Genomic DNA, 112086 nt, shown 5'->3' on the forward strand with positions numbered 1-112086 from the left:
CCCTGCGGGCGACCGGTGACATCGTCTTCCCCGAGGCGGGCAACTACAAGCTCCGCGTCGTGGCAGATGACGGTGTGCGGGTGTGGATCGACGACGCGACCGTCATCGACGACTGGATCGACACGGGAGCGAAGTGGCGTGAGGCGACGGTCAACAGCCCGTCGGCGGGCGCCGCGAAGAAGATCCGCGTCGAGTACTACGACCTCACGTCGTTCGCCCAGCTCGAACTGCACTGGACCACCCCAGGTGGCACCCAGGAGGTCGTGCCCGCGACGAGCCTGAAGCCGAAGTACGGCCACACCACGTCCACGACCAAGGGCGAGTCCCTCGGCTTGCAGCCGCAGGTCTCGTCGAGCAAGTTCGGCGAGAACGGGCTCGACGCGGCGTACGGCCTGGTCACCACCACCACCCAGAAGGGGCAGTCGGTCAAGACCACCTACGAGTCCGCCGGCACCGGCTACCTCCGCAAGATCGCTGAAACGTCGCCCACCGGCGCTCAGACCACGTTCGTCTACTACGGCGACCGGGAGACGCGGGACAACCCCTGCACCCCCGAGGTGGAGGCGATCAACCAGGGAGGGTTGTCCAAGCTCACCAGGTCACCGGCCCCGGCGACCGGGCCGGCGCGTGAGGACGAGCAGATCTTCGACGCGTCGGGCCGAGTGGTGGCCCAGGGCACGGCGGGCAAGTGGACGTGCACCACGTACGACGAGCGTGACCGCGTGGTCCAGGTCAAGAACCCCGCCAACGCCGCCGAGGGCGAGCGCGTCGTCACCACGAACCACGCGGTGAACGGTGATCCGCTCGTGTCGAGCGTGACGGACCACAACGGCACCGTCACCACCAAGACCGACATGATCGGCCGGCCGATCGAGTACACCGACGTCCACGGCGTGCGCACGGAGACCAAGTACGACCGCGCGGGCCGTTCCACGTCGCAGACGGTCACCCTGCCGCTGAACCAGGCCCAGGTCATGACCAGCACCTTGGACGACGCCGGCAGGGTGCTGACCACGTCGCTCGACGGTGCCCTGCTCGCCACGTCCACCTACGACGCGGCGGGTGAGCTGAAGTCGGTCACCTACGCCAACGGCACCGCGCTGACCGCCATCGGCAAGGACGGACCCGGCCAGGTCACGTCGCTGACCTGGAAGACCAAGCCGGGGACCGAGATCCCCACCACCGTGACGCGCACTCGTGCCGGCAGGATCGTCGACGAGACGCTCAACGGCTTCGATGCGGGCGCGGGCGGTCACAACTACGTCTACGACACTGCGGGAAGGCTGACCAAAGCAGCGGTCAACGGTCACGTTTACACGTACGACTTCGGATCCACCGCGGATGGTTGTCCCGCTGGGTCGGTCGGCAACGCCGGACTGAACACCAACCGCGTCAAGCTGGTCGACCAGACGGCCACCGGCACGCAGACCACGAACTACTGCTACGACGCGGCCGACCGGTTGCTGGCGACGACGGGCGCGAACGCGGTGTCCGGAATCAAGTACGACGACAGCGGCAACATGACCGAGTACACGGTCAACGGTTCCACGACGCACCTCTCGTGGGACACGGCGGGCCGCAACACCGGTGCCCGCTCTGTCGGCACGGACGCGGCCGCTGTCGCGTACCAGCGTGACGCGGTCGACCGGATCGTGCGTCGCGGTGCGGAGCAGGGCGACGACCGGAAGGTGTTGCTGTACGCCCACACCGGTGACGGTGACTCAGCCGACTTCGTGCTCGGTGAGGACAAGAAGGTGTTGTCCCGCTCGATCTCGTTGCCCGGTGGCGTCCTGCTGACCGTCAGCGGTGACACCCGGTCCTACGACCACCCGTCCGTGCGAGGCGACTTCGTCCTCAGCACCGACGCGGCGGGCAACCAGGTCGGGGCCCTGCGGCACTACACGCCGTTCGGTGAGCCGATCACGAGTGACGGCAAGGTCGACACGGATGCCGTGCCGGACAACCAGCCCGGTCAGATGGATTACGGCTGGCTGGGTCAGCACCAACGTCCGTACGAGCACGCCGGTGCGTTGTCGCTCGTGCAGATGGGTGCGCGCCCGTACAGCCCGCTGTTCGGCCGCTTCCTGTCCGTCGACCCGGTCGAGGGCGGTTCCGCCAACGACTACGACTACGTCAGCGGCGATCCCGTGAACGCCAACGACCTGGACGGCAAGTGCCCGCCGTGCCTCTTCCTCGCGGTGGCCGGACTGCGCGTCGGTCTGCCCATCCTCGGCAGGTTCGCCCTGCGCCAGGGGATCAAGTGGGGTGCCAAGTGGGCTCCCCGGATCTGGGGCGGTATGAAGGCGACTGGCCGTGCGGTCGTGCAGGCGGGCAGCTGGGTTCGAGCCAGGACGGTCAGCGCGGTGAGCCGCATCAAGTCCGGGTGGAACTCCTTCAAGTCGGGCTGGGGCAAGCGCGCGGTCGAGGTGAAGAACTACGTCCGCAAGAATCCGGGACGAGCCGCGTTCCGCTGTGCCGCCTGGGGCGCGGGCCCCGCGGTAACGGCGTGGGCCGGCGGTGCCAACCGGCGTCAGATCATCACGGCGGGAGTCGGTGGTCTGGTGCTGGGCTGCGGTGCCAACATCGTTCATGACGCGTGGAAGGTGAACAAGTAGTGACTCTGGGCCGTTGGCTGGTGCGCGACCCGCTCGGGCGCAATTGCTGGTACTTCCCTCTGGGACCGGTGATCGCGCTGGTGGTCGTGTGGTTGGTGATCGACTGGCCGCACGGAGCACTCGTGCTCGGGTTCGTCATCACGGCGGTGGTGGACGTGATCGCCCGCTACCTCTGGTGGCGCGCGGACCGCCGCAAGGCCCAGGAGGCCGGTCCGGCTGCGGACTGACCTGATCCGTGTCATGTCGGGGTGCGGGCGTCTCGTCCGCACCCCGACCGGCTACTCGCCGGTCTCGCCGTCCGCCAGTTCGCGGAGCAGGTCGAGATGGCCCACGTGGCGTGCGGTTTCCTGTGTCACGTGGGCCAGGATCCATCGCACGGTGCGTTCGCCGTCGGCCGCCAGCGCGGCGGGATCCAGCTTCGTCAACGCCTCGGCGTTCGCCCATTCCTCGCGGTACGCCTGGATGAGCGACGCCGGGGTGTCGTCGTCTTCGAGGTTCCAGGACGGGTCGGGGTCGCCCTCCCAGAGTGACGGCAGGTCGAGGCCCGCGCCGGCGATGCAGAGCCAGTAGCGCTCGACGGCGGTCAGGTGCTTGAGGACGCCCAGTGCCGTCAGCTTCGGGGAGGTGTGGATCGGGGCTGCTGCGGCCTGGGCTCTGGTCAGGCCTTCGACCTTCAGCACGGCGGTCTTGCGGAGGAAGTCCAGGAACTGCCGGGCGAGGGCCGCTTCGTCGGTCGCTTGGTTCTCGGGCCAGGTTCGCGTCACCGGAGCAGTTTCTCAGGTCCCGTAGTAGTAGAGCAGCCACACGGTACCGTCGTCCTCGCCCGCGGTGGCGTCGGTCAGGTGGCGGTTTTGCGGTACCAGCGTGGTGAGGTGTTCAGCGGCGGTTCGAGGCTCGCGTTGACGACGATCATCGACGGGCCGGCGGAGGCGTCCAGTGCCGTTCGGAGGTCGCCGAAGCCGTTCAGCGTCACGGCGGGGATGCCGAAGCTCTCGGCCAGCTTGGCGAAATCGGGACGGGTCAGGTCCACGCCGGTGATGGTGTGGTTCGCGATCTGCTGGTCGTAGCGGAGCATGCCGTAGCCGCCGTCGTCCACGAGCACGATGGTGAGCGGCAGGCCTTCCTGCTTCAACGTCGCCAGGTCGCCGCACGCGAAGAGGAAGCCGCCGTCACCCACGACCGCGATGGTGCGGTGGGCCACGGCGGCGCCGATGGCGGCCGGGAAGCCGAAGCCGAGCGTGCCCCAGCCGACCGGGTAGGCGAGGCCGCGGGGGCGGGTGACGTGGTGGAAGCCGCCGATCCAGTAGCCGGGGATGCACATGTCGGCGACGATCGTGGCGTCGGTGCCTTCCAACGCGCGCAACAACTTCGCGGCGTCCGGAGAGTCTGCTTCGGCCAAAGCGCGCACTTCGGCGTTGACTGCTTCGACGTCGCACGCACCTTCTTTGGGACTCACCGCGGCCGCGAGGGCGGCGGTGACGGTGGCGGCGTCGCCTTCCAGGGTGACGTCCGCCGGGTAGTTCTTGTTCGCCTCCGCTTTGTCGATGTTCACGGCCAGCAGGGCGGGAGGCTGTGGCTGCGACCAGTTCTGGGTCATCATGCCGTCGAAGTCGGTGCCGATCGCGATCACGAGGTCGGCGTCGTCCCACAGCTTCCCGACGGGCGGTGCGTGCACTGGGCCGCGCACGACGAGAGGGCTGTCCGTCAGGCCGCGTGCCCCGTACGTCGTGATGATCGGTGCCTGCAGCTTGGCGGCCAACGTGCCGATGGCAGAGCCGGCACCGGACCGCGCCGCGCCACCGCCGGCCCAGATGAGCGGCCGGGAAGACGCGGCGACGAGCCGTCCGGCTTCGGCGAGGTCGGGAACGGTGCAGGAGGACTCCACCTCCGCGAGGGTGTGCCGTGGCGCTTCGGTGGACAGGAAGTCCGTTGGGACACCGAGGTAGACCGGACCGTGCGGGCTGCGGAGGGCTTGCCGGACGGCCTTGTCGGCGTACGAGGCGAGCTCCTGTGCCGACGGCACGTCGAACGCGGCTTTCGTGACCGGCACGAACATGGCCCTCTGGTCACGTGTTTCGTGCAGGACGCCGCGGTGCGCGCCGGGCCGGCGCAGGGTCGACGGGATGTCCGTGGCGACCACCAGCACCGGGCTGCCCGACGCCCACGCCTCGCCGGTGGCGCCCAGGGTGTTCGCCGCGCCGGGGCCGGTGGTGACGACAGCGACGCCGAGCTTGCCGGTGGCGCGTGCGTAGCCGTCCGCCGCGTAGACCGCCGTCTGCTCGTGACGCACACCGATCATGCGGATGCCCGGCTGCTTCCGCAGCGCTTCCCAGATCGCGAGGTTGTGCACGCCCGGCAGGCCGAACACCACCTCGACGTCGTGCGCGGCCAGCACGTCCAGCAAGCTCTCGGCACCCAGCGGCATGCGCCCGAAGCTAAGGCCCGCCTGTGGCCCCGGCAACGGGTGCGCAGCAGCTCTGGTGCTCAGCGTCAGCGCCGCTGTGAACGTTCCACCCTCCGAAACCGCGGCCAATCGAGCGGGATGCAATTCGAAACGGTGGTTTTTTCGCCCTGCGGGGTGAATTGGTTGTCCGCTCAATAATTGTTCCGCCGATCATCGAACTGCGAACCGTGTTCAGCGGGTCGCCTTTTGTGCCACGATGTGCGCGACCGCATGACCTGGGGGTGGGAGATGCTGTACTTCGGTGGGCTGTTCGGAGTGGTGATGCTCTGCGTGACGATCTTCGCGGTCGTCGACGTGGTCACCACCGACGAAGGATCAGTTCGCAACCTGCCGAAGCTCTGGTGGCTTCTCCTGGTCCTGTTCTTCCCCGTGGTGGGGTCGATCGCGTGGCTGGTCGCGGGCCGTCCGGCGGGGGCGGGACGTGCGCGCACCGGGGCTTTCGAGCGCGGCGCCGCCACCTATCCGGAGTACGACAGGCCGGGGCGGTTCGCGGCCGCGAACGCCGACGACGACCAGGAGTTCCTGCGCCGTTGCCGTGAGCGCGCGGAGGAACAACGACGCAAGGGACGCGAGAACCAGTGAGGATCGTCCTGCTGTTCTTGGTGGTTCTGCTCGCCGGTTGTGGCGGGAACGCGCAAACGGCGACGCACCGTCCCGCTCCGCAAACGTCCACTTCGGACGAACTGGCTCCTGCCGACTTCCAGGCCCGGTGGTGGACGTGGGCCTCCCAGCCCGCGAACAGCAACCCCGTCTCCGACACCTCCGGCCGTTTCTGCATGCGCGACCAGCCCGTCGAAGTCTGGCTGCTCGCGGGATCGCTCGCCGAAGGGCCGGTCGAGCGGCAGTGCCGGGTTCCCGCCGACAAGCCGCTGCTCGCGCCCGCGGTGAACCTCGCGGGCGATATCGCCGGCTGCGAGGCGTTCATGAAGACCGCGCAGGGCGAGGTGCTGCTGAACAACGCCACGCAGCCGCTCACCACGGTGCCCGCCACGCCGTTCACCTACGAAGCGCGCGCGGGCAACCCGTTCGGCACGCGGGCCGGTCGCCTCGACTCCGTCGGCTGCGGCCTCTACGCGTGGATTCCGGCTCCTCCGTCCGGTGAGCACGACCTCGTGATCCGCGGGTCGGGCGGCGGCAGGAGCGTCGACGTGACGTACAAGCTGATCGTCGGCGCCGACTAGGAAAACGGGTGGCGGTCGTCCGGTAACGTGGTCAGCGGCGTCCGAGCAGACGTGAGGCTGGAGCCGCTCCCCGGCAGCGAGCGGCGTCGTCCGCCGCAGTGTTCAGCAACTCCTGCTCGTCGAAGCGAACCGACCACGTAGACGCGTGACACATGCGTCCTTGTCGTGCCGAGCCGGGCGGCGGAAACGAGGACTGCTGTCATGGCACGTCTGTCCACCACGGACCAGCTCGCCGATCTGCGGCGCGCCTACACCGGCGAGAACCTGTCCCAGGCGGTCCCGGCCGTCCGCGGCGGTGAGCTCCTGCCCGACGCGGTCACCGAGGCCCAGCGGCAGCTCGAGGCCAAGGTGCTGTTCGCGGCCTGCACCGCGGCGAGCGTGCTGCAGCTGATGCCGCCCGCGAGCATCGTCAGGCCCGCCCACGTGTTCCGGACGGTGGAGCCGGGGGAGACCCTCCGGCTGCACCTGAACGGCAGGGCGCTGGGCCCGCTGCTGTTCGAGCTGCTCCCGCGCACGGAGGGCGGCTTCGGCATGGGCGTCGCCGGGCTGGAGCACCGGCAGCACCGGCGCTCGGCCGAACTGACCACCGGTGACGCCTCGGTCGTGCTCTCCGGCGTCGACGAGCGGGCGTGGGACCGCGGCATGCGCTACCTGCGCTGGATGCACGAGTTCCGCGGCGTCGAGTACACCGGCGGCGGCGGCAACGACGACGTGATCGCGGAATCGGCCACTGGGAGCGCTCTTCTGCGCCGGGTACACCTGTGGCATGACGCCAGCTGGTTGCGAGCACTCCCGATGGGCGGGGCCTGGTTCGTCGAGTGGGCCGGCGGCCCGTCCGAGGAGGAGGTCGGGCAGAAGCTCGGTCACCCGGACTTCGGGACCACCGCGGACATCACGCTGCGCCGCATCGACGCGCCCACGGAGGACGTCGAGGAGGGCGTGCGGACCTACCCGTGGCCCGAGGAGTTCGTGTCTGCCGTCACGGCTGCCGAGCCTGATCAGCGGCCGGGCCGCAGGTAGACTGCGCTTTCGCCCGCAGGAACGATCGTCAGGAGGACCCCGGTGACCCAGCAGGCTGCCGAGGCCCAGTCCGAAGCCACGCGCAAGGCCCCCCGCGTGCTCGTCGCGGAGGACGAGGCGCTGATCCGCCTCGACCTCGTGGAGATGCTCCGCGAGGAGGGCTACGACGTGGCGGGTGAGGCCGCAGATGGCGAGGAGGCCATCAAGCTCGCGACCGAGCTCGACCCCGACCTGGTGATCCTGGACGTCAAGATGCCCAAGGTCGACGGGATCGAGGCGGCGCAGCACATCGCGGGCAACCGGATCGCGCCGGTCGTGATCCTCACCGCGTTCAGCCAGCGCGACCTGGTCGAGCGCGCCCGCGACGCGGGTGCGATGGCGTACCTCGTCAAGCCGTTCGCGAAGCGGGACCTGGTGCCCGCGATCGAGCTGGCGATGAGCCGGTTCAACGAGCTGGCCGCGCTCGAGCAGGAGGTCGCCGGGCTCACCGAGCGCCTGGAGACCCGCAAGGTCGTGGAGCGCGCCAAGGGCATCCTCATGTCCAAGCAGGGCCTGAGCGAGCCGGAGGCGTTCCGGTGGGTGCAGCGCACCGCCATGGACCGCCGCACGACGATGAAGGCCGTCGCGGAAGCCGTCATCGAGAACTTCGGCTGAGTTCGAGCCACACGGAGTCCGTCTGCGCCTCGGGGTTCTCGGGGCGCAGGCGGACTTCGACGTTGTGGCTGCCTTTCAACGAGAGCTGCACTTCGTGCCGGCCGCCGACGCCTCCCGGAATCGGCATGGTGGCCGCGAGAGAGCTGTCGACGTACACCTCGAAGCCCGCCAACGGTGCCACTGAACGCGCGGGAGACGCGTCGAGGGTGATTGCCAGCGTCGCGTCGTTCGGAGCCACACGGACGAACTCAGCCGTCATCACGGGCAAAACGGGCGTGGACTCCTGCGAGACGGCCTCGAGCCGCACCGGCGACGGGCCCGGCACCTCGAAGTAGCTCTCCAGCACCTGTGCCTGCGACGCGCCGGGCATCCGGAGCACGAACGGCGACAGCGCGTCCGGTCCCGACGCTCCGAGCAGATCCGCCGGCAGGTCTCCGGCCAGCGTCAGTTCGCTGTCCTGCGCCGTGGACCAGCCGCTCACCACCGGCCGCAACGGCACCCGCGCCGGCCCGAACTGCGCGACCAGGCCGTTCGGGTCGCCGCCGTCGCCGAGGCGCACCGTTGTCCGCAACCGTGCCGAGGGGGCGTCACGCAACGGTGTGCACGCCACGCCGATGCCAGGCGCCTCCTCATAGGGCTCCAGCACGCGCAGCGTCCCCGCCACGAGGTGCGTCTCGGTCACGTCCTCGACGGACTGGCGCGACCCGGTGATCCCGATCGCGTCGATCTCCACGCGTCCCGGGTAGCCCGGCGGAGGGGTCACGCCGACCAGCACGCTCGCCTCGCGCCACTTCGGCGCGACCGGCAAGGACGCGATCTGCGCGCCGTCTTGCACAACGCGCACATCGTTATCTGTCAGCACCGCCTCGAATCGATGCAGAACGCCCGCTCCCCGCGTTCCGGAGGCCACGGAGTCGTCCACGACGACACGGACCGCATCAGCCGGAGGAATGGGTCCGACACGATCCGGCGTTCCTGGGACCAGGTCGAGCACCAGCCTCCCGCGCGGCCCGGCCGCGTCCGTCACCACGGCCACCCGGCCCCGTTCCCCCGACTCGCCGAGCTGCAGCAACGTTCGTGCGCGCAGCACCGCCGTGTCGTTCCCGCACGGCATGTCGAGCACCAGACGGCCGCCGGAGCCCGATCCGGGGTTGACGCACCCGCGGCGGCCGCTGAGGTGGTAGCGGCGCTCCAGGAACGGGTCGTCGAAGTCGTCCAGCCAGCCGTTCAGCGCCTGGCGCCACGTGTCGTCGCGGGGCTGTTCCCGCGCCCGGACCGGTGCCGACCGCTGGCCGAAGGCGTCCACCGCCCGCACCTCGGGCCGTCCGGACCGGGCGATCTCGGGCGACGCGACGAGCGTGCCGTCGACCTCGTAGCCCGCCGCGCCGGGCACGGGCGCCCACCGGACCCGCCCGTCGCTGCTCCATACGGAGGACGGAGCAGCCGGAGGAGCCGGTCGAGACGGGAGCTGAACGAAATCCGCTGCGTACTTTGTCAGCCGAACCGCCTCTGAACTGCGCTTCTGCAGGGCATCATCGGTCTCACGCAGAACCAACACCGCTGCGGCCAGGACGGCTGCGGCGCCGATCAAGGCGATCACCCGACGACGGGGAGTCATATGCCGAGGTTATGGCAGCCGTCCAAAGAGTGAACGAAGGTTACGGTCTGTGACATTGCTTAAGTAAAACATAACGCCGAGTTGCGTTATGGTCACGAGCCCATTGGCTTTGATGACTGCGGTCACAGTCATCGCCTAGGTTCCGGCCATCCCTCAGGAGAGGGTGATGGAGCGGTGCGCGGAGATCTCGCGCAGCCGGGAGCAGGGATAGAGGAGGGACATCACGTGCGTAAGCACTCTGTGAAGTCCGCAGCGATTGTCGGTGCCTCGCTGCTTGTTCTTGCAGCTTGTGGCTCGAACAAGACCGAGGGCGGCGGCAACACCGGGGGCAGCTGCGACACGTCGAAGGGCACTCTGACCGTCGGTGTTGTCGCCCCGTTGTCCGGGAACCTGTCCGCTCTCGGCCTCGGCATCAAGCAGTCCGCCGAGCTCGCCGTGGACGAGGCGAACAAGAAGTGCACGGTTCCGGGCTACAAGCTGACCGTGTCCGCTCAGGACGACGAGGCCAACCCCGCCAAGGGCGCCCAGGCCGCGACGAAGCTGTCGACCGACCCGAACGTCGTCGGCGTCGTCGGCACGCTCAACTCGTCGGTGGCCCAGACGGTGCAGCCGATCCTGCGGGACAAGAAGATCCCCCAGGTGTCGCCCGCGAACACCAACCCGTCGCTGACCAGGGGCAACGACTTCCTGACGGCCCCGAAGCGCCAGTTCGACAACTACTTCCGCGTCTGCACCACCGACGACCTGCAGGGCCCGTACGCGGCCAACTACCTCGTCGAGAAGGCCGGCAAGAAGAACATCGCCATCATCACCGACGGCAAGACCTACGGTGAGGGCCTCGCCGCCGAGCTGTCGAAGCAGGTCGCCAAGAAGGGCGGCAAGATCGTCGGCTCCGAGAAGGTCGGCGAGAAGGACACCGACTTCTCCGGCGTCATCTCCAAGATCAAGGCGCTGAACCCGGACGCCGTCTACTACGGCGGTGAGTACCCGGTCGCCGGCCCGCTGTCCAAGCAGATGGCGTCCGCCGGTCTCAACGTCCCGCTGATGGGCGGCGACGGCATCTTCGACCCGAAGTTCGTCGAGCTCGGCGGCAAGGAGGGCGACCTCGCCACCTCCGTCGGCGCGCCGACCGAGTCCCTGGCCACGGCCAAGGCCTTCGTCGAGGCGTACAAGGCGAAGTTCGGCAAGGAGGACTACGCCGCCTACGGTGCGTTCTCCTACGACGCCGCGAACGCGATCATCGGTGGTCTGGCCAAGACCGTCGAGGGCGGTGCCTGGGACGACTCGAAGCGCGACGCCATGCTGACCAACGTCGGTGCCTACAGCGGCTCCGGCGCCACGGGTGAGGTCAAGTTCGACCAGTACGGCGACAGCACGAACAAGGTGCTGACGGTCTACTCGGTCACCTCTGGCAAGTGGAAGGACGTTCAGACCGGCGAGTTCACCGGCTGACGACTACCTAGTCACTGATTGAAGCCACGGCGGGGGCGGGCGTTGTTTGCTCGCCCCCGCCGTCTACGGAGGTAGTCGTGTCAGTCCTGCTCCAACAGCTGGCCAACGGGGTCGTGCAGGGTGCGTTGATCGCCCTGATCGCCCTCGGGTACACGATGGTGTACGGCATCATCCAGCTGATCAACTTCGCCCACGGCGAGGTCTTCATGGTGGCCTCGTACGGAGGCCTCGCCACGTTCACGCTTCTTCCGGAAGACCTCCAGAAGTCGCCTGCCGTGGCCCTGCCGCTCATGTTCGTCGGCGGCATCGTGGTGGCGGTCGTCGTCGCCGTGGTCATGGAACGCTTCGCCTACCGGCCGCTGCGCAACGCACCCCGGCTGGCACCGCTGATCACAGCGCTCGGCGTGTCCGTCTTCCTGCAGGAGGCCGTGCGCGTTTTCTACCCGAACGCCAAGTCGAACCTGCCGTACCCGAAGGTCTTCCCCGAGGGCAACCTCACGCTCGGCCCCGTCAACGTGTCGTGGACCGGTGTGCTGCTCGTCGGGCTCTCGATCGGCCTCGCGGTCATCCTGCAGACCTACATCAACAAGTCGAGGATGGGCCGGGCGATGCGCGCGACCGCGCAGGACCCCGACACCGCGAAGCTCATGGGCGTGAACCCGAACCGGGTGATCGTGCTGACGTTCGTGTTCGGCGCCGTGCTCGCCGGTGTCGCCGGCATCATGTACGGCGGCTACCTGAACAACATCAACATCGACATGGGCTTCCAGACCGGCATCTTCGCCTTCACGGCGGCGGTCCTGGGCGGTGTCGGCAGCATTCGGGGCGCGGTCATCGGCGCGTTCATCATCGGTCTGATCAAGACCGTGGCCGGCCAGTACATGCCGGGTGGTACCCAGTACGACTACGTGTGGATCTTCGTCGTGCTGATCCTCGTGCTCGTCTTCCGCCCGCAGGGTCTGTTCGGCGAGCCGGAAAGGGTGCGCGCATGAGCACGGTCGACACTTCTTCTGGCAAGCGCTCCGCGCTCGCAGCGCTCGGCAAGCCGTTCGCGGCCGCCGGTGGCGTCCTGGGCATCGTCGCGGCACTGCTGCCGTGGGTCACGTTCACCCTCAACGACGGCAACTGGCCCGACAAGTCGACGCTGCAGTTCTTCGACGCGCCGTTCTCCGTCACGGGTTTCCGCTGGCACGTCCTGCTCCTCGGTGTCCTCATCCTGGTCGCCGCGTTCGCGCCGGTCCCGTCCAAGGGCCGGGTCGTCCGGGCGCTCGGCTGGGGCCTCACCCTCGTGTCGTTCGTCAACGCCGCGTACATCACGGTCAAGGGCGGCGGCCTCGGCGCCATCACGGCCCTCGACGGCGCGACCGCGTTCGGCGGTGTGGTCGGCCTGGTCGCCGGTGTGCTGGCGATCCTCGCGGGCTACGGCATCGGCATCGAGCCGGTGGGCGACTGGAGATTCAAGGTCTCGACGCCGGTCGCGTACCTCGTCCTGCTGGTGTCGTTCGGCGCGGTGCTCTACGCCGTCGCGGCGATGCTGACCACCGGCGGCGTCGGCTCGGCCAACCCGTACGCGGGCGCGATCTTCCTGTCGTTCCTCGGGTTCGCCGCCGGCATCCTGGCCGCGCTGAGCGGCGTCGGGTTCGTGCGCTGGATCTCGGCCCTGTCCGAGCAGCACCGCGTGTTCAGCGTGGTCGTGCTGGCGGCGTGCGCGCTGCTGCTGCCGTTCACCGACGCGGGCAACGAGTACTGGATGACGGTCGCGGCGAACATCGGCATCTACGCCGCCACCGCGATCGGCCTCAACATCGTCGTCGGCCTCGCGGGTCTGCTCGACCTCGGGTACGTGGCGTTCATGGGAATCGGTGCCCTCGTGGCGGCGAACTTCTCCGGTGCGGCCACCGCGTACTTCGGTTTCGACCTGCCGTTCCCCGTCGCCGCCGTCATCGCGGCGGTCGTGGCCGGCATCTTCGGCGCCATCGTCGGTTCGCCGACGCTGCGGGTCCGCGGTGACTACCTCGCGATCGTGACGCTGGCGTTCGGTGAGATCTTCACCCGCTCCGCGCAGAACGACATCGGTGGCTTCACCAACGGGTCCAACGCCATCCCCGGCATCCCGGCGCTGTCGCTGTTCGGCACGGAGTTCAACCGGTCGATCTCGATCGGCTCGGTGAAGCTCCCCGCGGGTGTCCTCTACTACATCCTCATCGTGCTGCTCGTCGCGGCGACGATGGCCGTGTTCGCGAACCTCAAGTTCAGCCGCATCGGCCGGGCCTGGATCGCGATCCGCGAGGACGAGGACGCCGCCCGCGCGATGGGCATCCGCACCGGCAAGATGAAGATCCTCGCGTTCCTCATCGGTGCCATGCTCGCGGGTCTCGCGGGCGCGGTGTTCGCGCACAAGAACGGCACCGTCTCGTACGAGTCGTTCAAGTTCCTCGAGTCGGTCACGCTGCTCGCGGCGGTCATCCTGGGCGGCATGGGCTCGATCCCCGGCGCCGTGCTCGGTGCCGCGCTGCTGTTCGTGCTGCCCGAGAAGCTGCGCGACTTCGAGGACTACCGCCTCATGATCTTCGGCCTCGCGCTGATCCTGATCATGCGGTTCCGGCCGGTCGGCCTGATCCCCGATGCGCACAGGCGCGCTGAGATGGTCGAACGCGCCGATGAGAACGCCGAAGAGGCGCATTTGGAGGCGAAGAAGGCATGAGCACGCCGGTTTTGGAGGCGCGCGACGTCTCGATGGTCTTCGGTGGCCTCAAGGCGTTGAAGGGCGTCACCCTGACGCTCGAAGAAGGAAAGATCGTCGGCCTGATCGGCCCGAACGGCGCGGGGAAGACCACGTTCTTCAACTGCCTCACGGGTCTCTACACGCCGACCACCGGTCAGGTGCTGCTCAAGGGCAACGTCCTGCCCGGCGACCCGGCGAAGGTGACGGACGCGGGCGTGGCCCGCACGTTCCAGAACATCCGCCTGTTCCCCAGCATGACCGTGCTGGAGAACGTCATGGTGGGCCGGCACGTCCGGATGAAGCAGGGCCCGCTGGCCTCGCTGTTCCACGGCCCCGCCTACCACCGCGGTGAGAAGGCGGCGCGCGAGCGGTCGCGGGAGCTGCTCGCGTTCGTCGGCCTGAACGGCGTGGACGACGAGCTCTCGCGCAACCTCCCCTACGGCGACCAGCGCCGTCTGGAGATCGCGCGCGCGTTGGCGACGGATCCGGCGGTGCTGCTGCTGGACGAGCCCACCGCGGGTATGAACCCGCAGGAGACGGAAGCGACGCAGCAGCTGATCTTCCGCATCCGCGAGACGGGTGTGTCCGTCGTGGTCATCGAGCACGACATCAAGTTCATCTTCGGCCTGTGCGACTCGGTCTCCGTGCTCGTGCAGGGCGAACTGCTCGTCGAGGGCAGCCCCGAGGTCGTGCGGGCGGACCCGCGGGTGGTCGAGGCCTACCTCGGCAAGCCGCCGGAGGAAGTCCAGCACGACGTCGAGGCCGCGAAGGGAGAGCAGGCATGAGCCCGCTGCTCGAAGTCCGCAACCTCTCGGTCGCCTACGGCGCGATCGAGGCCGTCCGCGACATCTCGTTCACCGTCGAGGCCGGCCAGATCGTGTCGCTCATCGGCTCGAACGGCGCGGGCAAGACCACGACCCTGCGCACGATCTCGGGTCTGCTCCGGCCAGCGGCCGGCGACATCCTGTTCCAGGGCAAGCCGATCCACAACCAGCCGGCGCACGCGATCCTCGGCATGGGCATCTCACACTCGCCCGAAGGTCGTCGGCTCTTCCCGCGGATGACCGTGGAGGAGAACCTGCAGCTCGGTGCGTACGTCCGCAAGGACGACGGGGTGCAGGCCGACATGCAGCGCGTGTACGACCTCTTCCCCGTGCTGGGGGAGCGGCGGCACAACAAGGCCGGCCTGTTCTCCGGCGGTGAGCAGCAGATGCTCGCCATCGGCCGCGCGATGATGTCCAAGCCCCGCCTGCTCATGCTCGACGAGCCCTCGATGGGTCTCTCGCCGATCATGACGCAGCGGATCTTCGACACCATCAAGGAGCTGCAGTCGCTCGGCACCACCATTCTGCTGGTGGAGCAGAACGCCCTCGCGGCTCTGGCGTTGTCGGACCACGGGTACGTGATCGACCTCGGCAAGACCACTCTGGACGGTCCGGGGCACTCGCTCCTGGCCGACCAGCGGGTGCGCGACGCGTACCTGGGTGAGTCCCACTGAGGTCGTCGTCGTGGGAGCGGGGCGGGGGACTTTCCTCCGCCCCGCTTTCGTTTGCGCGCAGGAGCTCGGGTGCGCCGGGAGCCGCGGGGTGGGGCAGTGCCGGCCTGGCCGCGAGGCGCTTCCGGCCTCGCCGCGCGCCGAGCCTCCCGCTCAGGCGCGGTCGAAGTCGGCCAGGATGCGCGGCAAGGCCAGTTTGACGGTCCTGCCGTGGTTCACGTCGGCGCCCAGGTCGACGAGCGTGCTGCGGGCGTGGTGCTCCTTGAGCCGTTGGTCGCAGTAGGCGGAGGTCTCGAGGAGCGTGTCGCGGTCGCCGGCCGAGGAGTAGATCGTCACCGGGACCGGGGGGCGCCAGTCGCAGTAGCCGTCGGCCTCGCGGAGCTTCGCGCGGAGGATGCCCGTGGGGTGCCGCAGGCGGGCGGAGTAGGAGTCGGTCAGCAGTTCGCGCATGGTGGCGGGGAGGTGCCGGAAGATCTCCTCGTTGGGGTGCTCGCCGTCGAACAGGGCCTCGACCGACGGGTCGCGGAAGACCTCCGCCGGGCTGTCGTAGAGGGGGAAGAGGCGGTTCCAGGCCACCGTCCAGTACGCCATGTACGCGACGCCGTTGGCGATCTCGTCGTCCAGCGCCTTGGCCACCAGCAGGCTCGGCTTGAACGGGCCGCCGATCGGGGCCAGGGCCCCCACCTCCAGCCGGGGGTCGGCACCGCGCTGCAGGGCCTGGCCCAGTGCCATCGCCGCGTGGCCGCCCTGGGAGTGGCCGGTGATCATGACGCGCCGGTCGGGGCGCAAACCTCTCGACGCGGCGTACGAGCGGGCGGCGCGCAAGGCGTCGACGGACGCGGTGACCGTGGACGGGGCGTCGACGTACGGGTGGAAGCCCGGGCCGGTGCCGAGGCCCAGGTAGTCCGGCGCCGTGGTCAGGTAGCCCGCCGAGGCGAACAGGTAGGTGGCCGCCCTGTCGTTGCCGTCGGCCACGGACGCGACGGAGCCCCGGTACCCCGTGGTGCCGTGCAGCCACGCCGCCTGGCGGGGCGTTCTGCCGCCGTCGCGCGGCAGGGCGACCAGGGCGCTCGCCGTCGTCGGTTTCCCGAAGGCGTCGACGGTGCGGTAGGTGATGCGCTTCGCCTCCACGGCGAAGCGGACGCGCGAGGCGTCCAGGGCGTGGTCCCGCAGGTGTGCGACCAGCTGGTCGGTGTCCATCGTGGACACCGGGGCGACGTCGAGGAGCTCGCCGCGCGCCGGGCGCGCCGACGCGGTGGCCGGGACCGAGGCCGCGACCAGCGCGCCGCACAGGACCGCTGCTGACAGTCGGGTCGTGAAGGTCATGCGACCCACGATGTCGGGCTGATCTTGGTCGCACACTGGGGCTGACCGCACAGCCGAGGTGTGGTTTACCCCAGTGTCAGGCTCCGGGCGCTTTGGGGCGCAGGAGGCAGGTGAGGCGGGCGGTGCAGGTGCGCTTGCCGTCCTCGTCGGTCACGACGATCTCGTACGTCGTGGTGCTCCGTCCCAGGTGGATCGGACGGGCCACGCCGGTGACGGTGCCCTCGCGCGCCGCTCGGTGGTGGGTGCAGGAGAGCTCGAGCCCGACGGCGATCAGCCCGTGCTGGGACGCGTGCATGGCGGAGGCGACGGAGCCGAGCTGTTCGGCGAGCACGGCGTTCGCGCCGCCGTGGAGCAGACCGAACGGCTGGCGGTTGCCTTTGACCGGCATCGTGCCGACCATCTCCTGGACATCCCATCGGGTGATTTCGATGCCCATGCGGACGTGCAGCTGTTCGTCGGCGAACTCGATCGGCAGGTCGGGGGTCACGCGGGCTCCAAGGGCTCGAGCAGAACTGTCAGACCCCCACCCTAGACTCGGGCCCGTGACTACCTCAGACGTGAAGCGGCTCCTGCTCATCGACGGTCACTCGATGGCCTACCGAGCGTTCTACGCCCTGCCCGCCGAGAACTTCGTGACGAAGACGGGCCAGGTCACGAACGCCGTGTACGGGTTCACGTCCATGTTGATCAACATCCTGCGCGACGAGAAACCGACGCACGTGGCGGTGGCGTTCGACGTCTCGCGCAAGACTTTCCGCTCTGAGCAGTACCCCGAGTACAAGGCCGGTCGCACCAAGACGCCGGACGAGTTCCGCAGCCAGGTCTCCCTGATCCAGGACGTGCTCGCCACGCTCCGCATCCCCACGATGGAGAAGGAGAACTACGAGGCGGACGACATCATCGCGACCCTGACCACGCAGGCCGTGGCGCAGGGCATCGAGGTGGAGATCGTCACCGGCGACCGGGACGCGTTCCAGCTGGTCAACGACCAGGTCACGGTGCTGTACCCGGTCAAGGGCGTCTCGGAGATGGGGCGGTTCACGCCCGCGTACGTCGAGGAGAAGCACGGTGTGCGCCCCGACCAGTACGCGGACTACGCGGCGGTGCGCGGCGACTCGTCGGACAACCTGCCGAACACGCCGGGCGTCGGCCCGAAGACGATCATCAAGCTGCTCAACCAGTTCGGCGGGCTCAACGAGCTCGTCGACCGCGTCGACGAGGTGCCGGGCAAGGTCGGCGAGGCGCTGCGCGGCAACCTGGCGAACATCATCATGAACCGCCAGCTCACCGAGCTGGTCAAGGACGTCGAGCTGCCGTACACGATCGACGGCCTCGAGGTGCAGCAGTGGGACCGCGACGCCGTGCACGCGCTGTTCGACGAGCTGGAGTTCCGCGTCCTGCGCGACCGTCTCTTCCAGACCCTGACGACGGCGGAGCCCGAGGCCGAGGAGGGCTTCGAGGTCTCCGGCGGCGCCATCGCCGCCGGCACGCTCAAGACGTGGCTCGGTGAGAACGCGAGCACGACCCGGGTGGGCGTCGCCCTGCGCATCACGACCGAGCTGGAGGGCGTCGCGCTGTGCACGGCCACCGGTGAGGGCGGCTACGTCGACGTGACGCAGCTGAACGAAGCAGACGAGCAGGCGCTCGCCGCGTGGCTGGCCGACGAGGGCGTGGCGAAGGCGGGCCACGACCTGAAGCTGCCGTTGCGGCGCGTGCGCGCCCGCGGGTGGAAGCTGCGCGGCCTGACGTCGGACACGGCGCTGGCCGCCTACCTGGTGCGTCCCGGCCAGCGCTCGTTCGCGCTAGACGACCTGGCGCTGCGCTACCTCAAGCGCGAGCTGCGCGCGGAGGAGTCCGGCGACGGCCAGCTGTCGCTGCTCTCCGACGAGTCCGAGGAGGCGCAGAAGCTCGCGACCAGCACGATCCTGCGCGCGCGTGCCGTCGCCGAGCTCGCGGACCGCCTCGACGAGGAACTGGTCGCGATCGGCGGCACCGACCTGCTCGCGAACCTCGAGCTGCCGCTCATGAACGTGCTCGACGAGGTCGAGGCGGTCGGCATCGCGATCGACGTCGAGCACCTCTCGGAGTTGGAGGCGCACTTCGCCGCGGGCGTGAAGCAGGCGGCCCAGGACGCGTACTCGGTGATCGGCAAGGAGATCAACCTCGGCAGCCCGAAGCAGCTGCAGACGGTCCTCTTCGACGAGCTGAACATGCCGAAGACGAAGAAGACCAAGACCGGCTACACCACGGACGCGGACGCGCTGCAGAACCTGTTCGAGCAGACCGAGCACCCGTTCCTGCAGCACCTGCTCGCGCACCGCGACGTCACGCGGCTCAAGTCCACTGTGGACGGCCTGCTGAAGTCGGTGGCGGACGACGGCCGCATCCACACGACGTTCCACCAGACGATCGCCGCGACGGGCCGGCTGTCCTCGACGGACCCGAACCTGCAGAACATCCCGATCCGCACGGACGAGGGCCGCCGCATCCGCCAGGCGTTCGTCGTCGGCGAGGGCTACGCGGAGCTGATGACCGCGGACTACAGCCAGATCGAGATGCGGATCATGGCCACGCTGTCGGGCGACGAGGGCCTCATCGCGGCGTTCAACAGCGGCGAGGACCTGCACACGTACGTGGCCTCGCAGGCGTTCGCCATCCCCACCTCCGAGGTGACGGGCGAGATGCGCCGCCGAATCAAGGCGATGTCGTACGGCCTCGCGTACGGCCTGTCGGTGTTCGGTCTGTCGCAGCAGCTGCGCATCCCGACCGAAGAGGCCCGCGAGCAGATGGAGGCGTACTTCGCCCGCTTCGGCGGAGTGCGCGACTACCTCAACGAGATCGTCGAGAAGGCCCGCAAGGACGGCTACACCGAGACCGTCCTCGGCCGCCGCCGCTACCTGCCGGACCTGACGTCGGACAACCGCCAGCGCCGCGAGATGGCCGAGCGCATGGCCCTCAACGCGCCGATCCAGGGCAGCGCCGCCGACATCATCAAGGTGGCCATGCTGGGCGTCTACCGCGCACTGGAGTCCTCGGGCCTGCGCTCGCGGATGCTCCTGCAGGTCCACGACGAACTGGTGCTGGAGGTCGCCGACGGCGAGCGCGAGGCCGTCGAGGCCCTCGTGCGCGCCCAGATGGGCAACGCCTACCAGTTGCGGGTCCCGCTCGAGGTCTCGGTCGGCGTGGGCCGCTCCTGGGACGACGCCGCCCACTAGTCGCGGACACGACAGCCCGTCATCCCGGTCAGGGGTGGCGGGCTGTGGCTCAAAGAGGTACTTCGAGGCCTCGAGACCGGCAGCGGTCTCGCGTTCACGCCGGTCGCTCCGACTCCGCGAGGCGGACGACGCCGTCGCACGCGAACCGGGCGAACGCGTCGTCCTGCAACGAGGTGTTTCACCGGGGCGCCACCGTCGTGCACCACGGTGCCGGCACCACCGCGACGGCCGGCACGCCGCAGTGGCCGCCGAACACCTCGTGCCGTTGTGGCCGCACCGAGAAGGAAGTGAACCGCGCCATGTGAGACGTACGTGTTGTGGGTGTCCGCAGTGAGGGGTGACCCGCAATGTCGTACCAGGTTGGGCTCGATCTCGGATCCGCAGGCACCACCGTCGCCACCGCCTGCAGCGTCACGACAGGCCGCAGGCGTCAGCAGGCGCCTGCCAGGGAAATCGCGCAAGTCCTCGACGGCCTCGCACAGCGGTACGGGGAGCCGCCGAGCCGTGTCGCGCTGACGCATCCACTGTGCTGGCCGCACGAACACCTCGAACAGCTCCGGCAGGACCTGATCGACGAGGGGTGCGCGGGCGTGTTGTTCGTGCCGGCGCCGCACGCCGCCGCCATCGCGTTCGACGCCGACGTGCGAATGCCCGGGCACAGCACCGTGGCGGTGTTCGACTTCGGCGCCACCGGGTGCGACATCACGGTGTTGCGCAAGCAGAGCGTGTTGTTGCCGGCCGGGCAGCCGGAACGGGTGGAGGGCGGCGGCGTCGGGCTCGACGAGCTGGTGGCGGAGCACGTGATCGCGAAGATCGGCACGCACAGCCTGGAGCTCGTGCGCAGCTGCGTCGAGGCGAAGGAGCTGCTCGGCAGCTACCCGGAGGTCCGGATCCCCTACGTCGTGCACGGCGAGGTGCGCGAGGTGCGGCTCAGCCGGCTGGAGTTCGAGGCGGTCATCCGGCCGTCGGTGGAGAGGGTGGTCGACGCGCTGGAACGCGTGGCGGCGAGCGCGGGGCCGTGCCCGCCGGACGTCGTCCTGCTCGTCGGCGGCTCGTCGCGGATCCCGCTGGTGACGGGGGAGATCGGCGAACGGCTGGGCATCCCGGTGATGAGGGCGCCGGACGGCACCACGGCGATGGGCGCGTACCTCGAAGCCAGGCGGCTCGAACCCGGACCCGCGGACGAGCACGCCGTCGAGGTGCCCGCGCCTCGTCGCGAGAAGGAGCGCGAGCGCGGCCTGCCGACGACGCCGTTCATCGCGGCGGGGCTGCTCGCCCTCGTCCTGGGCGGCGGGTGGGCGGCGCACCGGGCGTGGGACGAGCAGAAGGTGATCATGGAGAACACCAGCGTGCGGCTGGAGCCGCCCGGGACGGCCGAGCTGCCCCGGATCAGCGCACCCGCGCCCTGATCTCGCGCACGGTCCTGTCGACCTCCTCCGGGGTGTTGAGGATCGACGTGCCGATCCGCGCGTACGGGATCCGGTATGCCGCGGTGGTGATCTGGATCCGCTTCCGCGCCAGTTGCTCCACGAGCTCGGTCCCGGTGTGGCCGGGGACGTCGAAGCACACGAGGCCCGCGGAGACCGCCGGGTCGCGCGGGGTGTGGACGACGACGCCGGGGACCTCGGCCAGGCCGGCGGAGAACCGGCCGGACAGCTCGGCGATGCGGGCCGCCACCCGCTCGCGGCCGAGCCGCTGGTGGAACCGCACCGCCGCCCGCACCGCGTACTGGTGCTCGAACGCGTGGAAGCCACCCGGTCCGAGCAACGCCGTCTCGCTGCGGTCGCTCAGGCTCGGCAGCAGCGGCGTGATCTGGTCGCGCACCTCGGGGTTCACCCACACCATGCCGGTGCCGCGCGGCCCGAAGAGCCACTTGTGCGTGCCCGCCACGAACACGTCGGCTCCGAGGCGTGCCGCGTCGTCGTCGACCGCCGCCAGTCCGTGCACGCCGTCGACGACGAGAAGACAGCGGTCCTCCGCCGTCCGGCCCTTGTTGGCCTCGGCGACGACCTGCGCGCACGCCCGCACCGGCATCTTCACGCCCGTGCTCGACTGCACCCACGTGACGCCCACGGCACGGGTTCTCGGCGTGATCGAGTTCCGCAGCCGCGTCGCCACCTCGTCCTCGGTGACCTTCGCGGAGCTCTCGTAGAGCGTGCCGACCCTGACCTTCGCCCCGACGCGTCCCGCCGCCAGCCGTGCGGCCTGCTGGTGCCACGCGTGGTCCTGGTCGCTGAGCAGGACCTCCTGGTCCGCGCGCAGTTTCAGGCCGCCGTAGACGATCGAGAGCCCCATGGTCGTGTTCGGCACGAACGCGATGTCGTCCGCCGAGCCGCCGACGTACTCCCCGAGGGCGGCCGCGCTCTCCTGCGCCTGGCCGAGCATCAGGTCGTGCGAGTTGGCGTCGAGCCGGCGCCGGAAGTCGTCGACGGCGTCCCGCACCTCCCGCGGGTTCGACGCGAGGTAGAAGAGCCCGAGGTTCACGAGCGCCGGGTCGAGCCGGAACTCGCGGCGCACCGCGGCCCAGTCCACTCCCCGCGCGGCCGACGACGCGGTCGGCGCGACGGCGAGCAGTCCGGCCCCGACGAGGAAGTCACGACGATCCATGCCGTCCATTGGACAGCGGCGCGGGCACCGGCGCGAAGGGCAATCCGGCCGGAGTTCACCCCCTGGCTGTCACCTGCACGTCACGCGCGGTCAGCTCGGCGCCGCACCCGGTGCACTCGACCTTCGCGCGCACGCCGCCCCCGCAGTCGCGGTGGTGCAGGTGGAACGACTCCTCCTCGTCCGGCGCCATCCACTTCTCGCCCCACGTCCGCAGCGCCATCAGCACCGGGTAGAGGTCGCGGCCCTTCTCGGTGAGCCGGTACTCGTGCCGCGTGCGGCCGTCCTCGTGGTACGGCACGCGCTTGAGCACGTTCTCCTGCAGCAGCACGTTCAGCCGGTCGGTCAGGACGCTGCGCGAGATGTCCATCGTGGCCTGGAAGTCCTCGAAGCGGCGGGTGCCCAGGAAGATCTGGCGGAGCAGCAGCAGCGTCCAGCGCTCGCCCAGCAACGCCGCGGGGCGGCTCAGCGTGCAGGGCATGCTCGCGAAACTCGAGTACGGCATGACACCAGGATATCCCTTGCGTTCGATTTTCGAACTCAGCTACAGTTCGGATTCCGAACTCAGAGGGGTCGATCCTCATGCGCGTCACCGAGCTCAACCGCGACACCGCGCCGGAAGCTGTCGACGCGGTGTTCGCGGGACTCTCCGCCCGAAGCCGCTACCTGCGCTTCCACTCACCGACGCCGCGGTTGACGGCCTCGGCCCGCCGCGTGCTGACCGACGTGGACGGGGAACGGCACGCGGCCGTGTGCGCCCGGATCGGCGGTGACCCGGTCGGCATCGCGAGGGTGATCAAGACCGGCGGGTGCGGGGCGGAGATCGCGGTCGCCGTGGTCGACCTCTGGCAACGCCGCGGTGTGGGCCGCCGGTTGCTGGAGGAGCTGACCTCGGTCGCGGCCCGGCTGGGCGTCGCGGAGCTGCGCGGCACCGTGCTCCCGGACAACCACGCGATGCTCGCGCTCGTGCGCAGGGTGCTGCCCGGCGTGCGACTGACCAGGCAGGACGACGCCGTCGAGCTGAGCTACCCGCTCGCGTGGGCGCTCGCCGAGATCTCGGACGCCGACCTTGTAGACAGCTTGCAGAGAACTTAGAGACGACGGCCAGAGCATGGCCGCGTGACCACTGTTCGTGCCGCCGGCCGCCTCATCACCCGTCCCGAGATCGTGGCGCGCGCCTGCTCGTGGGTGCGCGACTCGGTCCCGTACAGCCAGACCTCGTTCCACCGCAACGAGCACGGCCTCTACCGCGCCGACTGCTCCGGCTTCGTCTCGATGGCGTGGGCGCTGCCCGGCAGGCCCGAGCACCGCTACGGCGGCCTGGACACGCCTGGACTCGCGGGCGTGAGCAGCCTGATCGCACCCCGGGAGCTGCGGGCGGGGGACGTGGTCATCCGCGCGGAGGGCACGAACCTCACGCGGCACGTCGTGATCTTCGCCGCGTGGGCGGCGGAGCCGGGGAGGTACTGGGCGTACGAGCAGGCCGGTGGTCACCGCACCCGGTTGCGCGCGCTCACCTATCCCTACGAGACGGGAGCGGGACTCTACGTCCCGCGCCGCTACCTGAGCGTTCTGGAAGGGCCGGGCTAGTCCACGCCAACGGTCAAAATCCACAGCAACGAGGAACGTTCGACCGGACCAAAACTTCACATCGCCTTGCTACCGTGACCGGCATGAAACGGTGGGGGATGTTGGCGGTAGCCGCGGCGGCCATCACGTTCGGGTCGACGCTGGCCATGCCCGACGTCGCTGTCGCCGCCGCCGAGGGCGGCGTGATCTGCGGGACGTACGAGGCCAACTCCAAGATCACGCGCAGCGAGGTCCTGGCGCGCTCGCGGACGTGGATCAGCGCGCGAGTCCCGTACAGCCAGGCCGACTGCTTCGGCAACAGGTACGGCGCCTACCGCACCGACTGCTCCGGCTTCGTCTCGATGGCCTGGGGCCTGCGCATCTCCTACACCACGCACATCCTCGAGCAGGTCGCGCACCGCATCGACTGGGAGGACCTCCGTCCCGGCGACGCGCTCAACGACCGCGAGAGCCACGTCGCGCTGTTCATCGGCTGGGCCGACGCGGCCAAGACGCGGCCGATCGTCCGCGAGCAGGCCGGGCCGGACGGCAGCCGGACCGTTCAGCGCGTGTGGAGCGCGAGCACGGCCCGTCAGTACGTGCCCCTGCGCTACAACAACATCGTCGAGGCCGGCGGCGGCAGCTCCGGCAGCGAGACGCCGGTGACGGACAAGCTCGTCGTCAGCTCCGGCCCGCAGATCTCGAACACCGGCCAGCAGCAGCTCGAGATCTTCGCCCGCGACGCGGACGGCGCGGTCATCACGAACTTCCACAAGACCAGCCGCTGGAACGGGTGGCAGCAGCTCGGCTCCGAGCACTTCGCGGGCGACCCGGTCGCGCTGATGAACCCCCAGACGAAGATCGTCGAGGTGTTCGCGCGCGGCACCGACGACCGGATCTACCGCCGCGTCGACGGCCACTGGGCCGCGCTCGGCGACACGGTCGTCGCGGGCGACCCGGCCCTGCAGTGGAACGACAGGACGAAGGCCGTCGAGGTCCTGGCCCGCGGCGTGGACGGTTCGCTGCTGCGCTTCACGGACAGGTGGGCGCAGGTCGGCGACCGCAAGATCCAGGGCACCCCGGTCGTCGCCGAGAACGACGTCTACGCGCGCTCCTCCGACGACAAGCTCGTCAAGTGGGACGGCACGACCTGGCGGGACCAGGGCGACAAGAAGATCGTGAGCGACCCCAGCGTCGCCGTCGACCAGGTCTTCGTGCGCACCGAGTCCGGCAGCGTCGAGCAGTACGCGGCGGGCGTCTGGACCTCGCTCGGCGGCAAGGGCACCGGCGCCCCGTCGGCGGTCTACAACTCGACGACCGGCTCCATCGACGTCGTGCAGCTCGGCGAGGGCGGCTTCGTCGAGCACTCCCGCGCGGCCGACAAGGGCTGGACCACGTGGGCGCGGCTCGGCACCACCAAGGTCGCCGAGGCGCCGAGCGCGATGTACCACGCGCAGACGAAGACCGTCGAGGTCTTCGCCCGCACCGAGGACGGCAAGCTGGTCCGCCGCTTCCACAAGGAGAAGGCCGGCTGGAGCCAGTGGGCGCTGCTCAGCGACCGCGGCGTCAGCTGAGCGCCTTCACCGCCTCGACCACGACCTCGAAGAACCGCTCGACGTCCAGGCCCACGGCCACACGGGCGTTGGGCGGTTCTCGCGTTCTGCCGTGCAGGTCGACCACGGTCGCGCCACGCGTGAACGTCCCGGTCGTCTCGATCCCCACGAACGCGTCCACGCACGTCACCAGGGACGGGTCGATCACCCGCGCGACCCCAGGGCGTGCAACCGCGCCACCACCTCCGGGGTCACCAGTGCCTGGTGCGTCACGTTCAACCCGACCATGGTGACGGGCACGCCGCTGCCGAACACGATCGCGGCGGCCTCCGGGTCCACGTAGATGTTGAACTCCGCGTACGGCGTCGTGTTGCCGCGTCCGGTCGATCCGCCCATCAGGACGATTTCGCGCACCGCGGAGGTGCCGTACCGCTGCAGGTACATCGCCACGTTGGTCAGCGCGCCGGTCGCCACCAGCGTCGCCGGCATGTTCGCGTGCATCACGTCGATCGCGTGATCCTCCACCACACCAACGGGAAGAGCGCCGAGCTCTGGTCCGTCCATACCGGACTCACCGTGGATGTCCTCGGCGACGTACAACGGCCGCACCAGCGGTTTCGCACACCCCCGCGCGATCGGCACCGAGATCCCGGCCGCCGAACAGATCCGCTGGGCGTTCAGCGTGACCTTGCCGAGCGTCTGGTTCGCCGCGACGGTCGTGATCGCGCGCAGGTCGATCTCGGGCGATCCCGCCGCGAGCAGGATCGCGATCGCGTCGTCGTGGCCGGGGTCGCAGTCGAGCACCACAGGAGTCGGCATGACCCCGTCCTGTCCGTGCCGTAGCGTGGGGAAAACGTTTGCAGGGGGTCGCGGATGGCACGCAGGCGCTATGCGGTGGTCGGCACGGGCTCGCGCGCGGAGCGGCACGTCCACGCCATCGCGGTCGAGCACGCGGACACGTGCGAGCTCGTCGCGTTCGCCGACGTGAACCGCACCCGGATGAACGTCCACAACGAGCGGCTGGCCGAGCTCGGCCTCGGTCCGGTTCCCGCCTACGACGCCGCGGACTTCCCGAAGATGCTCGACGAACAACGGGTCGACGTGGTCGTGGTGACCACCGTCGACCGGTTCCACGACAGGTACGTCGTCGAAGCGCTCGACGCCGGCCGTGACGTCGTGACCGAGAAACCCATGACGACGGACGTTCCGTCGGCCCGCAAGGTCCTCGACGCCGTGCACCGCAACGGCGGCAACGTCACCGTCACGTTCAACTACCGCTACAACCCGATCCACGAGAAGGTGCGCGCGCTGCTCGCAGATGGTGCTGTGGGCGAGATCGGGTCCGTGCACTTCGAATGGTTGCTCGACACCCGGCACGGCGCCGACTACTTCCGCCGCTGGCACCGCGACAAGGCCAACTCTGGCGGGCTCGTGGTGCACAAGTCGACCCATCACTTCGACCTGCTCAACTGGTGGGTCGGATCGGTGCCCGACACCGTGTACGCACAGGGCCGGTTGTTCTTCTACGGCCACGAGAACGGCGAACGCCACGGCTACACCGACGACGACCGGTTCGCGATCGACCTGACGCGCGACGACTGGCTGCGGAGGCTCTACCTCGACGCGCGCCACGAGGACGGCTACCGCCGGGACCGCAACCCGTTCGACCCCGGTGTGTCCATTGAGGACGACGTGTCCGTGCTCGTCCGGTACGCGAGCGGCGCGACCCTGACGTACCACCTCACGGCCTATTCGCCGTGGGAGGGCTACCGGTTGATGGTCAACGGAAGCAGGGGACGCCTCGAACTGGAGGTCGTCGAGAACTCCTGGGTGTCGGGCCAGAACCCGTCCGTGCACGGCGTCGGCGCCAGTCCGGAGCAGGGCTGGGCGAAGCTCTCCGTGCAGCGGCTGTTCGAGGAGCGGGAGGAGATCCCGCTGGAGTACGACCGGGAGGGCCACGGCGGCGCCGACCGGCGGATGGTCGACGCGCTGTACGGACCGGCCGGGCAGCAGGACCCGCTCGGGCGCCGGGCGACGCACCACGACGGCGTGCTGTCGCTGCTGACCGGGTTCGCCGCCAACCGCAGCTTCTCCACCGGCGGGCCGGTCCGGGTCGCCGACCTGCTGGACCTCCGGCGGCCGTGACGGTGCCGCCGCGGGTGTCCGGATGCTGTCGCGAGCGTGTCTTGGTCGGCTCGGCGCATTGAATTTCGCGGCACCTCGGCCGATGCTGGCCAGCGGGTGGTCGCGGCGGGCCCGAGAAGGGTGATGACGATGCGTGTTGCGCTGGTCGGTGCTCGGGGGCGTGGGGCGCGGCACGTCGAGAACCTGCTGAGGCTCGGCCGCGACGGGGTCGCCACGTTCGTCGGCGTCGTGGACGTGGCGGACGTCGACGTGCCGGTGCCGTCCTACCCCGACCTGCCCTCGCTCGCCGCGGAGCTGCACCCGGAGGTCGTGGTGGTCTCCTCGCCGCCCGCGACGCACCGCGACCTGGTCCTGGAGGCCTTCGGGCTCGGCTGCGACGTGCTCGTCGAGAAGCCCGCGGTGCTGTCGGTGGCGGACTTCGACGAGATCTCCGCCGCCGCCCGCGACCGCGGGCTCGTGTGCCAGCTCGGGTTCCAGACGCAGGGCACGGGTTCGTACCGCCGCCTCTGCTCGTTGATCGGCTCCGGTGCGTTGGGCGACATCTCGGGCATCGGCGCCGCCGGCCGTTGGGTGCGCACGGACTCCTATTACGAACGGGCCGAGTGGGCCGGGCGGCAGGGCGAGGACGGGACGCTCGTGAACCCGTTCGCGCACGCACTGCAGAACGCGTTGCTTCTCGCCGATGTCGAGGAACGGACCGACATCACCGTCGAGCTGGAGCTGTACCGCTGCCGCGACACGATCACAGCGGACGACACGGCCTGCGTCCGCGTGACGTCGGACGGTGCGCCGCCGGTCGTGGTCGCCACGACGTTGTGCGCCACGACGTCGTTGCCGCCGGTCGTCCTCGTGCACGGATCGCTCGGACAGGCCGTGTGGTGGTACGACGACGACCGGCTCACGGTCAACGACCACCGCATGGCCGTGGTGCCGTCCATCGACCTGCTCGAGAACCTCATCCGCCACCGGCAGTCGGGCGAGCCCCTCGTCGCGCCGCTCGCCGCCGCGCGGGCGTTCACGTCGGTCGTGGAGCAGTGCGGCAAGGCCGACGTGCCGCTGCTGCCCGCCCGCCGGGTGGGTGACCGGGTGGTGCTCGACGGCATCGACGAGGTCGTCGTGCGGGCGGCCGAGAAGGTCGCCACGTTCGCGGAGCTCGGCTGCGGGTTCGGGCGGTAGTCTCCCGCGAGGTCCGCCGTGTTCGGGAGAGTGGCGTTGGACACCTACATCGACCTCAGGGACGTCCGGGTCTCCGGCTACGTCAGCACGGGGCTCATCGCACTGGTCGCCGCCGAGTCCGTGTGGGGCACGGTCAACGACTGGCAGGGCGGCTCGCCGTCGTGGAGCTTCCTCGCGATCGTGCTGGTCCTCCCCGCCGCCGTGGCGTTCGTCGTGTGGTTGCGCAACGCCACGCACAACGCCGAGGCGATCGCGCTGCACGGCGTGCGGATGGTGTCGCAGGTGTGGAAGGCGAGCGACCCGGACCAGCGCGAGGTGCCGTTCGCCGAGCGCGTGGCGAGTCCGCTGATCAAGCCGTGGCAGTACGCGTTCCTCGCGATGGTCCTGTGCGACGTGCTCGAGTCGTTGCTGCTCGACACCCGCGCGTACGTGGTGTTCTCGACGTTGTCCACCCTGTGCGCCCTCGGAGCGGCGGGCCTCGCGTGCTTCGTCGTCCTCCGGATCTCGGCCATGCAGCAGCGGTTCGCGGTACCCGTTCGCAAACGGCCGTGACTTCGGGTAGTGTTCTCCAGTGGTTGCGGTTTTGTGTTCGTGTTCTGCACGCTCGCCGAACTTCAGTTGCGAGCGCTTCTCCTCCTTCACGGTTGGGGCGGTCTGCTCATGACCAACCACTGAGTGGTCGCACAGTGCGGCTCACTCGTCAGTAATCAAGGAGAAGCAGTACATGGCTAACGGCACCGTCAAGTGGTTCAACGCCGAAAAGGGCTTCGGCTTCATCGCCCCCGAGGACGGCGGCGCTGACGTCTTCGTCCACTACTCGGCCCTCAACGGTGGCGGCTACCGCAGCCTCGAAGAGAACCAGAAGGTCTCGTTCGACGTCACGCAGGGCCAGAAGGGCCCGCAGGCGACGAACGTCACCGCTCTCTGACGTCGTCTTTCACGAACGCGGGGCCCCGGGAACTTTCCCGGGGCCCCGCGTTCGTGTCGTGCCCGTCGCGTTTCCCCTAGCCTGGCCCGATGCCGTTGCTCGGACCAGCCGATCCGCTGCCGCACGTGCCCCGGCGCGTTCTCGTCGCCGGCAACGCGGGAGCGGGCAAGTCGACTCTCTGCCGGCGCATCGCACGGCAGCACGGCCTGCGCCGGGTCGAACTGGACAGCCTCTACTGGGGCCCGCGGTGGACGCCCCGCCCCGAGTTCCGCGCCGACGTGGCGGCGTTCGCCCGCCAGGACGCCTGGGTCACCGAGTTCCAGTACAACGAGGTGCGCCCGGAGCTGCTGGCCCGCGCGGACACGCTGGTGTGGCTGGACCACCCGTTCCCGGTAGTCGTGGGACGTCTCGTCGTCCGCACGATCAGACGGCGGGCGGGCAGGGTCGAGTTGTGGAACGGTAACCAGGAACCGTCGTTGTGGTCGGTGTTCACCGACTCCGAGCACATCCTGCGGTGGGGTCCGAGGACCTACCGGCGCAGCAGGACCAGGGTGCTCGCCCTGGTCGACGACGTGGTGGTCGTGCGGCTGCGCGGGCAGGCGCAGGTGGAGCGGTGGCTGGCCGGGCCGCTGGCCTCGGTCGGGGAGGAGCGTGCCCGGTGAGAACGGCTCTGGTGCTCGGCGGAACCGGCATGCTGGCCGGCTGCGCGCAACAGCTCGTGACACGCGGGTGGCGGGTCGTGCTGCCGTCGCGGACCCAGCCGCTGGCAGCCGATGACGGCCCGGGCAGGGCAGCGCGCGCGTCGATCTCGCGCGGACACCGCCCGACCTGGGTGCGAGCCGACTGGGCCGACCCCGCGGCGCTCGCCTCGGAGGTCGAGTACGAGCTCGACGGCCACCTCGTGAACCTGCTGGTGGCGTGGGTGCACACCAGCTACCGCACAGGAGTGCTCACCGCCGTGCACCGCCTTCTCGCCGAGGGCGCACCGGTGGTGGAGGTGCACACGTGCGCGCCGGTGCCGGACCCGGTGCTGCCGAACCCGACCCAGCAGGTGCTGCTCGGCCACTTCGCCCACGACGCCACCAACCGCACGAGCCGTGCGGTGCTGGAAGCCGTCGAACGGGCGTTGGAGGGACGGCCCCCCTCGCTGCACCACGAGGACGCCCGCTGAGCCACGCCTGTCGGCTTCAGCGCGCCGAGCGCATCCCCCGCACCAGCAGCATGACCGACTCGCGCACCTCCGCCCGCGACCGCTCCGGCTGGAAGACCTGCCAGTCCAGCGCGATCACGAGCAGCGTGCCGAACAACGCCGCCGAGGCCGTGCCGACCTCGACCCCCTCGGGCAGGCGCCCGGCGTCGGACAGGCGCTTCATCTGACCGCGCACGATCGACACGATGTCGTCGCGCAGCAACGAGAGAGTGCCGTGCCATTGGCCGGGTGTGCGCCACAGCTCCGAGACGAGCAGCTGGCCGAACGCCGGGTACTCGGCCCAAAAGCCGAGCATCTCGTCGACCAGGGCCTCCAGCGAGTCCTCGGAGCCCTCGGCCGAGCGCAGCCTGCCCGCGAGGATCTCGACGCCGTGGTGCAGCAGGGCCTCGACCAGGGCGTCCTTGGAGGCGAAGTTGTAGTAGATCGTGCCCTTGGCGACACCCGCCTCCGCGGCGATCTCGTCGACCGTCACCGAGGCCGCGCCCCGTTCGCCGACGAGCTTCAACGCGGCGTCGAAGAGCTTCTGCTTGGTCGCCGTCGTCCGGGCGCTCACAGCACGAGCTCCGGCTTCAGCTTGGACGCTGTCCACACGCGCTGCTTGTAGGCCGCCACGGACGTCAAGGCTAGGGCCCCGACCAGCCAGGCGAGAAGGATCAGCACGTCCCGGCCGACGCTGCCGAGGTCACCGCCGTACATGAGGTGGCGCAGACCGTCGACCGCGTAGCCCATCGGCAGGCCGTAGTGCAGCGGGTACAGCGGCACCGGGATCGTCTGCCACGGGAACGTGCCGCCCGCGCTGACCAGCTGCAGGATCAGCAGGATCAGGCCGAGGAACTTGCCCACGGCACCGAACGCGGCGTTCAGGGCGTGCAGGATCGCCACGAACGTGAGCGACATCAGCACGAGGAAACCGAACGTGCCGAGGGGGTTCGACGGCTCGATGTCGACCACGAACCGAACGACCGAGAACATCACGAGCACCTGCACGACGCCGAGCAATGCACCGGGCAGCCAGCCGCCCAACGCGACCCTGAGCGCCGACTGACCCGCGGCGAGCGCACGGCGTGAGAGCGGACGGAGCAGCAGGAACAGCACGAACGCGCCGATCCACGTCGCGAGGCCGAGGAAGAACGGGGCGAGGCCCGCGCCGTACGTGGCGGCCTTGGTCTGGGACAGGCCGCGCACCGCCACCGGGTCGCCGATGGCCTGCGCGATCGCGGCACGGGTCGGGTCGTCGGCGTTCGGGATCTTGCCGACGCCGCCGGTGAGGCCGTCGCGCAGCTGCGCGGAGCCGTCGGCGACCTTGGCCGCGCCGTCGCGCAGCTGCGGCGTGCCGGTGGCCGCCTTCCACAGGCCGTCGCGCAGCGTCGTGGCGCCGTCGTCGAGCTTGGCGATGCCGGCGGTCAGGGCGGGCATCTTCTCCGAGAGCTGCTCGGCGCCGTCGGCCACCTGGTCCGCGCCGTTCGCGAGCTTGCGCAGGTCGCCCGCCGCGCCCTGGACCTTGCCGTTGGCGTCGTCGACGGGCTTGCGGACCTGGCCGAGCGTGGTCAGCACGTTCTGCACCTGCTCCTCGGTGAAGCCCAGGGAGCGCAGGCGGGTCGCGATGTCGCCGTCGGCCTGGTCGAGCACGCCGACCAGGGCCTGGGCCTTCGCCGCGTACTCCTCCGCCGAGCGGGCGGCGGTCTCGTTGCCGTCCGCGACCTGGCGCGCCCCGTCGGCGACCTTCTTCGCGCCGCCGGGCAGCTGTGCGGTCTGCGTGCGCAGCTCGTGGGTGCCGTCGCGGAGCTGCGCGGCGCCGCTGGACAGCTGCTGGACGCCGCTGTCGAGCTCGCCGATCTTGTCGCGCAACGTGGCACTGCCGTCCGCGAGCTGCCGGGCGCCGTCCGCGGCCTTGGTGGTCTCCTCGCGGATCGTGGAGAACCCGAGCAGGAACCTGTCGGCGGCCTCGGTGGAGACCTTCGCCGTGATGGCCCTGCGGACCTCGCTCACCACCTGGTTCGCGATCGTGGAGCCGAGGTAGTTGTTGGCGTCGTTGGTGGTCAGGGTCAGCACGCCCTGACGGGGCTTCTGCTGCTCCGCGGACGTGAGCGCCTCGGAGAAGTCCTCCGGCAGGGTCAGCGCGAAGATGTACCTGCCCTTGCGCACGCCCTCGTCGGCGTCGTCGACCACCTGCCAGTTGAACTTCTTGCCGTTCAGCAGCTCGTCGGCGACGTCCTTGCCCGCGTTGAGGTCCTTGGCGCCCTTGTCCTTGACGACGAGCGCGGCGGGCACGTGGTTGAGGTTCGCGTACGGGTCCTTGTTGGCGTACAGGTAGAGCGACGCGTACAGCAGGGGCACGAGGGCCAGGGCCAGGACGGCGAGCTTGGGGAGCTTGCCGGAGGTGATCCGGCGCAGCTCGTTGAAGGCCATGCGAAGGGCGCTCATGCGGTGATCTCCATCTTGGTGTCGTTGTCCTCACCAAGGCGCGCGTGCGGGGTGTCGAGAATGCTTGCCGAGGAGTTCGAGCACAGGACGACGACGGCCCGTTCGGGGCTCACGTGCTCGTGCGCCAGGGCGAACCACTCGCGCGGGTCGGGGTGGTAGCGGTCCGGGCAGTCGAGGACGAGCGTCGTCACGCCGGGGCGCGCGGCGGCCAGGTCGAGCAGCACCGCGCACCGCGTCTGCGCCGGAACGTGCTCGAAGCGCTTGGTCGCGTGCTCATCGGCGGCGTGCTCGACCAACCAGTCGTGCACCGCCTTCTTGCCCGACGGCATGCCGTTCATGGCGAGTTCCTCACCGACGACGGCCGCGAGGCTCAGCGACTCCTCCGGCTCGTTCACCTCGGGGGCGTCGACCAGCACCACCTGCTTGCGCAGCTTCGCGGCGTCGGGCGACACGGTGCCGGTCGAGGGCTTCATGCGGCCGGAGAGCAGGAGCGCGAGCGCGGTGTGCCCGGCGCCGGGCTCGCCCGCGACCAGCGTCAGCTCGCCGGGCTTCACGGTCAGCGAGGTCGGCCGGAGCAGGGGACCATGACCCCCGTTGACGCCCGCGCGTCGTGCCTGGATCTCCACGGCCTTCACCTTCCTTTAAACTGACCGGTCAGTACAAATTCTCCCGCAGACCTGTGCGCGTGGCAACTCGGACATAGGTCACCTGAGGGCGGAAGCGGGGCGTACTTCCCAGACGGTCCACAACGGCCGGTAGCCCTGGCGCGGCCAGAAGACGCTGCTCAGCGGGTTCGGCGGGTTGTAGTAGAGGTACGTGCCGACTGTGCCCATCCGGCGCAGCTCCTGGTGGGCGTGGGCGAGCAGCTGCTGGCCGATGCCGCTGCCGCGGGCGCCCGGCAGCACCGAGACGCAGTTCACGTACCCCCAGCGGCCGAGGGGCAGCCGCGTGGCCGCCATCGAGCCGGGCTCGGAGGACACGACCGCGCACTCGGCGAGCGCCACCGCGATGCCGTCGCGTTCGGCGAGCCAGATGGGGCTCGCGGTCTCCAGCCGCTCCGCCAGCGCGCGGCGCTTCACCGCCGCCGCGTCGGGACGCACGACCGTCGAGCCGACGTAGGAGGAGAACTCGAGCTCCGCCAGCGAGAGCTGCAGCACGGTCTCCAGGTCGTTCGAGGTCGCGCGGCGGATCGTGAGCGTGCGGGAGAGCTGCCGGTCGGGCGTCCCGAGCCGGACCGCGAGCACCGACAGCGGCACCAGGCCGTGGTCGAGGAACGCCCGCGCGGCTTGGACGTCACGGCTCGGCCAGTGCACGACGCACGCGGTGTCCTCGCCGACGTCCTGCGCGTCGAGGTGCCGGCGAAAGCGGGCGAGCAGCGCGTCCATGCCCTGCGAGCCGCCGACCAGCGGCACCATCTCCCACACCTCCGCCGCCGACCAGAGCCTCGTCGTCGAGTGCGGTTCGAACCTCTGGTGGCTGACGACCCCGGCGACGCGCGTGCCGTCCGCCAGCGCCGCCGTGAGGACGTGGCCGTCCATCGGCGGTTCGGCGGCAGGGGGAGCAGCGGGTCCAGTGAAGCGAAGCGTGCTGACTGGGCCGCCACCAGTGCGCGTGCCGAGGTCATGACCGGTGAGATTACGACGTCAGGCGCGTCCGGAAGATCGCGGTACCGGGGAAGAGCTTGCCGCGCAGAGGGCTCCACTGGCCCCAGTTGCGCGTGTGGCCCTTCGGCCATTCGGGCTCGACCAGGTCCTCGAGCACGAAGCCGGTGCCCGTGAGCGCGCGGACGTAGTCGCCGAGCGTGCGGTGGTGCTCGACGTAGGTCGCCCGGCCCTCCTCGTCGACCTCCACGTACGGGGTGCGGTCGAAGTACGACTGCGTGACGGTGAGGCCGAGCGGGCCCGGGTCGTCCGGGAAGATCCACCGCATCGGGTGATTCACCGCGAACACCCACGGGGAGCCGGGGCGGAGCACGCGGGCGACCTCGCCGAAGACCTCCCGGACGTCCGCCACGAACGGCACCGCGCCGAACGCCGAGCACGCGGCGTCGAAGGAGCCGTCCCTGAACGGCAGCTGGTCGGCGCTGGCCTGCACGAGCGGGACGTCGATGCCGGTCTCCGCGTTGTTCGCGCGGGCGTGGCGCAGCATGCCCGCCGAGATGTCGAAGGCGGTGACGTCGGCCTCGTGGTCCTTGAGCCACCGCGCGCACGGGGCGCTGCCGCAGCCGACCTCGAGGACGCGCCGGCCGGCGACGTCGCCGAGGAAGCGCGCGTCCTGCTCGCGCAGGCCCTCGGGGCACCAGACGAAGTCCGACGCGCCGAGGAAGTCGCCGTGCGTCCGGTGGTAGTCGTCGGCGTCGGCGTCCCACCAGATCCGGTTCGCCACGCGCGACTCCGCGGCGTCCGCACCGCGCTTGACGATGCCGGCGGTGCCGAGCGCTTGTTCCGCGCTCGCGTGCTGGTCGGACACACTGCTCCTTCACGTGGGGGCTGGTTTGCTTGCGCCTCTGGCGGCCGCGTACGATATCGCGTGCGTAGTGGGTTAGTGCTGCCCATGATCCAGAACCGCGGGATTCCAGGTCGCTGCGACGCTGCGCGCGCACCACTACCAGCCATCAATGCCAATCCGTACCGGAGCCACCTACCTAATGTCCACCGACACCACCACCGCCCCCGTTGCCGCTGCGCCCAAGCAGGTCGCGATCAACGACATCGGGACGGAGGAGGACTTCCTCGCAGCTATCGACAAGACGATCAAGTACTTCAACGACGGCGACATCGTTGAGGGCACGATCGTCAAGGTCGACCGGGACGAGGTCCTGCTCGACATCGGCTACAAGACCGAGGGCGTCATCCCCTCGCGCGAACTGTCGATCAAGCACGACGTCGACCCCAACGAGGTCGTCAAGGTCGGTGACGAGGTCGAGGCGCTTGTTCTCCAGAAGGAGGACAAGGAAGGCCGTCTGATCCTCTCCAAGAAGCGCGCCCAGTACGAGCGCGCGTGGGGCACCATCGAGGCCCTCAAGGAGAAGGACGAGCCCGTCAAGGGCACGGTCATCGAGGTCGTCAAGGGTGGTCTCATCCTCGACATCGGCCTCCGCGGCTTCCTCCCCGCCTCGCTCGTCGAGATGCGTCGCGTCCGCGACCTCCAGCCGTACGTCGGCCGCGAGCTCGAGGCGAAGATCATCGAGCTGGACAAGAACCGCAACAACGTGGTCCTGTCCCGCCGCGCGTGGCTCGAGCAGACCCAGTCCGAGGTCCGCAGCGAGTTCCTCAACCAGCTGCAGAAGGGCCAGGTCCGCAAGGGCGTCGTGTCCTCGATCGTCAACTTCGGTGCCTTCGTGGACCTGGGTGGCGTCGACGGTCTCGTCCACGTCTCGGAGCTGTCCTGGAAGCACATCGACCACCCGTCCGAGGTCGTCGAGGTCGGTCAGGAAGTCACCGTCGAGGTCCTCGACGTCGACATGGAGCGCGAGCGCGTCTCCCTGTCGCTGAAGGCCACGCAGGAAGACCCGTGGCGCCAGTTCGCCCGCACCCACGCGATCGGTCAGATCGTGCCGGGCAAGGTCACGAAGCTGGTTCCGTTCGGTGCGTTCGTCCGCGTGGACGAGGGCATCGAGGGCCTGGTCCACATCTCCGAGCTGGCCGAGCGCCACGTCGAGATCCCGGAGCAGGTCGTCCAGGTCGGCGACGACGTCATGGTCAAGGTCATCGACATCGACCTCGACCGCCGTCGCATCTCGCTGTCGCTCAAGCAGGCCAACGAGGGCTTCACGGTCGACACCGAGTTCGACCCGACCCAGTACGGCATGGCCGCCGAGTACGACGACCAGGGCAACTACATCTACCCCGAGGGCTTCGACCCGGAGACCCAGGAGTGGCAGGACGGCTTCGACAAGCAGCGTGAGGAGTGGGAGCGCCAGTACGCCGAGGCGCACACTCGTTACGAGGCCCACATGAAGCAGATCCGCAAGGCCGCCGAGGCCGAGGAAGAGGCTTCGGCCGAGGGTGCGGGCAACTACACCTCCGGTGGCGACGCTCCTTCCACCTCGGTCGGCGCGCCGGCCCAGTCCGGTGGCACGCTCGCTTCCGACGAGCAGCTCGCTGCTCTGCGGGAGAAGCTGTCGGGCGGCATGTGAGTCGCTAGCTAGACCCTTCAGGAGCCCCCGCGCCGTTGGCGCGGGGGCTTTTGTCTTGTGCGCGTTGCCCGTGCATGGGCTGTACGCGCCTCATAGCGCCGCATCCGCCACGTCACCTGCCTGCCGCGCCGTTCGCCCTTCCTGCGCCCACCGGCCGCGCCCCGCCCACCGCACTGCACCACCCCGCGCCTGCCTGCCGCCCCGCGCTCGCCTCACCTGCCCGACGCACCACAAAGCACTCGCCTCGCCCCGTCCCCACGCACCTCGCCGCGCCTTGCCCCGCGTCCACCCGTTCACTCTGTGGTGGAGGGTCAACCCCGTTGTGTAGGTTGGCAAACCTATGCGTGGGAACAGGTTCTTCGTGGCGCTGGGCGCGGGTGCGCTGATGGTCTGTGCTGGCTGCGCCACCACTGCGCCGCAAACCCAGGCGCCGCCGCCCCAGATCCCGAAGATCACCCCGTCCACCTCGCCGTCGCGCGTGCCGGCGATGGTGGACCGGCCGTTGCCGGACGACTGCGAGCTCGTGGTGCCCGCCGAGGTCATGAACGCGACCCTGGGGCAGGAGCTGCCTGGGGAGCCCCGGATCATCATCGGCGTCAAGGAGCCGGCGATCGGCAAGACCGGGAAGATCGACTGCTACTACGGGATCCCCGAGAAGAAGAACCTGCCGGACGCCAAGATCGTCGTCGGGTTGTCGACCTACACGGACGAAGCCACCGCTCGCGCCCGCGTCACCGAGAGCATCGACGCCGAGCGGGCCCAGGGGGCGAAGACCACCGAGGTCGACGTCGGGAAGCAGAAGGGGACGTTGATCGAGGGCAAGAGCGAGCAGCTGCTCGTCGGATCGCTCGGGAAGACGACGTTCGTGGTGCGCAACCGGCACAACTTCGTGCCCAAGGAGCGGTTGATCGCCGTCCTGCCGGTACTCGCCCAGCAGGCCATGACCCCTCCCGTCTAACCTGGCCTGCATGCTCAGGGTGGGGTTGACCGGCGGGATCGGGTCGGGGAAGTCGACTGTCGCGCGGCTGCTCGCGGAGAACGGTGCCGTGGTCGTCGACGCGGACAAGCTCGCCCGTGAGGTGCTGGAGCCCGGCAGCGAGGGGCTCGCGGAGGTCGTCAAGGCGTTCGGGGAGGACGTCCTGAACGCCGACGGCGCGCTCGACCGCGCCGCACTGGCGGCCAAGGCGTTCGCCACCGAAGAGGCCCGCCAGACGCTCAACGGGATCACGCACCCCCGCATCGGGGCGTTGACCGGGCAGCGGATGGCCGAGGCACCCGAGGACGCGATCGTCGTGCACGACATCCCGTTGCTGGTGGAACGCGACATGGCGGCGGTCTACCACCTGGTCGTCGTGGTGTACGCGGACTCGCGGACACGGCTGGAGCGGTTGGTCGGCAGCCGGGGCATGGACCGGTCGGACGCCGAGAAGCGGATCGCCGCGCAGGCCACCGACGAGCAGCGGCGGGCCGTCGCGGACGTGTGGCTGGACAACAGTGGTGAGGTCCCGGACGTCACGGTGTTGTGGGACCGGCTGGTGGGCTTCGAGAAGAACGTGCGCACGCGGTCGTACGCGTCCGGTTCGCCGTTGGTGGTGCCCTACGACGAGCAGTGGCCCGCCCAGGCGCGGCGGCTCGCCCGGCGGATCAGCCTCGCGGCCGGCGGGCGGCACGTGGAGCACATCGGCTCCACGTCGGTGCCGGGGCTCGCGGCCAAGGACGTCCTCGACTTCCAGGTGGCCGTCGAGGACATGGAGGCCGCGGACGGTCTGCGGGAAGCGTTGGCGCAGGCCGGTTTCCCGTACGTCGGGCCCTACGGGGACACGCCGCGCGGCGAGGGTGACTGGAGCAAGCGGCTGCACGCCGGGGCGGACCCCGGGCGGCGGGTGAACCTGCACCTGCGCGTCGAGGGCGCTGCCAACTGGCGGTGGGCGGTCGACTTCCGCGACTGGTTGCGGCACGACGCGCAAGCGCGTGAGGAGTACGCGAACGTCAAGCTGGAGCTGTCACAACGGTTCGCGGCCGACGCCGACGGTTTCGCCTACGGCGAGGCCAAGGACCCGTGGATGGCGGCGGCCGTGGAGCGCGTCCGGGCCTACAGGGACGGCCAGGAGTCGTAGATGCCGTGCCACGTCAGCCACGACATCAGGTTGTGGTTGACGTTGCTCAGCTCTTCCAGGGCGCGGTGGACGGTGCGCAGCGCCTGGTCGGCGTCGCCCGGTCGCAGCACGCGGCCCGCGACGGCGGCGGCGAAGTCCTCGCTGCGCACGATGCGGGGCGTGGTGCCGCCGGGGACGGCGAGGCCCAGCAGGAGGTCGGTGGTCTGCCAGTGGCGGTGGTCGCGTTCGACCCGCACCGCGGACAGGATGCTCGGGCCGCTGCGGGAGTGCCGCGAACGGGCCCGGTGGTTCGTGAGGCGCAGGCCCAGTTCCGGCATCAGCCAGGTGATCTCGGAGTCCGAGAACGGGTCTTCCGGCGTGGGGTGTTCGATTCGCAGACCCCACCTTTCGACATAACACGAACTGAGCGTCCGCGAACCGCCGGACGAATACGAGCGCACGCCGGAAATGGTGTCGACGACATCGACCAGCTGAGGTGTAGTGACCGCTCCCACGCCGCCGAGGGTAGTCAAATAAGTGCTCCCAGTTACACGGCGGGTTGATTCGTTACGTCACGTTCAGATGACGATCACACTGTGTGTATCAGCGCCAGGTCGTGGGACAACCCGAATAGGTGAGCCATCGGAGGACATCGTGACCGTGCGCTGAAATGCCGGACACCGCCGAGTAGGTGGTTTCCAACGCCCATTGCGCGCGTTCCGCGGAGATCAGCTTCTGCTGCACCGCGGCGATCAACTCGTCCGTGTCCAGAACCGTCACGCTCTGACCGGTCCGGACGATCAGGTCGAGGTAGAGGTCGATCGTCCTCCACACGCTGCCGATCGCGGTGATCTCGACGACGTCGACGTAGAAGTCGAAGTCGAGCTCGTGGCCGCGGTGCCACGACTGGCGCGTGACGCGGAGGTTCAGCTTCGGCAGGAACCAGCTCTCGAAGTGGCTGATCTTCGGATGCCCCGCGAGCGGCCGGAACATGTAGAGGCCCGCCGGGGTCAGCCGGTACTCGTCGACGCTCCTGAGGTGCCCCTTGGGATCGGTGTTGCTCTTGGCGTCCAGGTCGAAGTACTCGATCTTCGGCGGATGGATGTGTGCCACGTCGGCGATACTGCCATCGCCGGGGCTCCAGGCCACTTAGGATGCCGCGCATGTTCGGGATCATCCGCCCCTGCCGCAACAGGTTGGGGACTGAGCTGCGGTCCGCGTGGCTCTCGCACCTGTGTGGAATGTGCCTGTCTTTGCGCGACGAGCACGGTCATCTCTCGCGCCTCGTCACGAACTACGACGGGCTGGTGATCTCGGCGGCGGTGGAGGCGCAGTCCGGAGTCTCGCGGAGGACCGCCGGCCCCTGCGCGTTGCGCGGCATGAAGTCCGCCGACGTGGCCATCGGCTCCGGGGCGCGGCTGGCGGCGTCGGTGTCGCTGGTGCTCGCTTCGTTGAAGATCCAAGACCACGTGGACGACGGCGACGGGCTCGCGGGCAAGGTGCCGTGGGCGGGGCGCGCGATGGCGCACCGCTGGGCCGCCAAGGGCCTCGAAACGGCTTCCGACCTGGGGTTCGACGCGTCGGTGATGGTGGCCGCGGTCCGGCGGCAGCCCGAGGTGGAGGCCGGCACCGGACTGGGCAGCTCGGTGCTCGTGGTGACCGAGCCGACCGAGACGGCGACGGGGTTCGCCTTCGCGCAGACCGCCCTGATCGCCGGCAGGCCGCAGAACACCGAGCCGCTGCGCGAGGTGGGACGGCTGTTCGGGCGGGTGGCGCACCTGATCGACGCGGCGGAGGACCTGGAGGAGGACCGGGCGTCCGGTGCCTGGAACCCGCTGCTCGTCACCGGGACGTCCGTCGAGGAGGTGCACCGGCTGTGCCTGGACGCCGTGACGGGCATCAGGCTGGCCCTCGACGAGGTCGAGTTCACCGACTCGCGCCTCGTGCACAAGCTGATGGTGCACGAGCTGGAGGAGTCGGTGATCCGCGTGTTCGGCAAGCGGCACCGGCACCCGCCGGGCAAGCCCCGCTGGTCGGATCCGGGCAGCGGGCTGTGGGCGTACCCGAGTCTCAACTGGCAGCGCAGGCCGCGCGGGTGCTTCGAGGGCTGCGGCGCGTTCCTCTACATGTGCGGGACGTGCCAGTTCTGCTGCCGCGACCCGTTCCCCGGCCCCTGGAGCGACAAGCGGCGCGACGGGTGCGGCGGCGACTGCGGCCCGAACTGCGACTGCAACTGCAACAGCTGCGACTGCTGTTGCTGCCCGTGTGACTAGGGGCCCTGACCTGGCCTGATCGGAAATTGTCGGACCCGCGGCGTAACGTGCTTCCCGTGGCATTCGCAACCGAGCTCCCGCCAGAGGAGAGCACCGTCAAGGCGCACTCCGAACACCGTCCCGTCGGCGACATCGTCCGCACCGACGGGCAGTTCCGCGTGGTCAGCGAGTACCAGCCGGCGGGCGACCAGCCGGCCGCGATCGACGAGCTGGAGCGCCGCGTGCGCTCCGGCGAGCGCGACGTGGTGCTGCTCGGCGCCACCGGCACCGGCAAGTCGGCGACCACGGCGTGGCTGGTCGAACGGCTGCAGCGCCCCACGCTGGTCATGGCGCCGAACAAGACGCTGGCCGCCCAGCTGGCGAACGAGCTGAAGGAGCTGTTCCCGCACAACGCGGTGGAGTACTTCGTCAGCTACTACGACTACTACCAGCCCGAGGCGTACATCCCGCAGACGGACACGTACATCGAGAAGGACTCCTCGATCAACGAGGACGTGGAGCGCCTGCGCCACTCGGCCACGATGTCGCTGCTGACCCGGCGCGACGTCATCGTGGTCGCGTCCGTCTCGTGCATCTACGGCCTCGGCACGCCGCAGTCCTACCTCGACCGCTCCATCCCGCTCGAGGTGGGCGTGGAGGTCGACCGCGACGCGTTCCTGCGCCTGCTGGTCGACGTCCAGTACACCCGCAACGACATGTCGTTCACCCGCGGCTCGTTCCGCGTGCGCGGCGACACGGTCGAGATCATCCCGTCCTACGAGGAGCTCGCGGTGCGCGTCGAGTTCTTCGGCGACGAGATCGACAAGCTCTACTACCTGCACCCGCTGACGGGCGACGTGGTCCGCGAGGTGAACGACCTGCGGATCTTCCCGGCGACGCACTACGTGGCCGGCCCCGAGCGCATGGAGCGGGCGATCCGCGACATCGAGGCGGAGCTCGAGACGACGCTCGCGCAGATGGAGCGCCAGGGCAAGCTGCTGGAGGCGCAGCGCCTGCGCATGCGCACCCAGTACGACCTGGAGATGATGAAGCAGGTCGGCTTCTGCAACGGCATCGAGAACTACTCGCGCCACATCGACGGCCGCGCCCCCGGCACCGCGCCCGCGACGCTGCTCGACTACTTCCCGGACGACTTCCTGATGGTCATCGACGAGTCGCACGTCACGGTGCCGCAGATCGGCGGCATGTACGAGGGCGACGCCTCGCGCAAGCGCAACCTCGTCGAACACGGCTTCCGCCTGCCCTCCGCGCTCGACAACCGCCCGCTGACGTGGGAGGAGTTCGCCGACCGGATCGGCCAGGTCGTGTACCTGTCCGCGACCCCCGGCCCGTACGAGCTCGGCCAGTCCGGCGGCGAGTTCGTCGAGCAGGTCATCCGCCCGACCGGCCTGGTCGACCCGGAGATCGTGGTCAAGCCGACCGAGGGCCAGATCGACGACCTGGTGCACTCGATCCGCGAGCGCGCCGAGCGCGATGAGCGCGTGCTGGTCACGACGCTGACCAAGAAGATGGCCGAGGACCTGACGGACTACCTGCTCGAGCTGGGCATCCGGGTCCGCTACCTGCACTCCGAGGTCGACACGCTGCGCCGCGTCGAGCTGCTGCGCCAGCTGCGGCTCGGCGAGTTCGACGTGCTGATCGGCATCAACCTGCTCCGCGAGGGTCTCGACCTGCCCGAGGTGTCGCTGGTGGCGATCCTCGACGCGGACAAGGAGGGCTTCCTGCGGTCCGGGACGTCGCTGGTGCAGACGATCGGCCGTGCCGCCCGCAACGTGTCCGGTGAGGTCCACATGTACGCGGACCGGATCACCGACTCGATGCAGCACGCGATCGACGAGACGAACCGGCGGCGGGTCAAGCAGGTCGCCTACAACACCGAGCGCGGGATCGACCCGCAGCCGTTGCGGAAGAAGATCACCGACATCCTGGAGGCGGTGTACTCCGAGATCGAGGACGAGGTGCCGGTCGGCGGGTCCGGGCGGAACGCGTCGCGGGGCAAGAGGGCCGCCGGGGAGAGCGGGCGCTCTTCCGGGGTGGTGGCTTCTCACGAGCGGGCCGGGATGGCCCGGTCGGAGCTGGCTGACCTGGTGCAGTCGTTGACCGATCAGATGATGAACGCTGCCCGGGATCTGCAGTTCGAGCTGGCTGCTCGGTTGCGGGACGAGATCCAGGACCTGAAGAAGGAGCTCCGGGGAATGGACGCCGCCGGGGTGAAGTGACGGGTTGGGGACGCGTCGGTTTCGTTGGCCGTCCCCCTCTTGCGCGGGGCGGCTTGGTGTTGCCTGGTGGTTGCGCCTGCGGTCGTCATGGGGAGACGGTTCGCCTTCGCAAGGCTCGTTTTCGGCATCGCAGTCGAGAAATGCGTCCACAGTGGACGCTTTGTTGCGGTGCGTTAGATCGGTGTGTGCGGTGCGTAATCTTGTGGCCGTATAACGATTTGCGCTTCCCGCGTAAATCCCTCTCTGGGGTGAGATGTTCGCGGACGGCTTTCGTCAGAGCGTGAGGCGGCCATGATCTCGGAGTGGATGTGGACTCCCACCTTGCCGCCGTGGAGCAGGCGCTGATCGCTGTGCGACGCAGTCAGTCGCGTCGGGCGCTGGCAGAGCTGGCCGTTCCGGCCTTTGACGTACTGGACGTGGTGGAGACCGCCGAGCGGGCCGGTGCTCAGGCCACGGTTTCCAGTGTCGCCCTGGCTTTGCACGTCGACCAGCCCCGGGCCAGCAAGCTCGTCACCAGTGCCGTCGACGCCGGGCTGGTGGCCAGGGTCGCCGACAAGGCCGATGGGCGGAGGGTGTTGCTCGTGCGGACGCCTCGGGGGCGGGCCACCTCCGCTGAGCTGCACCGGGCTCGGCAGAGTGCCTGTGCTGCCGCGATGGCGGACTGGACGGAGGAGGAGCGGGTGGAGTTCGCCCGGTTGCTCACCCGTTTCGTCGGGGTGTTCGGCGCGCGATAATCCCGTTGTGACACTGGATGAGCTGATCGCCCACTGCGCTTCGAAGCCAGGTGCGGAAGAGACGTATCCGTGGGGCGAGGCCGAGTTGGTGTGCAAGGTCGGCGGGAAGGCGTTCGCCTTCGTCGGGCTCGACGTGCACACCGTCGGGCTCAAGTGCGGTGCTGACGCCGAGGCCGCCGCTGTGTGGCGAGAGCGCTTTCCAGGCGACGTCACGGTGAGCGGGTACATCGGGCGTTACGGGTGGAACACCATTTCGCTCAAGGGTTCTGTACCCGACGACGACCTGCTGGAGCTGGTCGACGGGTCCTACGAGGCCGTCGTCGCGCGGTTGCCGCGGTCCAAGCGGCCTGACTAGCGGTCCTCCGGCTGGAGGATGCCCGAGGTTGTCGCGTCGGCAGGTGAACGGGCCGCCGTTGACGGCAGGCTGGTCGATCTTCCCGCCGTCGCCACTCCGGACAGTGGTTGTCCGCATTGGTCCCTACGGTTGGCTCATGGCAATCGGAATCCAGGTCACGATGGACGCGGCGGACCCCGGCAAGCTGGCCGCCTTCTGGGCTGAGGCGCTCGGTTACGTGGTGCAGCCGCCGCCTCCCGGGTTCGACTCCTGGGAGGACTTCGCGCTCAAGAACGACATCCCCTTCGAGACGATCAACGACTACTCGGCGATCGTCGATCCGGAGGGCGCGGGCCCGCGGTTCTTCTTCCAGCGCGTGCCGGAGGGCAAGACAGCGAAGAACCGCCTCCACCTCGACGTGAACGCCGGGCTGGAGGCGGTGGACCGGCTCGTTGCCCTCGGGGCCACCAAGGTCCAGGAGTTCGAGGACAACAAGGGCCATTGGGTCGTGATGCTCGACCCCGAGGGCAACGAGTTCTGCGTGCAGTGACCTAGCTCGTGATGTCCTTCGTCTTGAACCGGCGCGCGGCGAGCAGCGTGAAGATGCCGCCGTAGACGAGCGCGGAGAACGTCCCCCGGATCATCTCCGACCAGTCGATGTCGGTCGAGAGCAGGTCGACCCAGGCCATCGCGTAGTGCGTCGGCAGGTAGTTGCGCAGGTCCTCGAGCGGCTCGATCTGGTCGAGGATCTGCGACACGATCGAGACGAGCACCGTGCCGCCGACCGCGCCGAGCGGTGCGTCGGTGGACACGGACAGGAACATCGCGAGGCCCGCGACCCAGAACAGGTTGATCGCGATGTAGACCACCGCGAGCGCCACGCCGAGCACGCCGTCGGCGAACGGTGCGGCTTCGCCGGTCGGGCTCACCACCTCGCCGGCGCCGTACCAGGCGACGCCGACGCCCAGGGCCACCGCGGGGAGCAGGGCCAGGGCGAAGACGCTGAGGATGCCGCTGCTGACGGCCTTCTGCCTCAGCAGGCGGTGCCTCGGGATCGGTGCCGCGAGCAGGTACTTGAGGCTCGACCACGACGCTTCGGACGCGATCGTGTCGCCGAAGAACAGCGCCACGATCATCGGCAGCAGGAAGCTGCTGCTCACGAACAGCGTGAGCACCACGAAGTTGATGCCGCTGGCGGTGGCGAGGTCCACGAAGCCGCCGGAGCGGCGGTTCGGGTTCGCCTGACCGATCTCGAAGCTCGCCGCCAGGATGAACGGCAGCAGCACCAGGAACGCCAGCACGAGCTGGGTCCGGCGGCGGCGGATCTGCCGTTGCAGCTCGACGTGGACGCGCAGCGTGCGGCGTGCCTTGTAGCCGGACGCCGAGCCGTCCGGCGCCACCTTCGTGTGGTGCTGGGCGGCCGCGTCGGTCAGGTCCTTCAGCGCGCCGGGATCGGTGTGGACGCCGTTCTCGCTCATCGGTCCACCTCCTGGCGGATCGGTGCCTTCGTGCGGTTCGGGTTCGCGGTGAGCACCGTTCGCACGAGGGGCACGGCTTCGGCGGGCCCGGAATTGTCGGTGTCGCCTGGGATAATGGAATCAAGGGGACCCCCTTCGCCGGCGAGCAGCGTGCGCTCGCTCGACGAGGGGACCTCTGCTTCGGCGTGGGTCTCGGCGGTCGCGGAGGCGGCCGCCATCAGGAAGTCATTCACCGACCAGCTCCAAGAACGCGTCTTCCAGCCTGCGTCGCGGGCCCGCCTGGTCCACCGCCACGCCGGCCGCCACGAGAGCGGTCAGCGCGGCGGCGCGCGGGACGCCGTTCATCGACGCGTGCACGGCGCCCTCGTCCTCGTGCACGTCGTGCACGCCTTCGAGGCCCCGCAGGACATCGGCCGCCTTCGAGGGGGAGTCGACGCGGAACGTCGTCTCGCCGCCTCCCGCCGCGATGTCGGCCACCTCGCCCGCGGCGACGAGCTGGCCCTTGTGCATCACGACCACGTGCGAACAGGTCTGCTCCACCTCGGCGAGCAGGTGGGACGAGACGACCACCGTGCGGCCCGCCGCGGCGTAGCGGCGCAGGACGTCGCGCATCTGGTGGATCTGGGGCGGGTCGAGACCGTTGGCCGGCTCGTCCAGGATCAGCAGGTCCGGCAGACCGAGCATCGCCTGGGCGATCGCGAGGCGCTGCCTCATGCCCTGGCTGTACGTCCGCACGCGGCGGTGCACCGCCTTGCCGAGGCCCGCGATCTCCAGCGCCTCCTCGACGTGCGCCTCGCTCTCGGGCCTGCCCGTCGCCGCCCAGTACAGGCGCAGGTTCGCGGCGCCGGAGAGGTGCGGCAGGAAGCCGGAGCCCTCGACGAACGAACCGATGCGCGACAGCACCGGGTTGCCGGGCGTGACCTTGTGGCCGAAGACCCGGATGTGTCCCTCGGACGGGTGAATCAGGCCCATGACCATGCGCAGGGTCGTCGTCTTGCCGGCGCCGTTGGGGCCGAGCAGGCCGAGGACCATGCCGTGCTCCACGCGGAACGACAGGTCCTTCACGGCGGTCACGCCGCCGGGGTAGGCCTTCGTGAGGTTCGAGATGACCAGCGGCACGCCCGCGAGGTCGGGGTCCGAGTCCTGCGCCATGCGGCGGCGGAACATCGCGACGACACCCGCGCCGATCAGCACCAGCAGCGCGATGACGATGCCCCACAGGGCACCCACCGGGAAGCCGGTCGTCACGTTGCGGCCCGGCACCACCGGCACCGACAGCTCGTCGGACGCCAGGGAGATCCGGTACGCGGCGGGCTGCTCGGCGTTCGCGAACGCCTGGTCCGTCGTCGACACGACCAGCGCGAGCTTGTGACCGCTCTCGACCGGGCGCACGGCACCGGGCAGCGTCACCGTCACCTCCGCCGCCGAGCCGTCCGGGGGCAGCGCCACCCGGAACGGTGCGACGGTCGAGCCCGGCAGCACGCGCGTGCCGTCGGTGGAGACGTCGTAGAGCTTCGCGAACAGGATCGCCTCGCCGGACGTCTGGTCGCCGCGCGCGACGCGCAGCTTGACCGTGGACGACCCGGTCAGCAGCACCTGCGACTCGAGCGCCTCCGAGGTGAACACCGCGGCCTGGCCCGGCAGGTCGAGCGAGAGCCGCGACGAGATCGCCGAGGACCGCGCGAGCGCCGAACCGAGGCCCGGCAGGTTGCTGATCGCCGCCGGGTTGCCGCCCGCCGGGTTCACCGCCACCTGCTCGCGCCCGGAGAGCTTCACCGTCTTGCGCTCGGTGGTGGAACCGCCGGTCAGGCCGGGGTAGGACGGCGTGACGACCGTGCGCAGCGACGGCTGGCCGGACGAGCGGAACGCGCCCTGCACCGAGTACTCGAAGCCGGTGCCGGGGTCGGCGCCGTTGCCGCGCAGGTGGAAGTCCATCCAGTCCACGATCTGCCCGCGCAGCGCGGTGCCGGGGTTGCCGCCGTCGTGGCCGCCCGCGTACCAGACCATCTTCACCTTGCCGCCCGCCGCGGCGATCTGGCGCGCGGTCGCGTCGGACTGGTCGAGGCCGAAGAGGGTGTCCTGCTCGCCCTGCACCAGCATCGTCGGCTGCTTGATCTGGTCGGTCACGGCGACGGGGGACGACTTGCGCAGCAGTTCGAGCGTCGGCTGCGTGGCACGGCCCGTCGTGGCGACCTCGGTGTACGCGGCGCACACCTCGGGCGTGAAGCGGCCGCACGCGCCGAGCGACGGCGTCGGCGGTTGCTGTCCCGCCGCACCGCCGGTCCCGCCCGGCTGCTGCTGGACGTCCGGCTGGTTCGACTCGGTCTGGCCCATCTCCGGCGCCTCGCCCGTGGGCGACGACAGGTCGATCGACGTCATGCCCGCCGAGAAGAAGATGCCCGCCCACGACCGCTTGAAGACGCCGTCCTCGCCGAACGCCGTGGCGGCCGGGGTGGTGTCCGTGCGCGGGGTCGCCAGTGCCGAGTTCGGCAGCAGCGCCTGCGCGAGGTCGTTGTAGGTGATGACGGGGACGAAGGTGTCGACGCGCTTGTCGACGCCCGCGAGCAGCAGCGACAGCGCACCGCCGTACGACGCGCCGGTCACGCCGACGCGCGGATCGCCGCCGCCGTCCTTCTGCACCTCGTCACGTGTGCCGAGGAAGTCGAGCAGCTTCTGCGCGTCGCGGACCTCGCGGTCGACGGAGTTCAGCGCGATCTGCCCGGTGCTGCGGCCGAAGCCGCGCGCGGACCACGTCAGCACGACGAAGCCGCGCCGGGCGAACTCCTCGGCCTGGGTGTGCACGCTGCGCAGGCTGCCACCGAAGCCGTGCGCGAGCATGATCGCGGGCGCGGGCGTCTGCTGGGGGAGGTAAAGACGCGTCTCGATCGTCACCGTCTGAGCGCTGTCGGGGCTCTCGGGTGCGTCGATGTTCGCTTCTTTGAAGGAAACGGCTACGGGGTCGTCCCCGGATCGAGTGAAGTACACGCCACCTGCGACGAGGGCGAGTACCACGATCAAAGCGGGGATCGTCCACCTGCCGCGAAGGCGGGAGAGGCGGGACACAGGGATGACGATATGCGAGTTTTGCTGAGAACGACCGGTCGGGATCCGCTGGCGGTCTCAGCATGAGTGGATCTTCAGCCGAGCTTCAGCTGCAGCCGGTTCCGATCCGAACGACACGCTGCGTATTCCCGTTGCGGCTGGTTGCGTGGGTCTGCTCACCCTGTGTGGCGCTGAACGACCTCCGTAGCGCACAATGTTGACGCAGCATGGAGGGGAGTACTCCCTAAGCGGCGGTGTCGTCAGTACGGAGCTCGGCGTGGAGCTTCCGGTGCCGTCGGTCGTTCGAGAGATCATCTCGGCGGCGGAGGAGACCTCCGGGTTCTTTGGCGTGCGCTGAGTCTCCCGGAGGTTGGGTTGTGAACGTCCCCGCATGGATGTGGATCGCGACGATCGTGGGTCTGCTCGTTCTTCTCGCTGTCGACCTCGTGATCGTCGATCGGAAACCCCATGAGGTGACGATCGGTGAAGCCGCCCGCTGGGTGATCTTCTACGTCGCGATGGCCGCCGTCTTCGGCGTCGGCATCTGGTACTTCTCCGGTGGGCAGTACGCGACCGAGTTCTTCGCCGGGTACATCACGGAGTACTCGCTCAGCGTCGACAACCTGTTCATCTTCTTGATCATCATGACGACGTTCAAGGTGCCGGCGATCCACCAGCACAAGGTGCTGCTGATCGGCATCCTGCTCGCGCTCGTCATGCGCGGCATCTTCATCGCGGCCGGCGCGGCGCTCATCAGCCAGTTCAGCTGGGTCTTCTTCATCTTCGGCGCGTTCCTCATCTACACCGGCTGGCAGCTGGCGCGGGAGAACCACGCCGAGGAAGAGGAGTACAAGGAGAACCTGATGCTGCGCATGGTGCGCAAGGTTTTCCCGGTGACCAACGACTTCCACGGCTCCAAGTCGTTCATCAAGATCGACGGCAAGCGCTTCGTGACCCCGATGTTCATCGTGATGGTCGCGATCGGCTCCACCGACCTGCTCTTCGCGCTCGACTCGATCCCCGCGATCTTCGGCCTCACCAAGGAGCCGTTCCTGGTGTTCACGGCCAACGCGTTCGCGCTGATGGGTCTGCGCCAGCTGTACTTCCTGCTCGGCGGCCTGCTCGCGAAGCTCGTCTACCTGTCGATCGGCCTCTCGGTCATCCTCGGCTTCATCGGCGTGAAGCTCATCCTCGAGGCGCTGCACACCAACAACCTGCCGTTCCTCAACGGCGGCGAGCCGTTCCACGTGCCGACCATCGGCATCGAGGTCTCGCTGTCGGTGATCATCGGCGTCCTGGCGATCACGACCGTCGCCAGCCTCCTCAAGGTGAAGCGCCACCCGGAGGCCGCGAAGCACATCGACGCCAACGCGAACCACTAGTCCCGACGCGGTGAAGTGGCACGTGCCCCTCGGGGGTACGTGCCACTTCCGCTTTCAGGCGACGGAGACGCCGTTCTGGTAGACGGCGCGCACGGCCTGCTTGAGCGTTCCGGCCTTCACGTGCTGCTCGGCGTCACCCTCCACGAGCACGAGGTCCGCGAGCTTGCCGGGCGCGAGCTCACCGAGCTCGTCCCCGAGGCGCATCAGCTCGGCGGCGGAGGTCGTGGTCGCGTGGAGCGCCTCGGCGGGCGTCATGCCGTACTCGACCATCAGCGTGAGCTCGTTCAGGTTGTCGCCGTGCGGGCCGACGCCGGAGTCGGTGCCCATCGCGATCTTCACACCCGCCTCGTGGGCCTTCTGGAACGACTGGAAGTGCTGCGTGACAACGGTCTTCGCCTTGTCCAGGACGACGTCGGAGATCGCCACGCCCGCGGCGGCCTGGTCGAGCACCATGCGCGGCGCCATCAGCGTCGGCACGAGCCACGTGCCGTTCTCGAGCATCTCCTCGACGCCCTCGTCGGTGAGGAAGACGCCGTGCTCGATGGAACGGACGCCGTTGCGCACGGCCGTGAGGATGCCGTCGCCGCTCATCGCGTGCGACATGACCGCGATGCCCGCGGCGTTGGCCTCCTGCACGATCATCGCGATCTCCTCGTCGCGGAAGTGCGCGTGCCGGGGGTTGCTGCGCGGTGACATCACGCCGCCGCTCGAAGCGATCTTGATGATGTCGGCGCCGTGGCGGACGAGCGTGCGGACGACCTTGCGCAGTTCCTCGGGACCGTCGGCGACGGTGTCGGGCAGACCGGGGTGCAGCGGCGGCGAGACGTGCGCGCCGCACTGCATCCAGTCGTCGTTGTGGCCGCCGGTCTGCGACACCATGTTGACCGCGATCTGCATCCGCGGGCCCTGGACGAGTCCGCGCCGCACGGCCTCGGCGACACCGAGGTCGGCGCCGAGCGCGTCGCGGACCGTGGTGATGCCGCACTGCAGCGTCGCCTTCATGTTGCCGATCGCCTCGTAGAACGGCAGCGAGAACGGCGTGTTCAACGACCGCACCAGGTCCGCGCCGCTGAACATGAAGTGCACGTGGCAGTCGAAGAGTCCCGGCAGGATGGTGTGGCCGGTCGCGTCGACCACGGTGTCGCCGTCCAGTCCGATGCCCACGTCGACGATGCGGTCGCCCTCGACGACCACGTCGCCGGGTTCGGTCGTCCGGCCGGTGAAGACCCTGCCCCCAGAGAACACGATGCGCGTCATACGCGGGAATCTATGCGGTGAGTCAATTTTTGTGATCGGTCAACAAATAACTCTGAGCTTTGCTAACAAGTTCTGTTAGCGTCCACGCCGTGCGCCCAGAAGACCTGCAGCTGCTCACCACGCCCGGCACCGTCGCCGTGTCCGGAGACCTGGTGCTGGTCAGCATCACCAAGCCCGATCTCGAGAAGAACACCTACCGGGGCGGTCTGCACCGGGTGTTCCCGGACGGCACGACAACGCCGTGGACACACGGTGATCGTGACAATGCGCAGCGCATTTCTCCCGATGGTCGTTTTGTCGCTTTCCTGCGCGTCAGCGGAAAGTCCAAGCCGCAGCTGTACGTCGTTCCGGTGGACGGGGGAGAGCCCCGCCCGCTGACCGACCTGCCCCTGGGCGCCGGTGCGCCGGTGTGGTCGCCGGACTCGTCGCGGATCGCGTTCGTCGCCCGCGTGCCCGAGGAAGGCCGCTACGGCACGACCGACGACGGTCCCGAGGCGGAGGCGCCGCGCCGCATCACGCGCCTGGACTACCGCGTCGACGACGTCGGCTTCCGGCTCGACCGCCGCCCGCGCCTGCACGTGGTGACGCTGGACGGCGAGGTCTCCGAGCTGACGGACGGCTCGTTCGACGTCGCCGACCCGGCCTGGATCGACGACTCGACGCTGGTGTTCGCGGCGCCGCGCGACCTCGGTGCCGTGGAGACGCTGCACGCCGACCTCTACACCGTGCCGGTCTCCGGGGGTGCGCCGTCGCTGCTGGTGCGCACGGCCGGTGACGCGTCGATGCCGTTCGTGGCCGAGTCGTCGCTGTTCTGGCTGGGCACTGAGTTCAGCGGCATCGACGCCGTCGCGCGCAACCACGGCCTGTGGAAGGCGTCGCTCGACGGGTCCGGCGCCGTGCGGCTCACCGACGTCGAAACCGTGGACGTGGAACGGCTGTCCGGTCCACCCGTCGCCGACGCGACCGGCGTACTCCTGGTGGTGCGCAACCGCGGCGCCCTGGAGCTGCGGCGGATCCCGTTCGACGGCGGCCCCGGCGAGGTGCTGGCCGGCACCGAGGCCGCGGTCCGCTCGTTCGCGACGGACGGGTCCACCGTGGTCGTCGTCGTGTCCACTCCGGACGACGTCGGCCAGGTCGAGTTCGTGGGAACCGGTGTGCGCACGGCGTTCCCGTCGGTCGACGCGCGCCGGGTGGTCGAGCTGAACGGCTCGGCGTCCGACGGCTACCCGGTGCACGGCTGGCTCGTGCTGCCCGACGGCGACGGCCCGCACCCGGTCGTCGTGGCGGTGCACGGCGGCCCGTTCATGTACCACAGCTGGGGTTTCTTCGACGAGGCCCAGGTCTACGCCACGGCCGGCTACGCCGTCGTGCTGCCGAACCCGCGCGGCTCGGCGGGGTACGGCCAGGCCCACGGCCAGGCGGTCATCGGCAAGTTCGGCACCGTCGACGTCGACGACGTCCTGTCCCTGCTCGACGTCGCACTGGCCCGCGAGGACATCGACTCCGAGCGCGCCGGCGTGATGGGCGGCTCCTACGGCGGCTTCATGACGTCGTGGTTGTCCGCGCACCACGGCGAACGGTTCCGCGCGGCCTGGTCCGAGCGCGCCGTGAACGCGTGGGACTCCTTCGGCGGCTCGTCGGACATCGGCTACTTCTTCGCCGACGCCTACTGCGGCCCCGACCCCGAGGCCCAGCGCGCGATGTCCCCGCTCACCTACGCCGAGAAGATCAACATCCCGTTCGCGGTCGTGCACTCCGAGCACGACTGGCGCTGCCCGCTGGAGCAGGCCCAGCGCATGTTCGTGGCGCTCAAGCGGCGCGGCGTCGAGACGGAGATGCTGATCTTCCCCGGCGAGGGGCACGAGCTCACGCGGACCGGGCAGCCGCGCCACCGCAGGCAGCGCTTCGACGCGGTGCTGGAGTGGTGGGACCGCTACCTGAAGGCGTGATCCGGGGAGGGGCTGTTCCGGTCTCCCGCCGGAGCAGCCCCGCTCGGGTTCTCAGCCGGCGGCGAAAGCCCGGAAGCGGGCCAGCAGTTCTCGCGCCTGGTCGGACTCGGCGTCGAAGGCCACGAGCCGCTGGCGCTCTCCCGCCTCCCGCACGCCCACCCAGAAGCACCCGAAGCAGAACTCCAGGTCGAACAGCACCTCGCCGTCCGCCCCGTGCGCCCAGATCGCGTACGCGGCGTTGAAGCACCGCATCGGCTCACCGGCAGGCAGGCTCGCGACCAGCGCCAGCACCGAAGCGGCCTCGGCGTGCTCCCACGACCCGAGCAGGTCGCCCTGGACAGTCCACGCTTCGAGCCGGTGCGCCTTCGAGGCGTGCGCCGGCATCCGCGTGCTCATGGTTTCGTCTTCCACGCCGGTCACCCGAGGAGTGTGTAGTTCAGCTCCTCGCACACGCGCGCCAGCGGCAGGTCGAGGCCCGGGTGGTCGAGGGGCAGCAGCACGTCCGGGGCGGCGGGCAGGCCGGAGGCGCCGGGCGGGTCCCACAGGCAGATCGCCGGGTCGCCCGAGTCCATCGACGAGCGGTACCAGAGGCCGTCCAGTTCCGGGTAGGCCGCGCGGATGGCCCGTGACCAGGCCTGCGTCACGTTCTTCGGACCGGTCGAGATCTCCTGCGAGGCGCCCACGCGCGTGGGCCACAGGCCGCCCAGGTCGAGCAGCCTCAGGGTGCGGCGGGGGCGCAGCACCACGAGGAACGGCGCGCGGGTGCGGCGGTCGACGATCGAGGTGGCCTGGAAGACCTCGGCGATCGACGTGCGGACGGACAGCCCGAAGTACAGGACGCCGTTCTCGTGGTCCTGGACCGGACTGCCGTCGTCGGCCGGTTGTTGCGCGTCGAAGCGGGCGTGGGGCAGCGGGCCGGTGTAGCGGAACGTGTTCCAGCGCTGGGGGTGGGAGCCCTTGGCCGTGAAGACGCGCACGAGGCGGGTCGCCCGGTGCACCGCCACCACGTCCTCGGTGCGCCGCAGGTGTGCCTGGAGCACGGCAGGGGAAGGCGGCTGCGGAAGCCGTGACATTCGGGTCCTGTCGGGTGTTCGGGAAAGCTCAGGCAGGTGTGCCGAGCACGGAGACCAGGGTGGCGACGCGGCGCGGGTCTCCTCCGGCGAGGAGCCAGTCGCGCGGGGTCGCGGGCTTGCCGTCGACGGGCAGGTCCTCCTGGAGGGTGGTCATGAACGCGGCCACGACGAGCGCCGGCTGGTCGGGCGGGATCTCCGCCAGCACCGTTTCGAGACCCGGCAGCACGCCGGTGCCCGCGAACTGCCACGCGGGCAGCCGCCAGCTGCCCCTGTCCTTCCAGCCGACCAGCCTGCCGACGCCGAGGCGGTGCCGGATGCGGCTGGTGTCGACCCGCAGCTGGCGCGCGGCCTCGTTCACGGTCAGCGCCGAGTCGCGCAGCACCGCGTGGGCCACGACGGTGCGGGTGCGGGGACGCGCGTCGCCGGGGCTCGCGGGGGACAGGTCGAGCCCCACGTCGGTCAGGGCCGCCTGCTGGTCCGGCGTGAAGTAGGTGTCCGGTTCCGGGTGCGGTGGCGCGAGCCTGCGTGCCGCGTCGGACACGAGGGCCAGGAACTCGTCGGGGCTCACCTGCAGGCCGGCCTTGGCCAGCACCGTCTCCAGCGCGGGGCTCATGCGCACAGAATAACCCGTGCGTGCGCATTTGTGCGCCCTACGAACGGCTTAAGCGCGAACGTTCGACGTTGTGCGGTCACGCAGCGACGCTACGTGATATCTCCCGGTCCAGACCGGTGACGTGGGCCTCATGTGGCCCATCGATACCATTCCCCGATGCAGCTGGACCGCTCCGCCAAGCGGGTCGTGGTGGCGTGGGGCGCCGTCATGGTCGCCACGCTCACCTACGTCATGCTCCGCCCGCCGGGGTGGTCGCTCGACCTGCGCGTCTACCGCAACGGCGGCGCCGCGTTCCTGCGGGACCTGCCGCTCTACGTCGAAGGCTTCGCCCAGCCCCTCGGCGGTCCCGACCTGCCCTTCACCTACCCGCCGATCGCCGCGGTGCTGTTCAGCCTGCTCGCGCTCGTGCCGCTCGGGGTCGCGATCTTCGCGGTGGCGGCGGCGAACCTCGCGATGCTCACGGCGCTGTGCCTGATCGCCGCCCGCCGCGTGCTCGGCGAAGGCCCGGACGCGGTCAAGTGGGGACTCGGCGCGGCCGCGGTGGCGTCGGTCTTCGACCCGCTGCGCGAGACGCTGTGGTTCGGCCAGGTCAACCTGCTGCTGGGCGTGCTGGTGATGGCCGACTGCCTGCTGGAACGCACGCGCTGGTGGCCGCGGGGCGCGCTGATCGGGCTGGCTGCCGCGATCAAGCTGACGCCGGCGTTCTTCGCGTTGTTCTTCGTGGCACGACGGCAGTGGAAGCCCGTGTTCGTGTCCATCGGCTCGTTCTTCTTCTTCGGACTGGTGGGGTTTCTGATCTCGTTCGGCGACGCGAAGGAGTACTGGACGCACGCGCTGCTTGACCCGGGCCGCGTCGGACGCCTGACGTACGCGTCGAACCAGGCCATCCGCGGCACGCTCGCGCGGTTCGGGCTGGAGAACGGTGCCCAGGTCGCCGTGTGGCTCTTGCTGGCGCTTCTGGTCGTGGCGACGGTGTGGTGGTTGGCGTCGCGTCTGGGCGAGGTCGAGTCCTTCTTCGTCGTGGCCATCGGCGGCCTGCTGATCTCGCCCGTGTCGTGGGGCCACCACTGGGTGTGGATCGCGCCCGCGCTCGTGCTGCTGTCACGGCCCGCGATGCGCCGTCATTGGGCGTCGTGGGCGATCGTGGCGGTGTTCGCGATCGGGCCGCACTGGCTGTTCCCGCGCGACAACGACGTCGAGCGCGACTGGCAGTGGTGGCAGCAGGTGATCGGCAACCTCTACGTGTTCGTCGGGGTCGCCGTGCTGGTCACGCTCGCTGTGACGGCCGTGCGAGACCGCCGTCGAGCTGCTTCGGCCGCAGGCTGAACAGCACCAGCACCACACCCCGCAGGATCGCGAACACGCCGATGGTGATCACGAACGCCATCGCGCCCGCGGCCGGGTTCCGACGGTCTGCGGACGGGCGGGACCCTGCGGACGTCGCGGATGCCTCACTGGACGGACGTGAAAGCTCGCTTCACCGCATCCGCCTGCGTTTCGCAGGCGAGGACCGCGCATCGAGCTGCGTTCTTCGTCCCATGTGGACGGACGTCCGCGAGCTCGGGGCCAAGGGCCTCACCGAGTCGCCGCGGGTGGGGTACCGCCTCTCCCCGAGAGGAGAGGCGTCCCCGCGTTCCTCCGGCTAGCTCTGGCCGGTGATGATCGACACCGCGCGGTCCTGCGTCTGGTCGCTCACCTCGGCGACCTGGAAGCCGCGCGCCACGACGTGCGCCACCAGCTCGGGCTCCGGCGGCAGGCCGTACTTGCGCAGGTAGTGGGGCACGGCCCCGGCCCAGATCCACGTGCCGTCGGTGCGGAAGTTGAGCGGGACGTCCTGCTCACCGTTCTGCGAGAACTCGTCCGTGTCGTAGCTGCGCGCGGCCAGCACGACCGGCGCCGACTCGAGGTAGTTCAGCAGGCCGTCGATCACCTGCGGGTCGACCGGCGGCCGGTTGACGATGATGCGGCCCTCGTCGCTCTTGCCGTCGTACACGCGTGCCGTGCGCAGCTCGCCCTGGCCCTGCTGCTGGCCAGGCTGCTGCGGCGGGACCTGGTACTCCTGCTGCTGCGGGGCCTGCTGCGGCTCCGGCTCGGGAGCGGGCAGCGGCGGCAGGCCGACGCGCTGGCGCCACCAGTCCGGGATCTGCCGGTCCGGCCGCGGGAAGCGCTGCAGCTCGTCGCGGAAGCCGATGGGCGGCGGCGCGTTGCGCCAGCGCGGCTCGTCCTCGGCGTTGAAGTCCACCGTGAACGCCGCGGGCGCCTCGATCTCGTACGTCGCGCTCAGCCACGTGCCGCGCTCGGGGTGGTACATGCCCCCGCGCAGGTGCCCGAACATCTGCACGACGTCCATCGGAGGCCGCACCGGGCGCAGCTGGCCATCGGGCCCGGCGAACGCCAGGTCGACCTCGATGTGCCGCCCCGCCGCGCGGTACTCGGCCCGGATGCGCTGCCAGCCCTGCGGTACGGCCGGCAGCATGGCACGGCCGATCTGCCGCACCAGCAGCTGCTGGTCCTGCTCGCTCAGCGGTGTCGCCGGCTGGCTCATGTGGTCCTCGCCCCTCTCCCCGTGACAGCCCGCTGATCTTATCGGGCCACCGCGACGCGCGTGGGGCGGTCACACACCCCGCGCCTTGACACAACTCAAATTACGTGTTCCGCCCTGTGGTTCCAGCGGATGTCCCACCACGTGGTCCGCCGGTCCCCGACCTGGCACCGCCGGTCGGCACGCCCTCGCTGTCCCACTCGCCGCGGCGGAGCTGACGGCCGTGCTCGTCGAACTCGGCTTCGACGGCGAGCTGCCCGTTCGGGTGCCACTCCCGGGTGATGACCTTTGGAGGAGACCGGCCCTCGCGGCTGATCTCGACCACCTCGCCCGTATACGGCAGGCCTTCGTGCAGGAGGCGGCTTCGGGACTCAGAGTCCCCGTGTGACGCCGGACTGCCTGTCCTCGACGAGGTTGCCCTCCTCGTCCCAGCGCTGCAATCGGATCAGCTCACCGAACTTGTTGAAGAGGCTGTACTCGGCGAGCTTGCCGTTGCGGTGCCACTCGCGCCATTCCCCGGCCGCGGACCCCTTGTCGCACTGCCCCTCGATGTGCTTCTCGCCCGCCGGGTACCACTCCGCCTGAGGCCCGTGCTCGACGCCCGCGGTGTACGAGGTCAACCCGATGAGCCGGCCTTCCGCATCGGTGTCCTCGAGCTCGCCGGTGAACGGTTTGCCTCTGTGCAGGAGAACGGCCCCTGGAGTCTCGATGACCTCGGCTCGGCTCACTCGCACGTTCAGGCGACGTACTCGTGGGTCAGCACGCCGTTCTCGTCCCACTCCCGCCGGTACAGCTGGCGACCCATGTCGTCGTACTCGGTTTCCACCGCAAGCTGCCCGTTCGGATGCCACTGCCGGTTCACGCCGATGAGAAGGCCGAACTTGATCGTCCCCTGCTTGTACGGGCGGTCTTTTCCGTACCACTCGCTGTAGGGGCCATCGGCGACACCGGAGTAATAGTGGTAGCTGGAAATGAGATTGCCCTCACGGCCGATTTCCACCACTTCGCCGGTGTACGGCACACCCTCGTGGAGGATGCCGTTGTAGTCCTCGTCGGTGTCCTCGATGTTCACGCGCATTGTCATCACTCCGGGAGCTCCTGGAGTCGCGGATCACCAGGGGGATGTGTGAGTTTACCAGGGGTGCTGGGTACACCGTCGATCATGCGAGTGCAGTTCGCACAGCACCTGGCAGGATCCGGGAACCGGTCGGACTTGCTGGGTGTGAACGCGTTGTCGACGCGCATTTCGCCCAGAATTCTTCGCAGTTCTTCCGGGCTGACTTCTGCCGGCACGCCTCGGTCGATGAGCATCTGGTTGACGTTCTTGACTTCGGCGTGCCGCGTCGGCATGTCGTTGATCGGGTACGGCGTCCGGAACTCCGAACCGTCCGGCTTGAGCAACGGCTGTCCCGTCCGGTCCGGGTGGCGGTCCGGCTGCGTGTAGCCGTTGCCGTCGCCGGCCGGGGGCGGGTTGCCCGTCATGGCGTCGCGCCGTGCCGCCAGAGCCGGGTGGAGCTTGTCCTCCGGGATCAGGTCGTTCCGGCTGCCGTTGACCGACTCGTAGATCCGGCCGGTCTGCCGGTCGATCGACACGGATGTGCACACGACGTTGTTGCTCGCGTACTTGGGGATGTTCTCCGCCGGGTGGTTCGGCGGCTTGATCGTGCCGTCGGCGATCTTGTTCTCGATCAGCTTGGCGCGGTCTTCGAGCACCCTGTTCAGGTATCTGTCGACCGGCTGACCGTTGTAGTGCGTGATCAGGCCGTTCTCGTCGAAGTCGCACCTGTCGCGGTCGAGCGTCTCCAGCACCTGCGGCTCGGCGCGGTTGGGCGGGAGGTCGTCCGGGTGGTGGGCGAACTCCGGGTCCCGCGTGTACGGCGGGTCGCCCGCCCTGTCCACGGCGCCGTCGGTGTCGTGGGTCGCGTCCGGGTCGTGGCGCTCGGTGCCCGGGGCGTAGCCGTCGTCGCCGGTCTTGGTCTTCGTGCCGTCCGGGTGGTGGGTCTCCCACTCGCCGTTCGGCGGGATCTTCGGCTCGCGCGTGCCGTCCGGGCGGACGGTGGCGTCGCTCGTGAAGACGCGGCCGTGGGTGTCGGTCCAGGCGGGCTTCGTGGGGGCGAGGACCGGGGCGTCGAGGTGCTTCGAGAGCTGCCGGGCGAAGTCGTTGCTGCCCGCGTCGCAGCCGATCAGGCGGACCGGCCTGCTGCCGTCGTACCCGCTGCGGCGGAGCATGTCCGCGTACTCCGCCGGGGTGTAGGTGTGGCCGCCCACGCGGGCCCTGCCGTCCGGCGTGACGTGGACGTCCGCGGTGAAGTAGCGCGGGTCGTTCGGGACGCGGTGCGGGAGGTCGCCCATGTCGCGGTCGCCGCCGTGGTGCGAGACGCCGGACGGGGTGGTCTCGGCGTGGCGCTGGTGCGCGTCCTCGGGGGACGGGCGGTCCGCGGGCGGGGCGTCGGGGTCGTGGTTGTCCGGGGCGCCGTCGTGCGGCCTGTCCGGGGTGGGGTCGTGGGGCCTGTCGGCGTCCGGGCCGCGGTGCGGCGCCTCGGTGTCCGGGGTGCGGTGCGGTGCCTCGGCCGTGTCGGTGCCGCGGTGGCGGGGGCCGTCCGGGCTGGGGGGACGGGAGCCGTCGGGACGGTGGGCGGGACCGGTGCCGTCCGGGCGGGACGGGCTGTCGGGCCGGTGGGGCGCGTCGGGACGGGACGGGCCGCCGTGCGGTGCGTTCGGGCTGTGGGGAGCGTTCGGGTGCGTCGGGCCGGACGGCTGCGGGCGCATCGGAGGGGTGTCGGTGCGCGGCGCGTGCGGGGCGCCCGTGGAGGGGGCGTGGTGTGCGCCTGCCGACGGCGTGTGCGGAGTGGTGGGGGCGTGGGGTGCCGCCGCCGACGGGGTGGTGGCGCGGCTCGGGGGAGTCGCGTCCGGGCGTCCGGCGGCCGGAGCGCCCGCGGACGGGCTGTGCGGGGTGCCCGCCGACGGCGCGTGGGGCATGCCGCCCGACGGGGCACCGGCTGGAGGCATCCCGCCCGCGTGGGACGGCGACGGAGGCATCGACGGCGAAGACGGGGACATGGGCGTCGACGGGCGTGCCGGGGCGTCCGCCCTGGCGGCGGAGGTCGACGTGTCCGGGGTGCGCGGGAGCGGGGCCGAGGAACCCAGGTCACCCCGGCTGCCCGGGGTGCCGGTCCAGCCCTGGCCGCCGGCCGGGGCGCGGCCCGCCGAAGGGGAGGACGGGGTGTTGCCGCCGGCGGCGGGTGCGCCGCCTCCCATCGGGGCCGCCTGGGACGGCGTGGACGACGGGGAACCGTCGGGGGTGCGGCTGGGCGGCGGGGTGTCCAGGCGGGGCGGCGCCTCGGGAGGGGCCACGGACGACTGGACGGTCTGGCCCGTGTTGCGCGCCGGGGCCGGGGCGTCCGGAGTGGACGGGGCGGAAGGGGAGGAAGGACCTCCGGGGCCGGCCGGGGACGAAGGGGAGCCGTCCGGCGTGCGCGACGCCGAGGGAGCGGACGGCGCCGACGCGGAGTCCGGGGTGCGGGAGGGGGCGTCCGGGGCCGACGGGCTGTCCGGCGTGCGCCAGGGCGAAGGCGCGGAGGGCGGCGACGCGGACGAGGGCGACGAGCTGTCCGGGGTGCGCGCGGGTCCGTCCGGAGCCGGGGAGGACGGCGTCGACGGGGACGAGGGCGAAGTGTCCGGAGAGGACGGGGAGGACGGAGAAGAAGAAGGCGAGGACGGCGATGAGTCCGGAGTGGACGAAGAAGAGCCGGGCGACGAAGGCGTGCCACGCCCACCCGACGGCGAGAGGTCCGGGGCGTCGGTGCGGTGGAACAACCCGCCCGGCTTGATGGACTTCGTGGAGATCACGTCGAGCCCGGTCACCTTGCCGACCAGCTTGCCGACGACCTTCATGATCTTGGTGAAGATCTCCACCAGCCGGCCGAGCAGCGGCGAGACCTTCTTGATGGTGCTGATGAGCTTCTGGATCAGCTCACCGATCCGCGTGGCCCACTTGGAGATCGCGGTGACGGCCTGCGCCACGATCACCGGCGTGCCGAAGCCGAGGGTGAAGACGGCCTCCAGCACCCACGTGATCAGCTTCGCCACCAGGTCGGCGATCAGGTCGCGCACCATCTCGCGCACGAACCCGACGACCATGCCCATCACGCCGACGACCGTGCCGACCGAACCGGCGGTCGAGGCCGCGCCGGACAACGCGTCCAGCTGCTCAGCCGCGGCCTTGCGGTAGGCGTCCGCGGCGGCGCCGGTCCACTCCGAGGTGCCGTCGACGGCGGCCTTGTAGTCGCCCGCGACCTTCCCGAGCTCCTGCGAGACGTTGTTCCACGTCGTGGAGTACGACTCGATCACCGGCGGGTCGCCCGCCAGCCAGTCCAGGGCCTCCTTGAGCGGCTGCATGTGTTCCATCAGGAACGAGGCCGCGGAGGACAGCAGCGTGCCGAACGGGTCGATCGCCATCGACGCCGCGTCGGCGGCCAGGCCGAGGACGCCGAGGCCGCCCTCGATCCAGTTGCCCTCCGAGATGCCCTTGTACGCGTCGGCCGCGGAGTCGGCGATGGAGAAGCCGGTCGCCCAGCCGTTGTCGCCGGTGCCCGCGTTGAAGAAGCCGGACGGCTCGGCCGGGGCCGTGGCGACCAGCGGGTTGGGTGATGACATCAGACTCCGCCACGCAGGGTTTTCGTGATCTGGTCCTCGACCTGCTGGTAGTGCTTCGCGGTCTCGGTGACCTTCTTGGCGGTGCTGTCCATCGCCTCGGCCACGCCCTTCAGCGCGTCCGTGCCCCACTGCTCAACGGGGTCGAGCAGCATCCGGAACGGCTGGCAGATGATCCCGTACGCGTCGGTCGGCATCGACACGGTGTTCGCCGCGTCCACTGCCCCCTGCAGGCGCCCGTGCAGGCCCTCCAAGGCTTTGGCGTGCGCTTCCAGCACGTCCGACGTGACGTTGAAACCACCGGCGGTCATCGAACCCCCTCAAGTTCGAGCAGCGGACAGGAAAGATCAGGAGAGCACGGACTCGCCACCGAAGTCGTCGTCGTCATCGGACGGACGACGGCGGCGCGGGGGCGGGGGCGGCGGGGCCGGGCGTGCGGGCGGCGGCGCGTCGTCCTCCACCCGGAAGTTGATCTCGTTGCGGTCGTACGGCGTGCGCGCCGGCTCTTCCGCGGGAGGAGCGGGGAAGTTCTTCTTGGCCTCGTTGAACAACACGTTGGCCGTCTCGTCCTGCGTGCCGATGGTCTCGGCCATGGCCTCCTGCAGCAGCTGCGGGATCCTCGACTGCGCGCGCTGCAGCAGCTTCATGATCTCGCCGCTGATCTCGGCCATGCGCTTGCCCGCGGCGGACTCGTTGATCACCAGGTTCTGCAGGATCCCGTTGGACCCGACCAGGATCTCGACGGAACCGTCCTGCGACCGCTCGGAGATCGTCATCCCCTGCACGCGCGTCGCCATCTCCTGGTAGCGGGCAGCGCGTTCCTGGATGTTCTTGTTCCAGTTCGCGAGCATCTGCTCGGAGCCGGCGATGTCCTCGGGCACCGGTTGATCCCCTCCTGAAACTGCGGCGGACTCCAAGGATGACGCAGCCGGAACCCGTCTCGTTCCGGCACCGGGTCAAATGAGCCGGAAGGACCAGCGACGTCCCACCGATCGGAGCAGCGGGACGTCGCGGGGTCAGTGCGTCAGTTCACACCCAGCAGGTCGACGACGAAGATCAGCGTCTCGTTGGGCTTGATCACGCCACCGGCGCCACGAGCGCCGTAGCCCAGGTGCGGCGGGATGACCAGCTTGCGGCGGCCGCCGACCCTCATGCCCTGGACGCCCTGGTCCCAGCCCTGGATGACACGACCGCCACCGAGCGGGAACTGGAACGCCTCGCCGCGGTCCCAGGAGGCGTCGAACTGCTCGCCCGTCGAGTGCGAGACACCGACGTAGTGCACGGACACGAACTGCCCGGCCGTGGCCTCCGCGCCGTCGCCGACGGTGATGTCCTCGATCAGCAGGTCGGTGGGCGCCGGGCCGTCGTGCGGGTCGACCTCAGGCTTCGTGGGGGCCATCACAGACTTCCTCTCGGAACGGGGTTGTTCGCGGTCGATCCAATCACGCGCGCGTGAGAACGGCCGAATGGCCTACAGGGACCAAGCCCGCCGACGCCCGCCCGGGGCGGGGGTGCGCGACCGCGGAAGAAGGGCGGCAACCCTTCCCGGCCCCGCTTACGTCCTCACACCATGAACGGCAAGAAGCTGTTGGCCGGCACCGCCGTGCTGGCCGTCGCCGGAGTGTGCGTGAGCTCCGCGGTGAGGGACGAACCCCTCACGCCACCGATCGCCGACCACGGGCCGGTGCGCCTCGTCGCGTTCGACTCGTGCGACAACGCGGTGACCGAACTGCGCCGCGCCATGGCCCCGTACGTCACGGCGTACGGCCTCGGCGGCGGCCCCACCATGTTCGCCGAGGGCATGGCGACCGACAGCGCGGGCGTCGCGCAGAAGGCGACGCCCGACGCGCGGGCCGCGACTCCGCCCGCGCAGCAGCAGGAACACTCCACGACGAACGTCCACGAACAGGGCGTCGACGAGCCGGACATCGTGAAGACCGACGGAAAACGCCTCGTCTCCATCGCCGGCGGCAGGCTGCGGCTGGTCGACGTCGCGAGCAAGGCCGTCACGGGCACCGTCGACCTCGGTGAGCGCCGCGCGAGCCAGCTGCTGGTCTCGGGTGACCGCGCGCTGGTCGTCACCGAGGGCCCCGTCCCGCTGTTCGAGCCGACGTTGCCGCCCGACCGCCCGTCGTACGCGCCCGAGACCGGCACCGAGCTCGTCCTCGTGGACCTCGAAACGCTCAAGGAGATCGGCAGCCTCAAAACCGACGGCTTCTACCTCGACGCCCGCCAGATCGGCGGCACCGCGCGCGTCGTCGTCCGCTCGCAGCCACGCCTGCCGTGGGTGTACCCGGACCAGACGACCAACGAAGCAGGATCGTTGCGCCGCAACAAGGAGATCCTGCAGAACGAGCCCATCTCGTCGTGGCTGCCGCGCTACGAGCTGGACGAGGACGGCGCTCGCTCCAGCGGAACGCTCGTCGACTGCGCGAACGTCAGCCGCCCGGCGGCACCGAGCGCGACGTCGATGCTGACCGTGCTGACGTTCGACCTCTCCGGCAAGCTGGGCACCGGCCGACCGGTGTCGATCGTGGCCGACGGCGACACGGTCTACGGGACGGACCGGAGCCTCTACGTCGCCGACGACCACCGCCTGCTGCCGGAACTCCCTTCCCGGCGACCGGTTCAGCGCCCCGTCAGCACGGCGATCCACCAGTTCGACATCAGCCAGCCGGGGGCGCCGAAGCACGTCGCGTCCGGTGAGGTCAACGGCACGCTGCTGAACCAGTACTCGTTGTCGGAGCACGGAGGCGTCCTCCGCGTGGCCACCACGACGGGCACGGAGACGCGGTGCTGCTGGCGCGTGCCGGCCGACGTCGCACCGCCGCAGCGGGAAGCCGCGCCGCCGTCGGAGAGCTTCGTCACGACGCTGCGCCGCGAGGGCGGCCAGCTCGCCAAGCTCGGTCAGGTCGGTGGGCTGGGCAAGGGAGAGCGGATCTACAGCGTCCGGTTCATCGGCGAGATGGGCTACGTCGTCACGTTCCGCCAGACCGACCCGCTCTACACGCTCGACATCAGCGATCCCCGGCAGCCGAGGGTGACGGGCGAGCTCAAGATCACCGGGTACTCCGCGTACCTGCACCCGGCGGGTGAGGGGAAGCTGATCGGCGTCGGCCAGGAGGCCACCTCGCAGGGCAGGACGACCGGCACGCAGGTGTCGCTGTTCGACGTGAGCGACCCCGCGTCACCGCGGCGGCTCGCCCAGCACCACCTGCCGGACACCAGTTCCGAGGCGCAGTTCGACCCGCACGCGTTCCTGTACTGGCCGCAGGACGGCACGCTGGTCGTCCCCGTGTCGAGCCACCGGTCGGACTTCGAGGTGTCGTCGCTCGTGCTGCGCGTCGAGGGGGACCGGCTGCGCGACGCGGGCCGGATCGCCGAGCCGTCCGGTCAGGACGGGCGCGGCGGTCAGCGGCGCACGATCGTGATCGGCGACCAGCTGTGGTCGATCTCGGACGCGGGCGTCCAGGTCAACGCGCGCAACGGCTTGGCGCAGCAGGCCTGGCTGCCGTTCACGCCGTAGCGCGGTCCCCGGTGAGCAGGCGGTGCGAGAGCACCGTGCCGCCTGCCATCGCCGCCGGGATCACGACCAGCGCGGCGAGCGGGACGAGGCACAGCAGGTAGGTGGGGACGGCGAGCCCCAGCACCAGGCCGCGGCGCGTCGCGAGGATCTTCCTGCGCTGCTTGAACGAGCGGCCGCGGCGCGTGAACGGGATGCCGGTGAGCTCGATGCCGAGCAGGTAGCCGTTGATGCACACGGCCAGCACGGGCACGACCGTCTGCCCGACGACGGGGATGAACCCGCAGACGAACAACGGGATCGCGAACGCGATCGAGGTCGCGACGAGCAGGAGGGTGCTGCGCAGGCCCACCACGAACCCGCGCCACCAGCCGATCTGCTCGGCCTCCGGCACACCGCCGAGCTCGTCCTCCACCTCCTCGGAGATGTACTCGTAGAAGGGGCCGCCGATCATCAGCGTGATCGCGGTGAACAGCAGCACGCTCAGGCCGAGCACGGCCGCGATCACCGAGATGCCGACGGCGACCTGGGCGACGCCCTTCCAGGTGTCGCTCCACGAGTCGGCGAAGCCGGTCAGCCAGCCGGCGATCGAGTCGATGCCGGTGAACAGCAGCACCCAGCCGGTCATCATCAGCACCGCCGTGATGACCGCGGGCAACGCCCCGACCAGCACGCGCTTGGGCGAGCTGAACACCAGCCGGAACCCGCGCAGCAGCAGACCGACACCGGCACCGAAGTCCTTGATCACGGCCGCAGGATAGTCGGTGCGGGGCCGTCGCCGCTGCGAAGTGCGGTGACTACCCGGGAGGAGCGGCGACGCAGGCGGTCCCGGCCCTGCGGAACCCGACGCGCTCGTAGACCCTCGCGATCTCCGCGCTGCCCGCCGACAGGAACACCAGTTCCGCGCCGCGGGCCAGGGCGTCACGGGCCAGCCCGGCGGTGACGGCGCCTCCGAGGCCGCGGCGCCGGGCCGCCGGCAACGTGCCGATCCCGACGATCTCCACGACGTCGCCCGCCCGTTGCGCCGTACCGGACGCCAGCACGCCCTCGCCCGGCACGTCGGCCACCGCGTACCGGTGCCTGCCCGGCATGGGGGTGGCCACCGCGAGCGCCGCATCCCGTTCCGCGACACCGGCCTCGCCCTTCGCGGTGCCCGGTGACGAGAACGCCAGCTGCGCCACCACCTCGACCTCCGGCGTCCTGGTGCCGAGCAGGCGCACGTGCGGGTGCGGCTGCGGCAGCCGGTCCGGTTCGAGGACCATCAGCGGCGCCTCGAGCACCTCCAGCCCGGCCTCGCGGGCCACGCCGAGCAGGTCCGGCGTCGTCTCGTGCACCCACTCCAGCGCTTCGGGAACACCGAGCTCGCGCTGCCGTGCGCGCATCTTCACCACGTCGTCCACCGTGGGCCGCCCGCCGGGGTACCGGGGCCGCGCGTAGAGCGGGTAGCCGTCGCCCGCCTGCACGAACAGCACCAGCTCCCCGTGTTCCTCAACGCGAGATCCCGGTCGGGGCACAGAGTCGTAAAAGCTTTCGAGAACGTCCCACACGGACGATCACGCTAGCTACCTTTGGCGGTATGACGCACCGCATTTCCCGCAGCGGCCTCTCATGAGGGCGCTGGCGGCGCTCGTCGCCCTCATGCTGGTGCTGACCGGCTGCGGCGGCGACCGCGAGGACCGCTTCGCCCGCCCCGGCGCGCCGAAGAACTCGCCCAGCGGGAAGTTCGTCGCGCACGCCGAGAGCGCGAGCGAGGTGCGGGTGACCGACCGCAACGGCGGCGACGTCTTCCGCAAGTCCTACGAGTACGCCACGAGCTCCCGCGCCGACGGCATCGGCGTGGTGTGGCTGTCCGGGAAGGACCAGCTGTGGGTCCTCGTCCCCGGCGACACGAGCGAACGCGTCGAGGCGGGCCCGGACGGCGTGTGGACGGCGGTCGAGGCCGAGCTACCCCGGGAGATCACGCGGCTCGGGTGACGGGTCCTTCTCGCCCTGGGCGAGCCTGCGGCCGCGTTCCAGCTCCGCGTCGAACTCGGCACCGAGCAGCACGGCGATGTTCGAGATCCACAGCCACACCAGGAAGACGATCACACCACCGAGAGAGCCGTACGTCTTGTTGTACGACGCGAAGTTCGCCACGTAGATCGCGAAACCGGCGGTGGCGAGCGCCCACAGCACGATCGCGAGCAGGCTGCCGGGGCTCACCCAGCGGAAGCCGGGCTGCCGCACGTTCGGCGCGGCCCAGTACAGCACCGCGAACGCGAGGCTCACGAGCAGCAGGATGACCGGCCACTTCACGATGTCCCAGACCGTCACGATGGTGTCGCCGAGCCCGAGGGCGTTGCCGACCGCGTCGGCCACCCCGCCGGTCAGCACGAGCGCGCCGAGCGTCAGCGACACCAGCACGACCGAGCCCAGGGTGAGCGCGAGGCGCAGCGGCACCGTCTTCCAGAACGGGCGGCCTTCCTCGACGTCGTACATGGCGTTGCACGCGCGAATGAACGCACCGAGGTAGCCCGAGGCCGTCCAGAGCGCGGTGAGCAGGCCGACGATGCCGAGCAGGCTGGCGGCGTTCTGGCTCTTCTGCAGCTCCTCGATGGACGACTTGACCAGGTCGCCGGCCTGGCCGGGCGCGACCTCGTCGACGTACTTGATCAGCTCCTGCGTCGTCGTGTCGCCCAGCAGCGCGAGCACGGACGTCAGGACGATGATCCCGGGGAACAGCGACAGCACCGCGTAGTAGGTGAGCGCGGCGGCCCAGTCCGTCAGGTTGTCGTCGTTGAACTCTTTGACGGTCCGCTTGAGGACGCCCCACCAGGCGCCTTTGTCGAGCCTGGTGGGGCTCTTGACGTGGTTACCGGCGGGCACGGCGCCAACCGAACGACCGGGTGCCGGAGCCGACACCGGCGAGGTGCAGCGCGAGCAGCAGCAGTCCGAGCACGATGAGCGTGTTCACCGTGATCACGTCACCGAGCCCGGCCTTGGCCAGATCCAGGATCAGCGCCAAGCCGAACGAGACCGCGGCGATGATGGCCAGCATGTGTCCGCCTCCTGCCAGATGATCAAAGGCTGTGGTGAGGTGCGGATACCCGCTCGGTTCGGGGTGAACCACGCCGTTCGGAGCAATGGACGTGCCATGATCGGTCCCGTGGACGTCCAGCGCTGGCAGGCAGCGGCGGTTCCGTGGTGGGTGACCAAGGTCGGGCTCGTCGGAGGGTGGGTCGCCGCCTTCTACCTCGCCGCGAGCGCGGGTGAGGCACCGTGCACGACCGCGCACCCGTGCATGCCGGACCCGGTGTTCTCCCTCGCCGTGGTGCCGCTGCTGGCCACGCCGTTGCTGCTGCTGTTCGGCCGTGTGCTCACGGGCTGCGCGATGGGCGTGCTCTTCGGTGCCCTGGACCTCGCGCTCGACGGCAGCGCGGCGGCGAACGTCGCGTTCGTCCTGCACGCCGGTGCGTGTGCGTTGGTGGCGGCGTGGACCTTCAGGTCGCGCGCGGACCAGCACGACGCGGCGGGTGCGGCCCTCGTGTCGCTGCCGGACCTGCCGCCGCAACGGGGAGTGCTGCGCGTCGTCGCCGTGCTGCTGGTCCTCTTCGGCTTCCTGGCGTTCGTGCAGTACAGCCTGATCAACGACGAGATAGCGCAGCACGTGGCGAAGGCCAGCCGTGTCGACGCCGAGGTCGTCGAGGTCAAGAACGCGAGTGAGGTCTGGGTGGAGCTGCCGGACCGGCAGCGCACCGCGTTCCAGCCGCTCGCGGCGGACACCTACCACGTCGGCGACGAGGTCCCGGTGCTCGCCGACGGCACCTGGGTGCAGATGGCGAACGAGCCGGAGGACGTCACGTGGTGGCTCACGCTCGGCGGTGCCGCCGTGTTCCTCGCGATCGTGCTGGCCGCGCGGGAACGCCGCCGGCGCTCGTTGTGGAACGGCCCGGTGAAGGCGATCCGGTTGCAGGTGCGCCCGCTCGGCCCGCGCCGGATCCTGCTGCGGCACGGCCAAGACGACATCGCCACGGTCGCCACGCTCGCCGATCTCGGCCTGGAGGAGCCGCTCTACCACGACACCGAGCAGTTCGGCCGCGTGTGGCGCGGCGAGGAGGACCCGCCGGTGCGGCTGGACCCGCCGGAGGTCCTCGTCGCGGGGGAGTGGCACCACGGAGGCCAGGTGGCGCTGCTCGTCGAGGGCGAGGTGGTGGCGACCAGCACCCTGAGCAGGGTCCGCCCGCGCCACACCGTCCACAGTGCACATCTGCCGGGGGAGCCCGTCACCACGGGCACCGCGGTCGAGCTGCCGCACGCCGTGTGGCCGGGTGACCGCCGCCGGGCCGAGGGGGTGGTGCTGTTGCTCGGTGCCGCCGGGGCGCTGGTCGCGCTGAAGGAGTACCCGGACCTGATCGTGCTGGGCCTGATCGGCGTGCAGTGCGTGCTGTCCGCCGTGACGCGGTTCCAGCCCATGCTGCGCCTCGACCACGACGCGGTCGTGCTCTACACCGGCGTCTTCACCTACCGCGTGCCGTGGGAGCAGGTGCACGGCGTGCGCCGCTCCGGTCCCCAGCTCATGCTCGCGTTCGGCCCGCACGGTGACGTGCTGACGACACCGCACCTGCCCGACAGGCAGGCGGGCGAGAAGCTGATGTGGGCGCGCGCCCGGTCGTCGATCGCCGAGCCGCGGGGCCGGAGGGTGACCCGCAAGCTCAACGTCAGCGTGTTCGCCGGGGCGGCCTACGCGGCGCTGGTCCTGTTCATCTGAGCCGGGCGACCGCCGCGAGCAGGCGGTCCACATCGGACTCGTCGGTGTACGGGCCGATGCCCGCGCGCACCGCGCCCTTGTCGCCGAGGCCGAGCCACCGCGAGCACTCCAGGGCGTAGAAGTGGCCTGCGGGCGCGTTCACGCCCTCTGCCCCGAGCCTGCGGTACACCTCGGCGGGTTCCAGCCCGTCCACGGAGAACAGCACGGTCGGCGTGCGCGAGGACGCCTTGCTGTAGATGCGCACGCCCAGGTCGCGCAGCCCTGTCTCGAGCTTCTCGCGCAGGCCGAGCTCGTACTCCTCCAGCCCGTCGAGCGAGCGCATGAACTCCACCGCCGCGGTCGTGCCCGCCAGCAGCTCGTACGGCAGCGTGCCCAGCTCGAAGCGTTCCGGCACGGCGTTGGACGAGGGCAGCAGCTTGTCCGGCCGCAACGTCTCCAGCAGCTCCGGCGCCGCCGCCAGCACGCCGAGGTGCGGGCCGAGGAACTTGTACGGCGAGCACACGAAGAAGTCCGCGTCCAGCGCCTCGACGTCGACCGGGACGTGCGGCGTGTAGTGCACGCCGTCGACGTAGACGAACGCCGCCATCTCGTGCGCCGCCCGTGCGATCTCGGCGACATTCGGACGGGTGCCGAGAAGGTTCGACGCCGCCGTGATCGCGACGACGCGGGTGCGGTCCGACAGCAGCTTCGTCACGGACTCGACGGGAAGCTCACCGGTCGTGCGGTCGAACGACGCCCACCGCACCGTGGCCCGTGCCGCCTCGGCCGCCTGCACCCACGGCCGGATGTTGGCGTCGTGGTCCATCCTGGTCACGACGATCTCGTCGCCCGGCCGCCAGTTCTTCGACAGCGTGCGGGCGAAGTCGTAGGTCAGCTGCGTCATGCTGCGCCCGAACACGATGCTGCCCGCGTTCAGGAACTCCGCCATCGTGCGCCGTGCGGTCTGCACGACCTCCTCGGCCCGGCGTTCGGAGGCCGTGACGCTGCCGCGGTTGGAGATCGCCGAGGTCAGCGTCTCCCTGACCGCGTCGGCGACGACGTCCGGCACCTGCGCGCCGCCGGGGCCGTCGAAGTGCGCGGCACCCTCGCGCAACGAGGGGAAGTGGGCGCGGACCGCTGCGACGTCGTAGACCATGTCCTCATGGTGCTGGAGCACCCGCGGATCGGGAAAGGATCAACCGTAGGGTCATCACCTGTTCGCGTGGGCCGAAGTCAGGGGCGACCGGCCTGCCGACCAGTGCCTGCACCCGGCTCGCGCGCTCGAAACCGTTCCGCGCGAACAACTCCGCGGCGCGTGCTCGACCGGGTCTACCGTTCGCGCCTGTAGTACTGCCTCTTCTTCTCGTCCCGCACGGCGACTCCGCGTTTGCGGATCTCCCGCGCCAGTTCCGCGGCCTCCTCGGCCTCGTACTTCGAGATGGCCTTCCTGCGGGCGGTGAACAGCGCGTTCACGTCGGCCGGCAGGTCGGGGGCGTGCTCGACCCACATCCGGAACTCCGCGGCGAACGGGTCGGCGTCCCGCCAGCGGTAGCCCTGCGCGGTGCAGGCGCGCTCGAGCTTCGCCCTGCTCAGGTCGGACTTCTCCCGGGCCAGCTCGGCGCCGTCGCGGCCGAGCAGGACGAGCTGCCTGCCGTCGGCGAAGGCCGACTCGACCTCGTCCCGGCCGAAGCGGAAGGTCTTGTCGTCCCTGCGCAGCGCGACACCGCCCGTCGAGACCTCGACCGACATCATCTCGCTCGCCCAGAACAGCGCGAACACGACACCCGCGACCGCGCCCACGCCGAGCGACACGACCGTTCCCCACGGCTGCGGTATGTCCGTGAACAGCCGGAACACGCCCTGGAACGGGAACCACCCCAGCGTCGTGATCCCTCCGGCCGCCAGCCCGAGCCCCCAGCCCGCGGCGGCACCGGCGAGCGGGCACGCGACCCAGATGCCGTACCGGACCGCCGCGGACTCCTGCACCGTCGTCATGCGCCCGATATTAGACCGAGTGATCGGTCTACTTTAGGTCAGGGGAGGTAGAAGGTCAGGAGGTCGCTCGTGACCGGCGGGAACAGCCTGGTCATCAGCTCTGTCTTCGGACCTGGGTAGACGTCGGGGAAGATCCGGCGCAGGCCGTCCATGCCGTGCGGACCGAACAGCAGCGGTGCCAGCAGGTCCGGGGCGATCCCCGCACCGCCCACCGCGCCGGGGCCGAGCAGCGTGCCACCCCACTCGAACGGGCCGATCTCCTCGCCGTCCCAGTGGAAGCGGACGTGCGTGCGGAAGAAGCCGAGCACCACCTCGGTGGGTTCGTGGCCGCGCAGGCGCTGGGTGAAGACCGGCCGCAGGTGCTCGAGGAGCTTCGGGACGTCGGGAATGCGCACCATGCACTGGTCGAGTTCCGGGGCGCGGTCGGCGAGGAGGGGTTCCAGCGCCGGGTGGCGCTCGCCGACCTGGGCCGGGTTCACCAGCGCCACCAACGCCTTCACCGCGTCGTCGTCCACGCCGGCGATCTCACCGAGGACGACGTCGCCCTCCTCCTCGGGCGTGCTGCGGCCCGTGGCCACCGGCACGCCGTCGCGCTCGACGACCCACGTGGTCGAGCCGGTGCGGTGCAGCAGCCAGCGCCAGCACGGCGTGGTGTGGCCCATCCGCAGGTCGGCGCCGCGTTGTGCGGCGTCCTGCAGGGCCTGGAGCACCGGGATGTCGGCCTCGGTCGCGCGCCGGATGGCGTGTCCCGCAACGGGTTGCGGGGTCTCGACCAACGCGCGGTTCTGCTTGATCGGAATCGAGTAGACGTAGCCGAACTGGCGGTAGAAGTACGGGACGCCCATCACGAACTGGATCAGGTGGCCGCGTTCGGCCGACCTGTCGTGCGCCCAGCCCATCAGCCGCCGCACCAGGCCCCTGCCCTCGTGCTCGACGTCGGTGGCGACCTGTTCGACCTGCCCCGCGGGGATGTCGAGGCCCGCGAGCGTCACCGTCTCGTCCATCAGGGTGAGGGTGGAGACGATCCGGTCGCCGTCGGCGGCGACCCCGACCCAGTCGCAGCCCGCGTCCGGGTCGGTCATCAGGAGGCGGGCGTCGACGCCGTCGCCGGGGTCGAGGCGGGAGACGATGAGTTCGGCGACCCGGTCCACGTCTTCGGGGCGCGAGGTGCGGATGTCCACGGACGGAGTGTTTCCAGGGCGGTCGTTGTCCGCAAACGGATTTACCGTGCCGGGCATGGACTGGAACAGGCAGTTGACGGACCAGCTCGCGTTCCACTGGGACGTGGCGGCGCGGGCGCGGCTGGCAGGCCTCACCGACGACGAGTACTTCTGGGAGCCCGTGCCCGGTGCGTGGACCGTGCACGAGGACAACTCGATCGACTGGGAGTACCCCACCCCCGAACCCGCGCCGGTCACGACGATCGCCTGGCGGATGGCGCACGTCATCGTGGGCGTGCTCAACGCGCGCACGGCCTCGCATTTCGGTGGCCCGCCCGCCGACTACGCCACCTGGCAGTACGCGATGAGCGCCGACGAGGCGTTGAAGCAACTCGACGATGCCTACGAAGCGTGGATGGCCGGTGCGCGCACGGCTGACCTCTCGAAGGCGGTCGGTCCGGCGGAGGGGCCGTTCGCCGCTGAGCCGATGGCCACCCTCGTGCTGCACATCAACCGCGAGGTGATCCATCACCTCGCAGAGATCGCACTGCTCAGGGACCTGTACCTGAGAGAGATCTAGTCACCTAAAAGTGCCTACTTTCTATAAGTTGGCGCTAACTGCAAGATGGTGCCCGTCGAGAACGTCAAAGGGGATCATCATGCGAGTCATCACGCAGAAGTCGGTCGGCGAAGCGTCGGTGCTGGAGGTCGGCGAGGCCGCGGAGCCCGCGCCAGGGCCCGGTCAGGTGCTGGTCAGAGTGGGTGCGGCGGGCGTCAACCCGGTCGACACCTACATCCGCTCCGGAGGGTTTCCCGCGCTCGGGGAGCCGCCGTTCACGCTGGGCTGGGACGTGGCGGGCACCGTCGCGCAGGCCGGTGAGGGGTTCGCCGAGGGGGACGAGGTCTACGCGCTCCTCGACTTCCCCGGCACGGGAGGCGGCTACGCCGAGTACGTCGTGGTCGCGGCCTCGAACCTGGTGCGGCGGCCGTCCTGGCTGACCGTCGAGCAGGCGGGCGCGGCGCCGATGGCGGCGCTGACGGCGTGGCAGGCGCTCGTCGGACGCGGTGGCGTCTCCGCCGGTCAGCGCGTGCTGGTCCACGCGGCCGCCGGCGGTGTCGGGCACCTCGCCGTGCAGATCGCCAAGGCCCGGGGCGCGCACGTGATCGGCACGGCGTCGGCGGCCAAGCACGACTTCCTGCGCTCGCTCGGCGTGGACGAGGTAGTCGACTACCGCACGCGGGACTTCACCGAGATCGAGCCGGTCGACGTCGTGCTCGACACGATCGGCGGTGAGTACGCCGAGCGGTCCGCCCGCGTCCTGAAGCCCGGCGGGGTGCTCGTGTCGATCATTCCCGGCAACCCGGGTTTTGACGTTGACCGAGCTTCCGAGCTCGGGATCCGGTTCGAGCTGTTCCTCAGCGTGACCGCGTCCGGTGCCGATCTCGCCGCGTTGCCGCAGCTCAGGGTGCAGATCGACCACGTGGTGCCGCTGGCGGAGGCCGCGAAGGCGCACGAGCTCGTCGAGTCGGGGCGGACGACGGGCAAGGTCGTCCTGGTGCCGTGACCGCTCGTTAACCATCCGTTGACCATGTACACCGATCGTGTGCGAAACATCCACACGATCGGGGAGTGCTCATGGCGCGGTGGAGTCCACTTGCTCTAGTCGTCGGTTTGCTGGCGGCGGTCGGCCTGTACGGGTCGACCGCCGCTGTCGCAGCAGCCCCGCTCACAGTCGCCCAGGCGATCAGCCAGCAGAACGCTTCGTCCGCGACGGTCCGCGGGTACGTCGTCGGCCAGCCCACGGCCACCACCACGGTCATACGTTCGGGTTACCCGAACGACTACGCGCTCGCGCTGGCCGACTCGGCGTCCACGACCAGCACGTCGAACATGATCTACGTGCAGATCCCGTCGGCGTTCCGCGCCTCGTGGGGCCTGCGCACCAACCCGTCCCTGCTGGGCAGGCAGATCGACGTGACCGGCACGCTGAGCGCGTACTTCTCGCACGCCGGCCTGACCTCGTCGACGGCGTTCGCGTTCGCCGGCACGACCACCCCGCCGACCGGCACGACCACTCCGCCGACGACCACCACGGGGTCCTCGGCCTGCGAGGCCTACTACACCGCGGCCTGCGGCAAGTCCGGCGCGGCGCTCAAGTCGGCGTTGAACTCGATCATCCGCAACCAGACCAAGCTCAGCTACGACCAGGTCTGGGACGCGCTGAAGGTCACCGACCAGGACCCGGCCAACGCGAACAACGTGATCCTGCTGTACAGCGGCCGTTCGCAGGCGAAGTCCACCAACGGCGGCAACGCCGACGACTGGAACCGCGAGCACGTCTGGGCGAAGTCGCACGGTGACTTCGGCACCGCCACCGGTCCCGGCACGGACATCCACCACCTGCGGCCGGAGGACGTGTCCGTCAACGCCGCCCGCGGCAACCTCGACTTCGACATCGGCGGGTCCGCGGTGAGCGAGGCCCCCGGCAGCTACGCCGACGGCGACTCGTTCGAGCCGCGCAACGCCGTGAAGGGCGACGTCGCGCGCATGATCTTCTACATGGCCGTGCGCTACGAGGGCAACGACGGTTACGTGAACCTGGAGATGAACAACTCCGTCTCCAACGGCACGGCGCCGTACATGGGCAAGCTCTCGGTGCTGAAGCAGTGGAGCCAGCAGGACCCGCCGGACGCGTTCGAGAAGCGGCGCAACCAGGTCATCCACGACAGCTACCAGCGCAACCGCAACCCGTTCATCGACCACCCGGAGTGGGTCGCCTCTATTTGGCCTTGAGTCGTTCGAGGAAGGGGAGTTGCGCGGAGACGATCTTCGCGCTCGCCTCCTCCACGCTGAACCACTGCACGCGATCGACCTCGGGGAAGGTCTTCTTCCGCCCCGACTTCGGCGGCCACTCCATCTCGAACGTGCCGGGGGTGACGGCGTCGGGGTCCAGGTCGCCCTCGAGCGCCCACACCGTGGTGGTCTTGCCGGACCCCTTGGCCTCGCCGAGCGGGATCAGCTCGCCCTCCGGCACCGGCAGCCCGAGCTCCTCCGCGAACTCGCGCCGCGCGGCCTGTTCGGGCGTCTCGTCGTCGGTGTACTCGCCCTTCGGCACGGACCACGCCCCGGCGTCCTTGCGGGCCCAGAACGGGCCGCCCATGTGCCCCAGCAGCACCTCCAGCTGGGTGGTTCGTCTGAACAGCAGGATTCCGGCCGACCGTTTCATACTGTCCAGCATGGCGGACTGGGTCCTGCACGTGGACCTCGACCAGTTCATCGCGGCGGTCGAGGTGCTGCGCGATCCGTCGTTGCGCGGCAAGCCGGTGGTCGTCGGCGGCAACGGCGACCCGACCGAGCGCGCGGTCGTGGCCACCGCCTCCTACGAGGCGCGCGCGTTCGGCGTGCGCTCCGGCCTGCCGTTGCGGACGGCGTTCAAGAAGCTGCCGGACGCCGTGTTCCTGCCCGCCGACCACGCCCTGTACGAGGCCGCGTCGGCGGAGGTGATGGCCGTGCTGCGGTCGTTCCCGGTCGTCGTCGAGGTGATGGGGTGGGACGAGGCGTTCGTCGGCGCCTCGGTCGACGACCCCGTCGAGCTGGGCCGGTCGCTGCAGGCGGCCGTCCTGGAGTCCACCGGCCTGCACTGCTCGGTCGGCATCGGCGACAACAAGCTGCGCGCCAAGATCGCGACCGAGTTCGGCAAGCCCGCGGGTGTGTACCGGCTGACCCGCGAGAACTGGGCCGGGGTGATGGGGCACCGGCCGACGTCCGCGCTGTGGGGGATCGGCGCGAAGACCGAGCGCAAGCTGGCCGAGCTGGGGCTGGTCACGGTGGCGGACCTGGCCGCCGCGTCGCCGGACGTGCTGGCCTCCCGCTTCGGCCCGCGGATGGGGCCCTACTACCGGACCGTCGCCCTGGGCGCGGGCGACACGGTGGTGAGCGCGACGCCGTGGGTCGTGAAGTCGCGTTCGCACGAGAAGACGTTCCAGCAGGACCTCAGCTCGTTGGAGGACATCCGGCGCGAGGTCGTGGCGCTGGCCCACCAGGTGGCGGCCGACGTGGTCGCCGAGGGACGCCCGGCCGTGCGCGTGGGCGTGAAGGTGCGGTTCGTGCCGTTCTTCACGAAGGTGCGCCTGATGAAGCTGCCGGCGCCGACCTCGTCCGCGGACGAGCTGGCCGCCGCCGCTCTGGTCGTGCTGGACCGCTTCGAACACGGCCGCGCGGTCCGTCTTTTGGGCGTACGCGCGGAATTCTCAGAAGATGATGTCGAACCGAATCCTTCTCCCTCGACGTATCAGTAAGTAGACGTTCCACCGCTAGGAGAAGAAGATGACCGCCTCATCGCTCACACATCGCGACCGCGCAGTTCTGAGAGCAGTGGCCGAGGGCCGTTGCGAGATCAACGGCAGTTCTCTGCTCGTCGACGGCCTGTGCTGCGCCGACCAGTTCGCCGGCCTGCGCCTGACCACCGCGGGCCTGATCAGCGCCCGTCCGGGCCCCGCCGCGCTCACCACGGCGGGCTACGAGGTGCTCGCCGCCTGACTTTTGCGGAAGAACGACATCAGGTACTTGTTCGAGAACCGGTAACCGTCCGGGGTTCGGTACGGTTCGGCGGCGGCTTTGATTTTCTCCGCGACTTCTTCCGCGCCCTCGCGCTCGATGATGCGCTGATAGCTGCCCACGCTCAGGAAGCCGCGCAACATCGTGGCCTCGTCGGGATGTTCCAGAGGAATGTCGATCGTGAGTTCCTCCTGCGGTCGCGGCAGCCTCGGCGTCCTCCGGCCGCCAGGTCCCCGCACGGCCCGCCCGACGACCAGCAAGTCGCTCGGCAGGTCCGGGTGCCAGCCGCAGACCACCACGAAGTCCTTGCTGACCCTGACCGCCTCCTCGAACGCCTCGTCGGGGTCGTCCGCGAAGAACAGCGCGTTGAACGCCGTCACGATGTCGAACGTGCCGTCCGGCCACGGCAGCTTCCCCAGCGGCAGCTGGAGGAACTCGGCGGTGCTCGCCCGCCGCGCCACGGCCAGCATGGCCGGCGAGAGGTCGATCCCGGTCGCCTCGGCCCCCGCCTCGGTCGCGGCGGCGCAGAACTCGCCGCTGCCGCACGCCAGGTCGAGCACCGTGGTGCCCGTGGTGATGCCGGTGCGTTCGATCGCGGTCTTCCAGGCGGGCATCGACATCGTCGCGCCGAGCGCAGCCCGCTGAGCGGCTCGGCGCCCCCACAGCTCGCCCTCATTCACGATCCCGAGCCTAGCCGGGTAATCCGCTGGCCCGAATGCGGATCATGGTGACCATGAGTGCGTTGACGCGAGTGCTGCGGTCGCTGGGCGGCGAGGAAGCGTTGTCCCGGCTGGCCGCGCTGCCGGGAAGCGACCTCACGACTTTGCTCCTCGCTCTGATGCAACGCCGTGCGCGCGCGTTGTCCGGCCCGGATGTGCTGCGCCAGTACCGTTCCGACCGCTTCGTCGCACCCGCCGAGGTCCCGTTCACCGTGCTGCGTGCCGCCGAGGACCGCCTCCTGGCCGCCTTGCCTCCGTCGTTCTCCGTGCTGGGCCTGGCTCCGGTGGCACCGCTCGGCGCCTGCTCGGCCGTCGCGCTGATGGACCAGAACAACGTCGTGTCGACCGTGCGCGGCACCGAGGTGGCAGCCGACCCGACCAACGCGCTCGCCCTGGAAGCCGCGCTGCGCCGCCGATCCGGCCCCGACGACGTGCGGCTCGCCGCCGTGCAGCGCGTGGTGCGGGCGCAGTTGTTCGAAGGCGCCGGGAGGTTCGCGCACTTCACGTTGTTCGCTGCGGTGTCCGCCGGTCGTGACCGGGGCTCCCTTGCCTTCGAGCGCGAGCACTTCGCCGAGCACGTGGCGTTCCTGCGCGAGGCCTGTGGTGACGTCGAGGTGCGCGTGACGGTGCTGGACCCGCGGTTCGAGGTGTTGCGCGGTGATCTGCCGGCCGATCCTTCGCGGCGGACCGGGTACTACAAGGGCTTGTGCTTCAAGGTGTTCCGCGATGGGGTGGAGATCGGCGACGGCGGCTTCGTCGACTGGACGGCGCGGTTGACGGGCAACCGCAAGGAGCGCCTGCTGATCAGCGGTGTGGGCGTTGACCGCTTCGCCACGCTCTGATTCCACGCCATGTCAACGAGTCCGGTTCGGTGCTGTCCTTGATTTGTCCTCTTTCCCTTGTGGTGGCGTACCTCTGGCGGTGTTGATAAACGACTTCATGACCTTATTCTCAGTTGTGGCCTCGTCGGGTTGGAGGCTTTCCCTCCGCCGCCCTCCCGGGGTGCACGCGGGTGGGCCGGGCCGAGACGGTGGGTTCGGTCGGGGACCCCACGTGCGATGGGAGCGACGATGGCGGCAGAGCTCAGGTGGATCCGAAGCTCCTACAGCGACGACAACGACGCATGTGTTGAGTTCGCCGTGAATCCGCAGGACACCGTCCTGGTGCGTGACACCAAGGACCAAGCGGGGCCGCTGCTCCGCGTTTCCTCCTCCGCGTGGGCCGCCTTTGTGCGGCTGGCCTCCGCGTCCTGAACGCGATCACCAGCGGGGTTCGCTCGATCGAGCGAACCCGCTCAAGTCTGCGTTGATTTCGATCCGAACTTGCATGTGGCATCGCGACGCATGGCGGTGTAAAACATGTCAGTTTAAGGACGTTCACTTTGCTTGCACTCATACTACTTGCACTCAAACTGCCAGGTGGCAGAATAGTGGCAGGCATGCTCGCCGTGCGTGCCGCAGAAGGGGCGCTGAGCCTTGACAGGTAAGGGAAATCCCGTTGCGCAGCAGCGCAAACTGCTGAGTGAACTCAAACAGGCTCGTGAAGCCCAGAGGTTCACCCAGGACTCTGTCGCGGAAGCGCTCGACTGGTCCACATCCAAGGTCATCCGCATCGAACAGGGCCGGAGTGGCATCTCGGTCACCGATCTGAGGGCGTTGCTGCTCCACTACGGGATCACCGAGCCGGCTCGCGTGGATGAACTGGTCAGTCTGGCGCGTGCGACCAAGCGACCCGCTTGGATGACGAAGTACCGAGGTCTGCCCAAGGGGTTCGCGCAGTTCATCGAACTCGAGTCGGTGGCGATACGGTGCCGGTACGTGCAGACCTCACTGGTTCCAGGCATGTTGCAGACGCGCGACTACGCGACAGCGGTCGTGGTCGCGGGTGGTGGTTCCGAGGAAGTCGTGCGGAGGAGTGTCGACATCCGCATGCACCGTCAAGACCTGCTCGGCGCGAACGGGCCGGAGATGTTCTTCATCATCGATGAATCGGTGCTGCACCGCGTGATCGGCAACGTCGAGGTCATGCGCGAGCAACTCGGCCACATCAGGGACCTGGCCGCGACAGACCAGATCACCGTGCAGGTCGTTCCCTTCGCGGCAGGAACGCACCCCGCCATGAAGGGTTCCTACTCGATCCTCGAGATCAACGAGGACGAGGAGGACTACTCGTTGTTCCTCGAAGAGCTGTACCGACCGTCGCTCGTCCAGGACGACTCGGAAATCGTGCGGGAGTACCTGAAGTACTTCTTCCAACTGGAGAGGTTCGCACTGCCCGCCGGCGAGACGCCGCGAGTCATCGACGAGCGGCTCGAACACCTGGGAGGCTGATCAGCTTGAGTCGGACGGGTGCCTGCGCCAACAGACACCCGTCCGGTGGCAACGCCGCTTACCCGACCGCACCGCGCAAAGTGAGGCGAGCAGACAACGCAGTCATCAGCCTATGGCGTTCCACCGGTCCTGACTGCCGCCATGCGGGCCATTCCGGCTCAAATGGCCTCGCCTCACCGATCCGTAGTGATCGGTGGCCCGAGGCCACCCAGCCCGCAAGGAGCCCGCCATGACCGGCCTCTTCATCAGCTACAGCCACAGCGACGGCGCTCGTGCCGCCTCGGCGCTGGCGGCTTCCTTGCGGCGACTGGGTTTCGACGTGTGGTGGGACGACGACCTGCCCGCCGCCGCGCCGCTGTCCATCCCGTCGTGGATGGAGGAAGGCTTCCGCGACCGGACGGTGGTCGTCGTCGTGTCACCGGACTACCTGAGGGCGTTGGAGTCCAACGACTTCCTTGAGCGCAAGGGCGTCCGGTACGAGGCGAGACTCCTGCGGCACAAGCTCTACCACCACGGCGAGGCCTACCGGTGCGGTGTCGTGCCGGTCGTGCCGGCGGGGTTCGACAAGAACCGGCTGCCCGCGGTGCTGCAGTCGCTGGTGATCCACACCTTCGACCCGGACACGGGGGCGGGGCTCGAGGAGCTGGTGAACGCGCTCACGGGCGCGGGGGCCGTGGAAGGTGGTGTGACGATGAGCGTGGAACCCTTCGCCGCATCGCGCAACGTGCGGGAGATGCTGCGGGACCTGGAAGACCTCGATCCCGCCGAACCGGCGGCGCTGGTGCTGGTCGAGCGGCTGGTCGGGATCGGGGCGGGGGACATCGAGCTCGCGCGGTCGTTCGACTCGGTGGTGGGGGCCGCCAAGGCGCACGGCGACGTGGACCTGGTGCGGCGCACCTCCGAGATGTGCCTGCGCACCTTGTCCGCGACTGAACGCCTGCGCGGCGAAGGCGCCCTGGAGGCCAAGATCCTCGTCGAGGGGCAGGCGTGGTACCTGCTGCGCGAGCACCGGCTGGTCCGCGCCGCCGCCGCTGCCGAGGACGGCACGAGGATCGCGGAGAAGTACCGCGACCTCTACACGGCGGCACGCGGAACCCTGTGCCACGCAACGGTTTTCCTGCGCATGGCGGGCGAGGGCGTCGCGTTCGACCGGGACTTCTACCTGCGCAAGAGCGAGCACCTGCTGCTGCAGGCGATCGACCGGTTCTCCGCGATCTCGGGCCGCGCGAGCGAGGAGGTCGGCCTGTGCGCCTCGTTGAGCGCGGAGTGGTGGCTGGCGCGCCACCACCTGACCGGTGACCGGGCGAACCTCGCCACGGCGGTGTCGAAGGCGCGGTCGGCTGAGGTGCTGCTCACGCCCGGCGGAGAGTGGTACCACTGGCTGATGGTGCTGCGTGCGCGCTTGTGCCACGCCGCTCGCAAGTACAACGACGGCAGGGAGTTCGTCACCCAGGTCATCGCCGCCAACGCGTACCCGGAGGTGGTCGCACGGGCGCACCACGTCCGTGCCGAACTGTCCCTCGGCAGCCGCGAGAAGGCGAGCGCGGTCCGCGACTTCCTGGTGGCGGAGGAGAAGTTCCGCGCGTTGCGCTACGACTACGCGGCGGCGTCCTCCTGGTGGTCCGTCGCCAAGCTCGACGCGGCCAGGGTCACCGACGTCAAGCTCACGGCCGCTGACATCGATGACCTCGAGGACCTGACGCCGGATCCGCGGACCCGGCGCCGGGCCGTGCTCGAGTACGAGCAAGCGAGCGCACGCCGGTTCGGGCGCCGGTGCCCACCCGACTGGCGCTTCCTGGTGGACCGGGTGCGGTACGCGTGAGTCAGCGCTCGGCGTAGCGCTTGGCCAGTTCCTCCTCGCGGTCGGTGGGCCACGGGCAGCGGATCTCGCCCTGCGTGGCCGCGAAGAACAGTTCCAGGTGCACGTGCCAGGCCGCGAGTGCTTCGGGGCCGTGCGCGTTCTCCTGCGCGAGCGTGACCGTGGTGCCCTGCAGCGGCACGTGGTCGAACTCCCAGCGCACCACGCCCTTCGGCTCGCCGTCCTGGAGCCACTCGTACTCCAGCAGGCGGGGTGCTTCGGACCTCGTGACCCTGCCCGGCGTGAGGCCGGGATGTGCGGCGCGGGCCGGCACGGCGTTGTCGGTGCCTTCGGTGAGCAGTTGCCAGACGTCCTCCAGCGGCGTCCACACCAGGTCTCGCGTGAAGCGGACGCCTTCGGGTTCGTCCGTGCCCTCGTCGAGGCCGAACTCCCTGACGTGGTGCTCGATGCGCGACAGCCACTCGGCCGGTGGCTCGAACTCCGTGCCGTCGGCGTGAGCGACCAGGGCGTCGAGGCAGGTGGTCCAGCCGGGTGCGTCGCGGCCGACGGTCAGCCTGTTCGTGACCACGGCGGTGAAGACCAGCAGGCAGCCCTCGTCCCGCGGCAGGATCTCGAAGCGGAGCACGTCGGTCAGCCAGCGGAACGCGAACACCTTCGGCGGGTCCGACTCCAGCAGTTCGCCCTCGCCGCCGTCGGAGTCCACCGGGGCCTCGTCCGGGAACGTGAAGCGCATCCTCGTGCCGTCGACCTCGACCTCGGCCGGGAACCAGTGCTTCATCTCGGCCGGATCGGTGACGACCCGCCAGACCTTCTCCGGCGAGTGCCGCAGCCTGCGCTCGAAGCGCAGAACGGGCTTGCCCTCGATCATCCGCAGTTCGGCGTCCACGGGTCAGTCCCCTTCGATCTCGTCGAGTCGTCGTTCCAGTGCGTCGAGGCTCGTCTCCCACATCCGCCGGTACGGCGCGAGCCAGGCGTCGATCTCCGCCAGGGGACCGGGGGACACCCGGTACCAGCGCTTCTGGGCGTCGGTGCGCACCTCGACCAGGCCGGCCTCGCGCAGCACCTTGAGGTGCTTCGAGACGGTCGGCTGGGCGAGCGTCAGCCTGTCGACGAGGTCGCCGACCGGCTGCTCGCGTTCCCGCAGCAGGTCGAGGATCTCCCGGCGACTCGGATCCGCCAGCACGGCGAACGTAGATGCCATGCCAGCAATATAGCTGGATCGGAATATACGGTCCAGTCAGTCCGCGAGGCGGATCGCCACCTCCGCGGCCCACTTGGCCGGATCGGGCTCCACCGCGGGGTCGGTGAAGTACGTCTCGAGGCGCGCGCCGCACTTGTCGCCCTCGCGGTCGAACCGGACGGCGTGGGCGAGGAGCTCGTCCGTGACGGCGGCCAGGCCCTCGGGACCGCCCTCGTGCAGCGCGATCAGGTACTGGCCCGCGGGCAGCGTCGCCGTGAGCACCTCGCCGTCGCCGGGCACCTCCGCGACCGTCGGAATGCCCACCTCCACCTCGAACTCCTCGGCGGAGACGCGTGAGCAGCGCAGGAACGGTGCTCCGGTGACCGGCAGCTCGCGATCGGCCGGTCACCGCATGACCTCGGGGAAGCGGTCGGCGATCTCGGCGGACGTCCCCGGCGTCACGGTGGCCTTGACCGCGGCGTAGGGCTGCTCGGCACGCGTCTCGACGTCCAGGTGTCCACGCTGGCCACGGCCACCGGCAGAAAATCCGCGTCCGCCGGGAGAGCGCGCCGATTAACGTGAAGTTCATGCACCGCACCCTCTCCGTCGCCAGTTCCCCGGTGCGCGACCTGCTCGCGCTGACGTCCCGCCCCGAGGTGATCTCGTTCGCGGGCGGTCTTCCCGCACCCGAGTTGTTCGACCTGGACGGTGTGCGCGCCGCCTACGACCGCGCGCTGCAGGACCGTTCGGTGCTGCAATACGCGCCCACGGAGGGAAATGCGGCGCTGCGCTCGCTCGTCTCGGAACGCCTGACCGGCCGCGGGCTGCCCACGTCGGACGTCCTGATCACCACCGGCTCCCAGCAGGCGCTGACCCTCGTGGCCACCGCGCTGCTCGAGCCGGGCGCGGTCGTGGCGGTCGAGGAGCCGACGTACCTGGCGGCGTTGCAGTGCTTCCAGATGGCGGGCGCCCGGATCGTGCCCGTCGCGAGCGACGCCGACGGCCTCGACCCCGCCTCGTTGCGCGACGTCGTGGCCGAGGAGAAGCCGGCACTGCTGTACCTCGTGCCGACGTTCGCGAACCCGACCGGCCGCACGCTCTCGGCCGCGCGCCGGGCCGAGATCGCGGAGATCGCCGCCGAGAACTCGCTGTGGGTGGTGGAGGACGACCCCTACGGCGAGCTCCGCTACCGCGGCTCCGCGGTGGCCCCGCTGGCGTCGATCAGCGACAGGACCGTTCACCTGGGCAGCTTCTCGAAGATCGGTGCCCCCGGGATGCGTCTGGGATGGCTCCGCGCGCCCGCGGACCTGCTGCGCACGTTGGTGATCGTGAAGCAGGCCGCCGACCTGCACACGTCCACAGTGGACCAGGCCGCCGCGGCGTCCTACCTGGCGCACACCGATCTCGACGCCCACGTCGCCCGCTTGTGCGTGGAGTACGGCGCGCGCCGTGACGCGATGGTCGCCGCGTTGCCTTCCACCGTTCCTGATGGCACCACGTGGAGCGATCCGGACGGTGGCATGTTCGTCTGGCTGAGGCTGCCTGGTGACGTCGACAGCGCCGTGTTGCTCAAGGAGGCGTTGAAGCACGACGTCGCTTTCGTGCCGGGTGCGCCTTTCTTCGCCACCACGCCGGACCGCGCGACGTTCCGGATGTCGTTCACCAGCACCACCCCGGAGGAGATCCGCGAAGGCATGGCGCGGCTGGCGAAAGTGCTGCGCTGAGCTGCCGTCAGGCCCTCGGCCCGACGCTGGTCCGCGTCACGAGAACAGTTCGAGCGCGTGCTGGTGGTGCTCGCAGCGGCCGCCACCGGTCGCGATGGTGCAGGGCGTGCCCTTCTTCGTGAGGGCACCGCGCTGCAACGCCGGGTCGTGGATGTGGCACAGGCCGTTCGCACCCGCGGTGATCGGGCACGGCGTGCCCTTCTTCGTCGGCGTGCCGCACGGTTCGCCGCTCAGTTCGCGCGACTGCTTCGGCTTGGCCGCCTTCTTCGGTCTCGCCTGGGGCTGCGTGACTTCACGGCCCGTCACCTCCTCCACGCCGCGCACGGCCAGGCGGTCGGCGCGTTCGTTCTCGGGGTGACCCGCGTGGCCCTTGACCCAGTGCCACTCGACGTCGTGCCTGTTCGCGGCTTCTTCCAGGCGGCGCCACAGGTCGGCGTTCTTGACCGGCTCCCGGGCCTTCGTGAGCCAGCCGTTCGCCTTCCAGCCGTGCACCCAGGAGGTGATGCCGTTCCGGACGTACGTGCTGTCCGTGTAGAGCTTCACGGTGGATGCGCGCGTAAGGCTCTCCAACGCCATGATGGGCGCCATCAGTTCCATGCGGTTGTTCGTCGTCGGGCCGATGTCACCGCCGTACATGTCCTTCTCGTGCGCGCCGTAGCGCAACACGGCACCCCAGCCACCCGGACCGGGATTGGGGCTGCACGCACCGTCGGTGTAGATCTCGACCTCCATGCGGCATGAGGCTACCGACGGGCTCTGGCGTCCTTGCGCCGACGGTTGTCCTCGACGTCGTGCCCGTGCAGGAGCACGCGAACGCCGGCTGCGATGTCCTCGTCGTCCGGACGTGACCCGCTGATGCTGGGGTCGCCGGTCATCGTGAGCACCATGAGGTGCACGGCGGCTCGCCGCGGGTCCCGGAACCCGAGTGCCTCCAGCCGCGACGCCAGCTCCCGCCGCACCTTCCGCGGCCCGGTCTCCTGCCACGCCTCGATCGCCTCGGCCGGGATGTGGGTGAGCTCGGCGTTGATCTGCCGCACGAGCGCGAAGTGCTCGGCGTGACCCTGCTGGGCGCTCATGGCCCTCCCGAACGCCGTCAGGTCCTCCTGCAGGTCCGTGACCTTGTGGAAGTGGCGCTCGATGATCGCGATCTGGTCGCGCGCCGCCTCACCCGCGCTGGCCTGGATCACCTGGCGGAAGAGGTCGGCCTTGTCCGCGAAGTGGTTGTAGAGCGTGCGCGTCGACACCTCCGACTCCTTCGCGATGGCGTCGACGCTCGCCCGCGAGTAGCCGTCACGGGCGAACACGCGCAACGCCCCGCGCAGGACTGCCTGCCGCTTGTCCGGTCGCATGACCTGATTCTAGTACAACGATCGTTGCACTAATTGCCACGATCGTTGTACTTTGGTGGTCATGCGAATCGCAGTGGTTCTGGGAAGCACGCGTCCCGGCCGTCGTTCCGAAGCCGTGGCGCAGTGGGTCCTGAAAGTCGCCAACAGCCGTGCCGACGCCACGTTCGACCTCATCGACTTGGCCGAAGTGGACCTACCGATGCTCGACGAACCGATGCCCGCCATCGTCGGTCAGTACCAGCACGAGCACACGCGGCAGTGGGCGTCGCGCATCGCGTCGTACGACGGCTTCGTGTTCATCACGCCCGAGTACAACCATTCGTTCCCCGCCGTGCTGAAGAACGCCATCGACTACCTGTACGCGGAGTGGAACGACAAGGCGGCCGGGTTCGTGGGCGTCGGAGGCTCCGGCGGCTTGCGCGCCGTTGAGCAGCTACGGCTCGTGCTGGCCGAACTGAAGGTGGCCACCGTGCGCACACAGGTCGCGATTGGCGGTGGTGATCTGGAGGGGGAGCCGCAGCACCACGACACGCTGCACGTGATGCTCGACGAACTGGTGGCGTGGGCGTCGGCGCTCAGGTCGGTCCGAGCCGTGGCGGCCTAGCGATCAGGCGGGCGGCGGCGACCAGGTCCGCCTCACGTCCGTGCCTCGCCACAGCCTGCAGTCCCACCGGCAGGCCTTCGGTGTCGAACCCGGCCGGGATGCTGATCGCCGGATGACCGCTGAGGTTGAACGTCCAGGTCAGCGCGGTGTTGATGCGCGAGCCCGGCCCGTCGTGCCCGTGCGGCGGACCGGGCGTCGTCGGGGTGAGCAGCAGGTCCGCGGTCTGGAACAGCTCGTCCAGCACGGGGTTGGGGCCGCAGCGGTGGGCGAACCAGTCGTCGGCGGGGTCCGGGAGCTCCAGGTCGATCGGACGCGGGCTCAGGGGAGCCGCGGCCCGCCAGGCGATCTCGGCCTGCTCGTCGTCCACGTCGGCGAAGCCCAGGTCCGCCGACCAGACGGCCGTGGGGGAGCTGACCTCGTCGAGGTCCAGGTAGGTCATGAGCAGGGCCGGATCGCGCACGAACACGCCGACCGCGGTCCGTTCCGAAGAGGTCGTCTTGAGGCCGTACACGCCGCACCACGCCGCCGGCACGCGGATCGAGCCCGCGCCGTCGACGCCCGTGGCCAGCGGCACCACACCCGACGCCACCGCGACCGCCGATCCCGCCGACGACCCACCCGGTGTGCGATCGAGGTTCCACGGGTTGCGTGTGACGCCACGAGAGTTACGGCCCCACGTCTGCCAAGGAGTGCTGCCATCGGGCGTGGTGGTGAGTCCGATCGGAATGCACCCTTTGGCCACCAACGCTTCGCGGTGGCGTCGCCGCTCGCCGCGCTTGACCGCGATCGGCATCCCGGCGAACGGCAGCGACGGGTCGACGTCGAGATCCGGTGAGCGGAAGACCTCGTGGAACGCGCACAGGGTGGGCTCCACGACGTCCAGGCGCGCGAGCGCCTCCCGCACTTCAGGCATGATCCACCCCGTGAAATGGACTCGCGCTGTGCACCACCTGGCTGAGCTCGCCGAGAAGTGCGGCGACCTGCCGGCCTCGTTCTTCCGCTTCCAGGTGGTCGAGCTGTGGGTCTTCGGCGATCTGCTCGACGTGCCCCGCGACGTCGAGACCATCCAGGTCGCGCTGGTCGCGGACCTGCCGGTGGACGAGGTGCCGTGGCTGAGCGAGCCGGTCGGCGCCGAGCACTGGGCGAACTCGACGCGGCTGTCGCGCAACCCGTTCGACGCCCGGTGGCGGTCCAGGGACGCACCGGTGTGGAACCACCGCATCGAGCGGCCCGCGCTGATCTGGAGCGCGGCGGACGGCGTCAACGAGGAAGCGCTCGTGGCGGTCAGCGACGGCACGGCGGAGCTGGTGCGTTCTGCCGCCCCGTCCGCCGAGGAGCTGCGCAAGCGGGTCGAGGACGAGCTGGCTGTGAGCCTCCGGGCGTTGCGGCGGGAGAACCAGGCCTACACGGACCACCGGTGGAGCCCCGGCAAGCTCACGCCGTATTCCGACGCGTTGTGGCGCACGACCACCGGGTACCTGGACCTGCTCGACGCGCTCGCCGGCTGACTGGTCACAGCTCGGCCGGCGCGCGTCGAGTCAGGTGCGCGATGTGGTGCGACGTGGCCATCGCGATCCAGCGCGGGACCGAGCCCGCGGTCCTGTTGCCTCCGCGCCGGCACGCGGCCAGTTCGCGGTCGCCCCACGAGTAGCCGGTGCCGGCGAACTCCTGCCTGGCGACGAGCTCGTCGGCGATGTCGGAGAACGCCTCGCCGGCCGCTCCCTCCGCCACCTTCCCTGACTCCCTGACGAGCTGGCGCCGCAGCGTGATCACGTTGCCGGGCACGGTGTAGACGAAGTACGGGTTGGGGAGGCGGCCACCGGTGCCGCCGGCAGCGGACGGCCGCGGGTGAACGACGCCGTAGTCGCCATAGTGGATCTGCGCTTCGCTCACCCTGGCCACGAGTTCGCGCCAGAGCCGGACCTCCGGCCGGTCCCGGACGGTGGTGGCGTACCCGTGCCTCGTGTCGGGGATCGACCCGGCGAGCAGCGTCGTCGAGGCCGGCCCCAGGTGATCGGTCAGCGCCCTGGCGAGCACCACCGCCGACTCGACCTGCCGTTGGTCGACGTTCTGCACGTGCCCCAGGTCGATGACGGCGTGCATCGCCTGGTCGCCGAGGCGCGTCAGGCTCGCGATGTGGCGGAGGCGGTCCGCGAGCCGGTCGGCACCGAGGTCGCGGAAGCGGACCACGACTTCCCGAGGCCGGTGTTCCTGGAGCAGCGCTATCGTCCTCAACTCGCCGTCGGTTGCCGAAGCCGGAACCACCGGGATCAGGGCCGGGACATCCGGGATGAGGAGCCCGAACTTGTCCTGCAGCGCGTTTTCGATGCAGTTGTCGAGGTGTTCGAACGGGCCGCCGGCGCACTGCGCGAGTCCACCGGCGGGAGTGAGTAGATGCGGGTCGATCCACGCGGGTCGTCCTCGTCCTGCCAGCTCCACCGCGGCGTCCATCAGCGACCGGAAGACGCCGCGGCCTGCGGGTCGCACGGAGTCGAGGAGTTCGATTACGACTCTTGGCGTGGAATTCTCGTGATTGTCGAGATGAAGCAAAGAATCGAACTCGCCCATTTTGCTCTTCAAAGCGACCAACGGTGTAAAAGACATGCATCGCCCCTTCCCCAGCACGGCGCGAACCCACTTCGATCATGCTGGGGGAAGATGGGCGAATGGTCCGCCGGACGAGTGAACTTCGCGGGCCGTCCAGCTGTCTCATCCACCAGTCGCATGAGCTCCTCACGACGTAGCGTCGGTGCTACGCGGGTCTAGGCTTGGCGTGTGAAGGTCATCAGTCAGCGGCAGTTTCGCAACTGCTCTGCGGCGGTCATGGACGCGGTGGAGGCGGGCGAGACGTACCACGTGACGCGGAATGGGGTTGAGGTCGCCGAACTCCGCCCGCTGCCCCGCCGCCGTCGGCTGACGGCCGAGGAGCTCGTCGAACGACACAAGGCCCTGCCCCAGGTCGATCACCTCCGCATGCGTCAGGAAGCCGACGAGTACTTCGACCACGAGGACCGCGTTGGCGGCGACGATCTGTGGAAGCGCAACCGAGGCTGAACGCCCCAATCCGGGGTGCTGGCACGTACGCCTAGATCGACCTCGGTCTTCTGGACCCGGCAGAACTGCCGGAGGTACCTGAACTCACGGCGGTCACGATGGCCGAGTTGCACCAGGGTGTGGCGATGGCCAAAGACGCGGCGTCCAGGGCTGCGCGCACCGAGAAGCTCGACGCGGCGATCGTCGACTTCGAGGCGCTGCCCTTCGACGGTCAGGCCGCAGCCAGATACGGCACCTTGGTCGCGCTCACGATGGCGGCGAACCGGGATCCGAAGCCTCGCCGGATGGATCTGATGATCGCAGCTGTCGCATCGTCCCGTGGATTGCCGCTGTACACGCGAAATGCCGAGGACTTCAAAGGGCTTGACAGCATGGTCACGATCATCGAGGTCTGATCGAGGCTGCCGGGGAGAGCCCGCGCTGGCAGGCTCCCCGTCCGGCCAGGCTCACCAGCCGCGTGAGCGCCACTCCGCCAGCGAAGGACGCTCCTCGCCGAGCGTCGAGTCGTCGCCGTGGCCCGGGTAGAACCAGGTCGAGTCGGGCAGCACCGCGAACAGGCGGTCCTCCACGTCGTTGATGAGCGACGCGAAGTTGTCGGCGGACGTGGTCTTGCCCACACCCCCCGGAAAGAGTGAATCTCCGGTGAAGAGGTGCGGGTGGCCGTTCGGGTCGTCGTAGACGACGGCGATGGAGCCGGGGGTGTGGCCGCGCAGGTGGATGATCGAGAGCGGGACTTCTCCCACGTTGATGGTGTCGCCGTGGTCCAGGAGGACGCCCGGTGCGACGGGCAGGACGGAGGCGTCCAGTTCGTGCGCGGCGGTGTTCGCGCCGTGGGCCGCGGCCGTGGCTTCGAGTGCCTGCCAGTGATCGGCGTGCTGGTGCGTGGTCACGATCGTGCGCAGGCGCGGGCGGTCCGGGCTGTGGGCCAGCAGGTCGGCCAGGCGCTCGTGGTCGTTGGCCGCGTCGATCAGCAACGCCTCGTTCGTGGACCGGCAAACCAGCAGGTAGGCGTTGTTGTCCATGGGGCCGACGGAGATCTTGGTGATGGTCAGCGCGTCGAGGGTGCGGCGGGCCGCGGGGCCCTCCGGATCGACATGACCGGTGTAGTTCTCGAGTACGTCCACGGTGGCTGACGGTAGTCGCTCGATGCGGCGCCACGCACACCTTCAGGTTGCATACAGGTCTCACTCATAGGGTAAGCAAGGATCAAGCTTCGAACCCCGAGTACTCCGAACGCACCAACGGACAGGGTCCCCGCCTCTCGTGATTCCAGCGCAACGACAGCAGCCCCGGACGGCCCGCAGGATCAGCTGGGACGTCCTCCGCGTCGTCGCCATCGGGTGCGTGCTGCTCCACCACGCGACTCTCACCAGCGTGAGCAGCCACCCCGGACTGGGGCCGCTGCCGTTCACGTTCCCGATGTCGATGGGCGCCAGCACGCTGATGGTCGTCTCCGCCTTCTTCGCCTGCGCGTCGCTGAACAGCGGCAGACCGGGGCGGTTCCTGTGGCGAAGACTCGCGCGCCTGCTGCCCGCGTACGTGGCGGCGGTTCTCCTGACGTACGCGGTGCAGAGGTGGATCGCGCCGCCGGGGTGGAGCCAGCTCGACGGCAGGGACGTCGTCTACAACCTGCTGCTGGTCAACCAGTGGTTCCCGGACGTCGACATCGTCGACTTCGCCTACTGGACCGTGCCGGTGCAGATCGCGGCCTTCGTCGCCGGTGCCGCGCTGGTGAAGGTGCTGAGAGGGACGAAGCTCCGCGTCTTCCTGTGGGCGCTCGTCGTCACGCCCCTGCTGCTGCGCCCGTTGCTGGACCACTCGCACGCGTTGTTCGTGGTCTACAACGGGTTCGCGCTGCACAGGGCGCAGTTGTTCGCCGCCGGCATCGCCATCTGGCTGTGGCACAAGGACAGGCTGAAGACCCCGCACCTGGCCGCGCTGCTCACGGCGACCCTGATCGCGCAGGCGGTTCACACGACCGAGTACGGATCGACGCTCGGCTTCGGTGTCCTGCTGCTCATGGTGTGCGCGGCGGCCGCTGGACCCGATTGGGTGTTCTTCAGCCCGATCGCCAAGCCGATCACGTGGCTCGCCGGCATCTCGTACGGGGTCTACCTGGTCCACCAGCAGATCGGCACCGTGGTGATGGACCGCATGCACGCCTTCGGGCTGCGGTCCTGGTGGATCCTCGCCGGGTTCGTCACCTCGGCCCTGGTGCTCGGGTGGGCGATGACGAAGTTCGTCGAACGGCCCGCGTACCGCCTGCTGACTCAGACCCAGTCGGGCAGTTCCGGCAGCTCACCGCGCAGGTCGGTGCCGTCGGTCCTGCCGGTCAGCCAGCCCAGGACGGCGCTCGCGGACCCGCTCACCGAACTGCGGCTCGCCGGGCCGTTGACCACCCACCTGCGCTGATCGCCACCGGGCAGCGTCACCTCGACTCCGAACGGCTCGACCCTGCCCTCGAACTGCTGGACGGCGTCGTCGAGGAACTCCTCCACGAACTCCTCGGGCAGGTCCCCGAACCCGACACCGGCGTCGAGGTCGACCAGGTGGATCCAGATCTCGCGCAGCCGCAGCAGCGGCACGGTCGACGCCGGGATCACCTGGCCCTTGGGTGCGCTGACCTCCGAACGCCAGGCGTGCGCCGGCATCTCGCGGCACGCGGCGTCGAACCGCAGGCACGCGGAGTCGAGGTCGGCCCTGATTACCTGCAGGCTCCGGCGGGAACCCTCCTCGATGTCGGCGTCGCGGTCCGTCCGCGACGTGTAGGCCTGGTGCTCCACCCCGGTGCGTGCCCAGGTGAGGAGGTTCACCAAGGCGTCCGCGTTGCGCGCGAGGTGGGTGATGACGTGTCCGCGGGACCACCCGGGGAGCAGGCTGGCGCCGCGCACGGCGGTCTCGTCCAGCTCCTCGACGGTCTCGTAGAGCACGTCCGTCGCCTGGCGCACGGCGTTGATGTGCCGGTCCGGCACCCCTCGGGGCGCCGGTACGGACGTGTCCTGCGTGGACGGCATGTAGGTCATGTGCTGCCTCTCCCCGACGTTGAGGCTTCTGATCGAAGTGACCAGCCTAGGAGTAAACCCAGCTCAGGGGAATGCGACAGCTGCCCGAACCGTTCTTGTCAGGGGTGCGCCCTAGCATGGTCGACGGGTCGGTCACAGCCTCCAATCCGATGCTAGTACTCTTCGAACGCTTGTTCGGAAGAGTGTGGCGTGAGTGACCCGCCAATCGCAGCCGAAGGGACCCCAGTGGCAGACCGTCTTGTTGTTCGCGGCGCCCGCGAGCACAACCTGCGCGGCGTGGATATCGACCTGCCGCGGGACAGCCTGATCGTCTTCACGGGGCTGTCCGGCTCCGGCAAGTCGAGCCTGGCTTTCGACACGATCTTCGCCGAGGGGCAGCGCCGCTACGTCGAGTCGCTCTCGGCCTACGCGCGCCAGTTCCTCGGGCAGATGGACAAGCCCGACGTCGACTTCATCGAGGGCCTCTCGCCCGCGGTCTCGATCGACCAGAAGTCCACGAGCCGCAACCCGCGCTCGACCGTCGGCACGATCACCGAGGTCTACGACTACCTGCGCCTGCTCTACGCGCGCGCCGGCAAGCCGCACTGCCCGCAGTGCGGCGAGGCGATCGGCAAGCAGACGCCGCAGGAGATCGTCGACCAGGTGCTCGCGATGGAGCAGGGCACGAAGTTCCAGGTGCTCGCGCCGGTCATCCGCGGCCGCAAGGGCGAGTACCTCGACCTCTTCCAGAACCTGCAGACGCAGGGCTACTCGCGCGCGAAGGTCGACGGTGTCGTCCACGCGCTGGCCGACGTGCCCAAGCTCAAGAAGCAGGAGAAGCACCACATCGCGGTCGTCATCGACCGCCTGAGCGTCAAGGCCTCGTCCAAGCAGCGCCTCACCGACTCGGTCGAGACGGCGCTGCGGCTCGCCGACGGCCTGGTCGAGCTCGAGTTCGTCGACCTCCCGGAGACCGATCCGAAGCGGATCAGGGGCTTCTCCGAGAACCTGGCGTGCCCCAACGGCCACCCGCTCGCCATCGAGGACCTGGAGCCGCGGTCGTTCTCCTTCAACTCGCCGTACGGCGCGTGCGTGGTCTGCACGGGCATCGGCGTGCGCAAGGAGGTCGACCCGGAGCTCGTGGTCCCGGACGACGAGCTGAGCCTGGCCGACGGCGCCATCGCGCCGTGGGCGGGCGGGCAGACCGCGGAGTACTTCCAGCGGTTGCTGCAGTCGCTCGGCGAGACCATCGGCTACCGGATGGACACGCAGTGGCGGCACCTGCCCGCCAAGGCGCAGAAGGCGATCCTGCACGGCATCGACGAGCAGGTGCACGTCCGCTACAAGAACCGCTACGGCCGTGAGCGCTCCTACTACGCCAACTACGAGGGCGTCATCCCGTTCCTCGAACGGCGCCAAGAGCAGACCGAGTCCGAGTACATGCGGGAGAAGTACGAGGGCTACATGCGCGAGGTCCCGTGCCCCGCGTGTCAGGGCACGCGCCTCAAGCCCGAGATCCTCGCCGTCACGCTGCACCACGGCAAGAAGGGCGACCGCTCCATCGCCGAGGTCTGCGCGATGAGCGTCGCGGAGTGCTCCGACTTCCTCGACGGCCTCGAGCTCGGCAAGCGCGAGTCGATGATCGCGGGCGCGGTGCTCAAGGAGATCCAGGCCCGCCTGCACTTCCTGCTCGACGTCGGCCTCGACTACCTCTCGCTCGACCGCGCGTCCGGCACGCTGTCCGGCGGCGAGGCCCAGCGCATCCGGCTCGCCACCCAGATCGGCTCGGGCCTGGTCGGCGTGCTGTACGTGCTGGACGAGCCGTCGATCGGCCTGCACCAGCGCGACAACCACCGCCTCATCGAGACGCTGACGAGGCTGCGCGACCTCGGCAACACGCTGATCGTCGTCGAGCACGACGAGGACACGATCCGCACGTCGGACTGGGTGGTCGACATCGGTCCCGGCGCGGGCGAGCACGGCGGCAAGGTCGTGCACAGCGGTCCGTACAAGAAGCTGCTGACGAACAAGGAGTCGATCACCGGCGCCTACCTGTCGGGCCGCAAGTCGATCCCGATGCCCGCCAAGCGCCGCAAGATCGACAAGAAGCGCCAGATCACCGTCGTCGGCGCCCGCGAGCACAACCTGCGCGGCATCGACGTGTCGTTCCCCCTGGGCACGCTGACCTCGGTCACGGGCGTGTCCGGTTCGGGCAAGTCGACGCTGGTCAACGACATCCTCGCCACGGTGCTCGCGAACAAGCTCAACGGCGCTCGCCAGGTGCCCGGCCGCCACACCCGCATCAACGGCCTGAACGAGGTCGACAAGCTCGTGCGGGTCGACCAGTCGCCGATCGGCCGCACCCCGCGGTCGAACCCGGCCACCTACACCGGTGTGTTCGACCACGTCCGCAAGCTGTTCGCGGCGACCACCGAGGCGAAGGTCCGCGGCTACCAGCCGGGCCGCTTCTCGTTCAACGTCAAGGGCGGCCGCTGCGAGGCGTGCGCAGGCGACGGCACCATCAAGATCGAGATGAACTTCCTCCCGGACGTCTACGTCCCCTGCGAGGTGTGCAAGGGCGCGCGGTACAACCGCGAGACGCTGGAAGTGCACTACAAGGGCAAGACGATCTCCGAGGTCCTCGACATGCCGATCGAGGAAGCGGCCACGTTCTTCGAGCCGATCAACGCGATCCACCGCCACCTGCGCACGCTGGTCGACGTGGGTCTCGGCTACGTGCGGCTGGGCCAGCCGGCACCGACGCTGTCCGGTGGTGAGGCGCAGCGCGTGAAGCTCGCGTCGGAGCTGCAGAAGCGCTCGACGGGCAAGACGGTCTACATCCTCGACGAGCCCACGACGGGTCTGCACTTCGAGGACATCCGCAAGCTGCTGGGCGTGATCAACGGCCTGGTGGACAAGGGGAACACCGTCATCGTCATCGAGCACAACCTCGACGTCATCAAGACGTCCGACTGGATCGTCGACATGGGTCCCGAAGGGGGCTCCGGCGGCGGAATGGTCGTAGCGGAGGGCACACCCGAGCAGGTCTCCGCGGTTGAGAAGAGCTACACGGGGCAGTTCTTGCAGCAGGTGCTCGAAAACGAGGTGGTGTCGGCAGCGGGGTGATGATCCCGCTCGCTGCGCCGGCCCACCATGAGCGCGCCCTTCAGACGTCGCGGGGAGAGCCGACGACGTACCCCTTCGGCCTCGTAGAGGTGCTCGACTCGTCGGAGCTTCCTCATCCAGTCGACAAGTGAACACGAGCGGCCTGGTGGGGCGCTGGAGTCTCGCTGAAGCCGCAGTACACGCCGTGAGGAATTCCCGGTCATCTGTGAGTTTCGCTGGGAAGCTGTCACTCGGACGAGCGATCCGGGATGATGAGGGCCGTGTCACTCAACCGCTATCGCTTCCGCAGCGTGTGGCACGTCGACGCGTCCCCGGCAGATGTGTACGAGGTGCTGTCCGACATCGCGAACTACCCGGTGTGGTGGCCCGAGATCCGGAGAGCAACGAAGATCGACGACGAGAGCGGCGAGCTCCGGTGCCGTTCGTTCCTGCCCTTCGACCTCGTCGTGCAGGTGAAGCACAGCATCCGCAACCAGCAGGCCGGTCTCCTGCGCGCGACGCTGTCCGGTGATCTCGAGGGCTACGCCAGCTGGGAGATCACCGGGAGGGACGGCGGCACGGACCTGGTGTTCGACCAGGAGGTCGTGGTCAACAAGGTGCTGTTGCGGCGCCTGGTGCTGATCGCCAAGCCGTTCCTGCGCGGCAACCACGACCTGATGATGCGCGGCGGGTTCAAGGGTCTCAGGCAGGTCCTCGAGGCCAAGACCGCGAGCCGTCGCGAGTCCTAGTCGCCCAGGCGCACGACCGCAGGGTGCGGCGCACGTCCCACCGGCGGGTTCCGGTGTCAGCTCCCGCGGGAAAGGTGCCGCACCAGCAACGTCAGCTGTTCCGCGTACTTCGCGGCGAACTCCGGCGTGGCCGGGTCCTCGCCGGTGATCTGACCCGCGGTGTGCCGCAGCGTCAACGGCGCGGAGACCGCGGCCATGAGCGCCAGCAGCAGGAAGCCCGGGTCGAGGTCCGCGGGGAGCTCACCCGACTCCTGGCGTCGGCGCATCTGCTCGACCTGGGCGCGCAGGAACGTCTCGTCGGTGGGCGGGCTGTCCCCTGCCAGGTTCGACCACGCCCACAGCCGGGCGTGGTCGGTCAGCGTCGTGTGCACGAAGCCCGCGATCACGGTGCCCAGTGGCTGGTCCGTGCTCGACATCTCGGCCGCGGAGCCGTGCCAGCTCGTGGACAGCTCCTTGTACAGGCCCTCTTTGCCGCCGAAGTAGTACGAGATCAGCTGCTTGTTCACGCCCGCCCGCGCCGCGATGTCGGTGGTGCGCGTGGCCGCGTAGCCCTTCGCGCCGAACTCCGCCGCCGCCGCTTCCAGGAGCAGGGCGCGCGTGCGTTCCGGGTCGCGCTTGCGTTCCGAGGCGCGGGGAGAACGGCGTTGATCCACGTCGACACGGTAGCCGACGGCCAACTTTCAACCATTGGGTTGACTTAATCAACCGAGCGGTTGAAAGTAGGCGGTATGAGGATCGCGGTGATCGGTGGGGGAATCGGCGGGCTGTGCCTGGCGCACGGGTTGCGCAAGGCGGGCATGGACGTGGAGGTGTACGAGCGGGACTTGTCGCGCACGGACCGCCTGCAGGGGTACCGGGTGCACATCAACCCGGACGGTGCCGCTGCGCTGCGGGAGTGCCTTCCCGCGGCGAACTGGGACCGGTTCGAGCGGAGCGCGGGGTTCAGCGGCAACGGGTTCGGCTTCCTGACCGAGCAGCTCGAGCCGTTGCTCGTGCTCGACCAGGACGAGGAGGAGCACTACTCGGCGAGCCGGATCACGCTGCGGCAGGTGCTGCTCGACGGGCTGGACGTGCGGTTCGGCAAGCGGTTCGAGCGCTACGAGCAGGGGGACGGGATCAGGCTGCACTTCGAGGACGGCACGACGGCCGAGTGCGACGTGCTGGTCGGCGCGGACGGCATCCGTTCCCGCGTGCGCCGCCAGTACCTGCCGCACGCGGGAACGGAGGAGGTCGGGATCACGGCGGTCGCGGGCAAGCTCTTCCTCGACGAGCACGACTGGATTCCGCCGAGCTTGCTCGTCCGGGCCAACTCGATCGTCCCGACCAGCCGGTGCGGCATGTTCCTGGTGGTCCACGACGGCGTCGGCTACTCCGACGACAAGGGCGTGCTGCTCGACAACGCGCGCCCGTATCTGATGTGGGCGTTCGCGGCCAAGGACCTCGACCTCGGCGGCGGGCTGCAGCGGGAGGTGCTGCGGCGGATCGCCGGGTGGAGCCCCGACCTGCGCAGGATCGTGGAAGCGTCGCACCCCGAAACCGTCAGCCAGTGGCACATCAGGTCGTCGAAGCCGATCGGGCGCTGGCGGCCGACGAACGTGACGCTGCTCGGCGACGCGGTTCACGCCATGACCCCGATGAGGGGGATCGGGGCGAACATCGCGTTGAAGGACGCGCAGCTGCTCACGCGCTGCCTCGTCGAGGGCGGCGACGCGATCGCCCGGTACGAGGCGCGGATGTACGAGTACGGGTTCGCGGCGGTGCGCGACTCGTTGCGGGCGGCGAAGCAGTTCGCCGAGGGCAGCCCGGTGGCGCGCACGCTGTTCCGGACGGTGCTCAGGACGGCGTCGGCGGTGCCCGCGTTGAAGCGCGCGATGTTCTGAAGATTCGGTTGAACCGTCCTGGCCTCCCGCACGTGTGACGGGCGTTCGAGGGCACGAGCCAGGAGGTTCAGGATGATCCGCAGGAGCGCCGCGGTCGTCGCGCTGGGGTTGATCTCGCTGACCGCCTGCGCCGGCACGCCGGAGAGCAAGCCGGTCGCGCAGCGGCAGGAGAGCGTGGTGGCGCTGAACGTCGCCGAGAACGCCGACCTGGGTCGGTTGGTCACCGACGTCAAGGGGTTCACGCTCTACCGCTTCGACGGCGACAAGCCCGGCGTGTCCACTTGCGACGGTGAGTGCGCCGCGACCTGGCCCCCGGCAACGGTTCCCGGCGAGAACTTCACCGTCGACGGCGTCGACCGGGGTCTGGTCGGCTCGATCGTCCGCGCGGACGGCAGCCGGCAGCTCACCGTCGACGGCATGCCGCAGTACCGGTTCGCCGAGGACACCGAGCCCGGTGAGACGAAGGGGCAGGGTCTGCAAGGCAAGTGGTTCGCCACGGCGAAGGACGGCGCCCGCACGCAGCTCGCCGCTCGCACGGGCGTCGTCGCCGGGCTCGGTGCGGTGCTCACCGACAACGCCGGTCTGACGCTGTACCGGTTCGACGGCGACACGGCCCAGCCACCGGCGTCCACTTGCGACGATGGGTGCGCCGGCACGTGGCCGCCGGTGTACGTCGAGGGCACGACGCCGCGGGTGAAGGGCGTCGACCCCGGGCTGCTCGGCACGATCACGCGCGAGGACGGCGGGAAGCAGCTCACCGTCGCCGGCTGGCCGCAGTACACGTTCAAGAACGACGCCAAGCCCGGCGAGGCCAACGGCGTCACGGTGGCGAAGTGGTTCGCCACGGCCACCGACGGCAGGAAAGCCCAGCAGAACAAGGCGATCGCGCTCACCAGCGCGACCGTCGGGAACCTCGGGGTCGTCGCGACCGACTCCGGCGGCATGACGCTGTACCGGTTCGACGACGACTCCGCGGACCCGCCGGCGAGCACCTGCTCGGGTGAGTGCGCGCGGCAGTGGCCGCCCGCGTTCGTGAACGAGGGCTTCCAGGTGCAGGGCGTGGATCCCGCGCTCGTGGGGACGGTCGAACGGGACGGGAAGCAGCAGCTCACCATCGCGGGGTGGCCGCAGTACCTGTTCGCGGGGGACGAGGTCTGCGGTGATGCCAACGGGCAGGGCGTTGGCGGGAAGTGGTGGGCCACCAAGGCCGACGGAACGCGCGCCGGCCGGTAACGGGGGAGAGGAGAGCCCCGGCGGGGCGCGTCCCGCCGGGGCTCTCCGCGATCAGCTCAGGCGCAGCAGGACGGCCTGCTCCGGCTCCAGCACCGGCAGCTGCACGCCGACCTCCGCCAGCACGGAACCGGGCAGCTCCACCGGCTCCCAGTTGGCGGGGCCGCGCTGGGTCAGCCGGGGCCGTCCGGCCGGAGCGTCGAACGACAGGCGGTACGTGCGCGCCGGGTCGAGCCCGGGCAGCCGCACCCGGCGGGGCTTGTTCTGCACCGACGTCGTGAGCTGCGCGTAGCAGAAGAGCGCCTCGGACCTGTCCTCGGCGACGACTCCGTGCACCCACGCCGCGGGGTCCGGGTGGTCGGAGCGCACGACGACACCGCTGTGCACCAACGACCGCACGTCCTTGTAGTACTCGATCGCGGCCCGCAGCCCGGCCCGTTCGTCGTCGGTGGCCGCGTTGACGTCCCACTCGATCCCGAAGTGCCCGAGCAGCGCCGTCGCGACCCGGAACGACAGGTCGTGCACGCGCCCGGTGGTGTGCGACTTCGTCGGCCCGACGTGCTGGCCCATCAGCTCCGGTGGCAGGAACACCCCGGTCCAGCGCTGGATCAGCTGGCGTTCCAGGGCGTCGTTGCAGTCCGACGTCCACACGCGGTCGGTGCGCGCGAGCACGCCGAGGTCGATCCGGCCGCCACCGGACGAGCAGCTCTCGATCTCCACGTGCGGGTGCCGCAGCCGCAGCTCGTCCAGCAACCGGTAGAACGCGGCGGTCTGGTCGTGCACGCGCGAGCCGATGAGGTCGCGGTTGTGGTCCCACTTCACGAACGCGATGTCGTTGTCCGCCAGCACCGCCGAGACGCGTTCGAGGATGTACGCGTACGCCTCCGGGTGCGCGATGTTCAGCACCTGCTGGTTGCGCGACGACGGCGGCAGCACGCCGGGACGCGGTCCGAGCACCCAGTCCGGGTGGGCGCGGTAGAGGTCGGAGTCCGTGTTCACCATCTCGGGCTCGAACCACAGCCCGAACTCCATGCCGAGCGCGCGGACGTGCTCGATCAACGGCGTCAGCCCGTCCGGCCACACCGTCTCGTCGACGTACCAGTCGCCGAGGCCGGCGGAGTCGTCGCGGCGGTGGCGGAACCAGCCGTCGTCCAGCACGAACCGCTCGACCCCCAGGGCGGCGGCGGTGTCGGCCAGCGAGGTCAGGCGCGCGAGGTCGTGGTCGAAGTAGACGGCCTCCCACGTGTTCAGCACGACCGGCCGCGGACGCAGCGCACGTTCGCGCAACTGCCGGTGGAACGCCGCGCTGATGCCGTCGACGCCCGTGGACGAGTAGGCCGCGTAGATCCACGGCGTCTCGTACTCCTCGCCCGGTGCCAGCGTGATCTCCCCCGGCAGCAGCAGCTCGCCACCGCCCAGGACGGGCAGGCCGTCGACCAGGTTCTCGGCGTACGTCACGTGGTTGCCGCTCCACGCCACGTGCACGGCCCACACCTCGCCGTCGCGGAACGAGAACCCGGGCGTGCCGGCCAGCAGTCCGATGGTCGCGTCGTGCCCGGTGCGGCCGCGCCGGTTCTCGCGCACCCACGAGCCGTGGTGGAACGCCTGCCGTTGCGGCGCGCGTTCACGGCTCCAACGGCCGGTGAAGTCCAGGAGCTCCGTGGCGTGCGATGGGACGGGGAGCGCGGTTTCCAGGCCCTCCAACGCGTACGGCGTCGCGCCGTCGTTGCGGACGACGTGCCGGACGCGGAGCATCCCGGACGGCAGCAGCTCGACGGTGCCGGTCACGGTCAGCGCGGCGGCCTCGTCCGACGCGACGTAGCGGAAGATCGAGCCGTCCTCGCCCGAGAACGACGTGACCTCCAGCGCGGGGGCGAAGTGCTCACCGCCGCGGTGGCCGCGCAGGCCGGGGCGGCCGGCGTACCCGGCACCGGCGTCGGGCAGCAGCGCGAGGGGGACCGGGAGGTCCGGCGAGTTGTTCGGGTTGGTCCACGAAACGGCGTCGACCAGGCCCCGCAGCGCGGCCTGGTCGACGTCTCCGAGCGTGCGTCCCCAGTGCGCCACGACCGGCAGGCTGGTGCCCGCGACGGTGATGACGACGCTGGAGATGTCGTCGTGCAGGTGCACGACCTCCGTGTTGCTCATGCGGGCCCCGTCCACATCAAACACAAATGAACATTGCGCCGATCCTCAGATGCGGACGGGGTGTTGTCAAGCGTTGGGGAATGTTGAGTTGTGTCCGATCAGACGACCAGGCTGAGCGCCGCGGCGACCACGAAACCGACCACCGAGAGGATGGTCTCGAGGACCGTCCACGACTGCAGCGTCTCCTTCACCGACAGCCCGAAGTACCGCGACACGATCCAGAACCCGCCGTCGTTGACGTGCGAGGCGATGATCGAACCGGACGCGATGGCCATCACGACCAGGGCGAGCTGCGGCTGCGAGTAGTCCAGGTCTCCCAGCACCGGTGCCACGATGCCCGCGGTCGTCACGATCGCGACGGTCGCGGACCCCTGCGCGATGCGGATGACGCAGCTGATCACGTACGCCAGCGCGATCACCGGCAGGCCGATGCCGGACAGCTCGCTCGCCAGCGTCTTGCCGATGCCCGTCGCGGCCAGCACGGCGCCGAAGAAGCCACCGGCACCGACCACGAGCAGGATCATCGCGACCGGCTTCAGCGAGGCGGCGGACAGTTCCGCGACCTTCTCCCGCGTCATGCCGCGCCGGAAACCCAGCAGCCAGAACGCGAGCAGCACCGAGATCGTCAACGCCACCGCGGGCGTGCCGAAGAACGTCGCCACCGAGTACAGCCGGGTGCCCTTGGCCAGCAGGATCGAGCCGAACGTGCCGGCGAGGATCAGCACCAGCGGCAGGCCGATGATCGCGAGCACCAGGCCGAGCGACGGCGGTTCCCGGTCACCGTTGTCCTCGCGCGCGGCCTCGGCCGCCGCGAGCATCTCCTCCGGCACCGGCACGGTGATGCGCTTGCCGATCCAGTACGAGTACAGGACACCGCCGACGAACCACGACGGGAGCGCCACCGCGACACCCATGATGATGATCCAGCCGAGCGACACCCCGAGCAGACCGGCCGCCGCCACCGGACCGGGGTGCGGTGGCATGAACGCGTGCATGACCGACAGGCCCGCCAGCAGGGGCATGCTGAACAGCACGATCGACTTGCCGCTGCGCTTGGCCGCCACGTAGACGAGCGGCGCCAGCACGAAGATGCCGATGTCGAAGAAGACCGGCACGCCGAAGATCAGGCCGGCGAGGCCGATCGCGACCGGCGCCCTCTTCTCGCCGAACGCGGTCATCAGCTTGTCCATCAGCACCTGCGCGCCACCGGACGCCTCGAGGATCGCGCCCAGCAGCGTGCCGAGACCGATGATCGCGGCGATGTGGCCGAGGATCGAGCCGAAGCCCTTCTCCAGCAACGAGTCCGAGGCCTTCTGCGCGGACCCGACCAGCGTCTCCACCGGCACGCCCGCGGCGAGCGCGACCAGCAGCGCGACGACGATCAGCGCGATGAACGGCTCGACCTTGAACTTGATGATCAGCAGGAGCAGCACCGCGATGCTGACTACCGCGAGGGTGAGCAAGCCCCCTGTTGAGTGTTGCAACCAGTCGATCACGGGCGGCTCCTGAGTGAATGGCCTGGCAATGAGCCGGTGGCGGTTCCGTCGTCGATCACCGTCACCCCGTTGCAGAACACGTACGGGATGCCGGCGGCCTGCTGCCGAGGCTCGTCGAACGTCGCCGTGTCGGCGATCGTCGCGGGGTCGAACAGCACCAGGTCTGCCGCGTAGCCCTCGCGGACCAGACCCCGGTCGGTGAGCCGCAAGCGCTTGGCCGCGCGGCCGGTGAGGTGCTCCACGCACTCCTCCAGGCTCAGCACGCCCAGCTCGCGGACGTAGCGCGCGAAGTAGCGGGGGAAGGTGCCCCACGCGCGCGGATGAGGCCGGTCGCCGACCAGCAGCCCGTCGCTGCCGCCGGTGTGCGCCGGATGTTTCATGATCGCCTGCACGTTCTCCTCGTGGCCCACGTGCATGAGGCAGGAGGTGCCCAGGCGTTCGTCGACCAGCACGTCGAAGTACACCTCGGCCGGCGCGCGGCCGAGGCGGGCCGCGGACCGCAGGACGCTCGCGCCGACGAGGTGGGCGTTGCGCTCGTTGCGGACACCGTTGATCTCGATGGAGTCCCAGTCGACCGGGACGCCGTGGCAGCCGTCCGAACCGGTCTCCTCGATCTCCACGCGGATGCGTTCGCGGACGTCCACATCGGACAACCGCGCCAGCGCCCTGTCCGGTCCGCCCTCCGTGGCCCACGACGGCAGCAGCGCGGACAGGTAGGTCGCACCCGGCAGGTAGGGGTAGGTGTCCAGCGAGATGTCGGCGCCCTGGGCGATCGCGTCGTCCAGCAACCGCAGCAACTCGGGCGCGCGACCCTTGTTCACGGGGAAGTTCATCGTGGCGTGCGCGAGGTGCAACGCGCAGCCGGACCGCTTCGAGACCTCCACCATCTCGGCGTACGCCTCCAGCGCACCGGCGCCGTAGCTGCGGTGGTGGGGGCTGTAGAAGCCGCCGTGCCGGCCGACGACCTCGCAGAGCCGCACGAGCTCGGACGTGTCCGCGTACATGCCGGGCGTGTAGGTGAGCCCGGACGACATGCCCATCGCGCCCTCCGCGAGCGACTGGGCGAGAACGGACCTCATCCTGTCCATTTCGGACTCCGTCGCCGGGCGGTCCTCCCAGCCGACGGCCAGCATCCGCAGCGTCCCCTGCGGCACCAGGTACGCGGCGTTCACCGCGATGCCCTGGTCCAGTCGGTCGAGGTACTGCCCGACCGAGCGCCAGTTCCAGTCGAAACCGGGCGGGTCGTCGTTCCACCCGGCGAGCTGGCCGCGCAGCGTCGCGAGCACCTCGTCGTCGACCGGCGCGTAGGACAGGCCGTCCTGACCGAGCACCTCGGTCGTGACGCCCTGGGAGACCTTCGCCAGGTGGTCCGGTTCGGCGAGGACGCGCAGGTCCGAGTGCGAGTGCATGTCGATGAACCCCGGCGCGAGCACGAGCCCGTCCGCGTCGATCGACCTCGTGGCGGAGATCCCCTCACCGATGGACGAGATGACGCCGTCCTTGATCCCCACGTCCGCCCGGTGGGCGGGCGCGCCGGTGCCGTCGGCGATCAGCGGTCCGCGCAGGACGACGTCGTCCATCGCAACGCTCCTTCTAGAAGTAGGTGCGGATCAGGTCGACCACGGTCGTGCCCCGCACGACCGGGATCAGCTGCCACTTGTCGAACACCGTGCACGGGTGCGAGAGCCCGAGCCCGACCCAGTCGCCGACGCGGACAGTGGCCTCCGGGCCGAGCGCGAGGAACGCGTGCTGGTCGTTGAGGGCGGTGATCTCCGCCTGGGCCAGCGGGGCGATCGCGCCGTCACCTCGGCGCACGAGCTGCGGTTCCGGCAGGCCCTCGTCGAACGACGCGTCGCGCTTGCCGATCGTCAGCAGCGCCAGGTCGCGCTGCGGCCGTGACGTCACCTGCGCCCAGGCCCTGAGCGCCGCGCGGAACGGCTCGACGCCGTCGATCCGCGCGAACGGCGAGATCCCGCGGTAGAAGCCGTCGTCGTGCGTGATGTAAGCGCCGCTGCGCAGCACCGGGGTCACCGGCACCGGCCACGGCTGGGCCAGCGTCGCCGCCACCTGGTCGAAGTACGCGCTGCCGCCGGCGGTGACGACCACCGAGTCGAGCTCGTCGAGCATTCCGGCGTCGGCCAGCCGCAGCACGAGCGTGCGGAGATCGCCGAGGTACCGGTCGACGACGGACTTCGACGACTCGGACGCGTCGTGCGCCAGCGCGCCCTCGTAGCCGCCCGCGCCCACCAGCCGCAGCACGGGGCTCCGGTGCACGGCCCGCGCGACGGCCATCGCCGTCTCCAGGTCGCGGGCGCCGGTGCGGCCACCGGGGGCGCCCAGCTCGACCAGCACGTCGACCGGCCGTGACGGCTGGAGCTCCTGCAGCGTCTCGCTCATCAGCGCGACACCGGCCTCGGAGTCGGCCCAGCAGCTGAACTCGAAGCGCGGGTCGCGGTCGAGCTCGGCGACGAGCCAGCGCAGCGCGGCCGGGTCGAGCAGCTGGTTGGCGAGCAGGACCCTGCTCACGCCGAACGCCCGGTAGACGCGCAGCTGCGACGCGTTGGCCGCGGTCAGCGCCCACACGCCGTGCTCGACCTGCCGCTGGAAGAGCTGCGGTGCCATCGTTGTCTTGCCGTGCGGCGCCAGCTTCACGCCGTGGTTGTCACACCACTTCGCCATCGTCGTCAGGTTGTGCGCCAGCGCGTCCGCGTCCAGCACGACGAGCGGGCCGACGAACTCGTCGGCGAACAGGTCGAGACCCTGGTCGGCGACCTCGCCGATGGTCGAGCCGAACGTGCTCGAGGGCAGGCCCTTGAACCGCCAGTCGACCTTCTCCGACCTGATGTCCGCGACGGCCGCTAGGTCCATCTCCATCAGATGTTGCATATTTTGCAACTCCCATTGCGCGATGTGATGCTGAGTTGTGTAGCATTCGGTCTCGCCGCCGTCAACGAACACCTCTGGAGCGCGCATGCGGTTCGATCACGTCGGCGGTGTCGTGTGTCTCGGCGAGACCATGGTGATGATGGTTCCGGCTGAACCCGGTCCCGTGCATCTGGTGCGCACCTGGCACAGGGCCGTCGGGGGCGCCGAGTCCAACGTCGCCGTGCACCTCGCGCGTCTCGGCGTGCGGTCGTCGTGGGTCAGCGCCGTCGGCGACGACTCGTTCGGCCTGGCCGTGCTCGACACCGTGGGCGGGTTCGGCGTGGACGTGTCGCGGGTGCGCGTCGACCCCCACCGGCCGACCGGCCTCTACGTCAAGGAGGCCTCGCCGCACGGCAGCCCGGTGCGCTACTACCGGCGCGGGTCGGCGGCGTCGGGCATGGGGCCCGAGATGATCGACCGGCTCGGCCTCGGCTCCGGCGAGGTGGGGCTCGTGCACCTCAGCGGGATCACCGCCGCCCTGTCCGACTCGTGCCTGGAGATGATGCGTGAGCTGCTGCGCAGGCCGCGGGACGGGTTCCGCGTCTCGTTCGACCTGAACTGGCGTCCCGCCCTGTGGACCGACCGCGACCCGCGCGTGCTGCGCGAACTCGCGGACTCCGCCGACGTCGTCCTCGCCGGTTCCGACGAGGCCGAACTGGTGTGGGGCACGGGTGATCCCGCCCGGCTGCGGCGGCTGCTGCCCGGCCCGGCGTCGCTGGTGGTGAAGCAGGGCGCGGAAGGTGCCACGCTGCTCGAGGGAGGGGAGTCGTACTTCGAGCCGGCGCTGGAGGTGGAGGTCGTGGAACCGGTCGGCGCGGGTGACGCGTTCGCGGCGGGCTTCCTCGCGGCCACGCTGGCGGGCGAGGCCCCGTCGGTGCGGCTGAGGGCCGGGCACCTCCAGGCGGCCTCCGCTTTGCTCACCGCCGAGGACGTCGGAGATCCTTTGCCGGACGACGTGACGGTTCCCCTGCTGCACGCCGACCCGCGGACCTGGGCGTCCGCCCGCCTGGAGGTGTAGATGAGCCAGAGCCTCGACCGAGCGCTCACCCTGGTGAGCCAGCTCGCGACCGGACCGAAGACGCTGGACGAGCTCTCCGGCGTGATCGGCGTGCACAAGTCGACGACGCTGCGCCTGCTGCGCACGCTGGAGACGCACCGCTTCGTGCAGCGCGACGGCGTGCACCACTACCGCCTCGGCACCGCCCTGTTCGACCTCGCCAACCGCGCCCTGGAGGAACGGGACGTCCGCCGCGCCGCCGAACCGGCGTTGCGCGACCTCAACTCCCGCCTGGGCCACACCGTCCACCTCGCGTCCTACGAGGACGGTGAGGTGATCTACATCGACAAGTACGAGTCCCGGCACCAGATGCGCATGTACTCGCGCATCGGCCGCCGCGCCCCGCTGCACTGCACGGCCGTGGCCAAGATCCTGCTGGCCGACCTGCCGCCCGCCACCCTGCGGAAGGTGCTGGCGGGCATGGAGTTCCCGCGCCTGACCGAGAACACCATCCCCGGCCCCGCCGAGTACCTCGCCGAGCTGGAACGCGTGCGCGCCAACGGCTACGCCGTCGACAACTCCGAGCACGAGGACTTCATCCACTGCATCGCCGCGCCGATCAGGGGCGCCCGCGGCGAGGTGCTCGCGGCCGTGTCGATGTCCGTGCCGAAGGTGCTGCTCGACTTCGACGGCCTGCTGTCCCACCTGCCCGACCTGCTCGCCACCGCCGAGGCTGCCTCGGTCGAGTGCGGTTACGTTCCGAGATAAGGGGATTTCCGTTGTCCAAGGTTGAGATCAAGACCGCTGACGCGCCGCAGCCGGTGGCCCGTTTCTCCCAGGGTGTGCGCAAGGGCAACATCCTGCAGGTGGCGGGCCAGGTCGCGTTCGACCCGAAGTCCGGCGAGATCGTCGGCACCACCGTCGCCGAGCAGACGCGCCAGACGTTCGCGAACCTGAACGCCGTCCTCGCCGCCGGTGGCGCGTCCATCGACGACGTGGTGATGATCCGCGTCTACCTCACCGACACGGCGCACTTCGCCGAGCTGAACGAGGTCTACGGCGAGTTCGTCACCGACCCGGCTCCGGCCCGCACCACCGTGTACGTGGGGCTCCCGGCGGGGCTGCTCGTGGAGATCGACGCACTGGCGGTCGTCGACTGACGACCGGGGACGGCTCGTCCCCGGCGTGGTGGTCGAGCGACCGGACTGCTCCTTCGTCGCGTGGGCCGAACCCGTGGTGGCGCCGTGCTGAGCTGTTCGTCGCAACGGCGGCCCCGAGTCTCAGCTGGACTCCGGGCCGCCGTGGGCGTTGTGACACCATCCGCGCATGAAGTGGTACGCGGACAGACCTGTCAGGTTCACGCGTCAGCTGATCGCCGACCTCCTCGCCGCCGGCTGGGTCGCGCTCTGGATCTGGGTGGCCACCACCGTCCACGACCGGGTGCTCGAACTGCGCGCGCCGGGGGACGGGCTGGTCGACGCGGGCGGCAGCATTCGCGACGCCTTCACCAACGCGGCCGGCAAGGCCAGGGGTGTTCCGTTCGTCGGGGAGGACCTGGCGGGAGCGCTCGGCAACGGCAGCAAGGCCGGCGAGACGCTCACCGACGCGGGCAACGCGCAGATCGGCGTGGTCGAGGACTCCGCGTTCTGGCTCGCCGCCGCCCTGGTCGTGGTTCCCGTGCTGTTCCTGCTCGTCACGTGGCTGCCGGTCCGGCTCCGGTACGCGCGCAAGGCCGCGAACACCGCGCGGTTGCGCGACAAGCCGGACCTGCTGGCGCTGAGAGCGCTCACATCGTTGTCGCCGCGGGAGCTCGGCGGGTTCGACGGTGATCCCGCCGTCGCCTGGAGGACGGGGGACGCGGACGTGATCGACGAACTGGCCCGGCGCCAGCTGGCCTCGGTGGGGGTGCGGGCATGATCGCCCTGTCGGTGGTCGCCGCGGTGGTGGCGATGTGCGCGGTGGCCGTGTCGTTGTGGCAGGCCCGTGAAGCGAAGAGGGCGCAGGCCGCGGCGAAGCAGTCGCAGGAGGCCGCGACCAAGGCGCAGGAGGAGGCGCAGGCCGCGCGCAAGGCCGTCGAGCAGGCCACGGCGAGCGCCTTCCAGGCCAGGACCGCGGCCGAGGAGGCCAAGAAGGCGGCGGCCAAGGCCGAGGAGGCCGTCGGGAAGGCCGCGCTGGAGGCCTCGGCGTCGCGGATGCTCGCGGACGAGGCGCAGCTCAGCGCGCACCAGGTGACGGTGCGGCTCGACGAGATCACCGTGCTGCTCGCGGCCGAGCGCAGCCGGGCGGGCATGCCCGCGTTCGCCATCACGCCCGGTGCGCCGGACGAGTTCCGGCTGAGCTACTCCGGCGGACCCGCGGTGATCGAGCAGCTGACGGTCTCGGTGGTGCCGGGGAGCCGGGTGCTCGGGTTGTCGCAGCACGACGAGCCGCCCGTGGAACACCTCGACGTCGGACCGCTCCACACCGGGTCGGCCATCACGTTCCGCGCCGCCACCGGGCAGCGGGCCAGCGCGGTGTTCCAGGTGAGGGCCGAGCCGTGGGAACCGGTCGTGGTGCGCGCCGAGTGATCGTCCAGGTGGCCGAGGCCGGCGAACCGTGCGAACGCTGCGGTGCGCCGGGCGAGGGCGGGGTGGCGCAGTTCGCCGAGGACGGCGAGCTG

General features: G+C 69.9%; 110 protein-coding genes and 3 pseudogenes (2 of these 113 only partly in view). 61 read left to right on the plus strand and 52 right to left on the minus strand.

The window, feature by feature from the left end; all coding sequences use genetic code 11:
- Both V1227_RS37335 and V1227_RS37340 read left to right on the plus strand, forming a co-directional pair.
- Nucleotides 1–2615, plus strand: the final stretch of a protein-coding gene (locus V1227_RS37335; protein ID WP_329789829.1) for a PA14 domain-containing protein. 3520 nt of this gene lie to the left of the window's left edge; 2615 of the gene's 6135 nt are visible here — the last part of the coding sequence; its start codon lies beyond the left edge, outside the window; it ends in the stop codon at nucleotides 2613–2615.
- On the plus strand, nucleotides 2615–2842 hold the full coding sequence (locus V1227_RS37340; RefSeq protein WP_236218091.1) for a hypothetical protein: 228 nt from the start codon (nucleotides 2615–2617) through the stop codon (nucleotides 2840–2842). Before V1227_RS37335 ends, V1227_RS37340 begins: the two co-directional genes overlap by 1 nt.
- A gap of 51 nt (nucleotides 2843–2893) precedes the next feature.
- Here V1227_RS37340 and V1227_RS37345 read toward each other — a convergent pair whose 3' ends face one another.
- Nucleotides 2894–3379, minus strand: coding sequence for a mycothiol transferase (locus tag V1227_RS37345; protein ID WP_329789830.1), 486 nt, complete (start codon nucleotides 3377–3379; stop codon nucleotides 2894–2896).
- 74 nt (nucleotides 3380–3453) lie between these two features.
- Nucleotides 3454–5040 carry a thiamine pyrophosphate-binding protein gene (locus V1227_RS37350; protein ID WP_329789831.1) on the minus strand — a complete coding sequence of 529 codons (1587 nt, stop codon included), beginning with the start codon at nucleotides 5038–5040 and terminating at the stop codon, nucleotides 3454–3456.
- 267 nt (nucleotides 5041–5307) lie between these two features.
- Here V1227_RS37350 and V1227_RS37355 point away from each other — a divergent pair, with 267 nt between their 5' ends.
- The 4 genes from V1227_RS37355 (at nucleotide 5308) to V1227_RS37370 (ending at nucleotide 7934) form a co-directional block, all read left to right on the plus strand.
- Nucleotides 5308–5661: a PLDc N-terminal domain-containing protein gene (locus V1227_RS37355; protein ID WP_329794208.1), complete on the plus strand. Its 354-nt coding sequence runs from the start codon at nucleotides 5308–5310 to the stop codon at nucleotides 5659–5661.
- On the plus strand, nucleotides 5658–6260 hold the full coding sequence (locus tag V1227_RS37360) for a hypothetical protein (RefSeq protein ID WP_329789832.1): 603 nt from the start codon (nucleotides 5658–5660) through the stop codon (nucleotides 6258–6260). Before V1227_RS37355 ends, V1227_RS37360 begins: the two co-directional genes overlap by 4 nt.
- A gap of 201 nt (nucleotides 6261–6461) precedes the next feature.
- The gene (locus V1227_RS37365) at nucleotides 6462–7280 is read left to right on the plus strand and encodes a hypothetical protein (protein ID WP_329789833.1); all 819 of its coding nucleotides are present in this window, start codon (nucleotides 6462–6464) and stop codon (nucleotides 7278–7280) included.
- A gap of 42 nt (nucleotides 7281–7322) precedes the next feature.
- Nucleotides 7323–7934 carry an ANTAR domain-containing response regulator gene (locus V1227_RS37370; RefSeq protein ID WP_090095765.1) on the plus strand — a complete coding sequence of 204 codons (612 nt, stop codon included), beginning with the start codon at nucleotides 7323–7325 and terminating at the stop codon, nucleotides 7932–7934.
- On the opposite strand, the gene V1227_RS37375 is transcribed toward V1227_RS37370, so the two are convergent.
- Nucleotides 7915–9327 (minus strand): hypothetical protein, encoded by a 1413-nt coding sequence (locus V1227_RS37375; protein ID WP_329789834.1) that lies wholly within the window; start codon nucleotides 9325–9327, stop codon nucleotides 7915–7917. The genes V1227_RS37370 and V1227_RS37375 overlap by 20 nt on opposite strands.
- Nucleotides 9328–9777: 450 nt before the next feature.
- On the opposite strand from V1227_RS37375, the gene V1227_RS37380 reads away from it, so the two are divergent.
- The 5 genes from V1227_RS37380 (at nucleotide 9778) to V1227_RS37400 (ending at nucleotide 15227) form a co-directional block, all read left to right on the plus strand.
- Nucleotides 9778–11004 carry a branched-chain amino acid ABC transporter substrate-binding protein gene (locus V1227_RS37380; protein ID WP_090095767.1) on the plus strand — a complete coding sequence of 409 codons (1227 nt, stop codon included), beginning with the start codon at nucleotides 9778–9780 and terminating at the stop codon, nucleotides 11002–11004.
- Between the two features lie 77 nt (nucleotides 11005–11081).
- Nucleotides 11082–11996, plus strand: a complete 915-nt coding sequence (locus V1227_RS37385) for a branched-chain amino acid ABC transporter permease (RefSeq protein WP_236218080.1) — start codon at nucleotides 11082–11084, stop codon at nucleotides 11994–11996.
- Entirely contained in the window at nucleotides 11993–13708 is a 1716-nt protein-coding gene (locus V1227_RS37390) for a branched-chain amino acid ABC transporter permease (protein ID WP_329789835.1), read from the plus strand. Before V1227_RS37385 ends, V1227_RS37390 begins: the two co-directional genes overlap by 4 nt.
- Complete coding sequence (locus V1227_RS37395) at nucleotides 13705–14514, plus strand: ABC transporter ATP-binding protein (protein WP_090095769.1); 810 nt, start codon at nucleotides 13705–13707, stop codon at nucleotides 14512–14514. The genes V1227_RS37390 and V1227_RS37395 overlap by 4 nt, the downstream gene beginning before the upstream one ends.
- Complete coding sequence (locus V1227_RS37400; protein ID WP_329789836.1) at nucleotides 14511–15227, plus strand: ABC transporter ATP-binding protein; 717 nt, start codon at nucleotides 14511–14513, stop codon at nucleotides 15225–15227. Before V1227_RS37395 ends, V1227_RS37400 begins: the two co-directional genes overlap by 4 nt.
- A gap of 150 nt (nucleotides 15228–15377) precedes the next feature.
- Here the strand turns inward: V1227_RS37400 and V1227_RS37405 are convergent, their stop codons facing one another.
- Complete coding sequence (locus V1227_RS37405; protein ID WP_329789837.1) at nucleotides 15378–16550, minus strand: alpha/beta hydrolase family protein; 1173 nt, start codon at nucleotides 16548–16550, stop codon at nucleotides 15378–15380.
- Nucleotides 16551–16626: 76 nt separating this feature from the next.
- Nucleotides 16627–16986, minus strand: coding sequence for a hotdog fold thioesterase (locus V1227_RS37410; RefSeq protein WP_329794209.1), 360 nt, complete (start codon nucleotides 16984–16986; stop codon nucleotides 16627–16629).
- A gap of 154 nt (nucleotides 16987–17140) precedes the next feature.
- Here V1227_RS37410 and polA point away from each other — a divergent pair, with 154 nt between their 5' ends.
- Together polA and V1227_RS37420 are read left to right on the plus strand one after the other, a co-directional pair.
- Nucleotides 17141–19765 (plus strand): DNA polymerase I, encoded by a 2625-nt coding sequence (gene polA / locus V1227_RS37415; RefSeq protein WP_442916565.1) that lies wholly within the window; start codon nucleotides 17141–17143, stop codon nucleotides 19763–19765.
- A gap of 347 nt (nucleotides 19766–20112) precedes the next feature.
- Nucleotides 20113–21174, plus strand: a complete 1062-nt coding sequence (locus V1227_RS37420) for an Hsp70 family protein (RefSeq protein ID WP_329789839.1) — start codon at nucleotides 20113–20115, stop codon at nucleotides 21172–21174.
- Here the strand turns inward: V1227_RS37420 and V1227_RS37425 are convergent.
- Both V1227_RS37425 and V1227_RS37430 read right to left on the minus strand, forming a co-directional pair.
- Nucleotides 21155–22372: an aminotransferase class V-fold PLP-dependent enzyme gene (locus V1227_RS37425; protein WP_329789840.1), complete on the minus strand. Its 1218-nt coding sequence runs from the start codon at nucleotides 22370–22372 to the stop codon at nucleotides 21155–21157. The genes V1227_RS37420 and V1227_RS37425 overlap by 20 nt on opposite strands.
- Before the next feature lie 55 nt (nucleotides 22373–22427).
- The gene (locus V1227_RS37430; protein WP_329789841.1) at nucleotides 22428–22874 is read right to left on the minus strand and encodes a winged helix-turn-helix transcriptional regulator; all 447 of its coding nucleotides are present in this window, start codon (nucleotides 22872–22874) and stop codon (nucleotides 22428–22430) included.
- 77 nt (nucleotides 22875–22951) lie between these two features.
- Between V1227_RS37430 and V1227_RS37435 the strand changes: the two genes are divergently transcribed.
- The 3 genes from V1227_RS37435 (at nucleotide 22952) to V1227_RS37445 (ending at nucleotide 25512) form a co-directional block, all read left to right on the plus strand.
- Entirely contained in the window at nucleotides 22952–23464 is a 513-nt protein-coding gene (locus V1227_RS37435) for a GNAT family N-acetyltransferase (protein WP_329789842.1), read from the plus strand.
- A 24-nt stretch (nucleotides 23465–23488) separates the two neighbouring features.
- On the plus strand, nucleotides 23489–23959 hold the full coding sequence (locus V1227_RS37440) for a hypothetical protein (RefSeq protein ID WP_329789843.1): 471 nt from the start codon (nucleotides 23489–23491) through the stop codon (nucleotides 23957–23959).
- Nucleotides 23960–24042: 83 nt separating this feature from the next.
- On the plus strand, nucleotides 24043–25512 hold the full coding sequence (locus tag V1227_RS37445) for a hypothetical protein (RefSeq protein ID WP_329789844.1): 1470 nt from the start codon (nucleotides 24043–24045) through the stop codon (nucleotides 25510–25512).
- Here the strand turns inward: V1227_RS37445 and V1227_RS37450 are convergent.
- Nucleotides 25505–26310: pseudogene (locus V1227_RS37450) on the minus strand (nucleoside hydrolase). The gene V1227_RS37445 and the pseudogene V1227_RS37450 sit on opposite strands and share 8 nt — an antisense overlap.
- 54 nt (nucleotides 26311–26364) lie before the next feature.
- On the opposite strand from V1227_RS37450, the gene V1227_RS37455 reads away from it, so the two are divergent.
- The 6 genes from V1227_RS37455 (at nucleotide 26365) to V1227_RS37480 (ending at nucleotide 30911) form a co-directional block, all read left to right on the plus strand.
- Nucleotides 26365–27636 carry a Gfo/Idh/MocA family oxidoreductase gene (locus V1227_RS37455; RefSeq protein WP_329789845.1) on the plus strand — a complete coding sequence of 424 codons (1272 nt, stop codon included), beginning with the start codon at nucleotides 26365–26367 and terminating at the stop codon, nucleotides 27634–27636.
- Between the two features lie 123 nt (nucleotides 27637–27759).
- Nucleotides 27760–28812 (plus strand): Gfo/Idh/MocA family protein, encoded by a 1053-nt coding sequence (locus V1227_RS37460; RefSeq protein WP_329789846.1) that lies wholly within the window; start codon nucleotides 27760–27762, stop codon nucleotides 28810–28812.
- A gap of 18 nt (nucleotides 28813–28830) precedes the next feature.
- Nucleotides 28831–29364 carry a hypothetical protein gene (locus V1227_RS37465; RefSeq protein WP_329789847.1) on the plus strand — a complete coding sequence of 178 codons (534 nt, stop codon included), beginning with the start codon at nucleotides 28831–28833 and terminating at the stop codon, nucleotides 29362–29364.
- A gap of 172 nt (nucleotides 29365–29536) precedes the next feature.
- The gene (locus V1227_RS37470; protein WP_086665400.1) at nucleotides 29537–29740 is read left to right on the plus strand and encodes a cold-shock protein; all 204 of its coding nucleotides are present in this window, start codon (nucleotides 29537–29539) and stop codon (nucleotides 29738–29740) included.
- Nucleotides 29741–29829: 89 nt separating this feature from the next.
- Nucleotides 29830–30402, plus strand: a complete 573-nt coding sequence (locus V1227_RS37475; RefSeq protein ID WP_236218054.1) for an AAA family ATPase — start codon at nucleotides 29830–29832, stop codon at nucleotides 30400–30402.
- On the plus strand, nucleotides 30399–30911 hold the full coding sequence (locus V1227_RS37480; protein WP_329789849.1) for a hypothetical protein: 513 nt from the start codon (nucleotides 30399–30401) through the stop codon (nucleotides 30909–30911). Before V1227_RS37475 ends, V1227_RS37480 begins: the two co-directional genes overlap by 4 nt.
- A gap of 16 nt (nucleotides 30912–30927) precedes the next feature.
- On the opposite strand, the gene V1227_RS37485 is transcribed toward V1227_RS37480, so the two are convergent.
- The 5 genes from V1227_RS37485 to V1227_RS37505 all read right to left on the minus strand — a co-directional run bounded on the left by V1227_RS37485 (nucleotide 30928) and on the right by V1227_RS37505 (nucleotide 35843).
- The gene (locus V1227_RS37485) at nucleotides 30928–31503 is read right to left on the minus strand and encodes a TetR/AcrR family transcriptional regulator (RefSeq protein WP_191302665.1); all 576 of its coding nucleotides are present in this window, start codon (nucleotides 31501–31503) and stop codon (nucleotides 30928–30930) included.
- Nucleotides 31500–33374: a YhgE/Pip domain-containing protein gene (locus V1227_RS37490; RefSeq protein ID WP_329789850.1), complete on the minus strand. Its 1875-nt coding sequence runs from the start codon at nucleotides 33372–33374 to the stop codon at nucleotides 31500–31502. The genes V1227_RS37485 and V1227_RS37490 overlap by 4 nt, the downstream gene beginning before the upstream one ends.
- On the minus strand, nucleotides 33371–34000 hold the full coding sequence (locus V1227_RS37495) for an ATP-binding cassette domain-containing protein (protein WP_329789851.1): 630 nt from the start codon (nucleotides 33998–34000) through the stop codon (nucleotides 33371–33373). The genes V1227_RS37490 and V1227_RS37495 overlap by 4 nt, the downstream gene beginning before the upstream one ends.
- 78 nt (nucleotides 34001–34078) lie before the next feature.
- Nucleotides 34079–34912 carry a GNAT family N-acetyltransferase gene (locus V1227_RS37500; protein WP_329789852.1) on the minus strand — a complete coding sequence of 278 codons (834 nt, stop codon included), beginning with the start codon at nucleotides 34910–34912 and terminating at the stop codon, nucleotides 34079–34081.
- 97 nt (nucleotides 34913–35009) lie between these two features.
- Entirely contained in the window at nucleotides 35010–35843 is an 834-nt protein-coding gene (locus tag V1227_RS37505; RefSeq protein WP_329789853.1) for a class I SAM-dependent methyltransferase, read from the minus strand.
- A 178-nt stretch (nucleotides 35844–36021) separates the two neighbouring features.
- On the opposite strand from V1227_RS37505, the gene rpsA reads away from it, so the two are divergent.
- The 3 genes from rpsA to coaE all read left to right on the plus strand — a co-directional run bounded on the left by rpsA (nucleotide 36022) and on the right by coaE (nucleotide 39629).
- Complete coding sequence (gene rpsA / locus V1227_RS37510; protein ID WP_053737214.1) at nucleotides 36022–37512, plus strand: 30S ribosomal protein S1; 1491 nt, start codon at nucleotides 36022–36024, stop codon at nucleotides 37510–37512.
- Nucleotides 37513–37852: 340 nt separating this feature from the next.
- Complete coding sequence (locus tag V1227_RS37515) at nucleotides 37853–38470, plus strand: hypothetical protein (RefSeq protein ID WP_329789855.1); 618 nt, start codon at nucleotides 37853–37855, stop codon at nucleotides 38468–38470.
- A gap of 10 nt (nucleotides 38471–38480) precedes the next feature.
- Nucleotides 38481–39629: a dephospho-CoA kinase gene (gene coaE / locus V1227_RS37520; protein WP_329789856.1), complete on the plus strand. Its 1149-nt coding sequence runs from the start codon at nucleotides 38481–38483 to the stop codon at nucleotides 39627–39629.
- Here coaE and V1227_RS37525 read toward each other — a convergent pair.
- Both V1227_RS37525 and V1227_RS37530 read right to left on the minus strand, forming a co-directional pair.
- Complete coding sequence (locus V1227_RS37525; protein ID WP_329789857.1) at nucleotides 39605–40123, minus strand: DUF402 domain-containing protein; 519 nt, start codon at nucleotides 40121–40123, stop codon at nucleotides 39605–39607. The genes coaE and V1227_RS37525 overlap by 25 nt on opposite strands.
- An 88-nt stretch (nucleotides 40124–40211) precedes the next feature.
- Complete coding sequence (locus V1227_RS37530; RefSeq protein WP_329789858.1) at nucleotides 40212–40721, minus strand: DUF402 domain-containing protein; 510 nt, start codon at nucleotides 40719–40721, stop codon at nucleotides 40212–40214.
- Between the two features lie 50 nt (nucleotides 40722–40771).
- Between V1227_RS37530 and V1227_RS37535 the strand changes: the two genes are divergently transcribed.
- The 5 genes from V1227_RS37535 to V1227_RS37555 all read left to right on the plus strand — a co-directional run bounded on the left by V1227_RS37535 (nucleotide 40772) and on the right by V1227_RS37555 (nucleotide 45718).
- A complete protein-coding gene (locus V1227_RS37535) occupies nucleotides 40772–41881 on the plus strand; it encodes a DUF5685 family protein (protein ID WP_329789859.1) in 1110 nt (369 codons plus the stop codon).
- A 56-nt stretch (nucleotides 41882–41937) separates the two neighbouring features.
- Nucleotides 41938–44100 carry an excinuclease ABC subunit UvrB gene (gene uvrB, locus V1227_RS37540; RefSeq protein WP_329789860.1) on the plus strand — a complete coding sequence of 721 codons (2163 nt, stop codon included), beginning with the start codon at nucleotides 41938–41940 and terminating at the stop codon, nucleotides 44098–44100.
- Between the two features lie 329 nt (nucleotides 44101–44429).
- Nucleotides 44430–44834 (plus strand): MarR family winged helix-turn-helix transcriptional regulator, encoded by a 405-nt coding sequence (locus tag V1227_RS37545; protein ID WP_329789861.1) that lies wholly within the window; start codon nucleotides 44430–44432, stop codon nucleotides 44832–44834.
- A gap of 7 nt (nucleotides 44835–44841) precedes the next feature.
- Nucleotides 44842–45189: an MmcQ/YjbR family DNA-binding protein gene (locus V1227_RS37550; RefSeq protein ID WP_329789862.1), complete on the plus strand. Its 348-nt coding sequence runs from the start codon at nucleotides 44842–44844 to the stop codon at nucleotides 45187–45189.
- Between the two features lie 136 nt (nucleotides 45190–45325).
- Entirely contained in the window at nucleotides 45326–45718 is a 393-nt protein-coding gene (locus tag V1227_RS37555; protein WP_329789863.1) for a VOC family protein, read from the plus strand.
- A 1-nt stretch (nucleotide 45719) separates the two neighbouring features.
- Here the strand turns inward: V1227_RS37555 and V1227_RS37560 are convergent, their stop codons facing one another.
- From V1227_RS37560 to V1227_RS37570, 3 genes are read right to left on the minus strand one after another with little or no spacing between them, the layout of a single operon-like run.
- On the minus strand, nucleotides 45720–46646 hold the full coding sequence (locus V1227_RS37560; RefSeq protein ID WP_329789864.1) for an ABC transporter permease: 927 nt from the start codon (nucleotides 46644–46646) through the stop codon (nucleotides 45720–45722).
- Nucleotides 46643–46879 (minus strand): hypothetical protein, encoded by a 237-nt coding sequence (locus V1227_RS37565; protein ID WP_329789865.1) that lies wholly within the window; start codon nucleotides 46877–46879, stop codon nucleotides 46643–46645. Before V1227_RS37565 ends, V1227_RS37560 begins: the two co-directional genes overlap by 4 nt.
- Complete coding sequence (locus V1227_RS37570; protein WP_329789866.1) at nucleotides 46872–49709, minus strand: alpha/beta fold hydrolase; 2838 nt, start codon at nucleotides 49707–49709, stop codon at nucleotides 46872–46874. The genes V1227_RS37565 and V1227_RS37570 overlap by 8 nt, the downstream gene beginning before the upstream one ends.
- 356 nt (nucleotides 49710–50065) lie before the next feature.
- Between V1227_RS37570 and V1227_RS37575 the strand changes: the two genes are divergently transcribed.
- Nucleotides 50066–51070, plus strand: a complete 1005-nt coding sequence (locus V1227_RS37575) for a TerC family protein (protein WP_329789867.1) — start codon at nucleotides 50066–50068, stop codon at nucleotides 51068–51070.
- Between the two features lie 54 nt (nucleotides 51071–51124).
- On the opposite strand, the gene V1227_RS37580 is transcribed toward V1227_RS37575, so the two are convergent.
- Nucleotides 51125–52327 carry a metal-dependent hydrolase family protein gene (locus tag V1227_RS37580; RefSeq protein WP_329789868.1) on the minus strand — a complete coding sequence of 401 codons (1203 nt, stop codon included), beginning with the start codon at nucleotides 52325–52327 and terminating at the stop codon, nucleotides 51125–51127.
- 89 nt (nucleotides 52328–52416) lie between these two features.
- Here V1227_RS37580 and V1227_RS37585 point away from each other — a divergent pair, with 89 nt between their 5' ends.
- Nucleotides 52417–54276 carry a S9 family peptidase gene (locus V1227_RS37585; protein WP_329789869.1) on the plus strand — a complete coding sequence of 620 codons (1860 nt, stop codon included), beginning with the start codon at nucleotides 52417–52419 and terminating at the stop codon, nucleotides 54274–54276.
- Between the two features lie 51 nt (nucleotides 54277–54327).
- Here the strand turns inward: V1227_RS37585 and V1227_RS37590 are convergent, their stop codons facing one another.
- Genes V1227_RS37590 through V1227_RS37600 form a run of 3 tightly spaced genes read right to left on the minus strand, consistent with a single transcriptional unit; the run spans nucleotide 54328 to nucleotide 55962 of the window.
- Entirely contained in the window at nucleotides 54328–54696 is a 369-nt protein-coding gene (locus V1227_RS37590; RefSeq protein ID WP_329789870.1) for a hypothetical protein, read from the minus strand.
- Entirely contained in the window at nucleotides 54693–55349 is a 657-nt protein-coding gene (locus tag V1227_RS37595; RefSeq protein WP_236218017.1) for an RES family NAD+ phosphorylase, read from the minus strand. Before V1227_RS37595 ends, V1227_RS37590 begins: the two co-directional genes overlap by 4 nt.
- A gap of 28 nt (nucleotides 55350–55377) precedes the next feature.
- Nucleotides 55378–55962 carry a DNA-binding protein gene (locus V1227_RS37600; RefSeq protein WP_329789871.1) on the minus strand — a complete coding sequence of 195 codons (585 nt, stop codon included), beginning with the start codon at nucleotides 55960–55962 and terminating at the stop codon, nucleotides 55378–55380.
- 156 nt (nucleotides 55963–56118) lie between these two features.
- Between V1227_RS37600 and V1227_RS37605 the strand changes: the two genes are divergently transcribed.
- Nucleotides 56119–57288, plus strand: a complete 1170-nt coding sequence (locus V1227_RS37605; protein ID WP_329789872.1) for a glycosyltransferase 87 family protein — start codon at nucleotides 56119–56121, stop codon at nucleotides 57286–57288.
- 316 nt (nucleotides 57289–57604) lie between these two features.
- Here the strand turns inward: V1227_RS37605 and V1227_RS37610 are convergent, their stop codons facing one another.
- The 7 genes from V1227_RS37610 to V1227_RS37640 all read right to left on the minus strand — a co-directional run bounded on the left by V1227_RS37610 (nucleotide 57605) and on the right by V1227_RS37640 (nucleotide 64556).
- Nucleotides 57605–58507, minus strand: a complete 903-nt coding sequence (locus V1227_RS37610) for a hypothetical protein (RefSeq protein WP_329789873.1) — start codon at nucleotides 58505–58507, stop codon at nucleotides 57605–57607.
- A gap of 368 nt (nucleotides 58508–58875) precedes the next feature.
- Nucleotides 58876–59238, minus strand: coding sequence for a toxin-antitoxin system YwqK family antitoxin (locus V1227_RS37615; protein WP_329789874.1), 363 nt, complete (start codon nucleotides 59236–59238; stop codon nucleotides 58876–58878).
- A gap of 2 nt (nucleotides 59239–59240) precedes the next feature.
- Complete coding sequence (locus V1227_RS37620) at nucleotides 59241–59576, minus strand: toxin-antitoxin system YwqK family antitoxin (protein ID WP_329789875.1); 336 nt, start codon at nucleotides 59574–59576, stop codon at nucleotides 59241–59243.
- Nucleotides 59577–59587: 11 nt separating this feature from the next.
- The gene (locus V1227_RS37625; RefSeq protein ID WP_329789876.1) at nucleotides 59588–63160 is read right to left on the minus strand and encodes a hypothetical protein; all 3573 of its coding nucleotides are present in this window, start codon (nucleotides 63158–63160) and stop codon (nucleotides 59588–59590) included.
- Nucleotides 63160–63468 carry a type VII secretion target gene (locus V1227_RS37630; RefSeq protein WP_329789877.1) on the minus strand — a complete coding sequence of 103 codons (309 nt, stop codon included), beginning with the start codon at nucleotides 63466–63468 and terminating at the stop codon, nucleotides 63160–63162. The genes V1227_RS37625 and V1227_RS37630 overlap by 1 nt, the downstream gene beginning before the upstream one ends.
- Nucleotides 63469–63504: 36 nt before the next feature.
- Entirely contained in the window at nucleotides 63505–64038 is a 534-nt protein-coding gene (locus V1227_RS37635; RefSeq protein ID WP_236222009.1) for a YbaB/EbfC family nucleoid-associated protein, read from the minus strand.
- A gap of 143 nt (nucleotides 64039–64181) precedes the next feature.
- Nucleotides 64182–64556: an FKBP-type peptidyl-prolyl cis-trans isomerase gene (locus V1227_RS37640; protein ID WP_090095813.1), complete on the minus strand. Its 375-nt coding sequence runs from the start codon at nucleotides 64554–64556 to the stop codon at nucleotides 64182–64184.
- Nucleotides 64557–64727: 171 nt separating this feature from the next.
- On the opposite strand from V1227_RS37640, the gene V1227_RS37645 reads away from it, so the two are divergent.
- Nucleotides 64728–66683, plus strand: coding sequence for a beta-propeller domain-containing protein (locus V1227_RS37645; RefSeq protein ID WP_329789878.1), 1956 nt, complete (start codon nucleotides 64728–64730; stop codon nucleotides 66681–66683).
- Here V1227_RS37645 and V1227_RS37650 read toward each other — a convergent pair.
- Nucleotides 66673–67428, minus strand: coding sequence for an EI24 domain-containing protein (locus V1227_RS37650; RefSeq protein WP_329789879.1), 756 nt, complete (start codon nucleotides 67426–67428; stop codon nucleotides 66673–66675). The genes V1227_RS37645 and V1227_RS37650 overlap by 11 nt on opposite strands.
- A gap of 49 nt (nucleotides 67429–67477) precedes the next feature.
- The gene (locus tag V1227_RS37655; protein ID WP_329789880.1) at nucleotides 67478–68152 is read right to left on the minus strand and encodes a GNAT family N-acetyltransferase; all 675 of its coding nucleotides are present in this window, start codon (nucleotides 68150–68152) and stop codon (nucleotides 67478–67480) included.
- Nucleotides 68153–68288: 136 nt separating this feature from the next.
- On the opposite strand from V1227_RS37655, the gene V1227_RS37660 reads away from it, so the two are divergent.
- The gene (locus V1227_RS37660; RefSeq protein WP_329789881.1) at nucleotides 68289–68654 is read left to right on the plus strand and encodes a hypothetical protein; all 366 of its coding nucleotides are present in this window, start codon (nucleotides 68289–68291) and stop codon (nucleotides 68652–68654) included.
- Here the strand turns inward: V1227_RS37660 and V1227_RS37665 are convergent.
- Together V1227_RS37665 and V1227_RS37670 are read right to left on the minus strand one after the other, a co-directional pair.
- On the minus strand, nucleotides 68625–69545 hold the full coding sequence (locus V1227_RS37665; protein ID WP_329789882.1) for a YihY/virulence factor BrkB family protein: 921 nt from the start codon (nucleotides 69543–69545) through the stop codon (nucleotides 68625–68627). The genes V1227_RS37660 and V1227_RS37665 overlap by 30 nt on opposite strands.
- The gene (locus tag V1227_RS37670; RefSeq protein WP_090095819.1) at nucleotides 69532–69717 is read right to left on the minus strand and encodes a hypothetical protein; all 186 of its coding nucleotides are present in this window, start codon (nucleotides 69715–69717) and stop codon (nucleotides 69532–69534) included. Before V1227_RS37670 ends, V1227_RS37665 begins: the two co-directional genes overlap by 14 nt.
- Nucleotides 69718–69813: 96 nt before the next feature.
- Here V1227_RS37670 and V1227_RS37675 point away from each other — a divergent pair, with 96 nt between their 5' ends.
- A complete protein-coding gene (locus tag V1227_RS37675) occupies nucleotides 69814–71427 on the plus strand; it encodes a hypothetical protein (protein WP_329789883.1) in 1614 nt (537 codons plus the stop codon).
- On the opposite strand, the gene V1227_RS37680 is transcribed toward V1227_RS37675, so the two are convergent.
- From V1227_RS37680 to V1227_RS37690, 3 genes are all read right to left on the minus strand, one after another.
- The gene (locus V1227_RS37680) at nucleotides 71420–72562 is read right to left on the minus strand and encodes a cysteine desulfurase-like protein (protein WP_329789884.1); all 1143 of its coding nucleotides are present in this window, start codon (nucleotides 72560–72562) and stop codon (nucleotides 71420–71422) included. The two genes, V1227_RS37675 and V1227_RS37680, sit on opposite strands and share 8 nt — an antisense overlap.
- A gap of 173 nt (nucleotides 72563–72735) precedes the next feature.
- Entirely contained in the window at nucleotides 72736–73401 is a 666-nt protein-coding gene (locus V1227_RS37685) for a YqeB family protein (protein ID WP_329789885.1), read from the minus strand.
- Between the two features lie 38 nt (nucleotides 73402–73439).
- Complete coding sequence (locus V1227_RS37690; RefSeq protein WP_329789886.1) at nucleotides 73440–74582, minus strand: GNAT family N-acetyltransferase; 1143 nt, start codon at nucleotides 74580–74582, stop codon at nucleotides 73440–73442.
- Nucleotides 74583–74637: 55 nt separating this feature from the next.
- Here V1227_RS37690 and V1227_RS37695 point away from each other — a divergent pair, with 55 nt between their 5' ends.
- The 3 genes from V1227_RS37695 (at nucleotide 74638) to V1227_RS40780 (ending at nucleotide 77355) form a co-directional block, all read left to right on the plus strand.
- On the plus strand, nucleotides 74638–75141 hold the full coding sequence (locus tag V1227_RS37695) for a DinB family protein (protein ID WP_329789887.1): 504 nt from the start codon (nucleotides 74638–74640) through the stop codon (nucleotides 75139–75141).
- Nucleotides 75142–75220: 79 nt separating this feature from the next.
- Entirely contained in the window at nucleotides 75221–76126 is a 906-nt protein-coding gene (locus V1227_RS37700; RefSeq protein WP_329789888.1) for an NADP-dependent oxidoreductase, read from the plus strand.
- A 71-nt stretch (nucleotides 76127–76197) separates the two neighbouring features.
- Entirely contained in the window at nucleotides 76198–77355 is a 1158-nt protein-coding gene (locus tag V1227_RS40780; protein WP_442916413.1) for an endonuclease, read from the plus strand.
- Here the strand turns inward: V1227_RS40780 and V1227_RS37715 are convergent.
- Nucleotides 77342–77788 carry an NUDIX domain-containing protein gene (locus V1227_RS37715; protein WP_329789889.1) on the minus strand — a complete coding sequence of 149 codons (447 nt, stop codon included), beginning with the start codon at nucleotides 77786–77788 and terminating at the stop codon, nucleotides 77342–77344. The two genes, V1227_RS40780 and V1227_RS37715, sit on opposite strands and share 14 nt — an antisense overlap.
- 10 nt (nucleotides 77789–77798) lie before the next feature.
- Here V1227_RS37715 and V1227_RS37720 point away from each other — a divergent pair, with 10 nt between their 5' ends.
- Together V1227_RS37720 and V1227_RS37725 are read left to right on the plus strand one after the other, a co-directional pair.
- Nucleotides 77799–78860 (plus strand): DNA polymerase IV, encoded by a 1062-nt coding sequence (locus tag V1227_RS37720; RefSeq protein WP_329789890.1) that lies wholly within the window; start codon nucleotides 77799–77801, stop codon nucleotides 78858–78860.
- 28 nt (nucleotides 78861–78888) lie between these two features.
- Nucleotides 78889–79101: a hypothetical protein gene (locus V1227_RS37725; protein WP_329789891.1), complete on the plus strand. Its 213-nt coding sequence runs from the start codon at nucleotides 78889–78891 to the stop codon at nucleotides 79099–79101.
- Here the strand turns inward: V1227_RS37725 and V1227_RS37730 are convergent.
- A complete protein-coding gene (locus V1227_RS37730; RefSeq protein ID WP_329789892.1) occupies nucleotides 79080–79799 on the minus strand; it encodes a class I SAM-dependent methyltransferase in 720 nt (239 codons plus the stop codon). The genes V1227_RS37725 and V1227_RS37730 overlap by 22 nt on opposite strands.
- A 53-nt stretch (nucleotides 79800–79852) precedes the next feature.
- Here V1227_RS37730 and V1227_RS37735 point away from each other — a divergent pair, with 53 nt between their 5' ends.
- From V1227_RS37735 to V1227_RS37750, 4 genes are all read left to right on the plus strand, one after another.
- Nucleotides 79853–80680 carry a hypothetical protein gene (locus V1227_RS37735; protein ID WP_329789893.1) on the plus strand — a complete coding sequence of 276 codons (828 nt, stop codon included), beginning with the start codon at nucleotides 79853–79855 and terminating at the stop codon, nucleotides 80678–80680.
- Between the two features lie 228 nt (nucleotides 80681–80908).
- Complete coding sequence (locus V1227_RS37740) at nucleotides 80909–81091, plus strand: DUF397 domain-containing protein (RefSeq protein WP_329789894.1); 183 nt, start codon at nucleotides 80909–80911, stop codon at nucleotides 81089–81091.
- A 222-nt stretch (nucleotides 81092–81313) separates the two neighbouring features.
- Nucleotides 81314–82168 carry a helix-turn-helix domain-containing protein gene (locus tag V1227_RS37745; RefSeq protein WP_442916414.1) on the plus strand — a complete coding sequence of 285 codons (855 nt, stop codon included), beginning with the start codon at nucleotides 81314–81316 and terminating at the stop codon, nucleotides 82166–82168.
- Between the two features lie 229 nt (nucleotides 82169–82397).
- Entirely contained in the window at nucleotides 82398–83990 is a 1593-nt protein-coding gene (locus V1227_RS37750; RefSeq protein WP_329789896.1) for a TIR domain-containing protein, read from the plus strand.
- Nucleotide 83991: 1 nt separating this feature from the next.
- On the opposite strand, the gene V1227_RS37755 is transcribed toward V1227_RS37750, so the two are convergent.
- From V1227_RS37755 to V1227_RS37765, 3 genes are read right to left on the minus strand one after another with little or no spacing between them, the layout of a single operon-like run.
- A complete protein-coding gene (locus V1227_RS37755; protein WP_329789897.1) occupies nucleotides 83992–84873 on the minus strand; it encodes an SRPBCC domain-containing protein in 882 nt (293 codons plus the stop codon).
- A gap of 3 nt (nucleotides 84874–84876) precedes the next feature.
- The gene (locus V1227_RS37760) at nucleotides 84877–85188 is read right to left on the minus strand and encodes an ArsR/SmtB family transcription factor (RefSeq protein ID WP_090096078.1); all 312 of its coding nucleotides are present in this window, start codon (nucleotides 85186–85188) and stop codon (nucleotides 84877–84879) included.
- A 36-nt stretch (nucleotides 85189–85224) separates the two neighbouring features.
- Nucleotides 85225–85557, minus strand: a complete 333-nt coding sequence (locus tag V1227_RS37765) for a GyrI-like domain-containing protein (RefSeq protein ID WP_329794210.1) — start codon at nucleotides 85555–85557, stop codon at nucleotides 85225–85227.
- Between the two features lie 197 nt (nucleotides 85558–85754).
- Here V1227_RS37765 and V1227_RS37770 point away from each other — a divergent pair, with 197 nt between their 5' ends.
- Nucleotides 85755–86891, plus strand: a complete 1137-nt coding sequence (locus tag V1227_RS37770) for an aminotransferase-like domain-containing protein (RefSeq protein WP_329789898.1) — start codon at nucleotides 85755–85757, stop codon at nucleotides 86889–86891.
- A 288-nt stretch (nucleotides 86892–87179) separates the two neighbouring features.
- Here the strand turns inward: V1227_RS37770 and rnhA are convergent.
- Nucleotides 87180–87623, minus strand: a pseudogene (gene rnhA / locus V1227_RS37775) (ribonuclease HI); the annotation flags it as partial.
- Between the two features lie 11 nt (nucleotides 87624–87634).
- Complete coding sequence (locus V1227_RS37780) at nucleotides 87635–88240, minus strand: TetR/AcrR family transcriptional regulator (RefSeq protein ID WP_329789899.1); 606 nt, start codon at nucleotides 88238–88240, stop codon at nucleotides 87635–87637.
- A 61-nt stretch (nucleotides 88241–88301) separates the two neighbouring features.
- Between V1227_RS37780 and V1227_RS37785 the strand changes: the two genes are divergently transcribed.
- Nucleotides 88302–88844 (plus strand): NADPH-dependent FMN reductase, encoded by a 543-nt coding sequence (locus V1227_RS37785; protein WP_329789900.1) that lies wholly within the window; start codon nucleotides 88302–88304, stop codon nucleotides 88842–88844.
- Here the strand turns inward: V1227_RS37785 and V1227_RS37790 are convergent.
- Nucleotides 88816–89757, minus strand: coding sequence for an amidase (locus V1227_RS37790; protein ID WP_329789901.1), 942 nt, complete (start codon nucleotides 89755–89757; stop codon nucleotides 88816–88818). The genes V1227_RS37785 and V1227_RS37790 overlap by 29 nt on opposite strands.
- A gap of 10 nt (nucleotides 89758–89767) precedes the next feature.
- Here V1227_RS37790 and V1227_RS37795 point away from each other — a divergent pair, with 10 nt between their 5' ends.
- The gene (locus tag V1227_RS37795) at nucleotides 89768–90352 is read left to right on the plus strand and encodes a DUF7711 family protein (RefSeq protein WP_329789903.1); all 585 of its coding nucleotides are present in this window, start codon (nucleotides 89768–89770) and stop codon (nucleotides 90350–90352) included.
- A 4-nt stretch (nucleotides 90353–90356) separates the two neighbouring features.
- Here V1227_RS37795 and V1227_RS37800 read toward each other — a convergent pair whose 3' ends face one another.
- Nucleotides 90357–91448: a beta family protein gene (locus V1227_RS37800; protein ID WP_329794211.1), complete on the minus strand. Its 1092-nt coding sequence runs from the start codon at nucleotides 91446–91448 to the stop codon at nucleotides 90357–90359.
- A gap of 171 nt (nucleotides 91449–91619) precedes the next feature.
- On the opposite strand from V1227_RS37800, the gene V1227_RS37805 reads away from it, so the two are divergent.
- The gene (locus tag V1227_RS37805) at nucleotides 91620–91898 is read left to right on the plus strand and encodes a type II toxin-antitoxin system Phd/YefM family antitoxin (RefSeq protein ID WP_329789904.1); all 279 of its coding nucleotides are present in this window, start codon (nucleotides 91620–91622) and stop codon (nucleotides 91896–91898) included.
- Between the two features lie 98 nt (nucleotides 91899–91996).
- Nucleotides 91997–92293 (plus strand): type II toxin-antitoxin system VapC family toxin, encoded by a 297-nt coding sequence (locus V1227_RS37810; RefSeq protein WP_329789905.1) that lies wholly within the window; start codon nucleotides 91997–91999, stop codon nucleotides 92291–92293.
- Nucleotides 92294–92344: 51 nt separating this feature from the next.
- Here the strand turns inward: V1227_RS37810 and V1227_RS37815 are convergent, their stop codons facing one another.
- Complete coding sequence (locus tag V1227_RS37815) at nucleotides 92345–93022, minus strand: MBL fold metallo-hydrolase (protein ID WP_329789906.1); 678 nt, start codon at nucleotides 93020–93022, stop codon at nucleotides 92345–92347.
- Nucleotides 93023–93161: 139 nt separating this feature from the next.
- Here V1227_RS37815 and V1227_RS37820 point away from each other — a divergent pair.
- Nucleotides 93162–94121 (plus strand): annotated as a pseudogene (locus V1227_RS37820) (acyltransferase family protein); the annotation flags it as partial.
- A 47-nt stretch (nucleotides 94122–94168) separates the two neighbouring features.
- Here the strand turns inward: V1227_RS37820 and V1227_RS37825 are convergent.
- Nucleotides 94169–94921 carry a maleylpyruvate isomerase family mycothiol-dependent enzyme gene (locus tag V1227_RS37825; RefSeq protein WP_329789907.1) on the minus strand — a complete coding sequence of 251 codons (753 nt, stop codon included), beginning with the start codon at nucleotides 94919–94921 and terminating at the stop codon, nucleotides 94169–94171.
- 225 nt (nucleotides 94922–95146) lie between these two features.
- Between V1227_RS37825 and uvrA the strand changes: the two genes are divergently transcribed.
- Both uvrA and V1227_RS37835 read left to right on the plus strand, forming a co-directional pair.
- A complete protein-coding gene (uvrA, locus tag V1227_RS37830) occupies nucleotides 95147–98026 on the plus strand; it encodes an excinuclease ABC subunit UvrA (RefSeq protein WP_329789908.1) in 2880 nt (959 codons plus the stop codon).
- Nucleotides 98027–98286: 260 nt separating this feature from the next.
- On the plus strand, nucleotides 98287–98754 hold the full coding sequence (locus V1227_RS37835; RefSeq protein ID WP_329789909.1) for an SRPBCC family protein: 468 nt from the start codon (nucleotides 98287–98289) through the stop codon (nucleotides 98752–98754).
- Nucleotides 98755–98810: 56 nt separating this feature from the next.
- Here the strand turns inward: V1227_RS37835 and V1227_RS37840 are convergent, their stop codons facing one another.
- Nucleotides 98811–99407, minus strand: a complete 597-nt coding sequence (locus tag V1227_RS37840; protein WP_329789910.1) for a TetR/AcrR family transcriptional regulator — start codon at nucleotides 99405–99407, stop codon at nucleotides 98811–98813.
- A 75-nt stretch (nucleotides 99408–99482) separates the two neighbouring features.
- On the opposite strand from V1227_RS37840, the gene V1227_RS37845 reads away from it, so the two are divergent.
- Together V1227_RS37845 and V1227_RS37850 are read left to right on the plus strand one after the other, a co-directional pair.
- On the plus strand, nucleotides 99483–100634 hold the full coding sequence (locus V1227_RS37845) for an FAD-dependent oxidoreductase (protein ID WP_329789911.1): 1152 nt from the start codon (nucleotides 99483–99485) through the stop codon (nucleotides 100632–100634).
- Between the two features lie 72 nt (nucleotides 100635–100706).
- Nucleotides 100707–101867 (plus strand): hypothetical protein, encoded by a 1161-nt coding sequence (locus V1227_RS37850; protein ID WP_329789912.1) that lies wholly within the window; start codon nucleotides 100707–100709, stop codon nucleotides 101865–101867.
- A gap of 51 nt (nucleotides 101868–101918) precedes the next feature.
- Here V1227_RS37850 and V1227_RS37855 read toward each other — a convergent pair whose 3' ends face one another.
- The 4 genes from V1227_RS37855 to V1227_RS37870 all read right to left on the minus strand — a co-directional run bounded on the left by V1227_RS37855 (nucleotide 101919) and on the right by V1227_RS37870 (nucleotide 108379).
- Nucleotides 101919–104009 carry an alpha-galactosidase gene (locus V1227_RS37855; protein ID WP_329789913.1) on the minus strand — a complete coding sequence of 697 codons (2091 nt, stop codon included), beginning with the start codon at nucleotides 104007–104009 and terminating at the stop codon, nucleotides 101919–101921.
- A 98-nt stretch (nucleotides 104010–104107) separates the two neighbouring features.
- Nucleotides 104108–105505, minus strand: coding sequence for a GntP family permease (locus tag V1227_RS37860; RefSeq protein WP_329789914.1), 1398 nt, complete (start codon nucleotides 105503–105505; stop codon nucleotides 104108–104110).
- Nucleotides 105502–107085, minus strand: a complete 1584-nt coding sequence (locus tag V1227_RS37865; protein WP_329789915.1) for an N-acyl-D-amino-acid deacylase family protein — start codon at nucleotides 107083–107085, stop codon at nucleotides 105502–105504. The genes V1227_RS37860 and V1227_RS37865 overlap by 4 nt, the downstream gene beginning before the upstream one ends.
- A gap of 13 nt (nucleotides 107086–107098) precedes the next feature.
- A complete protein-coding gene (locus V1227_RS37870; protein ID WP_329789916.1) occupies nucleotides 107099–108379 on the minus strand; it encodes an amino acid deaminase in 1281 nt (426 codons plus the stop codon).
- 97 nt (nucleotides 108380–108476) lie between these two features.
- Here V1227_RS37870 and V1227_RS37875 point away from each other — a divergent pair, with 97 nt between their 5' ends.
- The 6 genes from V1227_RS37875 to V1227_RS37900 all read left to right on the plus strand — a co-directional run.
- Complete coding sequence (locus tag V1227_RS37875; protein WP_329789917.1) at nucleotides 108477–109448, plus strand: sugar kinase; 972 nt, start codon at nucleotides 108477–108479, stop codon at nucleotides 109446–109448.
- On the plus strand, nucleotides 109449–110195 hold the full coding sequence (locus V1227_RS37880) for an IclR family transcriptional regulator (protein ID WP_236221953.1): 747 nt from the start codon (nucleotides 109449–109451) through the stop codon (nucleotides 110193–110195).
- 11 nt (nucleotides 110196–110206) lie between these two features.
- Complete coding sequence (locus V1227_RS37885) at nucleotides 110207–110587, plus strand: RidA family protein (RefSeq protein ID WP_204767831.1); 381 nt, start codon at nucleotides 110207–110209, stop codon at nucleotides 110585–110587.
- Nucleotides 110588–110753: 166 nt separating this feature from the next.
- Entirely contained in the window at nucleotides 110754–111344 is a 591-nt protein-coding gene (locus V1227_RS37890; protein WP_329789918.1) for a hypothetical protein, read from the plus strand.
- Entirely contained in the window at nucleotides 111341–111994 is a 654-nt protein-coding gene (locus tag V1227_RS37895) for a hypothetical protein (RefSeq protein ID WP_329789919.1), read from the plus strand. Before V1227_RS37890 ends, V1227_RS37895 begins: the two co-directional genes overlap by 4 nt.
- A protein-coding gene (locus V1227_RS37900; RefSeq protein WP_329789920.1) for a hypothetical protein crosses the window boundary here: on the plus strand, nucleotides 111991–112086 show its beginning. It continues 306 nt past the right edge of the window; only the first 96 of its 402 coding nucleotides appear in the window; its start codon is at nucleotides 111991–111993; its stop codon lies off the right edge, out of view. Before V1227_RS37895 ends, V1227_RS37900 begins: the two co-directional genes overlap by 4 nt.

This window comes from Lentzea sp. DG1S-22 (assembly GCF_036321065.1).
Taxonomy (GTDB): Bacteria; Actinomycetota; Actinomycetes; order Mycobacteriales; family Pseudonocardiaceae; genus Lentzea; species Lentzea jiangxiensis.

Bases quoted from the DNA above. Each gene is read 5' to 3' on its own strand.
- V1227_RS37350 (WP_329789831.1), bottom strand. From the start codon at position 5,040: ATGCCGCTGGGTGCCGAGAGCTTGCTGGACGTGCTGGCCGCGCACGAC.
- V1227_RS37355 (WP_329794208.1), top strand. From the start codon at position 5,308: ATGCTGTACTTCGGTGGGCTGTTCGGAGTGGTGATGCTCTGCGTGACG.
- V1227_RS37365 (WP_329789833.1), top strand. From the start codon at position 6,462: ATGGCACGTCTGTCCACCACGGACCAGCTCGCCGATCTGCGGCGCGCC.
- V1227_RS37390 (WP_329789835.1), top strand. From the start codon at position 11,993: ATGAGCACGGTCGACACTTCTTCTGGCAAGCGCTCCGCGCTCGCAGCG.
- V1227_RS37395 (WP_090095769.1), top strand. From the start codon at position 13,705: ATGAGCACGCCGGTTTTGGAGGCGCGCGACGTCTCGATGGTCTTCGGT.
- V1227_RS37400 (WP_329789836.1), top strand. From the start codon at position 14,511: ATGAGCCCGCTGCTCGAAGTCCGCAACCTCTCGGTCGCCTACGGCGCG.
- V1227_RS37405 (WP_329789837.1), bottom strand. From the start codon at position 16,550: ATGACCTTCACGACCCGACTGTCAGCAGCGGTCCTGTGCGGCGCGCTG.
- V1227_RS37410 (WP_329794209.1), bottom strand. From the start codon at position 16,986: ATGGGCATCGAAATCACCCGATGGGATGTCCAGGAGATGGTCGGCACG.
- polA (WP_442916565.1), top strand. From the start codon at position 17,141: ATGGCCTACCGAGCGTTCTACGCCCTGCCCGCCGAGAACTTCGTGACG.
- V1227_RS37420 (WP_329789839.1), top strand. From the start codon at position 20,113: ATGTCGTACCAGGTTGGGCTCGATCTCGGATCCGCAGGCACCACCGTC.
- V1227_RS37425 (WP_329789840.1), bottom strand. From the start codon at position 22,372: ATGGATCGTCGTGACTTCCTCGTCGGGGCCGGACTGCTCGCCGTCGCG.
- V1227_RS37430 (WP_329789841.1), bottom strand. From the start codon at position 22,874: ATGCCGTACTCGAGTTTCGCGAGCATGCCCTGCACGCTGAGCCGCCCC.
- V1227_RS37435 (WP_329789842.1), top strand. From the start codon at position 22,952: ATGCGCGTCACCGAGCTCAACCGCGACACCGCGCCGGAAGCTGTCGAC.
- V1227_RS37445 (WP_329789844.1), top strand. From the start codon at position 24,043: ATGAAACGGTGGGGGATGTTGGCGGTAGCCGCGGCGGCCATCACGTTC.
- V1227_RS37455 (WP_329789845.1), top strand. From the start codon at position 26,365: ATGGCACGCAGGCGCTATGCGGTGGTCGGCACGGGCTCGCGCGCGGAG.
- V1227_RS37460 (WP_329789846.1), top strand. From the start codon at position 27,760: ATGACGATGCGTGTTGCGCTGGTCGGTGCTCGGGGGCGTGGGGCGCGG.
- V1227_RS37470 (WP_086665400.1), top strand. From the start codon at position 29,537: ATGGCTAACGGCACCGTCAAGTGGTTCAACGCCGAAAAGGGCTTCGGC.
- V1227_RS37475 (WP_236218054.1), top strand. From the start codon at position 29,830: ATGCCGTTGCTCGGACCAGCCGATCCGCTGCCGCACGTGCCCCGGCGC.
- V1227_RS37490 (WP_329789850.1), bottom strand. From the start codon at position 33,374: ATGAGCGCCCTTCGCATGGCCTTCAACGAGCTGCGCCGGATCACCTCC.
- V1227_RS37500 (WP_329789852.1), bottom strand. From the start codon at position 34,912: ATGGACGGCCACGTCCTCACGGCGGCGCTGGCGGACGGCACGCGCGTC.
- rpsA (WP_053737214.1), top strand. From the start codon at position 36,022: ATGTCCACCGACACCACCACCGCCCCCGTTGCCGCTGCGCCCAAGCAG.
- V1227_RS37515 (WP_329789855.1), top strand. From the start codon at position 37,853: ATGCGTGGGAACAGGTTCTTCGTGGCGCTGGGCGCGGGTGCGCTGATG.
- coaE (WP_329789856.1), top strand. From the start codon at position 38,481: ATGCTCAGGGTGGGGTTGACCGGCGGGATCGGGTCGGGGAAGTCGACT.
- V1227_RS37535 (WP_329789859.1), top strand. From the start codon at position 40,772: ATGTTCGGGATCATCCGCCCCTGCCGCAACAGGTTGGGGACTGAGCTG.
- V1227_RS37555 (WP_329789863.1), top strand. From the start codon at position 45,326: ATGGCAATCGGAATCCAGGTCACGATGGACGCGGCGGACCCCGGCAAG.
- V1227_RS37560 (WP_329789864.1), bottom strand. From the start codon at position 46,646: ATGAGCGAGAACGGCGTCCACACCGATCCCGGCGCGCTGAAGGACCTG.
- V1227_RS37580 (WP_329789868.1), bottom strand. From the start codon at position 52,327: ATGACGCGCATCGTGTTCTCTGGGGGCAGGGTCTTCACCGGCCGGACG.
- V1227_RS37595 (WP_236218017.1), bottom strand. From the start codon at position 55,349: ATGTCACGGCTTCCGCAGCCGCCTTCCCCTGCCGTGCTCCAGGCACAC.
- V1227_RS37600 (WP_329789871.1), bottom strand. From the start codon at position 55,962: ATGAGCCCCGCGCTGGAGACGGTGCTGGCCAAGGCCGGCCTGCAGGTG.
- V1227_RS37605 (WP_329789872.1), top strand. From the start codon at position 56,119: ATGCAGCTGGACCGCTCCGCCAAGCGGGTCGTGGTGGCGTGGGGCGCC.
- V1227_RS37610 (WP_329789873.1), bottom strand. From the start codon at position 58,507: ATGAGCCAGCCGGCGACACCGCTGAGCGAGCAGGACCAGCAGCTGCTG.
- V1227_RS37625 (WP_329789876.1), bottom strand. From the start codon at position 63,160: ATGTCATCACCCAACCCGCTGGTCGCCACGGCCCCGGCCGAGCCGTCC.
- V1227_RS37630 (WP_329789877.1), bottom strand. From the start codon at position 63,468: ATGACCGCCGGTGGTTTCAACGTCACGTCGGACGTGCTGGAAGCGCAC.
- V1227_RS37640 (WP_090095813.1), bottom strand. From the start codon at position 64,556: ATGGCCCCCACGAAGCCTGAGGTCGACCCGCACGACGGCCCGGCGCCC.
- V1227_RS37645 (WP_329789878.1), top strand. From the start codon at position 64,728: ATGAACGGCAAGAAGCTGTTGGCCGGCACCGCCGTGCTGGCCGTCGCC.
- V1227_RS37660 (WP_329789881.1), top strand. From the start codon at position 68,289: ATGAGGGCGCTGGCGGCGCTCGTCGCCCTCATGCTGGTGCTGACCGGC.
- V1227_RS37670 (WP_090095819.1), bottom strand. From the start codon at position 69,717: ATGCTGGCCATCATCGCCGCGGTCTCGTTCGGCTTGGCGCTGATCCTG.
- V1227_RS37675 (WP_329789883.1), top strand. From the start codon at position 69,814: ATGATCGGTCCCGTGGACGTCCAGCGCTGGCAGGCAGCGGCGGTTCCG.
- V1227_RS37680 (WP_329789884.1), bottom strand. From the start codon at position 72,562: ATGGTCTACGACGTCGCAGCGGTCCGCGCCCACTTCCCCTCGTTGCGC.
- V1227_RS37685 (WP_329789885.1), bottom strand. From the start codon at position 73,401: ATGACGACGGTGCAGGAGTCCGCGGCGGTCCGGTACGGCATCTGGGTC.
- V1227_RS37695 (WP_329789887.1), top strand. From the start codon at position 74,638: ATGGACTGGAACAGGCAGTTGACGGACCAGCTCGCGTTCCACTGGGAC.
- V1227_RS37700 (WP_329789888.1), top strand. From the start codon at position 75,221: ATGCGAGTCATCACGCAGAAGTCGGTCGGCGAAGCGTCGGTGCTGGAG.
- V1227_RS40780 (WP_442916413.1), top strand. From the start codon at position 76,198: ATGGCGCGGTGGAGTCCACTTGCTCTAGTCGTCGGTTTGCTGGCGGCG.
- V1227_RS37715 (WP_329789889.1), bottom strand. From the start codon at position 77,788: ATGAAACGGTCGGCCGGAATCCTGCTGTTCAGACGAACCACCCAGCTG.
- V1227_RS37720 (WP_329789890.1), top strand. From the start codon at position 77,799: ATGGCGGACTGGGTCCTGCACGTGGACCTCGACCAGTTCATCGCGGCG.
- V1227_RS37725 (WP_329789891.1), top strand. From the start codon at position 78,889: ATGACCGCCTCATCGCTCACACATCGCGACCGCGCAGTTCTGAGAGCA.
- V1227_RS37735 (WP_329789893.1), top strand. From the start codon at position 79,853: ATGAGTGCGTTGACGCGAGTGCTGCGGTCGCTGGGCGGCGAGGAAGCG.
- V1227_RS37740 (WP_329789894.1), top strand. From the start codon at position 80,909: ATGGCGGCAGAGCTCAGGTGGATCCGAAGCTCCTACAGCGACGACAAC.
- V1227_RS37750 (WP_329789896.1), top strand. From the start codon at position 82,398: ATGACCGGCCTCTTCATCAGCTACAGCCACAGCGACGGCGCTCGTGCC.
- V1227_RS37760 (WP_090096078.1), bottom strand. From the start codon at position 85,188: ATGGCATCTACGTTCGCCGTGCTGGCGGATCCGAGTCGCCGGGAGATC.
- V1227_RS37770 (WP_329789898.1), top strand. From the start codon at position 85,755: ATGCACCGCACCCTCTCCGTCGCCAGTTCCCCGGTGCGCGACCTGCTC.
- V1227_RS37780 (WP_329789899.1), bottom strand. From the start codon at position 88,240: ATGCGACCGGACAAGCGGCAGGCAGTCCTGCGCGGGGCGTTGCGCGTG.
- V1227_RS37785 (WP_329789900.1), top strand. From the start codon at position 88,302: ATGCGAATCGCAGTGGTTCTGGGAAGCACGCGTCCCGGCCGTCGTTCC.
- V1227_RS37790 (WP_329789901.1), bottom strand. From the start codon at position 89,757: ATGCCTGAAGTGCGGGAGGCGCTCGCGCGCCTGGACGTCGTGGAGCCC.
- V1227_RS37800 (WP_329794211.1), bottom strand. From the start codon at position 91,448: ATGTCTTTTACACCGTTGGTCGCTTTGAAGAGCAAAATGGGCGAGTTC.
- V1227_RS37810 (WP_329789905.1), top strand. From the start codon at position 91,997: ATGGCCGAGTTGCACCAGGGTGTGGCGATGGCCAAAGACGCGGCGTCC.
- V1227_RS37825 (WP_329789907.1), bottom strand. From the start codon at position 94,921: ATGACCTACATGCCGTCCACGCAGGACACGTCCGTACCGGCGCCCCGA.
- V1227_RS37845 (WP_329789911.1), top strand. From the start codon at position 99,483: ATGAGGATCGCGGTGATCGGTGGGGGAATCGGCGGGCTGTGCCTGGCG.
- V1227_RS37850 (WP_329789912.1), top strand. From the start codon at position 100,707: ATGATCCGCAGGAGCGCCGCGGTCGTCGCGCTGGGGTTGATCTCGCTG.
- V1227_RS37855 (WP_329789913.1), bottom strand. From the start codon at position 104,009: ATGAGCAACACGGAGGTCGTGCACCTGCACGACGACATCTCCAGCGTC.
- V1227_RS37865 (WP_329789915.1), bottom strand. From the start codon at position 107,085: ATGGACGACGTCGTCCTGCGCGGACCGCTGATCGCCGACGGCACCGGC.
- V1227_RS37870 (WP_329789916.1), bottom strand. From the start codon at position 108,379: ATGGAGATGGACCTAGCGGCCGTCGCGGACATCAGGTCGGAGAAGGTC.
- V1227_RS37875 (WP_329789917.1), top strand. From the start codon at position 108,477: ATGCGGTTCGATCACGTCGGCGGTGTCGTGTGTCTCGGCGAGACCATG.
- V1227_RS37880 (WP_236221953.1), top strand. From the start codon at position 109,449: ATGAGCCAGAGCCTCGACCGAGCGCTCACCCTGGTGAGCCAGCTCGCG.
- V1227_RS37890 (WP_329789918.1), top strand. From the start codon at position 110,754: ATGAAGTGGTACGCGGACAGACCTGTCAGGTTCACGCGTCAGCTGATC.
- V1227_RS37895 (WP_329789919.1), top strand. From the start codon at position 111,341: ATGATCGCCCTGTCGGTGGTCGCCGCGGTGGTGGCGATGTGCGCGGTG.